We start from the raw sequence: 84,552 nt of genomic DNA, 5'->3' as shown, positions 1-84,552 counted from the left end.
GCGAAGTCCAGCGCGATCTCCAGACCGTGCCCGGCAGCCTCCTGGACGAACCAGTCGAAGTCCTCCAGCGTGCCCAGGTCCGGGTGGACCGCGTCATGGCCGCCCTCCGGTGAGCCGATCGCCCACGGCACCCCGACATCCTCCGGCCCGGCCGACAGCGTGTTGTTGCGGCCCTTGCGGAACGTCGTGCCGATCGGATGGATCGGCGGCAGGTACACCACGTCGAAGCCCATCGCGGCGATCGCCGGCAGCCTGCGGGCCGCGGTGCGGAACGTGCCGTGCGGCCGCTCGGGCGTGCCCTCCGAGCGCGGGAAGAACTCGTACCACGAACCGAACAACGCCCGCTCCCGCTCCACCAGCAGCGGCAACGTCTCCGACGCGGTGATCAACTCCCGCAGCGGGTGGCAGGCCAGCGCCTCGTCCACGTCCGGGGTAAGGGCCCCCGCCAGACGGGTGGCGACCGGAAGCGAGTCGTCGGCGAGCGTCTTCGCCGCGGCCAGCAGTGCGGCGCGCTGCGGACCCTCCGGGACCCCGGCCGCCGCACGGGTGTACAGCTCGGCGCCCTCCTCCAGGACCAGGCCCGTGTCGAGGCCCGCCGGCACCTTGATGCGGGCGGTGTGCCGCCAGGTGCTCACCGGATCACTCCAGGCCTCCACGCGGTACGTCCAGTGCCCCTCGACATCCGGAGTGACCTCGGCGCCCCAGCGGTCGGTGCCCGGAGCCAGTTCCCGCATCGGCGTCCACGGGCTGTGCCGGCCCTCCGGGTCGGTGAGGACGACGTTCGCGGCCACCGCGTCATGACCCTCGCGGAACACCGTGGCGGTGACCTCGAACGTCTCTCCCACGACAGCCTTCGCCGGACGCCTGCCGGAATCGACGGCAGGGCGGACGTCGCGTACCGGGATGCGGCCGATGGCCGGGATGGAACTCATGCTCTCGCCTCCGCCGTGCCGGAGGCCGGGCACTGAGGGCGCCCGGCCGGGGATCGAACCTGCGCCGGAAGGTGCTACCTCCCTGCGGGGGAACGTTCCGCGGATCTCGGTGGCCCCCGTCTGGCGACGGCGCCGGCCCGCGGGAGATCGCTCTGCTCCTGGAGGTACGCCACCGCGCTGGTCCGCAGATAGCGCTCGGCCGCCTCGGCCGCCTCGCGTGCGCAGCGCTTGCCCATCAGGACGCACAGCGTGTAGCCCGAGTCCTCGAAGGTGCTCCGTACGGTGCGGTCGGCGGGCGAGGCCAGCATGACGCGCTCCCAGGCGCGATAGCGCCGCAGTTGCCGGGCGACTTCGGCTTTGGCCGGTAGCAGCATGGCGCCGTTCACCTTTCGAGGGCTGGAAAGATCCGCGACCCGCGCGATCTTCACTCATGGTGCACGGATAACGACTCAGCGTCTTGTTGGATCTTCAACCACCTCAGGGGTCTCTCAAGTTGCACGAATGGCGTAGCGCTCCCACTCTGGAGTCACTCTGAAGCGATCAGTGCTCACGCTCCGTGTTTCGGGGCCCGGCCCCGCGGGGGCCGGGAGGAGCGGAGCTTCGCCGGTGAGGAGCGAGCGACGATGAAGACCGCAGTGCCTTGCTACTACCACCTCGACGTGGAGGTCAGCCCGGAACGGATCGGGCAGGTCAGGCGCATCCTGGCCGCCCATCTGAGGCTCTGGGACCTGGAGACCCTGGTCGAGCCGGTCTGCCGCGGTGCCGTCCTGCTGCTGGAGGCCATCGACGAGCACGCGACGGACAAGAACACCTCGATCGAGCTGTGGTGGAACGGCCAGCACCTCATCACCGCGGTCGCCGAGAACGACTGCGAGCTGCGCCCGGACCTGGATCTGCGCGCCTGCCTGGAGCACATCGCGGCGATGAGCGACGGCTGGGGATGCTGTGCCACGGAGACCGGCAGCAAGGTGATCTGGTTCTCGCAGCGGGCCCGGTCCGGCGAGCGTGTCCCGCTGGTGCCGACGGCCCCCGCGCCCAGCCTGCGGGAGGTGCTCCAGGTGCCGCGCGAGATGCCGGTCGCGGCGCTGGCGGCCGCTGCCGTCGACGGCGGGCGCTGAGCGTGGCCGCGCCCAGGAAGAAGCAGCACAGGAACGGGAACCGGGTGTCCGCCTGGAGCGGGCACCCGTACCCGCTGGGCGCCTCCTTCGACGGCGAGGGCACCAACTTCGCGCTGTTCAGCGAGGTCGCCGAACGCGTCGAACTTGTCCTGGCCGACGAGAAGGGCGCCCACACCGGCGTTCCGCTGACCGAGGCGGACGGCTTCGTGTGGCACGGTTATCTGCCGGGCGTCGGACCGGGCCAGCGGTATGGCTATCGGGTGTACGGCCCCTGGCAGCCCGAGCTGGGGCACCGGTGCGATCCGGCGAAGCTGCTCCTCGACCCGTACGCCAAGGCGGTGGACGGGCGGACGGACAACCACCCCGCGCTGCGCACTCCCGAGGCCGACAGTGCCGGGCACACCATGCTCGGCGTGGTCACCGACCCGGCCTTCGACTGGGGCGACGACCAGCCACCCAGACGGCCGTACGCCGACAGCGTGATCTACGAGGCGCACGTCCGGGGCCTCACCCGCACCCACCCGGACGTGCCGCCCGAGCTGCGCGGTACCTACGCGGGTCTCGCCCATCCGGCGGTCATCGAGCACCTGACCTCGCTCGGTGTGACCGCTGTCGAGCTGATGCCGGTGCACCAGTTCGTGCACGACGGGGTCCTCCAGGACCGCGGCCTCGCCAACTACTGGGGGTACAACACGATCGGTTTCTTCGCGCCCCACAACGCCTACGCCGCCCACGGCACCCGGGGACAGCAGGTCACCGAGTTCAAGGCGATGGTGAAGGAGCTGCACGCAGCCGGTCTCGAGGTCATCCTCGACGTGGTCTACAACCACACCGCCGAGGGCAGCGAGAAGGGCCCCACGCTGTCCTTCCGCGGCATCGACAACGCCTCGTACTACCGGCTGGTGGACGGCGACTGGGGGCACTACTACGACACCACCGGCACCGGGAACAGCCTGCTGATGCGGCACCCCTACGTGCTCCAGCTGATCATGGACTCGCTGCGGTACTGGGTCACCGAGATGCATGTGGACGGCTTCCGCTTCGACCTCGCGGCCACCCTGGCCCGGCAGTTCCACGAGGTGGACCGGCTGTCGGCGTTCTTCGACCTCATCCAGCAGGACCCGGTGATCAGCCGCGTCAAGCTGATCGCCGAACCGTGGGACGTGGGGGAGGGCGGCTACCAGGTCGGCAACTTCCCGCAGCTGTGGTCGGAGTGGAACGGCATGTACCGGGACGCCGTACGGGACTTCTGGCGGGCCGAGCCGGACACCCTCGGTGAGTTCGCCTCCCGGCTGACCGGCTCCTCCGATCTGTATCAGCACAGTCGGCGCCGCCCCCGCGCGAGCGTCAACTTCGTGACCGCGCACGACGGTTTCACCCTGCGCGACCTCGTCTCCTACAACGACAAGCACAACGAGGCCAACGGGGAAGGCGGTCGGGACGGAGAGAGCGACAACCGGTCGTGGAACTGCGGGGCCGAGGGCGATACCGACGACCCGGCCGTTCTCGAACTGCGCGCCCGCCAGCAGCGCAACTTCCTCGCCACGCTGCTGCTCTCGCAGGGCATTCCGATGCTCTGTCACGGCGACGAACTCGGCCGCACCCAGGGCGGCAACAACAACGCCTACTGCCAGGACAACGAAGTCTCCTGGATCGACTGGGAGCTGACCGGGGACCAGCGCGAACTCGCCGAGTTCACGCGGTATGTGATCGGATTGCGTGCCGCGCACCCTGTTCTGCGCAGACGGCGCTTCTTCCGCGGTGAGACCGTGACACATGCGGGGCAGCCGCTGCCCGACCTGGTCTGGATGCGACCGGACGCCGGCGAGATGACCGAGGCGGACTGGCAGCGCTCCGACGCGCACTCGGTCGGTGTCTTCCTCAACGGCGACGCCATCGCCGAGCCCGACCCGCGCGGGCGGCGGGTGATCGACGACTCGTTCCTGCTGCTGCTGAACGGCCACTGGGAGCCCGTCGACTTCCGGCTGCCCGACCCCACGTACGGCGACCGCTGGACGACCGTGCTCGACACGGCCGAACCGCAGGGAGCCGACGAGGCGGAGCACAAGGCCGGTACGGAGATGACGGTCGAGGCGCGGAGCCTGGTCCTGCTGTCGAGGCCGTCCCGCGCGGGCGCCTGAACGACGAGTCGCCCGTCCTCAGCGCGTGCGGCGCGAGGTCACTGTGAACTGGGCGCCGTCGGGGTCGCGGAGAACGGCTTCGGTGCTGTCCTTCGACAGCACGCTGCCGCCGTGGACCTCCGCCGCCCTGGCACAGGCCGCCACGTCCGCGACCGCGAAGTGCACCTGCCAGTGCGGCCGGATCGCGGGATCGGGCGCCGACCCCAGGGCGCCGGACTCGATCCGGGCCACCACGTCGCCCCCGCTGCGCAGCACCACCTCGCCGCCCTCGTAGTGGACCTCGCAGCAGCCGGGGCGTTCCGTCGCCCAGTCGAGGACCTCGCCGTAGAAGATCGCGGCGTCGAACGCGTCGCGGGTGTGCAGGCGTACGAAGGCGGGCTGGGCGCGGCGCCACACCTCCCAGTTCGCGACGAGCTCGCCCTCCCAGACGCCGAACGTCGCACCGTCACGGTCGGAGAGCAGAGCCGCCCGGCCGGGCGGGAAGGACAGCGGGCCGACCGCCAGAGTGCCGCCGCGTTCCTGGACGCGGGCGACGGCCTCGTCCGCGCTGGGTACCGCGAAGTACGGCGTCCAGGCCACCGCCATCTGCCACATCGACGCCACCGCCGCGATGCCGGCCACCGGCGTGCCGTCCGCCAGCGCGACCCGGAAGCGCTCGCCGAGCTTGGCCGGCTTCCACTCCCAGCCCAGGACGGCACCGTAGAAGTCCTCCGTCATCTTCTGGTCCCGACTGGTCAGACTCACCCAGCAGGGGGCGCCGAACACATGGTGAGAGGAGACGACGTCTGCGGTCGCGGTGGGCTGTCTCGGATCGTGGTTCATGGCAGTCGCGTCCTGCTCTCGTCGGCCGGCGGCCACCGGGGGGTCTCCTACCAGTGTCCGCCCGGAACCGCTGCGGGCGCCTGCCGAGTACCCCGCCCGTGGCGCCGAAACGGTGGCTCGGCCCTTCCGCCCGCCCGGTGGCGCGGACCCGTCCGAGTGACAGGATGGATGCATGCCTGCCGTTCCGAACGACCCCGACGAGTCGAACCGGATCTTCGAACTGCAGGAGGAGATCGACCAGCTCAAGGAAGCGGTCTTCTCCCACGCGGTCGTGGACCAGGCCATCGGCATGGTCGTCGCGCTCGGCAGGATCACTCCGGACCAGGGCTGGGAAGTGCTGAAGGACGTCTCCCAGCACACGAACATCAAGCTGCGCAACGTCGCGGACATGATCCTCATCTGGGGGCGCTCGGGAGAGATGCCCCCGGAGATCCGGGCCGAACTCGAAGACGCCCTCGACCGCTACGGTCCGACGCAGATTCCGGGCGCGCCGCCGGAGTGAGGGCACCCGCGGACGGTCAGCCGGCTTCGGCCTGGACCTCCTCGCGCAGCTGGGCGAAGCACGTGCTGAGCAGCCGGGAGACGTGCATCTGCGAGATGCCGAGCTCCTCGGCGATACCACTTTGGGTCATGCCCCGGAAGAAGCGCAGGTAGAGGATGGTCCGCTCGCGCTCCGGCAGGGCTTCCAGACAGGGCCTGACGGCCACCCGGTCCACGACGACGTCGAAGGCGGGGTCGGGGCCGCCGAGCGCGTCGCCCAGGGCGTAGCCGTCGGTGCCGGGCATCTCCGCCTCCAGCGACAGCGCCGTGAAGCACTCCAGCGCCTCCGCGCCGGTGCGCACCTCGTCCTCAGTCAGGTGCGCCCGCTCGGCGATCTCGGCGACGGTGGGTGCCCGGCCGGGGATCTGGGCGAGCTCCTTCGAAGCCTGGCGGACGCGATTGCGCAGGTCCTGGACCCGGCGCGGTACGTGCAGCGTCCACATGTGGTCGCGGAAGTGCCGCTTGATCTCACCGGTCACGGTCGGCACCGCGTACGCCTCGAAGGCGCTGCCGCGCGCGGGGTCGTAGTGGTCGACGGCCTTGACGAGCCCGAGGGCCGCCACCTGGTAGAGGTCCTCGAGGGACTCCCCGCGGCCCCGGAAGCGGACGGCGATCCGCTCGGCCATGGGAAGCCAGAGTTCGATCAGCTCGTTCCGCAGTGCCGTGCGCTCCGGACCGTCGGCGAGCCCTGCCAGGCGTTCGAAGGCCGCGTTGGTGTCGGGGGCGTCGTCGTGCGGGTGGGGCTTCGATCTGGTGGCGACGGACATGTCGCGCACCTCCCTGAGCGGGTGCTGGATGGACAGACACGTGGGAGGCGCGCGCGGATCTTTGCGGGGACATCCGGGACCCGCTCGGCGGGCTCCCACGGACGTGCCTCCTGTCCGAAGCACTGCTCTGCGAATGCCCGCTTTCGAGCGATATAAAACAATTCTTGCTGAGCGTCTGATATGTGCTTGACTCGCTCTTGATCGAGATACCTCTGACTCAGAGATAATGTTGGCGGGGTGGACGAGGAAACCTTCCCGGAAGAGCTGGCCGACGCACTCGTCGGTGTCCAGCGGCTGCTCAGGCGGACCCTGCGTGCCGGACTGACCGTGCCGAGGCTGCGGGGCGCCGAGGTGGAACTGCTGCGTCTGGTTGCTTCGCGGCCCGGGATCGGCGTCTCCGAAGCAGCCAAGGAGCTGCATCTCGCCGGAAACTCCGTCTCGACCCTGGTCAACCAGCTGGTCAAGGAGGGTCACCTGGTCCGCGAGACCGACCCCGCCGACCGGCGCGCCGCCCGTCTGCTGCTCACCGAGAGCGCCGAGGCGCGGCTGCGGGACTGGAAGCAGCGGCGGACCGCGCTCGTCGGACGGCACGTCGCCCGGCTCGACGCGGCCGACCAGGAGGCCCTGCGTGCCGCGCTCCCCGCCCTGCGCGCGCTCGCCGTCACTCTGCACGAGGAGGCCGAGGAATCATGACACCGGAGACCCGAGAAGGACCGCCCCCTGTCGAAGCCGTCGCCTGCACGGGTCTCGTCTACTCCTTCGGCGCGACGAACGCCGTGGACGGACTGGACCTGACCGTGCGAGAGGGCGAGGTCTTCGGGCTGCTCGGCCCCAACGGAGCCGGCAAGACCACCGCCATCCGCTGCATCACCACCCTGCTCCCGGTCCCGGCCGCGATGGTCCGCGTCTTCGGCCGTGACACCGCCGAGGACCCGATGGCCGTACGCCGTCTGCTCGGCTACGTCCCGCAGCAGCTGTCCGCCGACGCGAACCTGACCGGCCGCGAGAACGTCGCCCTGTTCGCCCGCGTCTTCGACGTGGCCCGCAAGGAACGCGCCGAACGCGTCGGACAGGCCCTCGCCGCGGTCGACCTCACCGACGCCGCGGACCGGCTGGCCGGCACCTACTCCGGCGGCATGGTCCGCCGCCTCGAACTGGCCCAGGCCCTGGTCAGCGCGCCCCGGCTGCTCATCCTCGACGAACCGACCATCGGCCTCGACCCGATCGCCCGTACCGGCGTGTGGGAGCACATCAACGCCGTACGCGAGGCGACCGGCATGACCGTCCTGGTGACCACCCACTACATGGACGAGGCCGACCAGTACTGCGACCGGGTCGGCCTCATGCACCGCGGCCGTATCCGCGCACTCGGCACCCCGGAGGAACTGAGGCGGGGACTCGCCGAACAGCGCGGCACCGACACCCTGCCGACCCTGGAGGACGTCTTCCGTGACGTCGCCGGCAGTGGACTCGAAGACGAGGGAGGCGATTTCCGCGATGTCCGAAGCACCCGCCGCACCGCGAACCGTGTCGGCTGACATCGGCCTGTTGCTGAGGCCGCCGGAGCCCCGCGCGGGATGGCGGCTGCTGCCCGCCCGAGTGGTGGCGATGTGCGCGGTGGAGCTGCAGAAGCTGAGCCACGACCGCACCGAGCTCTACACCCGCGCGGTCCAGCCCGCCCTGTGGCTGCTGATCTTCGGCCAGACCTTCACCCGCATCAAGGCGATCCCCACCGAGGGCATCCCCTACATCGACTACCTGGCGCCCGGCATCATCGCCCAGTCCGCGATGTTCATCGCGATCTTCTACGGCATCCAGATCATCTGGGAGCGGGACGCGGGCATCCTCAACAAGCTCCTGGTCACCCCGACCCCGCGCTCGGCGCTGACCACCGGCAAGGCGTTCGCGGCCGGGGTGAAGTCGCTGATCCAGGCCGTCGTCGTGATCGTCATCGCGGCCCTGCTCGGGGTGTCCCTCACCTGGAACCCGCTCAAGCTGCTCGGGGTCGGCGCGATCGTGGTCCTCGGCTCGGCGTTCTTCTCCTGTCTGTCGATGACCATCGCCGGCATCGTGCTCAGCAGGGACCGGCTGATGGGTATCGGGCAGGCCATCACCATGCCGCTCTTCTTCGGCTCCAACGCCCTGTACCCGCTGTCGGTGATGCCGGGCTGGCTCCAGACGGTCAGCAAGGTGAACCCGCTCAGCTACGAGGTCGACGCCCTGCGCGGTCTCCTCCTCGGCACGCGGGCGCACCTGGCGCTCGACTTCGGGGTGCTGGCCCTGGCCGCCGCGCTCGGCATCACCGCGGCCTCCTCGCTCCTGGGTCGCCTGGCCCGTTGATCATGCGTGGGGAACGTGATGTGCGGCACGCCCGCGGAAGGGTTTTTCCGGCCGCTTGGCGGATTCTTCCTGCGCAGGGCTTGATCAGTGATCAAAGGGGGTGAATTCCCTGGCCACAGCGCATTCTGCTCATTTGACAGTGCATTGAGCACACAGATAGGAAGCAGCTCTCTGAGGTCGGAGAGGTGCACTGTGTACGAGCCCAACGTGGTCGGGGACTGGCAGGAGTACGACGAGCATGCCGGTCTGCGGGTCCGCGTCCATCGTCTTGAGGCGGCCGAGCCGCCGCGTGGACGCGACGACGCCGCCGAAGGGCTCACGTACTTCAGCGTCCGCGTGACCATCGAGAACCGCGGTGAGAAGCACCCCACGGTTCACCTGGAGGACGGCCAGATCGACGTGCGGATCGGTCCCGACGGCGAGAGCGCCTTCATCGACTGGCGCAACTCGCAGTTCATCGAGGGCTTCGACGTCTATCCGCTGCGCCGCGCCACCGCCGTGCTGTTCGCGGCCGGACCGGAGGCGAGCCTGAACCAGATCGATGTGCAGATCCAGCTGCGGGTCGACGACGAGTGGGCCGACCGCCGACTGTGGGCGGGCGGCATCGGCCTCGACGAGGGCGCCGCGCACCCGGGTGTGGGCCGTGAGGGCCTGGCCCACCAGGTGAGCAACTTCCTGCGGGACCAGGCCGAAGAGGGCACGGCCTGAACGGCCTTGTGCTCAGTGGGGGATGCCGTCGATGATCTCGCGGGCTCCCTGACGCAGCAGCGCCACGGCGACCGAGGTGCCCAGCGTGGCCGGATCCAGCCGTCCCGCCCATTCGTGGGCGTTCAGCCGGGTCTTGCCGTCCGGGGTGAAGACACAGGCCCGCAGGGAGAGTTCGCCGCTGTGGTCCACGCGGGCGTACCCGGCGATCGGGCTGTTGCAGTGGCCCTGCAGGACGTGCAGGAACATGCGTTCGGCTGTCGCCTCCCGGAAGGTGTCCGGGTCGCCCAGCGCGCTGACCGTGTCGATCAGTTCGGTGTCGTTCTCCCGGCACTGGAGCGCGAGGATGCCCGCGCCGATCGGCGGCATCATCGTCTCGGGGGAGAGGATCTCGCTGATCACGTCCTGGCGGCCGATGCGCTCCAGGCCGGCGGCCGCGAGCAGCAGCGCGTCCGCCTCGCCGGCCTCCAGCTTCGCCAGGCGCCGGTTGGCGTTGCCGCGGAACGGCACGCACTCCAGGTGCGGGTGGGTCGCTGCCAGCTGGGCCACGCGGCGCACCGAGGAGGTCCCGACGCGGGTGCCGTCCGGAAGCTCGTCCAGGGTGAGTCCGCCCGGGTGGATCAGGGCGTCCCGGATGTCGTCCCGCTTCAGGAACGCGGCGAACGTGGTGCCCGCCGGGAGTGGCCGGTCGGCGGGCACGTCCTTCACGCAGTGCACCGCGAGATCCGCCTCGCCGGCCAGCAGCGCGGCGTCGACCTCCTTGGTGAACGCGCCCTTGCCCTCGACCTTCGACAGGTCGCCCATCCACTTGTCACCGGTCGTCTTCACCGGCACGACCTCGGTGCGCACACCGGGGTACAGGGCCGCCAACTCGTTTCTGACACGCTCCACTTGGGCCAGCGCCATCGGCGAGTCGCGGGAGACGATGCGGATCACTTCCGGGAGGGACATGCGGGACACGATAGACCCTGCGGAGGACCGGTGTTTGACGCTCAGGCGGTAACGGGTAGGGAGTAGCGCACTTTTTGCCTGGCGCGGGCGCCCATCCGGTCGTAGAAGCGGATCGCCCCGTCGTTCCAGGTCGGCGTCTGCCACTGCACCTCATCGAGTCCCAGCGCACGGGCCTCGGCCGCCACGGCGTCCATGAGCAGCACACCGAGTCCGAGACCGCGGTGTCCGGGCAGCAGGAACAGACAGTCCATGTGCAGGTATTCGCGGCCCTCCCAGGTGGAGAGCTCCGGCGCGCAGGTGGCGTAGCCGACGAGTTCGCCGTCCGGGTGTTCGGCCACCAGGCAGCGCAGGCGGGGCGCGGGGGTGCCGAAGAGGAGCCCGGCAAGCCGGGTGGGCAGGTCGGCCGGGGGCGGCGCCGCCTTCTCGTACTCCGCGTGCCGGGCGGCGAGTTCGGCGACCGCGGGGAGATCTGCGCGGTCGGCGTGCCGGACGAGGGGCGCCCCGCTCATCGGACGTCTCCCGTGATGGTGTCCGCGCTCCAGACCGTGAGACGGTCGGCGAGCGATCCGGTGCCGTCCAGGACGTGCCGGGAGTACGCGCTCCGCTCGTGCGCGAGTACGGCGGCCTCCCACACGCAGGGCGAGAGTCCCGCCCGGCCGGGCCGCAGCGCGTCGGGCTTGCCCACCGGGCCGACGAAGATCGCCAGGTCCGCCATGTCGCCCTCGATCCAGCTGTGGACGATGACGTAGTCGCCGTCGCCGCCCGCGTGCACGAGCAGGACGGCGAGCCCGAGGGAGCCCCGCAGCGGACCGAGTTCCAGCTGGCGCGCTGCGATGCGCAGCCCGGCCTCGGCGTCCTGGTCCGACACGGTGCGGCCGGGTGCCTCCAGTGCGTACACCTTCACCAGGTGTCCTGCGGCCTCCCTGGTGCCCAACGGGCGGGCCGGACGGGCGTGGTGTGACTCGCCCAGTGCGAGCAGGGCCTCGGTGTCGACGGCGGCGGGCAGTCCCCCATGAAGATCCATTCGGTCATCATCGGACGTCGGGCTCCGGAGCGTCCATCCCTTTGAGCGTCCGCTGCTCCGGTACGGCGGCAACCGGCCACGCCAGGACCACGAGCGCCCCCGCCGTGAGCAGTCCGCCTGCCAGGAACGTGCCGCGTGTCCCGGTCAGCGGCAGCAGCGCGCCGCCGAGCAGGGCACCGGCGGCCACACCCACGTTGAACGCCGCCGAGTTGGCCGCGAGGGCCGTCTCGGTCCGCCCCGGGGCGAACCGCAGCACCTGGCTCTGCGTCGCCATGAACGTCGGCGCCACCGAGGCCCCCAGCAGCATGAGCAGCACGACGGTCGCGACCTGACTGCCACCGCAGGCGTACAGCCCGACCAGAGCAACGGCCTGCCCCGCCACCGGCACGGTGAGCGTGGCCCGCGGATACCGGTCGAGGAGCGGCCCCGTCACCGTGACCCCGGCCAGTGCCGCCGCCCCGAACGCCAGCAGCACGGCGCTGACCGCGTCCCGGCCGAACCCGCTCACCTCGTCCAGGAAGGCCACGACGTACGTGAACCCGGTGAACGCCCCCGTCACCGACAGCGCGGTGGTGGTCAGCACCACCGCGAACCGGAGCCGGTGCGGGGCGGCACCGTACGCCGCATGACTCTCCCGCGGACGCGAGGTCGGCAGCAGTACGGCCACCATGACCAGCGATACGACGGCGAGCGCGCCGAGCACCGCGAACGGCACCCGCCAGCCGCTGTGCCCGCCCAGCCAGGTGCCCGCCGGTACCCCGGCGACCGTGGCCAGCGAACCCCCGACCGACAGCAGTCCGATGATCCGGCCCCGCCGCTCGGGCGGGAAGAGCCCGACCGCGACCGGCCCCATCACCGCCCAGAACAGCGCCTGCGCGAGCGCGGTCGCGACCCGCGCGGCGAGCAGCAGGCCGTACGACGCGGCGGTGAGCGCGGAGAGGCAGCTGGCCGCGGCGAGCACCGCGAGCAGACCGGTCATCAAGTGCCGGCGGGGCACGGACCGGGTGACATGGGCCAGCGGCAGCGAACCGACGGCCACCGCAAGGCCGTAGCCGGTGACCAGCGCGCCCACCGCCGTGAGCGAGACCCGAAGGTCGTCCGCCATCAGGGACAGCAGGCCCACCGGGAGGTTCTCGGTGGTGTTGAAGGTGAACGCCGCCAGCATCAGCGCCGCGACGACGGCGGCCCTGCGCCAGGGGGCCGGACGTACGCTGCCCATCCAAGTGCCTTCCGGGGAGGGGACGAGGGACGGCCAGAGTGCTGCGCCGACGCGCTCGGCTCTACTCTTTCGGTCCAGGACGAATCACCGCCGCCGGGGGGAACGTTGTGCCGCTGACCCTGCGTCTCGGGAACGACGACCTCAGACGGTGCCGGTTCGCTGTCTCCCCGCTGTGCCAGACCCACGAGGCGGTGCGCATGCTCCGCCGGTCCGCCCGGCACGGCTACCACCGGGCCTGGCTGCGCCGCGCGGCCCCTACGGTGGCGGTGCTGGACCTGTCACCGCTGTGGCTGTTCATCCCGCCGGCCGGCGGCTACACCCCCGACTTCCTGGGGCCGCCGCCCAAGGAGCCCTACCCGCGCTTCGAGGACGAACTGGCACGCGTGCGCGCCACCGACCCCGCCCTCGCCCACACCGAGATGTCCCGCTCCCTCGCCTGCACGCCGGGGCTCGCCGACTCGCCGCAGGCCCGGGCCGCCCTGGACGACCCGGCCGCCACCGTACGGCGCCTCGCGGACCTCACCGAGCAGGCCTGGCAGGCTCTGGTCGCCCCGGACTGGCCGCGCCACCGTGCCCTGCTGGAGGCCGACGTCGCGCACCGCTCCCGGCAGATGGCGGACGCGGGACTCGACGCGCTGTTCAACGGTCTGCACCCGGACGTCGACTGGACCGACGGAAGTCTCACCCTGCCCGTGCGCGGCGACCTGAGGGAGGCCCAACTGACCGACGGACGGGGGGTGTTGCTGATGCCGAGCGTGTTCGTCTGGCCGGACGTGGTGAGCGGCTTCGCCCGGCCCTGGCAGCCGACGGTCATCTACCCCGCCCGTGGCATGGGCGGGCTGCACACCGACGAGGTGCCGCGGCCGCCGGAGGCGCTCGCCCGGTTGCTGGGACGCGGGCGGGCCGCCGTCCTCGCCGGGCTGGGTGAGCCGGCCTCGACGACCGACCTGGCCCACCGCCACGGTCTCGCCCCGTCGACCGTCTCCGCCCATCTGTCGGTCCTGCGTGAGGCGGGCCTGCTGAGCTCGCGTCGGCAGGGCCACCAAGTGCTGTACGGGCGGACGCCGTTGGGCGACGCGGTGGTGGCCGGCGTGTGATGCCGGCCCTAGACGAGCGGCTCGCTCATTTCCACCGAGCGCAGAGCGGCCGCCAGGGCCCGATCGTCACCGATGTCCAGGGCCGTGTCGGTGAGCTTGATGACGTGTTCGTCGCCGTGGGCGAGGGCTCGCTCCACCACCTCCTCCGGAGCCAGGCGCGCGGGCGGGGCCCAGGCGACCGGGTCCACGGGGGCGTACATCGCCGTGACCGCGGCCGACGCCGTCCAGGCCGCGTGCAGACTGGGCGCCCACTGGTCACGGGGGAGTGAATCCAGCGTCCGCAGCACGGCGTTGGGGGCCGTCGCCGCGTGGACGAGCGTGGTCGGTTCGCCGTGGCCGTGCGTGGCGTAGCGATGCGTCGCGGCACGGACGAGTTCGGTCAGCCGCTCCTTGGCGAGGTCGGGGCCGGTGACCTCGTCGGCCCAGACGGGCAGTCGGCGTACGGCCGCCAGCCGGTTCCGGAACCCCAGGTGCCCGGGCTCGATCGCCGGTACGACGTCCAGGGCCCGCGCGGCGGTCGTCGCACCCGGCACCGCCACCAGACCGGTCACCGGCTGATGCCGGGCCGCCCAGTAGCCCAGCGCGTGCGCGAGTTCGGTGAGCCGGGGTGCGTTCTCCTCGGCCGCCACGGCGCGTACGGCGTGGCCGACCCGGATGACCGTGTGCGTGGCACCGCCGTACAGGCCGGGAAGCAGCCGTGGCCACCATTCGGCGAGCACGTCCTTCCAGGGGCGTTCGGCGAGGGTGCGGGAGAAATGGTCGGTCCAGTCCGCGATCCGGCGCGGATCACCCAGCGCCGAGGGCCAGTTGTCGTCCGTGACGGGGACCGTGCGGTCGGGGAAGTCCTCCAGCCTGTCCCGGTAGAGGTCCATCCACCGGTGCACCGAGCCGGCCTGTCCGTGCGCGGCGAGCGCCTCGACGACCATGGGGGCGTGGTTGCTCAGCCAGCCCTCTCGTTCCGGGCCCGAGGCGTGGACGCGTTCCAGGGCCTCTTCGAGGTGGCCGCTGGTGTGGGTGGTGCCGCTGGTCTCCATACGGGAGACGCTAGATCGCGGACCGGCGGGGCCGGATCGGGCGCGGGGTGGAAACCGGGGGTACCCGGGTCCTAGGTCCCGCGCCCGATCGTGTGCCTGGATCAGGCGTTGGGGTCGAAGGCGATCCCCGAGGGCTTCGCCGACGTCAGGTGGGCCGCGAAGTTGGCGTCCTTGAGGCCGAAGTTGGCGCTGCCGAAGTCGTAGGCGCTCAGCTTGTCGCGGAGCGCTGTCGACGGGTAGCCGTTCCAGCCGACCAGCGGCGGGTACTGCCAGGTGCCCTTGGCGTTCTCCGGCGGCTCGTCATTGGAGTTGGCCAGCCGGAAGCAGTGGGTGCTGACGCCGTCCTTGTGGTAGACGATCTTCGCGTGAGTGCCGTCGAAGCGGACACCGGAGGCCGCGCTCACCGTGAACGAGCCGTGGTTGGACGTCGACACGTACTGGATCGTGCCGTTCTGCACCCAGATCACGACGTGCTCCCAGTCGTGCCGGTGCCCGCCGATGCTGCTGTTCGCGACCGCCTGGTCCTTCTCGAAGTACAGGCCGTACATGTAGGCGCACCAGCCGTTGTTGCACTTGTAGCGCGAGTACGTGTTGGTGTTGTTCAGGTCCGAGAGGTCGTGGCAGTCGCCGCTGAGCGAACCCGTCGGGTTGAGACCGCCGTTGACGGTGCCGTCGGGACCGATGGCGGGCGACGAGTAACAGCCGTCCGTGTCGTAGTCGAAGGCCGGCTGGTAGGTGTACTCGGCGCTCTCGGCGTTGCTGGGCAGCGCGGCCGGCGGGGCGGCGAACGCGGCCGCGGGGAAGGCGACGACTAGTGCGGCGGCTCCTGCCAGGCCGGTGAACCATCTCGTGCGGTGCTTCTTGAACGACGCTGACGACACCGCGTCCTCCTCGTGGTCCGGCGCAGCCCAACGGCTGTGGGTTACTGGGGAGTTCAGCTTCCCGGCTTTTCATGTCCGCGCCAAGAGGTCGAAGGCGACCTTCCGGTTACGGGCCGCCCAATATTTCGGATCATGGAGGCGGGTCGGGGAGGTCGGCGGCGGATTCCTCCGGTGCCAGGTCGGGGCGGAGCCGCAGCCAGGAGGGCTGACGCAGCAACCCCGCCCGGGTGCGCGTGCTGTAGCGGACCTCGCCGACCAGACGGGGCAGCACCCAGTGCGCGCCCCGGGCCGGCGGGACGGGATCGAAGGGGCACCTGTCCGTCGCGGCGGCGGCCAGCAGTGCGGCGAGTTCGGTCCGTTCCGCCTCGCTCCAGCCGGTGCCCACACTGCCGACGTACCGCAGTCGTCCGCCCGCCCGTTGCCCCACCAGCAGCGCGCCGGGCAGGCCTGTGAGCCGGCCCTTGCCGGGCAGCCAGCCACCCACGATCACGTCCTCGCTGCGCATGTTGCGGATCTTGATCCAGGCCCGGGAACGCACTCCGGGTTCGTACACCGAGTCCAGCCGCTTGCACACCAGGCCCTCCAGCCCGTGTTCACGCGTCGCACGCAGCGCCTGTTCGCCGTGACCGACGAGCGCGCCGGGCGTCGACCAGTGGGGCCCGGCGAGTTCCAGCTTCTCCAGGTGCGCGCGCCGCTGTGCGTAGGGGACGGGGAGGAGTGAGCGCCGGCCGAGATGCATCAGGTCGAACAGCACGAGATGCACGGGTGCTTCGGCCGCCCGGCGCGCGGCCCTGCCGGGGGCGTGGGCCAGCCCCATGCGCGGTTGCAGCAACTGGAAGTCCGCGCGCCCCTGTTCGTCCAGCGCCAGGATCTCCCCGTCGAGCACCGCCGCGGTGGCGCCGAGGACACCGCCGAGGGACCGCAGTTCGGGATAGGCGCCGGTGATCTCCTCCCCGGACCGGGCGCGCAGCACCACGGTGCCGTCTCCGGCGAGGTAGACCACCACCCGCTGACCGTCCTGCTTGGTCTCGTAGGCCCAGCGTGCGTCCTGCGACGCGACCGGCAGGGTGCCGGGCGTGGCCAGCATCGGCGGGATCGTGGGGAGGTTGGTCACGGGTCAGTTGTCGACACGGTCACCGGCTGCCACGCGCCCCGAGCCCGGGTTTCCCCTGAACGGGCGCGGCCCGAGGGCTGTCTCAGACCTCTTGGTACAGATTGACGATGTTGCCGTCCGGGTCCCGCAGCCACACCGACCGGCGCCCCCACGGCTGGGTGGTCGGCGGCTTGAGGATCTCGACACCCCGGGCCGCCAGCTGCGCGTGACGTTCGTCCACGTCGGCGACCCGGAACTCCAGCGTGAACCCTCCGCTCGCCGCGGCGGCCATCGATCCGGGGACCATCGACTCCATGGCCCTGGTGGAGAAGAACGACAGGACGGCGCCCGGGACCGCGACTCGCGCGAAGGGGGCCTCGCCCTCCGCTTCCGCGTCGAGGACCGTCGCGTAGAAGTCGGCGAGCGCCGGGACGTCGTCCGTGATCAGGGCGGTGCCGGTGAAGTGGGGCTGCATCCGGGCATCGTAGGCGGACGGTCGGACGGACGGTCAGAAGGGCGGTCGGACACCAGGGGTTGGCGGTGCCCGTGCCGACGAGGTCAGATGATGCCGCCGTTGGCCCGCAGCACCTGCCCGTTGACCCAGTGACCGGCCGGGCTCACCAGGAACGACACGACGCTGGCGATGTCCTGAGGCGTTCCCAGCCGCTCCAGTGGAGGTTGGGCCGCGAGGCGGGCGACGGTCTCCTCGTCCTTGCCGTCGAGGAAGAGGTCGGTCGCGGTCGGGCCGGGGGCCACCGCGTTGACGGTGACGTCACGGCCGCGCAGCTCACGCGCGAGGATCAGGGTGACGGCCTCGACCGCGCCCTTTCCGGCCGCGTAGGCGCCGTAGCCGGGGAAGGCCAGCCCGACGACCGAGCTGGAGAGGTTGACGAGCGCCCCGCCCGGGCGCAGCCGGCGTGCGGCCTGCTGGTCGACGACGAAGGTGCCGCGGATGTTGGTGCGGTACAGGGCGTCGAGCTCGGCGAGGTCGAGTTCGGCGATCGGGGACAGGGCCATCCGGCCCGCGGAGTGGACCACCGCGTCGACACCGCCGTACGTGGCCTCCGCCAGGTCGAACAGTTCGGCCGTCTCGGTCTCGTCGCCGACGTCCGCGCGGGCGGCGTACGCGGTGCCGCCGGCCTTCTCGATGGCGGCCAGGGTCTCGTCGGCCGCGTCCTTGTTGCCCGCGTACCCGACGACGACCGCGAACCCGTCGGTGGCGAGCTGCTGGGCGATCTGGCGTCCGATGCCGCGCGATGCGCCCGTCACGATCGCGACGCGTTGCTGTGTCCTGGACTGAGTGGTCATACCGCATCCCTTGTTAGCGTTGCTACGACTGACTCGTATCGACGATAACACGGATTCGTAGCGATGGTAACCCCTGTCTCGTATCGCCGCTACGAATGCCGTACGGTGGGGGCATGGATGCGAGGGAAAAGATCCTGGAGGCGGCCACCGAGCTGCTGGCCGGGGCGTCGGCGGCCGATGTCTCCACGCGGGCCGTGTGCGAGAGGGCCGGGGTGGGCGCCCCGATGCTCTACCGGCTCTTCGGCGACAAGGCGGGCCTTCTGGCGGCCGTGGTCGACCGGGGATTCGAGCAGTACCTCGCGTCCAAGCGGGCGGCGCGGCCGAGCGGCGATCCGGTCGAGGACCTGAAGCGGGGCTGGGACACACATATGCGCTTCGCGCTGGAGCACCCCAGCCACTACCGCCTGATGTACTCGCCCGAGCTGACCGTGCCCCCGGCCGCGGCCCAGGAGGCGCATGACCTGCTCCACGGCATCCTCGAGCGCTGCGCGGCCGAGGGGCGGCTGACCGTGCCGCCCGCGCTGGCCACGCAGATGATCATGTCCGCCAACGTCGGGGCCGCCCTGTCGGTGCTGACCAGACCCGAGCAGTACGCCGACGCCAAGTTCTCGCAGCGGCTGCGTGACGCGGTGCTGGACTCGGTGACCCTGCCCGCCGGCACCGAGGTGCCCCCGGACGGGGGATCGGTGCCCGTCGCCGCCGCCACGCTGGCGGCCCGGCTGCGTTCCGACCTTCCGCCGACGTTGACGACGGCCGAGTCGGCGCTGCTTCAGCAGTGGCTGGAGAAGCTCTCCGCGAGGTGAGGCGCCGACGTTCCCCGGGCGTCAGCGTTCCCCGGGCGTCAGCGTCCCCCGGGTGGCAGCGCCTGCACCAGGCCGGACTGATAGGCCATGACGACGAGCTGGGCGCGGTCCCGGGCACCCAGTTTCGTCATCGCGCGATGGACGTGGGTGCGGACCGTCAGGGGGCTGACGAAGAGCTTCTCCGCGATCTCCTCGTTGGAGTGCCCCTCGGCGACCCAGGCCATCACCTCGCGCTCCCGGGTGGTGAGGCCGGTCAGGTCGTCGGCGGCCGCGAGCCGGGTACCGAGCCCCGGGGCCGCGAGGAAGCGGGTGATCAGGGTGCGGGTGGCGCCGGGGGAGAGCAGGGAGTCACCGGCCGCCACGGTCCTGATGCCGTCGAGCAGGGCCTCCGCGGTGACGTCCTTGCCGAGGAATCCGCTGGCCCCGGACCGCAGCGCCTGGGCGACGTACTCGTCGATCTCGAAGGTGGTCAGGATCAGCACCCGCACGTCGGACAGCTTCGGATCCGCGCAGATCACGGACGTGGCGGCCAGACCGTCGGTCCCCGGCATACGGATGTCCATCAGGATCACGTCGGGCCGGTGGATGCGTGCGAGGTCCACCGCCGCGGCGCCGTCGGTGGCCTCCGCGACCACCTCCATGTCGTCGCACGAGTCGATCAGGATCCGGAAGGTCGCCCGCAGCAGGGCCTGGTCGTCGGCGAGCAGTACGCGGATGGTCATGGGGTCCGTTCTTGACGTTCCGGGGCGGCGGGGACGTGGCGGTGGCGGAGGCTCTCGCCACCGAGCAGGGACGCGGGCAACCGCGGTGCGGCCGTGACCGCGACGACCGTACGGACGTGGTCGTCGGCGTAGCGACGCAAAGGGATGCTCATCGGCTCTCCGGTCGTGTCCTGGAACCATGGTGGCCGATGTCCGCCGGGTGCGGCCGCCGCGATCCGGCCCGACGGTCCGGATGGCTCCCCAGTGTCCCCGGGGCGGACCCGCTCGTCGTCGTACGTTCGTCGACAATCACGCCTACTGAGTACGTAGTACGGGCGAGGTGGGCGTCCTCCCTGGGCAGGACGGAGACGGGGCAGGACGGAGACGGAGCAGGACGGAACGCCTGGCGGTGGACGCCGGGTGCCTGTCGGTCGACGCCCGGTGTCCGGTGCCTGGCGCTTGACGGCCGGTGCCCACGGCCCGCACCTACGGCCGGTACCTGACACCGAAGCCCAACGGTCACCGGCCGCCGAGCGCCAGCCGTCACGCGCGGGCGTCAGCGTCCCGAAGGTGTTCCGGCCGAAGCCTCCGCGCAGGCCGGTGCCGGAGGCGTCGTCGGGGTCGCGGTGCGCGGGCGCGGGATGAAGGCGGCGATGGCGAAGGCAAGGAGTGCGGCACCCGCGCCGATCGCCATGACCGTCTTGCAGCCGGTCTCGGACGGCAGCGCGTAGCCGCCCAGCTCGATGGTCATCTGCGCCAGGACGACACCGGCGATGGCGCTCGCGCAGGACGTACCGATGGACCGCATCAGGGTGTTGAGGCTGTTCGCGGCGGCCGTCTCCGAGGTGGGCACCGCGCCCATGATCAGCGCGGGCGTGGAACCGTACGTGAACCCGATGCCGGCGCCGATCACACAGGAGACCAGCACCAGGTGCCAGACCTCGGACATCAGCACGATGTTCAGCCCGTGGCCGGCCGCCACGATCAGCGCGCCGATCATCAGTGTCACCTTGGGGCCCTTGGCCTTGGAGACGGCCGCGGAGACCGGCGCCGTCCACATGGCGATCACGGCCGCGCCGAGCGCGCCGAGATGGCCCGCCTTCTGATCGTGCACATGGCCGCCGACCGCGAGAGGGCCCTCGCCGAGAACACCCCGACACCCCGCGCCAACTGGCACGACGCCGCCACCGGCCTCGGTGACGCCGTGGTCGCCATGTGGACGGCGCAGGTCACGCCGACCCCGTAAAGGAGTACTTGAGTCAGGCAAGGGGAGCGCTAGGGTGGGCGCATCCCCCCCACGAACGGTCTCGTCCATGCACGGCAGTTCCCGGGAGAGACCGGCACTCGCCCGCGGTGCCGGTCAGCGCCTCCTGCCTGGCCGATGTGGCGGAACTGGGCCGCACACGGCCGGTGTTGGCCCGTCGGCCGCCGGTGCTCCTGCTGGTCGACTACGAGTCCCTGGACCGGATCGTCCCCGAACTCGGCCTGGGGAAGCGGGACTACGTCACCAAACCGTTCCGCGTGGCCGACATCCTGGCCCGGGTGCAGGTCCTCCTGCGAGGCGCGGGTGCGGGACCGGCCCGGGACCACGAGCTGCGCTACCGCGATCTCGTCCTGGACGACACCCGGTGCGAGGCCCGGCGCGGTCCGCGCACCCTCGACCTCACGCCCGCCGAGTACCGGCTGCTGCGCCATCTCCTGGTCAACGCCCACCGGGTGCTGTCCAAGGAGCAGATCGGCCGGTACGTCTGGGGCGACCACCGCGGCGACAACGCGATCGAGCAACTCGTCTCCCGGTTGCGGCGCAAGGTCGACCAGGACGTTCCCGGGCTGATCCACACCCGTCGTGGCTTCGGGTACTGGCTGGGGCGAGTCGACGCCGAGGCCAACTCCCAGAACGGCCAGGGATGTTGACGGTGGCGTGATCTGGGTCACGTCAGCTTCCTGTCAGGTTACTGACGGGAAGGCGTCAGCCCCGTCTGTTTGCATGTGCGTGCATCGAGGCCTCGACACTTCGCCCCGGCGCTCCGCCCTCCCACCCCGCGGAGCCCCCACCACCGAGGAGAACCATGGCCGACACACTGGCCGGTCCGCCGCATGACACCGCGGACCCCGCCCCCGAGTTCCCCATGCCCCGCGCCGCCCGCTGCCCCTTCGACCCGCCGCCCGGCCTCAAGGAGCTCCAGGAGCAGGGGCCGCTGACGAAGGTCCGCCTCTGGGACGGCAGCGAGCCGTGGCTCGTGACCCGCTACGCCGAGCAGCGGGCGATCCTCGGCGACGCCCGGGTCAGCGCCGACACCGACCGGCCCGGCTACCCGACCAAGACCGACTCCGCGGCCGGTGACGGCAAGCTCAGCTTCATCATGATGGACGATCCCGAACACGCCCGGCTGCGCCGGATGGTGACGGCGCCCTTCGCCGTCAGGAAGGTGGAGGCCCTGCGGCCCGCCGTGCAGCGGATCGTGGACGGTCTGATCGACGAGGTGCTCGCCGGCCCCCGACCGGTCGACCTCGTCGAGGCGTTCGCGCTGCCGATCCCGTCGCTGGTCATCTGCGAACTGCTCGGCGTCCCCTACGGCGACCACGCGATGTTCCAGGAGAACACCAAGACGATGGTCCGCACGACCGCGACCCCCGAGGAGCGCGGCGTGGCCACCCGGGAGATCGCCGGATACCTCGCGGGTCAGCTCGCCGATCGGCTCACCGAGCCGAAGGACGACCTGCTCTCGAGCATCGCCGGACGCGTCGCCGCGGGCGAGCTGACCCACGGACAGGCCACGGAGATGGCACTGCTCCTGCTGATCGCCGGGCACGAGACCACCGCGAACATGATCACGCTGGGCACCGCCGCCCTCCTCGAACACCCGGATCAGCTGGCCCTGTTGCGCGAGACCGACGACCCGAAACTGGTCGCCTCCGCGGTCGAGGAACTGCTGCGCTACCTCCACATCACGCACCTGGGGCGGCGCCGCGCGGTCACGGAGGACATCCAGATCGCCGGGCAGGTCATCAGGGCCGGTGAGGGCGTGATCATGGTCAACGAGATCGGCAACCGCGACCCGCAGGTCTTCGAGGATCCCGACCGCCTCGACCTCACCCGCGACGCCCGCCGCCATGTCGCGTTCGGTTTCGGCGTCCACCAGTGCCTGGGCCAGCCGCTGGCCCGCATGGAGCTCCAGGTCGTCTACGGCACGCTCTACCGGCGCATCCCCACCCTGAAGCTCGCCTGCGCCCTTGAGGACGTGAAGTTCAAGCACGACGCGTTCATCTACGGCATCCACGAACTGCCGGTGGCCTGGTGACGGTTTCCCGTCCGCACACGAACCACGACCACGAGACAGGTAAGGGAATCCCATGAAGGTGGAGCTGGAAGCCGACAAGTGCGTCGCCTCGGGACAGTGCGTGGTCGCCGCCATGGACGTCTTCGACCAGGACGACGACGGCATCGCGATCCTGCTGGCGGAGGAGGTCGGCGACGACCAACTCGACGACGTCAAGGAAGCCATCGCGGTCTGCCCGGCCGCCGCCATCCGGCTGTCCCGCCAGTGAGGCGGATCGCCGTCGTCGGAGCCTCCGCCGCCGGGCTCGCGGCGGTCGAGACGCTGCGGCGTGAGGGGTACGACGGCATGCTCACCCTCGTCGGTGACGAGCCCGAAGCCCCCTATGACCGACCGCCGTTGTCCAAGCAGATCCTGGCCGCGGAGTGGGAGCCCGACCGGCTCGCCCTGCGCACCTCGGCCGACCTGGGCGCACTCGACCTCGACCTGCGGCTCGGCGTGGCGGCGACGGGCCTCGAACTCGTGGGCTGCACGGTGCGGTTGGCGGACGGCTCCGAGGTGCCGTACGACGGACTGGTCATCGCGACCGGTGTGCGGCCACGCCGTCTGCCCGGAGAGGCCGCCCATGTGCTGCGCACCCTCGACGACGCGCTGACGCTGCGGGAGCGGCTGACGCCGGGTCGCCGGTTGGTCGTGGTGGGCGCTGGTTTCCTCGGCGCGGAGGCCGCCACGGTCGCCTGGCGCCTCGGTGCCGAGGTGACCCTCCTCGAACCCGCCGCCGTCCCGCTGGCCCACGGGGTCGGCGCGGAGGTCGGGCGGATGCTGGCCCAGGCCCATGTGGACCGGGGCGTGGACCTGCGGTGCGGGGTCACGGTGACCGAGGTGACGGAGGACGGGGTCCGGCTCGCCGACGGCGAGGTCGTCGACGCGGAGGAGGTGCTCGTCGCCATCGGCTCACTGCCCAACACCGACTGGCTCGACGGCAGCGGGCTCGCGGTGGGCGACGGGGTGGTGTGCGACGAGTACTGCGAGGCCGCGAAGAACGTGTACGCGGCCGGTGACGTCGCCCGCTGGTGCAACCCCCTGTTCGGCACCTCGATGCGGATCGAGCACCGCACCAACGCGGCCGAACAGGGCATGGCCGCGGCCCGCAACCTGCTCGCCGCCGAAGGCGCCCGCAAGCCGTTCGCGCCGGTTCCCTACTTCTGGTCCGACCAGTACGACATGAAGATCCAGGCCTACGGCTTCCTGCGCGGCCACGACGAAGTCGCCGTCGTGGAGGGCGACTTGGCGGAGCGCCGGTTCGTCGCCGCCTACCGCACCGGCGACCGCGTCAGCGGCGCCCTCGCGGTCGGCATGCCGCCCAAGGCGATCCGCCAGTGGCGGCAGGCCATCGTCACCGGGGCGGCCTGGCGCGAGACCGTGGGGGCCGAAGGCTGAGTGTTTCGTGGGGCGCCGGCAGACACAGCCGTCGGCGCCCCGGCTGCCGGCGGCCCAACTGACAGGGACGTCCCCGTCGGCCGTCGTCCAGCCGGGCAGCCGCGCGGAGCGGGGTCCGGCTCCCCGGTACCGCTCCCGCACCGCATCGCAGGACAGGCCCTCGCCGGCCGCCACGCCTCCAGGCGCTGAAGGCCCGCCGCACTTTACTTGAGTTACGCAACAAGATGGTAAACTGGCGAGTATGTCCTCACAGCCGCTCCCAGACGTCCCCGCGTCCCAGGAAGTCATCGAGATCGAGCGGGCGCTCACCCGCATCACCTACCTGAGCACCCGCGCAAGGCAGCACGACCGGCTGATGTCCCTCGCCGAGGTGCCTCTGGACCGTGCCGCCGTGGCCCTGCTGCGCCAGGTCGCCGACACCGAGCCGATGCGCCCCGGGGAACTTGCGGCCCGCCTGGGAGTGGAGGCCTCCCACGTCACCCGCACCGTCCAGCAGCTGCAGAAGTCGGGGTACGTCACCCGCGTCCCCGACCCCGACGACCGGCGCGCCCAGCGGATCCAGCTCACCGAGACCGGGCGGCAGGCGATCGACCGTATCCGTGACGCCGGCGCCCGAGGCATGCAGCTGGCCCTGGCGGACTGGTCGCCCGAGGAGCTCCGCCAGCTCGCCGGCCTCTTCCACCGCATGGTCGACGACTTCCTGTCCTACACCGTGGACGACGAGAGCGAGGAGAGGACGCCGGCCGGAACGGCCTGAGGCTCACCCCGTCGGAAGAGGCGACCTGGCCGGCGAAGGCTCGCGCAGACCCCGCAGCAGCAGGCCGCCCAGCGCGGGCAACGCCACCAACGGCAGCAGCGCGGTCCGCAGCGACGTGGCGTCGGCCAGCGCCCCCACCACCGGGGCGGCCAGCCCGCCGACGCTCACCGTCAGTCCCAGCGTGACCCCGCTCGCCGTGCCCACCCGCCCCCGCAGGTAGTCCTGACCGAGGGTGACGTGCAGGCAGAACGGCACGTACAGGCCCGCCGAGGCCAGGGCGACGAACGGATACACCGCCGGGCCGGGGACCAGAACCACCCCGGCCACCGCGAGTACGGTCAGCGCGTACGCCCGCCGCACCACCGCGAGGCGCCCGTACCGGTCGGCGAGCCGGCCCCCGAGTACCGTCCCCACGGCACCGCCCGCGTACAGCACGCACAGCGCCGCCGTACCGGCCATGTTCCCGCCGCCGGTGCGCTCACGGACGTACAACGAGACGAACGCGCTCAGTCCGACGAACACGACCGACCGGCAAACCACCGCGCACGAGAGCCGTAGGAACGACGGCCAGTCGTCGTCCCCGGTGCCTTCGAACGAAGGGTCGGCCGTCGCGCGGACCCGGGACGCGCGCACCGCCGCCATACACAGCGCTGCTCCCGCCACGGCCGGAACGGCCAGCAGGGGAGAGGCGTCCAGGCCGCCCGTGGCGATCACGGCGGCGACCAGCGGCGGGGTCAGTGCGAAGCCCACGTTCCCGCCGAGGGCGAACCACCCCATGCCCCGGTTGCCCCCGGGAGCGACGGCACGTGCGGCCCGGGCGGCCTCCGGATGGTAGGCCGCGACCCCGATCCCGGACACGGCGACCGCCGCCAGGGTGAGCGGACAGGAGCCGAGGACCCCGCTCAGGGCGACTCCGGCACCGGCGGTCAGCGCGCTCAGCGGCAGCAGCCATGGCATCGCCCACCGGTCGGTGAGCGCACCGAACAGCGGCTGGACGACCGACGACAGCAGGGACGCGGCCAGGACGACGCCCGAGGCGGCCGCATATGAGTAGGCGCGCTCCGCGACGAAGAACGGCACCAGGGCGGCCACGGTCCCCTGGTACACGTCGACGTAGGCGTGGCCGAGGGATCAGCGTCCGCCACACGCCCGTGGCGCTCACGCGTGCCCAGCAGCTCGCCGCCGGTGCCCGCATCGACGCCCACCGGCACGACGACCACCAGATCGTCTACGCGGGCTCCGGGCTCCTCGCCGTCACCACCGACGCCGGGACCTGGTTCGCGCCCGGCACCCGTGCCATCTGGGTCCCGGCGGGCACCGTCCACGCCCACCGCGCCCACGGCCGGCTCGACCTGCACCTCGTCGGTCTGCCCGCCGACGACAACCCGCTCGGTCTTGACGCCCCGACCGTCCTCGCCGTGGGCCCGCTGCTGCGCGAGCTGATCTTTGCCTACACCCGCGACCCCGACGAGGACAGCCCCGAGCGCGGCCGCCTCCTCGCCGTCCTGCGCGACCAGTTGGGTGCCTCGCCCCAGCAGCCCCTGCGGCTGCCCACCCCCACCGATCGCCGTCTCGCCGCGGTCTGCGCGCTCGTCCACGCCGACCCCGCCGACCCGCGCACCCTGGCCGCGCTGGGCGCCGCGACCGGAGCCTCGGAGCGCACCCTGAGCCGCCTCTTCCGCGGTGAGCTCGGTATGACCTTCCCGCAGTGGCGCACCCAGTCACGCCTCTACCACGCCCTGCGGATGCTCGCCGACGACGTCCCCGTCACGACCGTCGCCCACCGCTGCGGCTGGTCCTCCGCGAGCACCTTCATCGACGTCTTCCGCCGCTCCTTCGGCTGTACCCCGGGCACCCACAACCGCCGTTCCCGGTAGGGCGGAGGCCGCTGTCCAAGCTGCTTGTACCGTCCAGTAATGTGCGCGGCAGCCCCCCAGGAGGAGGAACCGTGCCACGGTCCCCACGCTCACCCCTGTTGCTCGCCGGCCTGCTGGCCACGGCGGGCGTCGCCCACTTCGCCGCACCGCGCTCGTTCGACGCGACCATCCCGAAGGCTCTGCCCGGCAAGCCCCGGACCTGGACCCACGCGAGCGGTGCCGTGGAACTCGCGCTGGCCGCCGGTCTGGCGCTGCCGCGGACCAGGCGTACCGCCGCCCTCGCCTCGGCCGCCTTCTTCGTCGGGGTGTTCCCCGCCAACGTCAAGATGGCCGTCGACTGGCGCCACCGCCCCACCCCGCAGAAGGCGGCGGCCCTCGGCCGGCTGCCGCTGCAACTGCCGCTCGTGCTGTGGGCACGCAGCATCGCGAAGAACGCGGAGGTCCAGGCATGAGCAAGGCGATGGAGATCGGCGACACCGTCGAGGACTTCGAGCTCCCCGACGAGACCGGCACCGACCGCAAGCTGTCGGAACTGCTCGCCGACGGCCCGGTGGTGCTCTTCTTCTACCCGGCCGCCCTGACCGCCGGCTGCACCGCGGAGGCCTGCCACTTCCGCGACCTCGCCGCCGAGTTCGCCGCGGCCGGCGCCCGGCCCGTGGGCATCAGCGGCGACACCGTCGAACGCCAGCAGGAGTTCGCAGGGCGTCACACCCTCGGCATGCCCCTGCTGTCCGACGTCGACGGCGCCATACGCGAGCGGTTCGGCGTCAAGCGCGGCTTCTCCATGGCACCCACCAAGCGCGTCACCTTCGTCATCGCCGAGGACCGTACGGTCCTGGAGGTCGTCCGCAGCGAGCTGCGCATGAACACCCACGCCGACCGCGCCCTCGAGGCCCTGCGCGCACACCGCAAGTGACGGACGGGGCCCGGTTGCTCCGTTTCGGTTGATGCGGTCTGACAATAGGACCATCCTGGACGATATGGAGCACGTCTCCGCTACGGCGGTCACCGACGCCGCAGGCGTTGTGACGGGGTGGAGCGAGGGTGCCCGGCGGCTGACGGGACGCACGGCCGAGGAGGTCGTGGGGCGGGCGGCACGGGAGCTGCTCGCCGAGGACCCGCCGGGACCGGCCGTGGCGGCTCTGAAGGGGACCGTCGTACTGCGCCACCGCGACGGTTCCCCTCTCACGCTCTTCGTGGAGGCGTGCCCCGTCCAGGGCGGCGACGGCACCCCCACCGGCTATGTGATCACCGCCCGGCCGCCCGCCGACGGGGAGTCGACGCTGGCTGGGCAGGCCTTCCAGCAGGCCTCCATGTCCATGTCGGTCTTCGACACCCGGCAGCACTATCTGCGCCTCAACGACGTGGCCTGCCGGGTGATGGGCGTGTCCGAGGAAGCCCTCCTGGGCCGCTTCTTCTCGGACACCGTCGAGGACGCCGAACACAGCCGCGGGTTCCTGGCCAACCTGCGCCAGGTCGCCGAGACCGGCAGGCCGGCCCGCTACGAGAGCTTCACCGGCGCGCCCGCCCTCAACCGCGAACACGCCTGGACCTGCGAGATGTGGCCCGTCCGCGACAACAACTCGGCAGAACTGACCGGTGTCGCGTTGGCCGCCTTCGACAGCAGCGACCAGTACTGGGCCCGGCAGCGGCTGGCCCTGCTCAACGAGGCGGCGGCCGTCATCGGCACCACTCTGGACGTGGTGCGCACCTGCGAGGAGCTCGTCGAACTCCTCGCACCCCGCTACGCCGACTTCGTCAGCGTCGACCTTCTGGAATGGGTCCTCGGCGCGGACGAGCCGCCGACCGCCCTCGAAGGGGACATCGTGCTGCGCCGCGTCGCCCACGGCTCCGGCCACGAGGGCACCCCGGAGGCCGCCGTCCACCTGGGCGAGTCGGACGTCTACCCCTCCTTCTCACCTCCCGCGCGAGCCCTCCGCGACGGCCGGGCGGCCATCAGCCAGGCCGGTGAACCCGACTTCATGCGCTGGGTCGCCGAACGCAACGCCCGTGCCCCCGCCGGACGCGCCTACCGCAAGGGCGTCCACTCCATGCTCGCCGTGCCGCTCAAAGCCCGCGGCACCACCTTGGGCGTGGTGGTCGCCGTGCGCATCGCCCACCCCGACGACTACAGCGACGACGACGCCGTCCTCGGCGAGGAACTCGCGAGCCGGGCCGCCGTCTGCATCGACAACGCCCGCCGCTTCGCCCGCGAGCGCACCACCGCGCTGGCCCTGCAGAACAGCCTCCTGCCACGCGGCCTGCCCGGACAGGCCGCGGTGGAGGTCGCCCACCGCTATCTGCCCTCGGGGTCGCTGGCCGGCATCGGCGGCGACTGGTTCGACGTCATCCCGCTCTCCGGCAGCCGCGTCGCCCTCGTCGTCGGGGACGTCGTCGGCCACGGCATACCGTCCTCGGCCACCATGGGCCGCCTGTGCACGGCCGTGCGCACCCTCGCCGACGTCGACCTGCCGCCCGACGAACTCCTCACCCACCTCGACGACCTGGTCACCCACCTCGCCTCCGACGACCGCCCCGACGCGGGGGGCGAGGTCGCCGAGCTCGGCGCGACCTGCCTCTACGCCGTCTACGACCCGGTCTCGCGCCGCCTCACCGCGGCCGCCGCCGGCCACCCGCCGCCCGCCGTGGTCCTGCCCGACGGCACCACACAGCTCGTGCCCCTGGCCGCCGGACCGCCGCTCGGCGTCGGCGGTCTGCCCTTCGAGGCCACGGAGATCCAACTGCCCGAGGGCGCTGTCGTCGCCCTGTACACCGACGGCCTCATCGAGGACCGGGACCGCGACGTCGACCACGCCATCGACGAACTCTGCCGCGCGCTGACCGCGAGGACCGACACCCTCGACGACCTGTGCGACACGGTCCTGAAGGCCGTACTGCCCGAAGAACCGAGCGACGACGTGGCCCTGCTGCTGGCCCGCACCCGGGCCCTCGGCGCCGACCGGGTCGCCACCTGGGACGTCGAGCCGGACCCCGCGCACGTCGCCGCGACCCGGCAGGCCGCGAACGAACAACTCGCCGCCTGGGGACTGGAGGAGACCTCCTTCGTCACCGAGCTCGTCGTCAGCGAACTGGTCACCAACGCCATCCGCTACGGCGAACCGCCCATCCAGCTACGGCTGATCCGCGACCGCACCCTCATCTGCGAGGTCTCCGACGGCAGTTCCACTTCCCCGCACCTGCGGCGCGCCCACGCCTACGACGAGGGCGGCCGCGGGCTCCTGCTGGTCGCCCAGCTCACCCAGCGCTGGGGGAGCCGGCAGACCGGCAGCGGCAAGACGATCTGGGCGGAGCAGTCGCTGGAACCGCCGGAGTTCTGATCAGCTCACTGGAACGAGCAGCCGGGGTTCGGCACGTCCTCCGAGTACGGCGAGCCGTGCGGCAGCACGTACAGCACCTCCAGGACCAGCGTCGTGTCGCCCTCGTTGCGGCCGAGATGGACATCGCTCGGGCCGCCCGGCTCGCGTACGACGGTGCCCTGCGGGTAGACGCCGTCCACAGCGCAGTCGGCGTGGTAGTGGGTGAGGGTGCCCTGCTTGACGTACCCGTAGACGAGGCCGTCGTGGTAGTGCCAGCCGGTTGCCTGGCCCGGCGGAACGGTGATCTCTCTGAGGACGTAGTCGGTGTCGCCCACGGTCTTCTGGGCGATCAGCGTGCCGACTACTCCGGGGCCGGGCGGGGTCGCCTGGGCGGTGCCGCCGACGAGGACGGTGGCGGTGACGACCGCGCCGGCGATGGCGGTGCGGAGCGCGTTGCGCATACGGAAGGCCTCCTGGCTCGGGTTCATGAGCGACGACGTGCCACAGGGAACGCCGCCGTGAGTGTCGCTGTGAACATAGAGGCACAGAAGGCCAGTTGGGGTGTTGTTCGACGGATCTTCCGGTTCAGGACTCCTCGGCGGCGACCTGGGCGAGGGTACGGCCGGTCCGCGCCGAGCGCGCCCTGCGCGGATCCGGGGTGCCGTGTCCGCGGGCCCCGCCCTCGGCCGTCTTCACCAGGAGCCAGTTGTCCTCACGGAAGCGGGTCAGCGCGTACGCGCCGTGCAGCTTCGCCCCGTGCAGCCGGAAGGTAGCGTGCCCCCGCTCCAGCGACTCCGCGAAGTCGACGGGGTGACCCTTCCTGTCGTGGCTCAGCGGCTCGTAGCTCCCGTGGTCCCAGACGATCACGGTGCCGCCGCCGTACTCGCCCTCGGGGATCACGCCCTCGAACTCCTCGTACTCCAGGGGATGATCCTCCGTGGGCACGGCGAGCCGCTTGTCCTTGGGGATGTCGGAGGGGCCCTTGGGGATCGACCAGGACTTCAGCACGTCGTCGACCTGGAGACGGAAGTCGAAGTGCATCGTGCTCGCGTCATGGATCTGCACGACGAACCGCGGCTCGGCGCCTGCGCGCCCTTCCCGGCCCTCGGGCTCGCCGGTCCTTCGGAAATCCCGCTTGCCGTGGTAGTCCCGCAGTCGCTCACTCATGGGCCCCGAGTGCCCCTCCCACGGCTCAGAACTCCTCGTGCACCTCCGGGTCGCCACCGAGGCGCCGGTGCTCACGGTCGCCGATCGCCGCCATCTCGGCCTCGCTCAGCTCGAAGCCGAACACGTCGAGGTTCGCGCGCTGCCGCTCGGGGTCGCCGGACTTCGGGATCGGCAGGGCGCCGAGCTGGATGTGCCAGCGCAGGATCGCCTGACCGGGCGTGACCCCGTGCGCCTCGGCGACGCGGGCCACGGCCGGGTCGTCCAGCAGGTCGGAGCCGCGGCCCAGCGGGCTCCAGCTCTCGGTGACGATGCCCTTGTCGGCGTGGTGGGCCCGCAGCCCCTCCTGCGGGAAGAAGGGGTGCAGCTCGATCTGGTTGACGGACGGCAGGACCCCGGTCTCCTTCTCCAGCCGCTCGATGTGCGCGGCCGTGAAGTTGGAGACCCCGATCGACCGTACGAGGCCGTCCTCACGCAGCTTGATCATGGCCTTCCACGAGTCGACGTACTTGTCGACACGGGGGAGCGGCCAGTGGATCAGATACAGGTCCACGTACTCCAGGCCCAGCCGGGCGCGGGACTCCTCGAAGGACGCCAGGGTCTCCTCGTAGCCGTGGTGCCTGCCGGGGAGCTTCGTCGTCACGACGATCTCCTCGCGCGGGACCCCGGCGGTGACCACGCCACGGCCGACACCGGTCTCGTTCTGGTAGTTCGTCGCCGTGTCGAGAAGCCGGTACCCGCCTTCCAGAGCGGTGCCGACCGCCCGCTCCGCCTCGGCGTCGTCCATCGGCCAGGTGCCCAGCCCGAGGGCGGGGATCTCCGTACCGTCGTTGAGCGTGTGCGTCGGGATGCTGATCACTTGCGGACCTTCCCTTGACTGTGTCGTCCCCCCAGCCTCACGGATGGGGGGAGCGGCGACCAACCGGGCGGTCTCCAGGGGATCACGCCGCGGCGCGGACCCGGGCGGCCCGTGATGACACGGTCAGGTAGCCGACGAACCCGATGATCGCGGCCGTCCACGCGAGCGTGACCGGCGACAGGCCGAGACCCAGGCCACCGCGGGTGTGGCTGACGGCCATCCAGTCGGCGAGTGAGGCACCGAGGGGGCGGGTGAGGACGTACGCGGACCAGAAGGCGGTCACCGGGCTGAGGGCGCCGAAGCGGTGGGCCAGGGCGGGCAGGCAGATACCCACGGCGAAGAGGGCGACCGAGCCCAGGTAGCCGAAGCCGACGGTGGCGGTGAGGTCGCCCGCGGCGGTGCCGAGCGCGAAGGTGGCCAGCACCGCCGCCCAGTAGAACCCTTCGCGGCGGCGGGTCCGGATCGTATGGATGGACAGAGTCCGCTCGCTCGCGTACCAGAGGGTGAAGACCCCGGCCAGTACGGCGAGGAAGGCCGGGGCCGACACCAGGTACGGCACGCCGAGGCCGACGTGCAGGACGTCGGCGGCCATGGTGCCGAACACGCTGACCATGACCACGGCACTCCAGTAGGCCCAGGTGACATAGCGGCGGAGCGTGAGCTGGACCGCCAGGGACGCCACGAGAGCGAGGGCGCCGAGCGCGACCGCCGGTATCGGGCCGAGCGTGCGGGCCAGCAGGTCCGATGCCGTCTCGCCCATACCGGTGGTCAGCACCTTGATGATCCAGAAGCCGACGGTGACCTCCGGCACCTTGTTCGCCAACTGGCGTGCGGAGATGAGGGGCCGGTCGTCGAGGACGTGCTCTGCGGTCATGATCCGCACGATGGCACGGCGAGCCTGAACACGACCTGAACGGTGTGCGGGGGTGGCCATGGGCAGGGCGGCAGGCAGATCGACCAGGAAACGCGCTCCCGGTGTGTGCCCGGGATCGTGGGACACCTCACCGCCGACGGAGCGGGCCAGCCGGCGCGCGAGTGGCAGCCCCAGGCCCGCGCCGTCGTGCCCGTCACCGGAGTCGGCGCGGCGGCCGGGCTGGAAGAGCTCGTCGAGGAAGGCAGCCGGTACGCCGGGACCGTCGTCGGTGACGTCGATGCGGACACCGTCGGGCAGTTGCCGCGCGGACAGGGTCACGGTGGAGCGGGCGTAGCGGACGGCGTTGGCCAGCAGCGGACTGAGGACCCGTTCGAGCAGGGCGGGCGCCACGCCCGCCTGGAGTCGTGGGTCCGGGACGTCGACCACGGTCTGCACCTGTTCCCGTGCGTCGAGGTTCTCGACCAGCCGGCACAGGACGGGCGCGACGGGGACGGCACCGACGGCCGTGGTGGTGTTCTGCGCGCTGTCGCGGGCGTCGTCGAGCAGGGTGTCGCAGATGGTGGACATGGACCGTGCGGCCTCCGCGATCACTTCATGGGTGGCGCGGGTCTCGGCGGCCGAGCGCGGGCGGGCCCGCCACCAGTCGAGCTCGACGAGGATCCGGGTGAGCGGCGTGCGCAGTTCGTGCGACAACTCCCCGGTCAGCTGCCGCTCGTGGCGCAGCACGGTACGGATGCGGTCCAGCAGCGCGTCCAACGAGGCGCCCAGGCGGGCGAGTTCGGTCGGCTGCTCCTCGGCGCCGAGACGTTCGTCGGAGCCGACCGCGCTCCACTGGGTAGCGCGGTCGGTCATGGTGCGTACGGGGCGCAGTGCTCGTCCGACGGCCAGGCGCGTCAGGACGTAGGTGCACGCGAGCATGACGGCGTCCAGGATCAAAGACCCCAGCAGGAGGGTGTCCGCGGAGTTGCGGTAGGGGGCGAGGTCCAGAGCCGTGACGACGGTGGCGGAACTGCGCTGCCCGGACACGGGCTGGGAGCACAGGCGGACGGAACGGGAGTTCCCGGTGTGTACGGTCCCGCACATCCCCCTGGCCCGGGCGGCGAGCCGGTCGGCGGCCCGGCTCAGGGTGCCGTCGGCCGTGGTGGACGGGGGCCTCTCCAGCAGCCGTGTCCCGGTGTAGATCCACACGCCGGCGTCGAGGACCCGGTCGTCGACGGTCTCCAGGACGCGTACCCGGGGGCCACCGGTGTCGAGCGTGGCGGCGACGGCGGCCGCGCGGTCGCGGAGTTCGGCGTCCGCCTGGTGCTGCAGGTACCGGTCCGTCACGGTGTTGAACGCGACGGTCAGGACGGCCATCAGGAGCGCGGCGGCGGTCAGCGCCACGAGCGAGAGCCGGCCGCGCAGGGTGCGGGGTGCCAGACGGCGCGGAAGCCGGTTCATGACAGCCGGTGCCCGATCCCGCGCACCGTGGTGAGACTCAGGCCGCTGCCTGCTTCGCGGAGCTTGCGGCGCAGTCGGCTCAGATACTGGTCGAGGGTGTTGTCACTGACCTGCGCGCCGTCCGGCCAGGCGGCTCTGACGAGGTCGCGGCGCGGCAGGAGGGCGCCTCCCGCGGCCACGAGCGTGGCCAGCAGGCGGAACTCCGTGGGGGACAGGTCGAAGGGGACTTCGCCGACTCGCGCGCTGTGCCGTGTCGGGTCCAGGACGAGGTCTCCGGCCGTGGCCACGGCTCGTGGCGTGGCACGTCTGAGCGAGACCCGCAGCCGGGCGACCAACTCGGCGAGGTGGAACGGCTTGGGCAGGTAGTCGTCGGCCCCGGCCGAGAAGCCGGAAAGCCGGTCGGTGATGTGGTGGCGGGCGGTCAGGAAGATGATCGGGGCGTCGAAGCCGCCCGCGCGCAGCGCCTGGCAGACGTCCCTGCCGTCCGCGTCGGGCAGCCCGACGTCCAGCACGACGGCGGCGATGTCGTCGCCTGCCAGCCGTACGGCGGTGGCGCCGTCGGCGGCGAGCACGGGCGCGAGGTCTTCGTCCAGCAGGGCGCGGCGCAGCACGTCACGCAGGGCGTGATCGTCCTCCACGACCAGGATCTTGTGGCGCATGGTTCTCCGTCGGGTCGTCGAGCGTGGGGTCGGTGGCGGGGACGAGCGATGCGGGCGCCCATCGCGCCGTCGCGCACAGGCACACTCCGAGCCACCCGGTGGCGAGCAACCAGCCACCGATGACGTCGGTGAACCGGTGCACGCCGGGATAGGCACGGGACAGACCCACCAGCACGGCCCAACAGCCGATGACGCCCGGAGCGAGACGGCACCGCGGGGGGCGCGCAGCGCGACCGCGACGATCAGCAGCCCGGCGGTGAGGGCCGCGGTGGTGGTGTGCCCGGAGGGGAAGGCCCAACCGCCGGCCGACGCAGCCCAGTCGGCAGGGAAGGGCGCGGCCGCTGGACGAGTGCCATCACCCCGTGGCGCAGCGTCTGCCCGGATCCCAGACAGCCGAGGCTCAGCACGGCGGCCCGTATCCGTTGCCGCACGGTTCGACCCGCGACCACGCCGGCCGACGCCGCGAGGACATAGGGGACGGCGCCGCTGCCGGTATCGGTCACCCCTCGGGCCATCGCCCGGGCCACGTCCGGGCGATGGCCGAGTGACCAGGTGAGGACACCGTCGTCCGCCCACAGCGGAGCGCGATCGTGGCCGATCACCATCAGGGTGAGGACGCCGAAAGCCAGACGGGCGCCGAGAGCGACGGTCCCGGCCAGGTCGGCGGCGTCGCGGCGGTTCACGACACGGGCCCGGAGACGGAGGGCTCGTCCCGCCCGGCCGTCACACCGTCGTCCGCCCTGGCGGACAGCAGTGGCCCGAGGCGGGTGGCGGCCACGCGCCGGGCCACGGGTACCGACCACTTCCTCAGCCAGAGCATCGACAGCAGCGCGACGAGCCCGCCGACCGCCATCCCCGCCACGACGTCGTGCGGATAATGCACGCCGACCCACACCCGGGAGATCGCCATCGCCACGGCCGCCATGCCCGCGACCGCCCCGAGCCGGTGCGAGACGAACACCAGCGCCACAGCGGCGGCGGCCGCGATCGCCGCATGGTTGCTGGGGAAGGACCAGTCACCCGGCGCCGGACACGCCTCCAGGGTCTTCACCCGGAGGCTCTGGCACGGCCGGTCCTCGCGCACCGCCGACTTCACCAGGGCGTCCACGCCGTATGCCGACACCACGATCACCGGCACCCCGAGGGCCGTCACCGCCGCCGCACCCCCGGCTCGTCGCGCGGACCACCAGCCGATGCCCGCGAGGACGGCGAACAGCGCGAGACCGTACGTCGACCAGAACGCCACCGCGCCGTCCAGCCAGCCCGGCGCATGCCGGGCCAGGCCCACCACGTCCAGGTAGGCGGAGCCGTCGACCGGCGCCCCGTCCAAGGCCATGATCACCCGCGTCCCTCCGGTCGGCACACCCACGTCCGGCTGAACCCTACGAGTTGTAGTAGTTCACGGCCGAAGCTCGGAGTATATCTCCTACAACTAGTAGGAGATCGCCGGGTAGTCTGTGCGGACGGACGGCGGACGGAGGGCATCCGGGTGGCGGAGCGAGGGGATGGCGGCGCCCGCGAGGCGTCCGGCAGGCGGGCCCGCGGCGAACTGGAGAGCGAGGTGCTCGCCGCGCTCTGGGCCGCCGAGGGCCCTCTGACCGCCGGCCAGGTCCGGGAAGCGCTGCCGGGCGACCTGGCCTACACGACCGTGCTGACCATCCTGTCCCGGCTGTACGACAAGGACATGCTGGTCCGGCACCGCGAGGGCCGGGGCTACGCCTACGAGCCGGCCCGCGACGAGGCGTCCCACACCGCCCAGCGCATGCACTCACTGCTGGAGGGCGGCTCCGACCGGGAGGCGGTTCTGGCCCGCTTCGTGTCGGAGCTGTCCGTGCAGGACGAGCACGTGCTACAGCAGCTGCTGTCCGGGCACGGCGCCCGTGTCGAGGACGATCGCCCCGGCGGGGGGTCGTGAGTCAGTGCTGATCAGCGTGTACGTCCCGTTCGCCGTCACCGCCGTCCTCGCCGTGCTGGCGCCCCGGCTGGCACCTCTGTTGCCTCCGCGTCCCGCTGCCTGGGCACTGGCCTGCGCCGCGCTCGTGACGGCGGTCGGCTGGGCGGGGTCCCTTGCCCTGCTGGCGTTCACCGGTGTGGCGCAGATCCCCGAGGTCGCGGAGGAGGGCCGCTGGTCGGTGGCCGCGTTGCGCGCCGAGGATCCGGTGTACCTGGTCGTCGCGGCCGGCAGTGCCCTGGTGCTGGCCGCGGGCACCGTCTCGCTGGGCGTGGCCGCCGTACGGCAGACGCGGCACGTCGTCCTGGCGCGGCGGGAGTGCGCCCGGCTGCCGCAGGAGACCGAGCTGGCGGTACTGGACGACGACGCTCCGATCGCCTTCGCGCTGCCTGGGAAGCCGGGGCGCGTCGTCGTCTCCCGGGGGATGCTGCGCTGCCTCGGCGACCAGGAGCGCGCCGCCCTGCTCGCGCACGAGCGAGCGCATCTGCGCGGCCGCCATCATCTCTTCCAGGGCCTGTGGCGGCTCGCCGCGGCCCTGAACCCGCTGCTGCGGCCGTTGGCCGTCGCGGGCGACTTCGTCCTGGAACGCTGGGCCGACGAGGAGGCCGCGGACCGGGTCGGCGACCGCACGGTCGTCGCCCACGCCGTCGGCCGTGCCGCCCTGGCGTCCGCCGGTGTGTCCCGCCCTGTGGCCCTGGCCGTGACCGGCGGGGTGGTGCCGCAGCGGGTGCGCGCACTGCTGGGCCCACCACCCCGACGCAGGAGCCTGCCCCTGGTGGCGGGCGCCGTCCTGCTGGCCGTGTGCTGCGCGAGCCTCGCCAACGCCGCGTCCGACAGCGACCGCATCATGGACAGCGCGCAGTGCGCGGCGCAGTCCCCGACCGCGAACGTACGGACGGCGGCGGGCCATCGGCACGGGCCCGAACTCTGCCGCGGTGTCCACGTCCGCCCGGAACTGCGGCGCTGACTCCGGCCCTCATGGGCGCGACTACGGCCCGAGTGGCCGGACGGCACTCGAGGGGTCTTTGCGCGCTGGGCGTACTCGGTCTGCCGCGCACCATCCGGCACTGAGACGGCACCGGCTTCGTCCCCCCTCCGCCCGCTCACGCAGGCCGCACAGCAGCGGGTCGAGGATCTGTGCACCCACATGACCCGTACCGAGGAGTCGCGGCCTCTGGCTCAGCGCCTCATGCGGACGCGGGCCACGGTGGCATCCGGACCAGTCGCCTCGTATGTGCCGGTCTCCGTCAGGAGGTCATGCCTCCCGTCGCGCGTCGATCTCGGCGATCAGGGCCTCGATGCGCTTCTGGATCTCGTCGCGGATGGGGCGTACGGACTCCACGCCCTTGCCCGCCGGGTCCTCCAGGGCCCAGTCGAGGTACTTCTTGCCGGGGAAGACCGGGCAGGCGTCGCCGCAGCCCATGGTGATGACGTAGTCGGACGCCTGCACGGCCTCGGTGGTCAGGATCTTCGGCTCTGCCCCGGAGATGTCGACGCCGACTTCCTTCATGGCCTCGACCGCGGCCGGATTGACCCGGTCGCCCGGGACGGAGCCGGCGGAACGGACCTCGACCCGGTCGCCCGCGAGGTGGGAAAGGAATCCGGCGGCCATCTGCGAGCGCCCGGCATTGTGGACGCAGACGAACAGCACGGAGGCGAGCGGGCTGGAGGACATCGGTTCTTCCTTCACGAGAGGCCAGGCTGTATCAGTCCAGAGTGATGTGAAAGTATCAGTCCATGCTGACGTCAGTCGACACTGATCTGATGCGGGTGCTCGCGGACCCGCTCCGCTTCCAGATCGTCACCCTGCTCGCCAAGGAGACGCTCTGCTCCACGCACCTGATCGAGGAGACGGGGGCCAGGCAGACCAACCTCTCCAACCATCTGAAGGTGTTGCGCGAGGCAGGGGTCGTGGAGACGGAGCCCTGCGGCCGGTTCACGTACTACCGGCTCAAGCCCGAGGTCATCGCCGCCCTTGCCGGTCAGTTCGCCGACCTCGCGGAGACCGCGCGCGCCACCGCCGACAACAACGTCAAGCGGTCCTGCCCCTGATCCGCGCCACCGTACGGCGACCCGCACCGAGGAGATCTTGTTGACCGCCACCGAGGCCACCGGCATCGCCGAGACCGATAGGAACGGGGAGTTCGCCACCACTCCACCCCCGGCCTCTCCGCTGATCGCGCGCGTCGCGGCCGAACTGGTCGGTACCGCGGCCCTGGTGGCGATCGTGGTCGGCTCCGGCATCCAGGCCACCGAGCTGACGAAGGACGTCGGGTTGCAGCTGCTGGCCAACTCCACGGCCACCGTCTTCGGTCTCGGCGTCCTGATCCTGCTGCTCGGTCCGGTCTCCGGCGCGCACTTCAACCCTGTGGTCACGCTGGCCGAGTGGTGGAACGCCCGCCGCGGCGGCGCCGGTGTCGCCGCCCGCGAGGTGGCGGTCTACCTCCCGGCCCAGGTCATCGGCGCGATCGCGGGCGCGATACTGGCGGACGCCATGTTCGGCGAGCCGCTCGTGAAGTGGTCCACGCACGACCGCTCGGCCGGTCACCTGTTGCTCGGCGAGGTGGTGGCCACCGCCGGCCTGATCCTGCTGATCTTCGGCCTGGCCCGCGCGGACCGTCTGCGCTTCGCACCGGTGGCCGTGGCGTCGTACATCGGTGCCGCGTACTGGTTCACGTCCTCCACGTCCTTCGCCAACCCGGCCGTGACCATCGGCCGTGCCTTCACCGACACCTTCGCGGGCATCGCGCCGGGCTCGGTCGCGGGCTTCATCGGCATGCAACTGGTCGGTGCGGCGGTCGGTCTGGCGCTGGTGTCGCTCATCTTCATGCCCGGTCGCACAGCCGCCGAGTGAGCTGATTCGAGACTGACGCCGCCGGGGCCGATCCTGCTCACGACAGGGTCAGGCCGGGGTCGGTGCCATCGTCAGCAGCTTGCCCATCGCGGCCAGGACCGACGGCTCGACCCGGTAGTACACCCAGGTGCCGCGCCGCTCGGAGGTGAGGAGTCCGGCCTCCTTGAGCTTCTTCAGGTGGTGGGAGACGGTCGGCTGGGAGACGCCGACGTCGGAGATGTCGCACACGCATGCCTCACCGCCCTCGTGCGAGGCGACCGCTGAGAACAGCCGCAACCGCACGGGATCACCCAGCGCCTTGAACATCCGGGCGGCCGTCTCGGCCTCCTCCGCCGTGAAGGGGCGCTCGGTGACGGGAGGGCAGCACGGCGCCACGGATTCGGCGGCGGGTTCCAGCAGCGGCAGCACCTTCGTATTCGACATGCGTCTATGTTGACACAGGTCGATCTTAAATTCGATGAATGTCTATGTTGACGCTTGTCGAATCAGGTGCCATGCTGGCCGGACCAGGCATCGATGAACGTCGAAACAAGTGTCGAAACAACGGGAGCCCTCGTGAGCGCGTCCACCACCGACCAGCTGCCCGTCGTGGTCATCGGAGCAGGCCCTGTCGGCCTGGCCGCCGCCGCGCATCTCGTCGAGCTGGGCATCGAACCGCTGGTTCTGGAAGCGGGCCCCTCGGCCGGCACCGCCGTACAAGCCTGGGCGCATATCCGGCTGTTCTCGTCCTGGGCCGAGGTCACCGACCCGGCCGCCGAAAAGCTCCTCGCCCCCACCGGCTGGACCCGCCCCGACGGCGCGACCTACCCCACCGGCGGCGCCTGGGTCGAGCAGTACCTCCAGCCGCTCGCCGATGTCCTCGGGGACAAGGTCCGCTACGGCACCACTGTGACCGGCGTGGCCCGGGCCGGCCGCGACCGGATCGTCGACTCCGGCCGTGACGAGCAGCCCTTCACCGTGCACATCGACAACGCGCACGGCAGTGAGGAGCGAATCACCGCCCGCGCCGTCATCGACGCCTCCGGTACCTGGTCCACGCCCGGCCCCGCGGGCGCGAACGGCCTGCCCGCCCTCGGCGAGAGGTCCGCCGCCGACCGCATCTCCTCCTACGTCCCGGATCTGAACGACCCGTCGATCCGTGCCCGTTACGCCGGCCGGCGCACGGCGGTCGTGGGTTCCGGCGCCTCCGCCTTCACTGCCCTCGGGTATCTCGCCGATCTGGCCGAGGAGGAGGGCGACGGCACACACGCGGTGTGGATCCTGCGCCGGGGGATCACCGGTTCGACGTACGGCGGCGGTGAGGCCGACCAGCTCCCCGCCCGCGGTGCCCTCGGCCTGCGCGCCAGGGCGGCCGTCGAGAACGGCCACGTGAGCGCGGTCACCGGGTTCCGTACGCGGGCGGTGGAGCGTGCGGGCGACCAGCTCGTCCTGGTCGCGGACGACGGCCGCCGCCTGGACCCGGTCGACGAGGTCATCGTCCTGACCGGCTTCCGCCCCGACCTGTCGTTTCTCTCCGAACTCCGCCTCGGCCTGGATGACCGCCTCCAGGCCCCGACCGCGCTCGCCCCGCTGATCGACCCGAACGTGCACTCCTGCGGCACGGTCTACCCGCACGGCGTGAACGAGCTCTCCCACCCGGAGAAGGACTTCTACCTGGTCGGCATGAAGAGCTACGGCCGCGCACCCACGTTCCTGGCGATGACCGGCTACGAACAGGTCCGCTCCATAACCGCCGCGATCGCCGGCGACCAGGAGGCCGCCGAGCGCGTCGAACTGACCCTGCCCGAGACCGGAGTGTGCGGCGGTGCGGGCCTCTTCGACGACGCCGGCCCCGACGCCGACGCCGCCCGGAGCGGTGCCGGCGGAGGCTGCTGCGGCACCCCGGCCTCGTCCGGCGGCTGCTGAACCACGCACGCTCACCAGGAGGTTCGCCATGTCCCGCATGCAACTGGCTCTCCGCGTCCCCGATCTGAAGGCGTCCGTCGCCTTCTACAGCAAGCTTTTCGGCACCGAACCCGCCAAACTCCGCGACGGCTACGCCAACTTCGCCCTCACCGAGCCTCCGCTCAAGCTCGTCCTGATCGAAGGCTCGGCGAGCGAGGCCACACGCATGGACCATCTCGGCGTAGAGGTCGAGACGACCGATGCGGTCCACGCCGCCACCACCAGACTGGCCGAGGCAGGCCTGGCGACCACTGAGGAGAACGACACCACCTGCTGCTACGCCCGCCAGGACAAGGTCTGGGTCCACGGCCCCGGCCGGGAACCCTGGGAGGTGTACGTCGTGAAGGCCGACGCCGACTTCCTGGCCAAGCGGCAGGGCAGTACCTGTTGCTGAGTTCCGGGCGCGCTCAGTGATCAGTCCAGCGACGGGTCCAGCTCTGGAGCCGCGTCGAGTGCCACGAGTGCCGCCGCCAGCTGCTGTTGCGACGCCTCGCAGAGCGCACCGCCCTGGACCGCGGTCACGAGTTCGCCGGCGAGCCGATGAAGCTTGGTGTTCGTGTTCTGGGAGACGCGGACCAGTACGGTCCAGGCGTCCTCGGGGCTGAGCTTGAAGGAGGCCATCAGGATGCCTTTGGCCTGGTCGATGACGGGACGCGTCGCCATGGCCCGGCGCAGTTGATCGACCTCGTCGCGGAGTTCCTGCGCCTCGCGGTTCAGGGCACGCTCCCATGCGGACGGCGCCTGGTGGTCCGGTTCGAACAGCGGGCGGGTCCCGGTCGCGGACAGCAGCCATCGCACGGCGGGACTGGCGGACCGTATGGAGAGCGTCTTGCCGCTGTCCAGGGCATGGCGCCTGGCGGCGAGCAGGACATTCAAGCCGGAGCAGTCGCAGAAGGCCGCGCAGCTCAGGTCGAGGTCCACACCCCGAGTGCTGCTCCCGACGGCCTTAAGGAGCGCGGCTTCCAACGCTTGGTCCGTGCTGATGTCGAGCTCGCCCCGAACGGTGACGAGCACTCGTTCGCCCAGGGCCACCGCATCGATCGTCAGATCCTGCACCGCGGCGGGTCCGGTCGGTGACATGTGCGTGATCATGGTGCTGTCCTGGTGAGGCTGCCGGAGCGCGCGGCTCCGGTGGGGACATCCACTGCTCCGTTTCCCAGGTTGCGGCCTGAGGCCTAACCCGTCAAGAGATACCGGAAATGTATTTCCGTCTTTTGTGTACGTGAATTGGGAGTCCTATGCTGGTGGGTATGGGAGACGCGCCTGAGCCGCACAGCGGCTGGACCTTTCTCACCAGCCATGCCCGGGTCCTGGCTGCGATCGCGCACAACCACACAACCCGCATCCGAGACATCGCCGCCCACTGCCGTCTGACCGAACGCGCGGTGGGGAGGATCATCTCCGATCTGGAAGCCGGCGGGTATCTCACCCACACACGCGAAGGCAGATCCAACACGTACCGCATCCGATCGGGAACCACCTTGCGTCACCCGGCGGAGTCGGGGCTGGCCGTGGCGGAGCTGCTGACACTGCTGGCCGACCACGACGCACGGCGTCACGGTCCCCTCGGTGACAGTGAGCGAAGCGGCCCAGGCCGGGAGGGCGCCGACGCGTAGTGAACACCCACACGGGAACCCGGCCGAGGAACGGTGTCTGCGGTGACCGACGGGTTCACTTGGCTGGGCGACTCCGGCCCGAGGACGTAGGCCGTGCCGCCCTTCGCGGCCGGCGTCGCGGCGATCAGATGGTGGCCAGCCGGCGTTCCTCGTCGGGGACGGCGGCAGGAGCCCCGCAGTCGCGTCGGTCCCGTCGGCCGGGCGACCAGCCAGAAGTGGAGGTGGGCGATGCCGCCGAGGCCGGGCACCGCCCGTTCCGCCCGCTGGAGGGAGAGGGGCCGAGTTCGGCCGTGTGCTCGGCGGGCAGGTCGGAGAGGTCGTAGTGGCGGCGGCTGGAGCAGGGCGACCGTCGGCAGCCGGGACTCGGCGCCGGCCGCGTCCCGTCACTGCGCCCCCCGTCACCGCGAACCGGCAGGGCACGGACGGCCTGCCGCACCTGCCTCAAGCCGGGTCTGACTCGGAGCTCCTGAGGAGTTGAGGCGGCGACGGCGATGGGCAGTCAACCATGGGTGACGTGCCCCTGGGGCACACCCTTTCGGACAGGCACGGATGTCGGCGATCAACGGAGCATGCATGACGACGGACAAGGGCACGGCGGAGCAGGACGCGGGCATCGAGGTGAACCCGGTCGCCGGGCACATCGGAGCCGAGATCACCGGGGTCGATCTGACCGACGACCTGGACGCCCCGGTGGTCGCCGCGATCCGGGCCGCGGTGCTGCGCTGGAAGGTGGTGTTCTTCCGCGGGCAGCAGCTCGACCACACCGGACACGTGGCCTTCGCCCGGAAGTTCGGTCAGCCCATCAGCCTGCGCAAGCGCGGCGGTGCCTCGCCCGCGGGCTTCCCGGAGGTGGAGACGACCGCCGACCGCCTGGAGCTGGGCGGGAAGTTCGGCATGGAGCACGAGGAGTGGTTGCAGCGCCGACGGCACACTCTGCTGCGCGGCTGGCACTGCGACCACGGTGCCCGGATCGACCCGCCCGCCGCGACGATCCTGCGCGCCGAGACCGTCCCGCCGTACGGCGGTGACACCCAGTGGTCCAACCTGGCGGCCGCCTACGCCGGACTCTCGGGCCCCGTACGGGAGTTCATCGACGGACTGCGCGTGGAGCACCGGCTCGGCGTCGGCTACCAGCCCCGGCCCGGCGACGACGCGTACGTACGGCACCTGCTGGACCATCAGGTCGCCTCGCTGCACCCGCTCGTGCGGGTCCACCCCGAGACGGGCGAGCGGATCCTCTACGTCAACGGCTACTACGTGGAGCAGATCGCCGACCTCTCCCGCGCCGAGAGCCGGGCGATCCTCGACATGCTCCTGGAACAGGCGGTACGGCCCGAGTACACGGTCCGTTTCCGCTGGGAGCCCGGCAGCGTGGCCTTCTGGGACAACCGGGCCACCATCCACCTGGCCCCCAGCGACAACGCCCACCTCGGCTTCCCCCGGACCATGCACCGGGTGATGCTCGCCGGTGACGTGCCGGTGGGGGTGGACGGCAAGCCGTCGGAGGCGATCACCGGGACTGAGGCGGGGCAGTGGTGAACCGGCCCGCCGAAGCGCCGGACAGGCCTGTGCGGCTTCGGGGCGGTGGGGGTCGTGGTGGTGTCCATGGCCGGCCGCGGCTCCGTTGCCGACCGGTTCAGGGAGGTCGGGCGGGCACCGCGGTACCCGAGGGCGAGCCCCGGCGTATCGGCACCCCTCCGGCTCACCGAGAGACCTACGCGGTCGGCTTCCACCCCAGCGTCGGCCCCAGCCTCGTCGCCATGTCCGTGAGGATCTGCACATAGTCCTCGTGCTCGAAGGTGAACGGCAGCGCGAACGCCACCTCGTCCACCTCGCGGAACGCGGCGTGTGCGTGCAGCCGTTCGGCGATCTCCTCCGACGTGCCGACGATGTCCGGCGCGAACATCAGCCGGGCCGGACCCTGCGGTGCGGCGGTACGAGGGGTGCGCTTCGCCGCGTACTCCTCGTACCGCGCCCGCTGCTCCGGCGACGCCGAGTCGGTGGGGATGACGACGAGCCCCTGGGACACCCGGGCCTGCTCACCGTCGGGGTGGGCGGCGCGGAAGGCGCGGATGTGCGCGAGCTGGATCTCCGCGAAGTCGTACGGGCCGTCGGGGTCCTCCGCCTTGACGACGCTGCTGGTCAGGAAGTTCATGCCGTGCTCTCCCGCCCATCGGGCCGAGCTCAGGCTGCCCCCGCCGTACCAGAGCCGTCGGCCGAGCCCGGGGGAGTGCGGCTGCACCCGGTCCGAGAAGACCTCGAAGCCCTGCACCCCGCTGAAGTCGCTGGCGGGCTTCCCGCGCACCAGGTCCAGCAGCCGGCGCACCCGCTCGTAGGAGAAGTCCTCGGCGCCGGCCGTGTCCGGGTACAACGCTCCCTTGACCTCGTCGAAGTGCATCGGCGGGCCCACGCTGACGCCCGGGTTCACCCGGCCCCCGGACAGGATGTCCACCGTCGCCAGGTCCTCGGCGAGGCGCAGCGGGTTCTCCCAGCCCAGCGGGATGACCGCGGTGCCGAGCTCGATGCGGCTGGTCCGCTGGGAGGCCGCCGCCATGACGGCGACGGGGGAGGAGATGCCGTACTGGAGATGCCGGTGGCGCAGCCACGCGCTGTCGAAGCCGAGCCGCTCGCCCAGCTCGATGATCTCCAGCGTGGACTCGTGACCGCGCCGCGGGTCCGCCTCGTCGAACAGACCGATGGTCAGGAAGCCCAGCTTGCGCAAGGGGCGTGAGGTCGGCGGCACGGGCTCCTCCGTAGGTGTTTGACGAATCAACTAGTACGGCAGTGCCAACCCGCCCGCCCCACGCGATGTTCCCCTTCCGCACTGCCCGCGGGTCAAGACCGGGTCAGGGGAATGGTCACCTCGTCCTCGACCGGCGGGTCCAGCTCCTGGGCGAGGTTGCCGGTGGCCGCGAAGCACCGCAGGCGCACCGCCTCCGGTGTGACGTCCAGGCGCAGGAAGCACTTGAAGAAGGGCGGGCTGTAGGTCGCCGAGCTCGGTGAGAACAGCTGCGTGTAGATCTTGCGCACCGGGAGCCGGAACCGCGAGGTGCGGTCGGGGCGGCCGCCCGCCCCCAGGAGACTGGCCACCAGGCGGGTGCGGAAGGTGACGCGGGCGGGCTCACCGGGGACACGGGTGGGCGGGATGCCGAGCCGCTCGGCGATCACCGCCGTGGCCTCGGCATCGGTGAGGGTGAAGAACCGGCGCAGGTGCAGTCGGCGGCCGTAGAGCCTGCTGTAGAAGGCCAGGGAGTCGCCGCGCAGCGGATAGCAGCGGAAGTCCTTCTCGGTGACGTTCGCGACCGAGATGTGCGGGATGGTGTGGGTGGCGTGCATGAAGGCGCCGCCGCCGCCCGAGACGACGTACTGGATGGTCCGGCCGTCCACGTCGACCGGATAGCGCTGGTAGTTGTGGATGTCGCCGCCTATCGACGCGACGAAGTGGTGCTCCGGGTCGCGCACGATCTCGTCGACCGTGCCGCCGCCCTCGATGGGACAGGGGTGGTGTTCACCGTCCACGTAGAGGGGTGAGCCCGTGATGAGGATCTTCGGGCGGGGGCCCTGGGCGACCTCGCGCAGCCAGGCGCCCTGTTCGGCGTCAATGGTCCCGAGCAGCCCGGTGTCTATGCCGATGATCCGCAGCGGGCCCGCGTCCACCGCCCAGTACGGGCCCGGCTGGACGGCCTGTTGGGCCCGGGCCGGGCGCAACAGGCGTGCCTCGTCGAGGTGTTGACCGTCGTCGGCGCGCGGGCGATGCCACAGCAGGGAGCGCAGCCAGGCTCGGGTGAGGGGGCGCGGGGCGGGCTCGGGCGCGAGGGGAGGGGCGTCGTCGCAGAAGACGCGCATGAAGGCGCCGAGGTCTTCGTACCAGTCGTGGTTGCCCGGTATCGCGTAGATCGGCGCCGGATAGTCCTGGTAGGGCCGGAAGAACTTCGTGTCGTAGTCGTCCGCGCTGCCCACCGGGTAGATGACGTCGCTGGCGACGACCGCGAACCTCGTGTCCTGACTGATATTCAGAAAGCCTGGTACAACGGCGTATTGGGGGTCGTCGCCCTCACCCGTGTCGCCGATGACCATGAAGGAGAACGTGTCCGGGTCCGCTCGCCGGATCACCTTGTCGGCGGGCGCGCCGGCCGCCGCGCGCTGGGCCACCCAGCGGCTTCGGGTACGGCCCGTGGGGTCCCCGAACCAGGAGGCGACCACGCCGTTGCGGGCGGCCCACAGCGTCTTGGGGTTGAGCCACGAGATCTTCTCGACCTTGGGCGGCATCAGCTGCTTGTACTCGCCGAGTCGGGTGGAGCCCCAGCCGGCGCCTTCGGCGGTATCGCGTGAGGAGTCAGACACCGGTGCACCGTAACAACGATCTAGAACCGGTCGGGAAGGGGGAGTGCCGCACGGCACCACCCCTCCCGGAAATCACCGGATCTGTGGGGAGTCGGGGAGTGTCCCCTCACCTCTGGGGGCTGCGCGGTGCGGCCCACTGGGGATCCAGCGGGGTGCGGGCGTGCTCGACGCGGCTCTCCTGGTTCTCGAAGAGCGAGTCGGGTCGCGGCGCGGTGCGCCCGGTCGCGGCGGACAGACGGTTCCAGTCGCCGTCCCCGAGCACCAGCAGCGGGTCGAACATCACGACCACGCCTGCCAGTATGAGGAAGATCACCGGCCCGACGAGCATGGGCAGCAGCAGGGAGTTGGGCGAGTCGCCCGCCCACGAACCGCCCACCTTGCTGTGCACATGGACGCTGACCGCGGCCATCCCCGTGTAGTGCATCCCGGAGACGGCGACGCCCATGATCAGGCTGGCCCCGAGGCTCATCATGAATCCGCGGATCGTGACGGCCGCCCACAGCGCCGCGGTCGCCGCGACGATCGCGATCACCACGGAGAGCCCGACCACGAACGGGTCGTACTGGACCGTCCCGTTGAGGTGCAGTGCCGCCATGCCCAGGTAGTGCATGGCCGCCACGCCGAGCCCGGTGACGATGCCCGCGAAGGCCAGGTTCGGGGTGCTGGCGCCCCGGTAGCCGACGATGAACACGCCGATGCCCACGACGACGATCGCCACGGCGAGACTGAGCACCGTGAGCCCGACGTTGTAGCGGATGCGGGTCTCCACGACATGGAACCCGATCATGGCGATGAAGTGCATCGTCCAGATGCCGCAGCCGATCGACGCGGCGCCGAGCCCGAGCCAGCCCGCCTTCCACGACTGGTTGCTGAGCAGGGTGCGCACGATGCACCGCAGCCCCAGAGCCCCACCTAAGCACGCCATCACATAGGCGGCCACCGGTGTCACGGCCCCGTAGCGGAACCCGTCAACCGTTCCTTCCACTTGCCAACTCCCCCCAGAGCAATGGCTGATCCTGGGGGAAGGGTTACTGTTGAGGATCGTTCAAATCAAGGCCTTACCGCAGGTAAGCAGCGGGCTCTCGAATAACGCGGATGAACTCGGGCCACAAGAGGGCGTCTTCCGGCCAGGTGGCGCCATGTGGAGGGCGTGCGTGGCAGAGTTGAGGATTTTGAGGAAAACGGGTTGCAGGGCCGGTTGTGGTTCGTGAACGATCGCCGTCCGTGACGAGTACCCAACAACTTCCCTCCGCCGTGCGCCCGCTGGCCCTGGTCACCGGCGTGGGCCGCACCGTCGGCATCGGCGCCGGAATCGCGCGACGGCTCGCGGCCTCGGGGTGGGACATCGCCTTCACCTACTGGAACCCGTACGACGCCCGCATGGCCTGGGGCACCGAGCCCGGCGCGACCGAGGCGATCGACAGGGCCCTGGCCGAGCAGGGCGCGGCCACCGCCGCGATCGAGGCCGACCTCGCCGACCCCGACACCCCGGCCCGGGTCCTCGACGAGGTGGAACGACGGCTCGGTTCCGTGACCGCGCTGGTGATGTGCCACTGCGAGTCCGTCGACTCCGGTCTGCTCGACACCACCGTCGAGAGCTTCGACCGGCACTTCGCCGTCAACACACGCGCGACCTGGCTGCTCATCCGCGAGTTCGGCCGCCGCTTCACCGCCGAGCACGGCACCGGCCGCATCATCGCCCTCACCAGCGACCACACCGTGGGCAACCTGCCGTACGGGGCGAGCAAGGGCGCGCTGGACCGCATCACCCTGGCCGCCGCCCATGAACTCGCCCACCTCGGCGTGACCGCCAACGCCATCAACCCCGGCCCCGTCGACACCGGTTGGATGTCCGAGGAGATTCGGGCGCACTGCCTCGACGCGACCCCGCTCGGCCGCCTCGGCACTCCGCAGGACACCGCCCACCTGGTGGACTTCCTGTGCTCCCGCGAAGGACAGTGGGTCAACGGGCAGCTACTGAAGAGCAACGGCGGCTTCGAGTAGGCCTACTCCACCCCGTGGCCCGCCGTTGATCCGCCTGCGCATACCTTGCGTCACGCGAAGAACTTGCCCAGCAGCGGCAGCACCAGGGGGCTCCGCCGCAGGACGGCCATGTGCGAGGTGCCGGCCAGAACGGCCAACTGTGCGTCGGGGATGAGGCGTTGCATCTCCGCCGCGTGCTCCACACGTACGAAGTCGAGGCCGTCGATGAGCAGCAGGGCAGGTGCCCGCAGTCCGCGCAGGTCGTCGGCGCTCCAGGGCAGCGGGCGGGGGCCGTCGCGGAGACCTTGGCGAGGAAGCCCTGGAGTGCCCGGGATCGGGTGCGGTCGCCGCGTAGGCGTCGGCCATCGCGAGGAAGTCCGCCTGGCTGGGCAGCCGGGGCGAGGTGCAGTCCGGGACGCGGACCTCGTCGTGGACACCGTCCTGGGTGTACGGGCCGGCGGCGAGCGCGAGCCGTCCCACGCGCTCCGGGTGCCGGACCGCGATCTCCAGGGCGGTCAGTCCGCCGAGGCTGAACCCGAGGAGGTCGGCCTGCTGGATACCGAGTTCGTCGAGAAGCGCCACCACGTCGGACGCCAGCTGCGGCACCGTCATCTCACGGTCGCGTCGGCGGTGTGGCCGTGCCCCTGGAGCTCGGGAGCCACGACACGCAGATCGGCGGCCAGGGTTCCCGTCATGGTCGGCGCCGTCATCACATCCGTTCTGCGGGGTTCGTATGTGAGGAACACCTGACGGAGGCGCCGAACTCATCGCCGCGAGCCTGGGAGAGGCATCGTGTCTCAGTCGTACTCGTCCGGCAGCCGCAGCGCCGGGCCGCCGACCTGGAGCCCGAGCGGGGTCGCGCGGTCCTTCGGCTCCTCCCACTCCTCCTGACGGCCAAGCGCGGTGAGGTCGAGGTAGGGGTAGCCGTTGTGGAACTCCTCGATGCCCCGGCCGAACGTGGAGTACGTGTGGAAGACCTCGTCGCCGACCCGCAGGAAGGCGCTGATGCCCGGCCAGTCCCCGCGCATGCTCTCCGACCAGGGCGTTCCCGCCTCGGCGAGCTCGGCCTCGGAGCGGTGGAAGATCTGCACCGGGGCCACCCGGTCGTCGACGGTCGCGTGGAAGTCGTAGTTGAAGTCGCTGCCCGCCGAGGAGTACCAGGGGAACGACCAGCCCATCCGCTCGCGGTACGCGGCGAGTTCGGCGTACGGCGCCCTCGTCACCGCGGCCAGTGAGGTGCCCCGGACGTGCAGCTGCCGCAGGTTGCCGATCTGGTCGGCCGCGGAGGAGCAGCTGGGGCAGCCGGTGTCCCGGGGGCGCTCGGTGCCGTCGGCGTCGACGTCGAAGGTCCACATGAAGTGATGCACGACCAACTGGGGCCGCCCCTCGAAGAGTTCGAGCAGGCTCACCTCACCGTCCGGGCCCTCGAAGGCGTACGGCTTCTCCACGCGGACCATCGGCAGCCGCCGCCGAGCGGCGTTGACCCGGTCGCGGGCCCGGGTGACCTCCTTCTCCTCGGCCAGCAGCTCCTTGCGGGCGCGGAGCCACTCCTCGCGTGAGACCACCTCGGGCAGACGAGTCGACATATCGATCCTCCCGGTCGCTGTCAGCCGCTCTTGCGAGACAGGGTGGGGGCACGGCCCCCACCTCCAGCTTGCGCCGAAGCGGGGGAGCCGGCGAACGTGCACCCCGTCACGGCTTGCGGGCGAGTCCGCCGTGCTCGGCGACGAGCTGCGGGGTGGGGGAGCCGGGCTCCGGGCGCCACTGCGTGACGGAGACGACTCCGGGTTCGACGAGGTCCAGGCCGTCGAAGTACCGGGTGATCTCGTCGACGGTGCGCAGGTTGTACGGGACGGCCCCGCTCTTGTTGTAGGCGTCCTGGGCCTGCTCGAAGACCGGGTCGATGCCGAGCGACCCGTCGTTGACGCAGAGGTGACTGCCCGAGGGCAGGGCGGACATCAGCCGGGTGACGATCGAGCGGGCCTGGTCGTGGTCGGCGACATGTCCCAGGATGTTGCTGAGGATGAGCCCGACCGGGCGCTCGAAGTCCAGGGTCTCGGCTGCGGCCGCGAGGATACGGTCCGGATCCGTCGCGTCGGCGTCGATGTAGGCGGTCGCGCCCTCAGGGGTGGAGTAGAGCAGGGCGCGGGCGTGGGTGAGGACCATCGGGTCGTTGTCGACGTAGACGATCCGGGACTCGGGGGCGATCTGCTGGGCGACCTCATGGGTGTTCTGGGCGGTCGGAAGGCCGGTGCCGACGTCCAGGAACTGCCGGATACCGGCTTCGGAGACCAGGTACGTGATGGTGTGGCGCAGGAAGGCGCGGCTGCCGCGGGCAATGGTGACGATGCCGGGGAAGACGTCGGTGTAGGCGTCGCCGGCCGCCTCGTCGACGGGGTAGTTGTCCTTGCCGCCGAGCCAGTAGTTCCAGATACGGGCGGAGTGCGGCACCGAGGTGTCGATCTTCGGGTGCTCCGCTGCGGTCATGAGTCGGGTCCGTCCTTCAGGCGGTGCGTCGGTCGTCCATGGCACAACCTACGTCCGAACGCCCGCCGCTCGCCTGTCAGTTCGGATTTTTCGGTCGGGCGGGGCCTTCGCTCCGATCGCCGACGGCGGACGCGGCTCTCAGCTGCCGCGACGCGTCCGGGCCGCCCGGCGGGCCTCGGCGAGCCTGCGGGCCTCGTCGGCCTTCCGGGACTTGCCGCCGGTGCCGCGGGAGGTGTCCTTGCTGGTGCCCAGGCCGCGGAAGGGCGCGTTGGTGTTCTTGGGCCGGGGTCCGCCGTCGAGCGGGGTGCCCGAGGGGGCCTTGGCTCCGGTGATCCGGCTCAGCTGCGCCTCGCCCGAGCGCACCTTGGTGACGGTCGGCTCGATACCGGCCTCGGTCATCACCCGGCTCGTCTCGCGCCGTTGGCCCGACAGCACCAGGGTGACGACCCGGCCGGACTCGCCCGCCCGGGCGGTGCGGCCCGCGCGGTGCAGGTAATCCTTGGGGTCGGTGGGCGGGTCGACGTTGACGACGAGATCGAGGTCGTCGATGTGCAGCCCGCGGGCCGCGACGTTGGTCGCGACCAGGACGGTGACCTGGCCGTCCTTGAACTGGGCGAGGGTGCGGGTGCGCTGCGGCTGGGACTTGCCGCTGTGCAGGGCCGCGGCGTGCACCCCGTTGGCCCGCAGATGCCGGGTGAGCTGGTCGACGGCGTGCTTGGTGTCCAGGAACAGCAGGACCCGGCCGTCGCGGGCGGCGATCTCCGTGGTGACGGCGTACCGGTCGGGGCCGTGGACGACCAGCACGTGGTGGTCCATCGTGGTGACCGCGCCCGCGGACGGGTCGACCGAGTGGACGACGGGGTCGTGGAGGTACTGACGGACCAGGTGGTCGACGTCGCGGTCCAGGGTGGCCGAGAACAGCATGCGCTGGCCGTCGGGACGTACCTGGTCGAGTGCCTCGGTGACCTGCGGCAGGAAACCCAGGTCGCACATCTGGTCGGCCTCGTCGAGAACGGCGATCCGGACCCGTCCCAGGCCGCAGGCCTTGCGCTCGACGAGGTCGTGCAGTCGCCCCGGAGTGGCGACGACGACCTCGGCCCCCTCGCGCAGTGCGGCGATCTGCCGGCCGATCGACATGCCGCCGACCACTGTGGCCATCCGAAGGCGGAGTGCCTCGGCGTACGGCGCGAGCGCCTCGGTGACCTGCTGGGCCAGCTCCCGGGTGGGCACCAGCACCAGGGCGAGGGGCTGCTTCGCCTCCGCGCGCCGCCCGGCCGTCCGTGCGAGCAGCGGCAGACCGAAGGCGAGCGTCTTGCCCGATCCGGTGCGGCCACGCCCGAGGACGTCGCGTCCCGCGAGAGCGTCGGGCACAGTGGCCGCCTGGATCGGGAAGGGCTCGTGCACACCGAGTGAGGTGAGGGTGCGCAGCAGTTCGGCCGGCAGTTCCAGGTCGGCGAAGGAATCTACCGAGGACTGGGTGGGGTCGGGGTGGTCCATGAACAGCCTTCCGCAGCGCGCAAATGTCAGATGCTAACACAAAGTAACGACCCAGTCGGCTCTCTAGTATCGAACATGTGTTTCATTCGTGGGTCCTGTGGAAGGAAGTCCGCATGGCCCCCACCACCCTCCCCGAACAACTCGTCCGCACCCTCCGCTTCACCCGAGGCGCCCCTGAGCGGTTCACTGTCTCGTCCGACGGCGCAACCGTCCTGTTCCTCCGCGGCCGCACGGGCGACGACCCGGCCACCTGCCTGTGGGCGCTGGATGTCGACTCCGGAAGGGAACGGCTGCTGGCCGATCCCGTCCGGTTGCTCACGAGCGGGCGTTCCCCGCGAACGTCCGGCATCGAGGCGTACGACACCGACGCGGCGGGCGGTGTCGTCGCCTTCGCTCTGGCCGGCGCGCTCTGGAAGCTGGACGTGGGCAAGGGGGAGCCCCGCCGTCTGCCCGCGGTCGGCCCGGTGGAGGACCCCCGGCCCGATCCGACCGGGCGCCGCATCGCCTACGTGTCGCACGGTGCCCTGCGTGTGGCGGAAGCCGATGGCACCGCGGATCGCGCCGTGGCCGAACCGGACGCCTCCGGCGTGGAGTTCGGGACCGCCGTACACACCGCTGCCACCTCCCTCGACGGTACCCGGGGGCACTGGTGGTCCCCGCGCGGAGGCCAACTGCTGTTCGCCCGGACGGACTTCACGCAGGTTCGGCCCTGGCCGACGGCCGAGCCCGCCGACCCGGCGGTGTCACGCGCCGCCCTGGCCGGGACGCCCAATCCCGACGTGACGCTGTGGCTCTCCGGCCCCGACGGGCCTCCGGTGCAGGTGAGTTGGGATCGCGGGGCCTTCGAGTACGTGGTCGGCGCCGGGTGGGACCCGCACGGGCCCTGGGCCCTCGTTCAGTCCCGCGACCAGCGCTCCGTCCGGTTCCTGGCCGTGGACCCGGGCGACGGACGGACGGCCGTCCTGGACGAGCAGCACGACTCCTGCTGGGTGCAGCTCGTTCCCGGACTGCCTGCCCGCACCCCGTCCGGCGCGCTCCTCGTCCATCGCGACCTCGGAGGAACCCGGCATCTCACGCTGGACGGAACTCCCGTCACCCCCGGGCGACTTCAGCTGCGGGCCGTGCTCCGCGTCGACGGCGACGACATCCTGTTCACTGCCTCCGACGACCCCACCGAGACCCACCTGTGGAGCTACGGCCCCAAGTCGGGCCTACGGCAGGTGAGTTCGGGTCCTGGTGTCCACTCCGGCGTCTCGCGCGGCGGCACCCTGGTCCGGGTCACCCGCGACACCGAGCGGACCGGCGGCCGGGCCGAGGTGCTGCGGGCTGGTGAACCGACCGTCCCCGTCCTGTCGTACGCCGAACGCCCGGTGCTCGGCGTCCACGCGCAGCGGCTCGTCCTCGGCCCCCTGGAACTGCACGCCCGGCTCCACTTCCCCTCCTGGCATCGCCGGGGCAGTGGACCGCTGCCGGTCCTCGTCGACTCGTACGGCGGAGCGGGCCACCAACGTGTCACCGCCGAACTGGACTGGCGGGTCCTGCTGTCGCAGTGGTTCGCCGAGCAGGGATTCGCGGTGCTCACCACCGACGGCCGTGGCACACCGGGCCGCGGGCCCGACTGGGAACGCGAGGTGTACGGCGATCTGTTCGGGCCCGTCCTGGACGACCAGGTCGCCGCGCTGCACGAGGCCGCCCGCCGCCACCCCGACCTCGATCTCGGCCGGGTCGCTTTCCGTGGCTGGTCCTTCGGCGGCGCACTCGCCGCCCTGGCCGTGCTGCGCCGCCCCGATGTCTTCCACGCCGCCGTGGCCGGCGCCGGGGTCACCGACCAGCGGCTCTACCACGCGCACTGGCGGGAGCGGTTCCTCGGCCATCCCGACGCGTTCCCGCAGCGGTACGAGGCCTGCGACCTGCTCCTCGACGCGCCTCGGCTGGCCCGGCCCCTGCTGCTGATCCACGGCCTCGCAGACACCAACGTCCCGCCGGTCAACACCTTCCGCCTCTCGGAGGCCCTCAACGCGGCGGGACGTCCGCACGAACTCCTGCTTCTGCCGGGCATCGGTCACCAGCCGATCGGCTCGACGGTCACACGGGAGCTGCTGGACCGCCAAGTGCGGTTCCTGCGGCGCCACTTGGGTGTCGTCGAGCCGACGGAGGTCCCAGCCGACATCCAGCCAGGACGTTCGTCCTAGAAGGTGCGCTTGAGCAGATCGAGCAGTGCCGTCCAGTGGCGCTCGTCGCCCTCGGCGTCGTACGCGGAGGTGTCGGCCTGGGTGTAGCCGTGGTGGGCGCCGGAGTACACCTCGCAGCGGTGGCGGATCCCGGCCTCGGTCAGCGCCGCTTCGAGGCGCTCCACCTGCTCGGGCGGCATCGACGGGTCCTCGTCGGCGTGGCCGAAGTACAGCTCGGCGGTGACGTGCTCGGCCACCAGGTGCGGGCTGTCCGGAGCGTCCGTCGCCAGGCCGCCGCCGTGGAAACCGGCCGCCGCGGCCACCCGGTCCGGATAGGCGCCGGCGGTGCGCAGGGCCAGCCGGGCGCCCAGGCAGTAGCCCGTGAGGGCGACCGGGCCGTCGGCGACCTCGGAGCGGTCGGCCAGCCACCGCAGATACGCGCCCGCGTCCCGGACCACCAGGTCGGGCGTCAGCGCCTGCATGACCGGAACGATCTGCTCGAAGATCGCAGGCCGTGCTTCGGGCTCGATGAACTCGGGCAGATCGAAGACCGGTGAACGGCCGTGCCGGTAGAACACGTTGGGCACGAGGACCGTGTAACCGGCCTCGGCGAGCCGGTCGGCCATGGACTCGAGCTGCGGCCGCAGCCCGAACGCGTCCATGTAGAGCAGGACACCCGGCCTCGGCAGCCCGTCGCCCGGGTGAGCCAGATAGGCGTCGGCGACACCGTCCTCGGTGGGGATGTCGACGGCGGTTCCCGATACGGAGGTCATGGGGGTTTGCCTCTCTGCGCAATGCGGTGGCGAGCAGCTCGCCGACCCGGCGGAACCGGGCCGGGCACATGCTTGCACGCACCATCCAACGGGTCGGCGCGGCCCCCGCCCGCTTGAGCTCGGCTTTACTCGAACCGGCTGGTGTCACCCGCTCCGTGCCGCACGATCTCCGCCTCACCGTCGGAGAAGTCGATCACCGTCGTCGGTTCGGTGCCGCAGTCCCCGGAGTCGACGACCGCGTCCAGCACATGGTCGAGGCGGTCCTTGATCTCCCAGCCCTGGGTCATCGGCTCCTCTTCGTCGGGCAGGAGCAGAGTGCTCGACAACAGCGGCTCCCCGAGCTCGGCGAGCAGCGCCTGGGTGACGACATGGTCGGGGATGCGCACGCCGACCGTCTTCTTCTTCGGATGCTGGAGCATGCGCGGCACCTCCTTCGTCGCCGGGAGGATGAACGTGTAACTGCCCGGCGTCGACGCCTTGATCGCGCGGAACACGTCCTTGTCGACCCGTACGAACTGGCCGAGCTGCGCGAAGTCCTGGCAGACCAGGGTGAAGTGGTGCCGGTCGTCCAGGTGACGGATGGTCCGGATCCGGTCGATGCCGTCACGGCTGCCCAGCCGGCACCCGAGCGCGTAGCAGGAGTCCGTCGGATACGCGATCAGCGCGTCCGACCGGATGCTCTCGGCGATCTGGGAGATGGTGCGGGGTTGCGGGTTGTCGGGGTGCACGTCGAAGTACTTCGCCATCCGCCGAGCTTATGCTGTCGCGGTGGGGCGACGACGCAGGCCGGGGGAGTGGCGGCCGACCGCCCACCGGGCTCCGGCCGCCGTACGGTTCTGCGCCGGGTTGCGTCTCCCCCAAGGGGAGACCGCAGGATGAGGGCATGGACGACGGCGGCACGCTGCACTCGATCGGTGAACTGGCCCGGCAGACCGGACTCACGGTCAAGACGATCCGGTTCTACTCCGATCACGGCATCGTGACTCCCGCCGACCGCACCCACGCCGGCCACCGCCGCTACGCCCCCGGGGCCGTCGCCCGGCTCGCCTTCGTACGGACCCTGCGCGAACTCGGCCTCGGCCTGGACGTGATCCGGCAGATCCTCGACCGCGAACTGGCCCTGGACGAGGTCGCCGCACAGCATGCCGCCGCCCTGGACGCGCAGATCGCCATCCTGCGTCTGAGGCGAGCGGTGCTCACCGCCGTGGCACGGCGCGGGCCCACTCCCGAGGAGACCCACCGCATGCACGAACTGGCCCGACTTCCCGAAGCCGAACGCAGGCGCCTGGTCGACGACTTCCTCGACGCCGTGCTCCAGGACCCCGGCACCGAGGCGATCCGTAACTCCATGACACCGCACCTGCCCGACCGCCCCACGGAGGAACAGCTGGAGGCCTGGGTCGAGCTGGCCGAACTGACCCTCGACCCGGACTTCCGGACCGGCCTGCGGCGCATGGTGCGGGCCCTCCGCCTCGACGGCTCCGCACCCCCGCGCCCGGACGTCGTGGCCCTCGCCCGAGAACACGCGGCACCCGCCCTCGACGAAGGGATACCGCCGGAGTCACCGGAGGCCGACGCCGTCGTCACCGCCCTGACCGCGCACTGCGCCCGCACCCTGGACCGCCCCGACGACACCGCACTGCGCCATCACCTGCTCGACCGCCTGGAAACCGCCCACGATCCGCGCAGGGACCGGTACCTCGAACTCCTCGCACTCGTCAACGCATGGCCCGCACCGGCCCGCCTCGCCCCAGCCGTCGCGTGGTCCACCACGGCGTTGCGTGCGCGGACGGCCCGGTGACACCGACTCGGCACAGACACCGGCCGAGGCCGACAGCGCCGATCACCTGCGTTCCGGACATGGACCGGACCGTCGTACGGCTTCACGCTCCCGGCACCGCGTCGGCCCCGGCCCTGACACTGCGCCCCTGGCGTCCGGAGGACGCGCCGGAAGCCGCGCTCCTGCACGAGGACGACGTCCTGCGGCGCTCGATCAATTCCGTCGTGGACGACGAGGCGGATGCGGTGCGGTGGGTGCGGGTCCAGCAGGAGGGCCGGCGCACGGGCGACCGGTTCGCCTTCGCGGTCGTGGAGGCAGGGCCGCTCCAGGGGCACCGGACCGATGGCGGACCGCTCATAGGCCACGCCGTCCTCAAGCGCCCCGCGCCCCGGAGACCCGTCCGCCGAGGTCGGCTACCGGACCGCGGGACACGCGCGCGGCAGGGGAGTCGCCCCGCGCGCCCTCGACGCGCTGACCTCCTGGGCCTTCGCCACCTTCGCCGAGGACGGGCTCGTACGCCTCGAACTCCGGCACCGGACGGACAACACCGCCTCCTGCCGGGTGGCCCGGAAATGCGGATACCCGCTCACCGCCCTCCTGTGCGCGGCTCCACCGCGGTTCCCGCTCGACGCACACCTGCACACACGCACCCTTCACACCTGACCGCGTCCGGCCGAGCGTCCGCCGACCGCACGTGAGGTAACGTCCCGAGCGGTGTGCCGTGGCGGACGCGAGGGGCGAGGAGAAGGGTGACGTGGCAGGTCAGGAGGGTGGGGGCCGGGTGGTGGACGCCGGTGCCCCGGCGTGGGCGCAGGAGCTCCTCGACCATCTGCGGCCGACCGGGCGTGACGTGCGCAGGGTCGTCGCCTGGCTCGCGGAGACGGTGAACGGCACGGCCTCGCTCCAGGACGACACCGGCACCCTCGTCGCCGGCACGCGCATGCCGCTGGACCAGCAGCTGGTGGCCGACATCCTCGCCGGGCGCATCGCCTCCGCGGCCACCGCGGACGAGGGCAGCCATCTGCGCCTGGTCAGGGTCGAGCATCCGGACCAGGCGTCGGCCGGAGTGCTCGCCGTGGCCCGGCCGGCCCCCTTCGACCGGCGCACCTCCGAGATCCTCACGCACACCGCCCGGGTACTCGAACTCCTGCTGCGGGCCCGTGAGTCGACCGCGGCCGGGCGGCGACTGAAGCGGGCCACGTCCGATCTGCGCCTGGCCATCCTCCAGTTGCTCATGGTGGAGGACACCGTCTCGGCCCGCCGCGTCGCCGCCGGACTGTGGCCCGGCCTCCTCGACACGGACACGGCGTGCGTCTACGTCCTCGAAGGGGACGCCGAGCAACGCGAGCGGCTCGTGGAGGAGTGCCTCGGCGCGACCGGCAACCAGGCCCTCGTGGTGCGCTGCCCCGCCATGGACCAGCACGTCATCATCGTGACCACCGGGGAGGCGGCGGGCGAGGCCCTGCGCTCGCTCGTCGACCGCAACCCCGGCACCCTCCTCGGCGGCAGCTCCCGGCAGAGCCTCGCCCGGACCGCCACCGCCTACGGGCAGGCGGTGAGCGCGCTCGCCGTGGCGCGCGTACGGCCCGACAAGGCGGCGGTGTACGCCGAACGCAACCACCCCGAACGCCTGATGGACCCGGCCGCGCTGCGGGCGTGGACCGCCCGGCTGCTGCGGCCGCTCGACACCCTGCCCCACCACACCCGCGCCGAACTGCTCGCCACCACCCGCCTCGGCCTGGAGTTCACCGCCGTGAGCGCGGCGAAGGTCCTCGGCGTCAGCCGCAACACCGTCCGCGCCCGCATGGAACGCGTCGAGTCCCTGCTGCGCACCGACTTCACCGACCTCAGCGTCCGCGCGATTGTTCATCTGGCCCTGAGTACCCAGGTCAGCCTCGCGGACGGACAGGACGACCCCGACGGCGACGGCCAGGCCCGGGCCCGGCTCGGTGATCTGCTGGCCGGACCCGCACTGGGCACCTGGGCACGGGAGCTGCTGGGACGCCTGGACAGCGACGCCCGCGATCTGCGGCGGACCCTGCGCAGCTGGATAGCAGCCGGCGCCAACGCCGAACGGGCCGCGCAGACACTGGCCGTCCACGCGCAGACCGTGCGTGAACACGTCCGCAGCGCCGAACCGGTTCTCGAACGCCGGCTGATCGCCTCCGGCAGCGACCTCTACGAGGTCGTGCTGGCCCATCTCGCGGTCGGCGAACTCGAGCACCCCGTCCTGCTCCGGGACGATCCGGGCCATCCGGACGCACCTGTGCACGAGTGAGTCCTGTGCCCGGCACAGCGGGCATCGACGCGATTCACAAGGGTCCGCAGCTCACGTAAGTTCGAGGCACCGCAGGGGGAACGACCGGAACGGGGGACCGGTCGGCCCCCTGCGACGCGTTTCGGTACCGGCGCCGCCGCCCGGCACAGGCGGGGACTGACCTGCGCGCGACGGGTACCCGTCCGGCCACGGAACCACTACCGCAGGAGGCCGGAATGACCAGCAGCACGGAGACCGGCGGCGCTACCGGCACGCCGGACAAGGACTACAACCTGATCTGGTACGTCGAGGCGTGCCTGAGCAACGCCCTGCGGCTGGAGAGCTACATCCAGGACGCGGAGCGCGGCAAGGACACCGAGGTCGCCGACCTGTTCCGCAAGGCCCAGGCGGACAGCCGCAAGGGCGCGGAGATCGGCAAGGGGCTTCTGCGCGCACGACTGAACGGCGGCTGACCGCGGAAGTACGCCGAGGGACCGCGACATGCTGTCCGCGGTCCCTCTCTCGTGCCGGACCGGCACGGGTCTGCCGGAGCTGCCGTCGTTCGTCTGTGGACCCGTCTTGAACAGCCGTAACCGATTTGAACAGCCGTAACCGATCTTCCGTACCCCATGGCGTAGTCGCCGACTGGATACGGAGAGGCTCGTGCCGCGACGAGGACGGAACCATCGGATCACCACGTTGCCCCTGGCCGCGCTCGTCGGGGGCCTCGCCCTGGTCGCAGGCTGTGGTGGTGGCGAGGACGACACGGCAAAGGCACCTCGCGCGTCGAAGTCGGCCACCACGCCCGCGGCGGGCATCGTGGCCCCGGCCAAGGTCGAGGTGATCGCCGGGCTGGCCGGCTGCAAGCCCGAGATCCGTATCGACGCGGACGAACTGCGCGAGGGGCTGTGCCACTCGGAGCAGGCCGACTACCGCATCACCACCTTCCCGGCGGAGAAGTACAAGGAGGCGTGGCTCGACGCGGCCAGTGTCTACGGGGGCACGTACCTGGTGGGTCCGCGCTGGGTGGTCAGCGCGAAGGCGGAACACCTGGAGCAGGCCCGGAACAAGATCGGTGGGACCGTGCAGAAGCTGGGGAGCACGTCGTAGATCCCGCCAGGACGCGCCGTCGGCAGCGCGTCAGGGGCGGGCCAGAAGATCGCGCAAGGACTTCGTCACGTCCGCCGGAGCCTCTTCGGCCATGAAGTGGCCGCACGAGACGGTCGTATGACGAAGGTCGGCGGCCCAGGGCTCCCACAGGGCCCTGGCGTCGTAGCCGAGGGCCGCTCCCCAGTCCTGCTGGAGCACGGTCACCGGCATGCCCAGCCGGTTCCCGGCGGCACGGTCGGCCTCGTCGTGCTCGACGTCGATGCCCGCGGAGGCACGGCAGTCGGCGACGATCGACGGGACCGCCTCGCGGCAGGCCCGCAGATACTCGGCCCGGACCTCCGCCGGGATCGCGTCGGGTCGGTTCGCCCAGATGTCGAGGAAATGGCCGAAGAACGCGTCCGCGCTCGCGGAGATCATCCGCTCGGGGAGGCCGGGTGGCTGGGCCGTGAGGTAGAGGTGGAAGGCGACCGCGGCCGACGTGCCGTGCAGGGCGTTCCACATGTCGAGCGTCGGCAGGATGTCCAGGCAGGCCAGGTGGGAGATCGCGGCGGGGTGGTCGAGGCCCGCCCGGAACGCCACGAGTGCGCCCCGGTCGTGTCCGGCCAGTGCGAACCGGGGGTGTCCCAGACGGCGGGCGAGGGTGACGACGTCGTGCGCCATGGTCCGCTTCGCATACGTGTGGGGGCCGGCTTCCCGTGGCTTGTCGCTGTCGCCGTAGCCCCGCAGGTCGGGGCAGATCACGGTGTGGTCGGCCGCCAGGTCCGCCGCGACGTGCCGCCACATCAGGTGGGTCTGCGGGAAGCCGTGCAGCAGGACGACGGGTGTGCCGGTGCCGCCTACGGCCACGTTCAGGGACACGTCCTCGGCGACGGACACGCGCTGGTACTCGAATCCGGAGATGGTGGGTTTCACGGCGGGGCTCTCTTCGGTCGTGCGGTGGCGGAAGGCATCGGGGTCCGGGCCCGGGGCGCCGATGGATCCAGGATCCGGGGAGCGAATGAGCAGCCGATGAGCGCGTGTACGTTGAGGCATGTGCGCGTGGTGGAGTTCGGAGTCCTGGGGGCCGTGGCCGCCTGGGACGAGACGGGGGAGCCGATCGTCCTGAAGGGTCCGCGCCATCGCGCGGTGCTGGCCCGTCTTCTCGTCGCCCGGCGCCGGGTCGTACCCGTCCCGCGGCTGGTGGCGGACCTGTGGGGAGAGGACCCGCCGGCGGACGCGGTGGGCGCCGTCCGGACCTTCGTCGCCGGACTGCGGCGTGCGCTGGAACCCGAGCGGCCCCGTCGGACCCCGTCCCGGCTCCTCGTCACCGAGGGCCCCGGCTACGCGCTGCGCGTCGAATCCGCCCGCGTCGACGCCTGGCGGTTCGAACACACCGTGACGGCAGCGGCGGTCCTGCCTCCGGTGCAGGCCCAGACCGAACTGGCCGGAGCCCTGGAACTGTGGCGCGGCCCCGCCTACGCCGACTTCGCCGAGGAACCCTGGGCACGTGCCGATCGCTCCCGGCTCAGCGAGCTCCGGCTGACCGCCGTCGAACGCCGCGCCGAGGCACGGCTCGCCCTCGGGGCCGCCGCCGACGCGGTGGCGGACCTCGACGCCCACGTGGTTGAACACCCCTGGCGGGAGGAGGCCTGGCGGCTGCTCGCCCTCGCCCTGTACCGCTCCGGACGCCAGGCCGACGCCCTGTCCGTCCTCCGCCGCGCCCGGCACCTGCTGCGCGAACACCTCGGCGTGGACCCGGGCCCGAGGCTGCGCCGGACCGAGCAGGACATCCTGCGCCACGCCGACCATCTGGACCCGGACGCCTCCGACCCGGCGGCACAGGTCTGGGCCGAGGCCTCCGCGTCGTACGAGAGCATGGTCCCGCCGCGGGCAGGCACCCGTCTGGAGTCCACGGCGGGACTGATGCGCGACCTCGCCGTGACCGGGGGCGCCGGCCTCGAAGCGGCCCGACGGCACCGCGCGGCGGCCGTGACGGCGGCGGAACAGCTCGGCGATCCGGAGCTGACGGCACGCGTCATCGGCGTCTACGACGTCCCCGCCGTCTGGACCCGCTCCGACGACCCGGCTCAGGCCGAACAGGTGGTGGGCGCGGCGGAACGCACCCTGATTCTGCTGCCGCCGACCGCACGCGAGACCGCGAGAGCCCGGCTCCTGGCCACCGTCGCGCTGGAGTCCCGCGGCACCCTCCCCACCGGGACCCGCGCCCTCCAGGCGGCACACCAGGCCGTGGAGAGCGCACGACGGCTCCAGGACGCCAAGCTGCTCGTCTTCGCCCTCAACGGTCTGTTCATGCAGACCTTCGAGCGCGCCGGACTCGCCGCCCGACGGGACGCGATCGGCGCGGAGATCACCGAAGTCGCCGCACAGCACGGCCTGTTCACCTACGAGGTCCTCGGCCACCTGATCCGGCTGCAAGCCCACTGCGCCACCGCCGACTTCATGACGGCCGACCGGCACGCGGCCGCCGCCGACGCACTCGCCGAGCGCCACCGACTGCCCCTCGTCACCGTCTTCACCACCTGGTACCGCGCCCTGCGCACCGCGACGACCGAGCCCCCGCATCTCGGCGAGTCCGCTTACCGGGACGCCGCCAAGTCCCTGGAAGGCGCCGGGATGCCCGGCCTGGAACACGGGCTGCCGCCGCTGGCCCTGCTGTGCCTCCAGGTGCACCACGGCCTGCCCGTCGCCGCCGACCCGCACACCGACTGGGGGCCGTACGAACCCTGGGTGCGTCCCTTGTTGCTGCTGGCCGAAGGCCGTGACCGGGACGCCGTACGCCTGTTGGCCGACGTTCCCGCTCCGCCGGGGGACCTGCTGTACGAAGCCCTGTGGACTCTGCTGGCCCGCGCGGCGATCCAGGCGGGCGACCGGGCCTTGATGCGGCGGGCCCAGGCGGCGCTCGAACCGGCCAGGGGTGAACTCGCGGGCGCCGCGAGCGGATTGCTCACCGCGGGTCCCGTCGCGGACCACCTGGCCGCCCTGGCCGACGCGCTCTCGCCGCACGCCTCTTGACCTTGGCAGAACCCCAGGCTTAGCGTTCCGGCGTTCACCCGTGATTGAAACGATTCAATAGCTTGGGGCGACCACATGCACTCAGCCATCCCGCAGCGTGACGGCCTATCGCGACGCGCGGTTCTGGCCGCCGGACTGACCGTGGGCGCGGCCGCGGCGCTCGGGGTGGCGGATCCGGTAGCGGCGGCGGATCCGGTAGCGACGGCGGGGGCCGCGCCGGCCGCCGACTGGTTCGCGAACCCGGCCCGACCGGTGCGCCCCAGGTTCCGCTGGTGGTGGCCGGACGGTCTCGTCGACCCGGACGAGATCGCCCGCGAGATCGACCAGATCGCGGACGCCGGTTTCGGCGGGGTGGAGATCGCCGCCGTCCACCACAGCATCAAGGACAAGTCCGTCCTGGACACCGCACACCACGGCTGGGGGAGCAGACCCTGGCGGGACGGTGTCGAGGCCGCGCTGCGCCGGGCCGCGAGACGGGGCCTCACCGTCGACATCACCCTCGGCCCCAGCTGGCCCGTGGCCGTCCCGGGCCTGACCCCCGACGACGAGGCCGCCGCCCAGGAACTCGCCCACGGCCGCGCCGCGTTGACCGGCGGTGCCATCTTCCAGGGACCGGTTCCGCCGCCCGTCCACGCCCCGGCCGCGGGTGTCACGCGTCAGCGGCTCCTCGCCGTACAGGCCGCCCGGGTCGACACCGCCAACTCGACCCGCAAGGAGACCGGCCTCGACCCGGCGAGCGTCCAGGACCTCACCGCGAGCGTCACCGACGGCCAACTGACCTGGACGGCACCCGAGGGCGGGGACTGGGTCCTCATCTCCTACTGGGTACGCGGTTCGGGCCAGCAGCCGGAGTCCGGCCCCCACTCCGCCCCGGCCGCCTACGCCGTCGACCACTTCAGCACCGCCGGCACCGGCGCGGTCACCTCCTACTGGGAGGACCACCTGCTGACCCCTTCCCTGAAGCGCCTGCTGAAGGCCGCGGGCGGATCCTTCTTCGAGGACTCCGTGGAGTTGGAGACCGACGGCCTGAACTGGACACCCCGGCTGCCCGAGGCCTTCGAGAAGCACACCGGCCGCCCGCTGCTGCCGTGCCTGCCGGCCCTCGTCCTGGACAACAGCAACCAAGTCTTCGCCTTCGAGGCCCAGTTGACCCGGCAGATCCGGCACGACTTCTGGGAAACCGTCTCCGGCCTCTTCAACCGCAACCACCTCACGGCCCTTGGGGACTGGGCGCACAGCCTGGACATGACCCTGCGCTCACAGCCGTACGGCCTCCAGACGGACGCCATCGCCTCGGCGGCGATCCTCGACATCGCCGAGGGGGAGTCCCTCGGCTTCAAGAACCTGGACGACTACCGCTGTCTGGCCGGCGGCCGGGACATGGCCGGGCGGACCGTCCTGTCCTGCGAGGCCGGCGCCTACAACGGGTCCGCGTACAGCACCACTTGGGACCGCTTCCTGCGCACCATGGGCGGCGCCTACGCGGCCGGCGTCAACCAGACCGTCCTGCACGGCTTCTCCTACGCCACCGCCCCGGGCGTGAACTGGCCCGGATTCGCGGCCTTCAGCCCGTACAACGGCACCGCCGGCTACGGCGAGTCCTGGGGCCCGCGCCAGCCCACCTGGCGGCACGCCGAGGACATCTCCGGATACCTGGGCCGGGTCCACCAGGTGCTCCAGAGCGGTACCGCGCGGGCGGACGTCGCCGTGTTCCGGCAGACCGGCTACACCGCCACCGGCATCGGCGCCTCCTGGTTCACGGCGACCGGGGTCCCGCTCGGCTGGACCCACCAGTTCCTCAGCGGACCCCTGCTCGACCTGCCCTCCGCCACCGTCTCTCGCGGTCGGCTCGCCCCCGAAGGCCCCGCCTACAAGGCCCTGTTCATCGAGGGCGATTTCTTCTACGGCTCCACGCCGACCCTCTCCGTGGACGACGCCCGTAAGGTGCTCGCCCTCGCCGAGGCGGGACTTCCCGTCGTCCTGTTCGGCGCCTTCGACCAGGCGCTGACCCCAGGAGTCCCGGACGACGGTGAGACGGGCCGGCTGCGCGACCTGCTCGCCCGGCTGCTCGCACTGCCCCACGTCGTCCGGGTCACCGACAAGGCCGCGGTCGGCGCGGCCCTCGCCGGACTCGGGGTGAGCGCCGACGTACGGCACGCGGGGGCGTCCACGCTCCTCAACGCCCACCGGGTCACCGCCGACGCGGACTTCTACTACTTCTGCAACGGCAAGCACGCCGAGACGGTCAAGCCTCCCGTAGCCGCGATCGACCACGACGTCACGCTGCGCCGCACCCACGGCGGGAAGACCGTGCCGTATCTCCTCGATCCCTGGACGGGCGAGGTGGTGCGGCTCGGGCAGTACACCGAGGACGGGGACGACATCACGTTGCGCGTCACGCTCCAGCCCGGTGAGACGCTGATCGTCGCCCTGGGACGTCCGGGCCTGTTCGGCGACCGCAACGGCAACACCGCCCACGCCGAGGCCACCGACGCCGACGCGGTGCTGTTCACCGAACGAGGGCTGACCCTGCGTGCCGTGTCCGCCGGTACCTGGACCACACGGCTGTCCCAGGGCCGTACGGTCATTACGCGGACGCCCGCGGTGCCCGCACCGATCACCCCGGACCGCTGGGAGCTGGACGTCGACGACTGGTACCCGGGCCCGGACGCCACCCGCACCGAACACGTCCGGCGCAGCCTCACGCTCGACACGCTGAAGCCCTGGTCGCAGATCCCGGAGCTGGCCGACTCCGCGGGCGTCGGGCGCTACCGGACCACGGTCACCCTGCCGGCCGACTGGACGCCGTCGCACGGCGCCGAGTTGGAGCTCGGGCAGGTCAGTGACACGTTCCGGGTGAGGGTCAACGGCAGGTGGCTGCCCGCCATCGACCGCCTTCACCCCGTCGTGGACCTCGGTCCCTGGCTGCGGCGGGGCGCGAACACGCTGGAGATCGAGGTGGCGACCCCGCTCATCAACCGGCTCCGGGTCGTGCAGCCCACGGTGTTCGGCGGGGTCCCCCGGCAGGACCACGGTCTGGTGGGGCCGGTCAGGGTGGTGCCCTACGTGCAGGCGCCGGTTCGCTGAGGATGGTTCGGGCGCACCCGGGTTTCGCCGGGTGCGCTCACGGCTCCGTCAGGACGCCCGTCGGCAGTACAGGAAAAGATGGGGTTCGGCGGCGCCCTCGGGGTGGTCCGGGGTGAACTCCACGACCTGCTCGGAATCCACCGTGAGACCCGCACCGCGCACCACGGCCACGACGTCGTCGGGCGCGAAGCTGGTGGCGCGGACCGGCTGGCCCATGAACTCGATCGCCAGGTCCTCCACATCGGCGGGCACGGTGGCCAGCACCAGACTCCCGTCCGGCCGCAGGGCCCCCGCCAGCTTCTCCAGCACCGCCGACTGGTCCGCACGGGGCATCTGGAGCAGCGAGAAGTACACGCAGACCGCGTCGAACGAGCCTTGCTCCAACGGCACTTCGCGGATGTCGGCACGGCGGAACGTGGCCTGCGGCACCTGCCGGGACGCGAGGTCCACCATGACGGGGGAGACGTCCACGCCCAGCACCTCGTGACCGGCGGCGACCAGTGTCGACGCCGTGGGGCGGCCGGTGCCGCTGCCGACGTCCAGGATCCGGCTGCCGGGTGCGAGCCGCCCGAGCAGCCACTCCAGCGAGGCCAGATGCACCTCGGAGTGGGCGAACGCCTTCTCGTACGTCGCTCCCAGCGCGTCGAAGACCGCCGCTGCCCGCTGTCCCTCGTCTGCCACGACTCGCTCCCCCCTCGCGGTGTCCGGGCATCGTAGCCCGGCCACGCCTGCCCACGGCCCGGCTTGCGGGCGAAAGCCGGGGCAGGGCAGGGTTCGACCGTGGCCACTTTGCTGATCGTGCATCACACGCCCTCGCCGAACTGCCAGGCGATGTTCGAAGCCGTCGTCTCCGGTGCGAGCGCGCCGGAGATCGAGGGCGTGCGGGTCGTACGGCGCGCGGCCCTGGCCGCCACGGTGTCGGACGTGCTGGAGGCGGACGGTTACCTGCTCGGCACCCCGGCCAACCTCGGCTACATGTCCGGTGCCCTCAAGCACTTCTTCGACCAGATCTACTACCCGTGCCTCGACGAGACCCGCGGCCGCCCGTTCGGTGTCTACGTGCACGGCGGCAACGACGTCACCGGTGCCCTGCGCGGCATCGAGTCGATCACCACGGGCCTCGGCTGGCGGCGTACGGCCGAACCGGTGAGCGTCACCGGCGAACCGGCCAAGGCCGATATCGAGGCGTGCTGGGAACTGGGGGCGACGGTCGCGGCCGGACTGATGTCCTAGCGTGGGCCGCCCGCGGGGCCACCCGGAGTGATCAGCCCGCTCTCGTAGGCGAGGACGACCGCCTGGACGCGGTCGCGCAGCTCCAGTTTCGACAGGATCCGGCCGATGTGCGTCTTCACCGTCGTCGGACTGAGGAACAGCCGTTCCGCGAGCTCGGCGTTGCTGAGCCCCGTCGCCAGGAGCCGCAGCACCTCCAGCTCACGGGGTGTGAGCCCGGACAGGTCGCGGTGCGCGGAGGTCGACGGCAGGGCCTCCTCCCGGTGGGCGAAGCGCTCGATCAGGCGGCGGGTGATCGTGGGCGCCAGCAGGGCGTCGCCGGAGCGCACCAGCCGTACGGCGGCCACCAGGTGCTCGGGGGTGACGTCCTTGAGGAGGAAGCCGCTGGCTCCGGCGGTGAGCGCGGCGTAGACGTAGTGGTCGAGGTCGTACGTGGTCAGGATGATCACGCGGAGCTCACCCGTGGTGTCCTCGTCGAGGATCCGCCGGGTCGCCTCGATGCCGTCCATGCCGGGCATCCGGATGTCCATCAGGACGATGTCGGGGCGGGTCCGCCGGACCGCGGCCACCGCCTGCGGCCCGTCGGCCGCCTCCGCGGTCACCTCGATGCCGTCCGCCGCGAGGATCATCCCGAACCCGGTCCGCACGAGGGCCTGGTCGTCGGCGATGACGGCTCGCAGCACGTCCGGTCTCACGCCGTCTGACAACGCGGTCTCCTTGTGGGTCGGTGTTCCTTGCTGATCGCTGACGTGGCTTCTGCGCGGGTTCGCTCGGCGGAGTTCGCGGTCGGCGGTCTGCCGTCCGATGCCGGTTGCCGACGCGGGCTCCCCACGGGGGCGCCGGTGTTCGCCGTCCGCCGTGGGGCGTCCTCGCCGATCTGCTGATCGTCAACGCGTCTTCGGCGCACGTCTGTTGGCGATGGCCGTGCGCCGACGTGACGGCGCCGCCGGTTCGCCCGCTCACGTCGTCCGCCACGGCACCTCCGCCCTGATCCGGAAACCACCGGCGAGGGTCGGGCCGGCCGTCAGTTCGCCGCCGTAGAGGGCGAGGCGTTCGCGCAGGCCGATCAGGCCGCGGCCGTTTCCGTCCGCGGGGACTCCGTCGCGGACTCCGCCGGTGTCCATGACCTCGATCTCCAGCCGGTCGCCGGACCAGCCGACGGTGACGACGGCCTCCGCGCCGGGCGCGTGCTTGATGGTGTTGGTCAGGGCCTCCTGGACCACGCGGTACGCCGTGAGGTCCACGCCGGGCGGCAGGGGTTCCGGAGGAAGGGAGACCGAGACGCCGACCGGTGTCCCCGCGGACCGCACCCGGTCGATCAGGCCGCCCAACTGGCCCAGACCCGGCTGCGGTTCGAGGCCGTCCGGGGGACAGTCCGGTCGGCGGCCGGTGTCCGGCGCTGCCAACAGGCCCATCACATGCCGGAGTTCGGCCATCGCCGCCCGGCCCCCGGCCTCGACCGCGAGGAGCGCTTCCTTGGACCGCTCCGGGGCCGCGTCCATGACCTTGCGCGCGGCGCCCGCCTGGATGACCATCACGCTCACATTGTGGGTCACGACATCGTGCAACTCGGCCGCGATCCGGGCCCGTTCCTCCTCCACGGCCCTACGGGTCGCCTCCTCGTGCGCCTGCTCCAGCTCCGCGAACCTTCGCCGGCTGGCCGCGAGCCGTCGCTGTCCGAACCGGACCACGCTGGCCAGCACCCCGGCCACCAGCAGCACCACCCCGGGGCTCGACCAGCCGGGCAGTACGGGTTCCGTGGAACGGAACGCCACCCCGGCCAGTACGGCGGCGACGACCAGACCGGTCATCGCGCCCGCCCGGTGACGGCTGTACATGACCGCCGTGTACGTACCGATCACACAGGTCAGCACGGTGATCCAGGAGGCGTCGTCGCCGATGGCGAGTGCCGCCGTGAGCACCACCGCGAACACGCTCAGCGGAAACCGCCGTCGCGCCGCCAACGGCAGCGTCGACAGCACGACCAGGACCCAGGGCGGCGCGGAGGCCGGCTCCTCGAACCGCCCGCCCGGAAGAACGGGAGGCCGGGGCGGTGCCGGCACCCCGTACTCGATCCTCGACATCTGTACCGGCCCGTCTCCGGGATAGCGGGCCGCCACCACCAGCGCGACGAACGTCAGCAGTACGGCCAGCAGCACGTCGAACCACACCGACCGGCGCGACAGCGGAGCGCCCTTCGCCTCCGGCCGCAGCGCGAGCCGCACCTGCCGACGCCATCCCCGCAGGTACTCCGTCTCCATGCGCTCATTGTCGCGGCCTCCGGTCCCGCCGCGCGTCCGTCTGCGCGACCAACGCCCCCTCCGGTGGGCGTACTTCGCAGGGATGACCCCACCCCCGGATCCTCCCCGCGAAGGGCCGCATGTCGGTGCCCCGGCCGACGCGCCCGCGCCCTGTCCGTCCGTACCTTCGCCACGCCGGCAAGGACACGACCCGACGACAGTCCAGAAGGGCATCTCCCATGACCCAAGTGATCGAACTGCAGGGCGTGGCCAAGCGCTACGACGACGCCGGCGCACCCGCGCTCGGACCGCTCGACCTCTCCGTAACCCAGGGTGAGGCCCTCGCGGTGACCGGCCCCTCCGGCAGCGGCAAGTCCACGCTGCTGAACCTCGTCGCCGGTCTCGACAAACCGACCGAGGGCACCGTGACCGTCGCAGGACAGCAGGTCGACCGGCTCGGCGAGCACGCCCTGGCCCGCTTCCGCCGTGACCGGATCGGCATGGTCTTCCAGTTCTTCAACCTCCTCGACGACCTCACCGTCGCCGACAACATCCAGCTGCCCGCCCAGCTCACCGGCTCCTCTCGGCGCAAGGCGCAGACCCGGGCCCAAGAGCTCATGGAGGTCCTGGGCATCCAGAAGCACGCCCGCGCCTACCCGGGCCGTCTCTCCGGTGGCGAGCGCCAACGCGTGGCCGTGGCAAGGGCGTTGGTGAACCGGCCCGCCCTGCTGCTCGCCGACGAACCGACCGGCGCGCTCGACAGCGCGTCGGGCCAGGACGTCCGCGAACTCCTGGTCGACCTGCACCGCGGCGGCCAGACCATCGTGCTGGTCACCCATGACCTGGCCCTCGCGGAGGCCTGCGCGAGCCGCACCGTCCATCTCGTCGACGGTCATGTCGCCCTCGACTCCCGCGCGGAGGCCGTGCGATGACCGGACCGCTCATCCGCGTGGTCCGGTCAGGGGTGGGGCGGCGCCGCGTGCAGACCGTGGTCATCGCCCTCGCCACGATGGTGGCCGTGGCGGCCGCCGTGGTCGCGGGCTCGCTCATCGTCGTCTCGAACGCCCCCTTCGACCACGCCTTCGCCGAGCAGCAAGGCGCCCACCTCACCGCGGAGTTCGATCCCGCCCAGGTCACCGCGCGGCAGCTCGGCGCCACCGCGCAGCTGGACGGAGTGACCGCGAGCGCGGGACCGTACCCCTCCACCGTCATCGAGGCGACGGACTCGGCGGGCCGCCGGCCCCCGGCGATGACCCTCGTCGGCCGCACCGGCCCGCACGCGGACGTCGACGACCTGGACCTCACGTCCGGCCGGTGGGCGGGGAAACCGGGCGAGGTCGTGCTCAGCTCCTCCTACGAGGGGCCCGCCTTCAAGGTGGGCGACACCCTGACGGCCTCCGGCACGACCCTCACGGTCGTCGGCTTCGCCACCTCGGCCAGCAGGACCGCCGAGGTATGGACAACTCCCGCACAAGCCAGGGCTCTTGCCTCCGACGAACACCCCGTCACCAGCCAGATGCTCTACCGCTTCGACTCGGCGGGCTCGAAGAGCGACATCGCGGCCGACCGCAAGAAGCTCCTCGCCGCCGTCCCCTCCGGAGCACTCCTCGGCACCCGGTCCTACCTCGACACCAAACGCGCCGCCGACTCGGGCGCCGCCCCGACCATCCCGTTCCTGATCGCCTTCGGGGTCCTCGGCATCGTCATGTCCGTGATCATCGTCGGCAGCGTCATCAGCGGCGCCGTCGGCACCAGCCTGCGCAGGATCGGCATCCTCAAGGCCATCGGCTTCACCCCGCGCGAGGTCGTCCGCGCCTACGTGGCCCAGGCGCTCATCCCGGCGGCCGTAGGCATCGCGCTCGGTGTCGTCCTCGGCAACCTGCTGGCCGTACCGCTCCTCGACGACACCGAGCAGGCGTACGGCACCGCCACCCTGTCCGTCGCCTGGTGGGTGGATGTCGTGGTCCCCGTCGGCGCCCTGCTGGTCGTCGGCATCGCGGCCTTCGTCCCCGCACTGCGGGCCGGGCGACTGCGCACGGTCGAGGCCATCGCCGTCGGCCGGGCCCCGCGCACCGGACGCGGCTGGGGGCACCCCCTCTGGGGGAGGGCGCACCGCGCGGCGGGCCGGCTGCCGCTGCCCCGAGCCGTGACCTACGGCCTCGCCAGCCCTTTCGCCCATCCGGTCCGTACGCTCGCGATGCTGCTCGCCGTCGCCTTCGGCACCATCGCGGCGACCTTCGCCGTCGGCCTCACCTCCTCACTGCACGAGGTCAGCGCGATTCAGGACCCCGAGAACCGTGCCGCGGTCACCGTCTTCACCGGCGGCCCGTCCGTCGCGGGCGGCGAACATGTCCCCGCGCCGGGCACGCCGGAGCCCGAACCGGCCGACCCGGCCCAGGTGAGCGACGCCATCAAGGCGCAGGCGGGCACCGCCTCGTACTACGGCATCGCTCAGCAGGACGCCACCGTGGCCGGAGTGTCCGGAACCGTCCGGACGACCCTCTACCAGGGCGGCTCCGGCGCCGGTGGCTATGCGATGGTCTCGGGGCACTGGCTCACCGGCGCGGGCCAGGTCGTCGTGCCTGGGCAGTTCCTGGAGACCACCGGCACCGAGATCGGCGACACCGCACGCGTGACCGTCGGCAAGAAGACGGCCACGCTGCGGATCGTCGGCGAGGCCTTCGGCTCCGCGGACGACGTCATGGAGATCCAGGTGAACGGCGCGGACTTCCCGGCGGTCAAGCCCCAGGTGTTCCTGGTCGACATGAAACAGGGTGTCTCCGCGGTGTCGTACGCCGAGAAGCTCGCCGTGAAGGTCGAGCCCCTCGGCGCCGACGCCCGGGCCAACGCTCCTACCCAGCGGGACAACATGGTGCTCATCGTGAACACGATGGCCGTGCTCCTCACCCTGATGCTCGTGTCCGTCGCCGGACTCGGCGTGCTGAACTCCGTCGTCCTGGACACCCGGGAGCGCGTCCACGACCTGGGGGTGTGCAAGGCGCTCGGGATGTCGCCCCGGCAGACCGTGAGTCTCGTCCTCGCCTCGGTGACAGGGATCGGCGTGCTCGGCGGACTCGTCGGTGTCCCCGCCGGGTATCTGCTGCACGGCTATGTGCTCCCCGTGATGGGACACGCGGCGGGCACCGGCCTTCCCAGGTCCGTCCTCGACGTGTACGACACCCCGCAGCTGCTCCTGCTGGGGCTGGCCGGCCTCGTCATCGCGCTGCTGGGCGCGACGCTCCCGGCCGGCTGGGCGGCGAGGACCCGTACGGCCACGGCCCTGCGCACGGAGTGAGACTCATCCCTCGTTGCGGAGGCCCATGACGAGGTCGCGGGGCAGACCGTGCGTGTCGCGGAGGTACTCGTAGTCCTCCTCGCTCAGCGGCCCCCGGTACCGCGGCCCGGACAGCAGTCGCCGCCCGCGCTCCAGCAGTCTGTCGAACCGGCGTTCCTCCTCCAGCAGCACGTCCCGGACCAGGCCCGTCCCGCAGGTCTGCCGGAAGTGGTCCAGCGTGTGCTGGAGGAGCTCCACGGGCAGGTCGGAGAGGGTGAGGGACGGGTCGTCGCGCCGCAGGGTGGTGAGCAGCCGGCGGACGATGCGGCGCAGGACGTATCCGCGCCCGGTGTTGGACGGCCGTACCCCGTCGCCGATGACGACGACACCGGAGCGCAGGTGGTCGCTGACCAGCCGCAGCGACGGCCGGTCGAGCTCCCACAGCGGTGTCAGCAGTCGTGTCCAGGGCTCGAACAGATCCGTGTCGTAGACCGAGTCGCGGCCCTGCAGGACGGTGACCAGGCGCTCAAGGCCCATACCGGTGTCGATGCCGGGACGTTCCAGTGGCTGGAGGGAACCGTCGTCGAGACGGCGGTAGCGCATGCCGACGTGGTTCCAGATCTCCACCCAGCGCGGGTCCGTGGTGGGCGTGGACCGGGGCGGGGTCCCACCGGTCCACACGAAGATCTCCGAGTCCGGGCCGCACGGGCCGACGGGGCCGTTGGACCACCAGTTGTCCTCCCGTGTGCGCTCCACGGGCACACCCAACTCCTCCCAGGTGTGCAGCGATTCGAGATCGGGGCCCACCTGTTCGTCGCCGCCGAAGACGGTGACGTGCAGTCTCTCCCGGGGGATGCCGAAGCCCTCACGGAGCAGTTCGTAGCCCCAGCGAAGGCTCTGCGAGTGTCCGTAGTCGCCGAGCGACCACGAGCCGAGCATCTCGAACACCGTCAGATGCGTGGAGTCACCGATCTCGTCGAGATCCGTGGTGCGCAGACAGCGCTGGACATTGACCAGGCGCCGGCCCCGGGGATGGGGACGGCCCTCCAGATACGGCGTGAGCGGGTGCATGCCCGAGGTGGTGAACAGCACCGGGTCCCCAGGTGGCGGCAGCAGTGTGCTGCCCGTGATCGGGTGGTGTCCGCGCTCGCGGTAGAAGTCGGTGAAGACGCGTACGGTCCGGTCCGTGTCCATGGCGATGGTCCTTCGGTCTGGTGGGACCGGAAACGACCGCGGGAACAGACGGCGACCAGAGGTCCTGCACCGGCGGTCCGTTTCCGGCCGCCGGGGGAGTGGGAGAGGTCAGGCGTCGGCAGCCGGCGAACTGGTCGCTCGCGCGGCTGCGGTGTGGGTACGGCTGATGACCTCCATACGGTCAACGCTACGCACAGGTCTCCCGGACCGTCACCCGGTTTTCCGGGGCAGGACGTCGCCGTACCCCTTGCACCACTGTTCCTGTCGCACCAGCGGCCGACCCCCGTGCACGGCACGCGCCTCGACCAGCGCGATGCGCAGTGCCGGGCGGATCTCCGCGGGCAGGCTGCCGACGTCGGGCCAGTGCACGACGTGCAGGGCGACGTCCCGCAGCTTGGTGTTGGTGCGCTGGGACACGGTCTTCAGGACCTCCCACCCCTGCTCCGGGCGCAGACCGCTCACGGCGACGACGACACCGATCGCCTGGTCGACCACTGCGTGCGAGACAAGGGCCTGCCTGAGCTGGGCGACTTCCTCCTGGAGCTCTTCGATCTTCTCAACCAGCTCTTCGCGTTGTGTCATGCACAGCCCTGTATCCCTCTCCCCCTGCCGCCCGGCGACTCCAGCGGTCACCGCCTCTCCAGCCTGGACGCCTCGGGCCGCCTGCCGCGAGCCACTGGACGCACACTTCGCCACCGGCCAGGACAGAAAACGAACACAGGTCCGCAGCATCACGGCAATCGCGGGTACGTGCCACCAAGGAGCCCACCCGAGTGAAAGGACTCGGCCGCCATGGAGACGCTCACCTTCGACAGCGACGACCTGGACCGCACCGAGGAGTTCCTCAGCCACGCCTACGCGAGGATGCGCATCGGCAACGGCACCCCGGACAGCAGCCGGGCCCGGATCCACCGCACCGCCATCGACTCGGTCAGTGTCGACGAACTCGACCTCGACTTCGACATGAGCTACGCCGTCACCCCGCTGGGCCGGATCTGCTTGTGCGTGGTCCACGAGGGCACCATCGAGGACCATGTCTACCAGGGGGTCTCGGACTCGTTCGGCCCCGGTGACGTGGTGTCCTTCGTCCCGCCCGAGCTGTCCTACGCAGGTCGTGTCCACGCGGCCCGCTACAACATCACCATGCTGGACCCCGAGCTGCTCACCCAGGTCGCCGGGACCGCTGACGGACCACGCCCGGAACCGGTCCGGCTGACCGGGCACCGGCCGCTCACTTCCGCCGCGGGCGAGCGGCTGCGGGCGACCATCCGCTATGTGCAGGACCACGTCCTGGCGGATCCCGCCATCGCCGACCGGCCGCTGGTCGCCTCCACCGCCGCCCAGCACCTGGCCGCGACGGTCCTGGCGACCTTCCCCAACACCGCGTCCACCGACCCCACGGGCCCCGACCGCCAGGACGCCCACCCCGCTGCCCTGCGCCGCGCCCTCGCCTTCATCGACGGCCACGCCGACCGGCCGCTCACCGTCGCCCAGATCGCGGAGGCGGCCCACGTCAGCGTCCGTGCGCTGCAGTACGCGTTCCGCCGGCACCTGGACAGCACGCCGCTCGCCTACGTCCGCCAGGTCCGGCTCGCCCATGCCCACGACGAACTGGCGGCCGCCGACCCCGAGGACGGAAACACGGTCACGGACATCGCCGCCCGCTGGGGCTTCTACCACCCGGGCCGCTTCGCCACCCTCTACCGGCACTCCTACGAACGCTCACCGCGCCGCACCCTGCACGACGGCTGACGTCTTCCTGCGGCTGGTGACAAAGGGTCCACCGGGCCCTGCGTTCTTGTGAGCAACCCCCGAGAGGGCGCTGCCCGCCGCCCTACCGTCCCAGCATGAACACGAGTCGCAGCAGAAAAGGAACCTCGAAGACGCTGGGTACCGCCGCGCTGGCGGCGCTGCTGACCACCGGAGCGTTCACCGCGTCGGCGTCCGCGGAGAGCGCACGGACCGAGACAGCCGTCGGGTCGATCGGGGGTGTGACCGAGACGGTCGTCCGCGTGAAGGCACCGCTGCCGGCGTCCTTCGGCGCCCGTCCGGCGGCGTGCGACTGGCTGTCGTACCTGCGCTACCGGTCCTCGGCGGGTCCGGCGTCATCGGCCGACGCCGACCGGGTCCTCGTCGCCCAACCGGGCATCCTGGAGGGCGCCGGTGCCTTCGACAGCGTCGCCCGCAACACCGTGGCCCGGGCCGCCGCGCAGGGCCGGCACATCGAGTTCTGGGCCCTGGACCGGCGCTCCAACTGCCTTGAGGACCGCACCGGGATCGCCTCCGGCGACCAGCACACCGCCGTCGACTACTACTACCGCGGCAAGCAGGTCCAGGGCCGCACCTTCGGCGGGTTCGTCGGCAACGACCGGCTCGGCTGGATGGCGAAGCTCGGCATCCAGCAGACCGTGCGTGACGAATACGACCTGCTCGCCGCCGAGTTGCCCGACCAGGGAGTCCGCAAGGACAAGGTACTGTGCGGCGGCCACTCGCTCGGTGGTGTCATCACCGGCTACTTCGCCGCCGCCGACTTCGACGGCAACCCCGCCACGACCGCCGACGCCGGACAGAACCAGTGCGCCGGCTACTTCGCCCTCGACACCACCGTCTCCACCTCGCTCGCCGACCTGAGCGGCAGCATCCCGGACGACACCAACCTGCCCGACGTGGGCCTCGGTTACGGCGCCGTCCAGGCCGGACTCGACAGCGGAGTCCTCCCGCGCTCGCTGTCCGCGCCCGTCCTGCTCAACCCGGAGACCATGACCCTGCTCGCGATCGCGGGCGTGGGCGCGCTCCAGGACCCGGGCGGCGAGGCCGACCTGCCGGGCTATCTGCCCGTCAACACCAACATCGAGGCCACCAACCGCTTCCTGTTCTCCAAGGACACCGCCACCTTCCTCACCGGCTCACCCGCGGTGAAGGACTTCCGGCTCACCAACCAGGCGGTGCTCGGCTCGCTGATGGACGACCAGTCCGTACCGCTCGCGTTCCTGCAGAGCAGCGTCGGGTTCTTCGACGGCGGACCGATCACCGACAAGAACTTCCCCGTCACCAACGGGAGTTCCGCGCAACCGGGGCTCTTCGGCACCGAGTACAAGGCCATCCCCGCCGAACCCCACGGTCCGCTCTACACCTGGCGCAACTACGACCGGGTCGGCGATCCCGACGACCCCGGGTACAAGTCGTCCGACGGGACGCCCTTCACCGCCGCGGGCAAGGAGGTCACCGACATCCAGGAACTGGCGCGCAGCATGGCCGCACAGCCGCTGGACTTCACCGAGCAGTACTTCCCGACCAAGTTGGTCACCGACCTCGAACTGGCCGACTCCCCACAGGTGAAGAAGCTCGTCGTGCACCCCGACGGGCTCACCGCCAACCCGACGCTCACGGTCCTCGCGGGCGACGGACTGCTCGCCGGGCGGGTCCCGGCCGATCTGCACCCCGTGGTCGCCGACGGCTACCAGCACCTCGACGTGCTGACGGCGGCACCGGTGCAGAACAACGGGCGGCCCGAGCCGGTGTCCACCGCGCTCACGGAGTTCGCCCGCACGCCTCAATGACCCCTCACCCAGGGAAGAAGGGCCTGGGAGCGACTCCCAGGCCCTTCAGAATGCCCTCGCTCAGACCTTGCCCGCGGCGAAGCTCGCCGCCGCGTCGGCGTTCGCCGTGTACCCGAGGTGCGCCAGCGTGTCGTTGCCGCCCGCCTCGCAGACGGGGTCGCCCTTCGCGCAGAAGTCGATGGTGCGGCTCTGGTAGGTCCCGGTGACGCTCTTGCCGATCGCCCGGATCGGGTTGCCGAACAGCAGCACTGCGGCGACCCTCCGCTCCAGCGCGGCCGGAATCGTCGCCACGATGGGACTGCCGACCACCGCACCGGCGCTGCTGATGCCAATGGAGTTGTCGACGACGTTCGCGCCCTGCGAATAGCCGACCAGGATGAAACGCTGGTTCGGACAGGAAGCCGCCTGGCTGTTGACGTGGTTCACCAGATCGGCGTTGCCCTGCGCGGCCGAGGTGAGGGAAAGGTCCGCGGGATAGTTGACCTTATAGCTGGTCAGATTCCGTCCCGTGAGTTTCTTCTGCAGGGCGGAGAACACCGGGTCGCCGACGATCAGGCCGAGTGTGCCCGGTTCGAACGTGCCGCGAGCGGCGACCACGTCGATGTCCGAGCAGGCCGCCGCGGATGCCGAAGGCGCCGAGACGGTGGCCACCGAAGCCCCGCCGATCAGCGAGAGTGCGGCAAGGCACAAGCGAATACGCATGGGGGGATCCTTTGAGGGTGGGGCGTGTGAAACGCCTGTGGAAAGGATGCCTTGAACGTATTCGCTTGACCGGGTCCGGTGTTATGGACGGGAATTCAGGAATTCCTCGTTCTTTTGTGCGGTGGTGAGTGCCAGAATGAGATCGAGGCGAGCCCCCGGATCGTGCAGGGATTCACCGAAGACCTTTTCCAGCTGGCGCAGCCGATAGCGCACCGTCTGCGGATGGACATGGAGACGCGTGGCGACGTCGGGCACATTGCTGCCGCTGAGCAGCCACGCCAGCAGCGTCTCGGCGAGCCGCTCGCGCTGGCCCTCCGACACCGTCTCCAGCGGGGCCAGGGCCCGCGCCCGCAGCTGGTCCAGCATGGGTTCGTCGCTGTGCAGCAGCAGCGTCGACAGATGCTCCGCGCAGCGCACCACACCCTGCCGGGGCAGGATTCCCCGGCCCATCAACCCCAGGGCCCGCGTGGCCCAGCGCAGCGACTGGGCGGCCTCGGCGAGCGGCACCGTCGGCCCGATCGCCGCCGGCCGCCCGCGCAGCGCGAGAGCGAACGCCCGGCCCGCGAAACGCCCGGAACCCTCCGGGTCGGGCATCAGCATCCGCGGCGGTCTGGACTCCATGTCCACCAGCGCGCCCGCGGCCGCCAGCGGCCAGTCCTCCTCCCGCTGGTCCGGGGTGGCCGCGAGCGCGACGACCGCGACCTGCCCGGGCACCGGCCACCGCGCCCCGTGCGCCAGATCCTGTACGGCCGCGAGGGCCACCGGGCCCTCGCCGAGCAGCAGGTCCAGCAGCCGCCTGCGGCGCCGCTCCAGCTCGTCCGTGTTGTGCGAGCGGGCCTCCGAGTACCCGGCGGCGGCCGCCTCCGCGACCTCGTGCACGGTACGGAAGGCGAGTTCGCCGAGCGCCGTCACCACGGCCGAGTCCAGGCCGAGTTGCTCCGCCGTACGGCCCATCAGGCGCCAGGCGTGCAACCCCCCGACCCGGAGCGCGGACTGCAACGCGTCCAGGCTGCGCCCCTCCAGGGCCTCGCCGCGCCCGAGTTCGTAGTACGTCGCCGTGATCGCGTCCCCCTGCCCGCGCGGGTCGGCGATGTGGTCGACGAACAGGGTCAGTGCCTGCACCACGCCGGCTCTGAGGTGCTCGCGGTAGGTCCCGTCGGCCGGACGCGCGTACTCGGGCACCTCCCGGCGGACCTCCTCCTCGACCTGGTCGGCGACCTCCTCCAGCTGGGCGCGCAGCAGTTCGGCCAGATCGGGCGGTACCGCGGCGGCGTCAAGGCCCTCCGGGACACCGTGCGGGACGGGGGTGGCCAAGGGGGACCCTCCTTTCACCCGGAAACGGCTCACCCGCGGGCTGTTTCCCGTGGGGCGAGGGGTAAGTCCCGTGTTGGACGGACGACCCCTGCGTTGCGTTCCGTGCCCCGACGGTACCGACATCACTCACGCACCCCCAGCCCGGCGGCGAGCATCGGCCACGACGCGGTGAACTCCTTCTTCCAGTAGGCCCAGCTGTGCCCTCCGCCCGGGTAGAAGTGCGTGGTGACCGGGATGCGCAGCAGTGCGAGCGTGTCGGCGAAGCCGTGGGCGGAGGGCCACAGGGCGCTCTCCAGTGCCTCCGGCAGCCAGTCGCCCGTGCCGCCCGCGAGCCCGCTGCCGCTGGAGACGTACAGGGAGGTGCCGCGCAGCCCCTGCGCCCGGTCGCGCGGGTTGAAGTCGCGCCAGGTGAGCAGGTTCAGGAACGGATTGCCCCACAGCGAGGAGGGCACCAGGTTCTCGCGGGCCACGATGGCGTCCATCAGGGCGGGGACGCCGGGCGCCCTGGTGTCGAGGATGCCGCTGTAGGAGGCCGCCGCGTTGAACAGGCCCGGATGCCGTGCCGCGTGCGCCATGGCACCGTAGCCGCCGGTGGACACCCCCGCGACGACCCGCACTCCGGAGGCCCGGTAGTCACGCGCGAGCAGCGCCGGAACCTCCGTCAGCTGGAAGGTCTCGTAGTCAGGGCCGCCGCGCCAGGCGGAGGGAATCCCGGTGGGACCCGCGTCGGGCATCGCCACGATCAGGTCCCGGCCCTCGGTGAAGGCCTCTATGTCCGTCTCCCGCGTCCACGAGGTGTAGTCGTCGTGGGCGCCGTGCAGCAGGTACAGCACGGGGTAGGTGCGCGTGGGCCGGGTGCCGAAACTCGTCGGGAGGATCAGCCGGACGGGTGCGCTGCGGCCCAGCGCGGTGGAGGACACGGACACGTCGATCGTGCGTGACCCGACCGCGGAGGCGGTCCGGGCGCCGAACAGGACGGCCAGACCGGCACCGGCCGCGGCCTTGGTGACGGTACGTCGGGACACTGCGGTGGTGCGACGGTGCATGGCGGCTCTCCTCGGATCACGATCAGCGGGTCCCCTCGGCGAGCTCCCGCCCCAGGTGGGCGGCGATCTCGTCGACGTGCGGCGGGTCGAGCAGCGACAGGTGGTGTCCCGTGACCGGTACGACGGTCAGGCGCGGGCACACCTCGTCCCAGCCCAGCGCCTCGTCGTCCCGTTCGTAGGCGGGATCACGCACGGTGTGCGGAGCGGACTCGGTGGCCCGGTACAGGACCACCCGCCCGTCGTACCGGCCCGGCCGGTGGGCCTCGCCGATCCTCAGGTCCAGGTAGGAGGAGCGCTGGTGCTCCAGGGCGGCGGACGGCACTTCGGTGGCCGCGCGCAGGATCCGCAGCACGGTGTCGATGCGCTCGCCGTCGTCGTCCGTCGCGACGAGTTCGTCGTACGGCAGCTCCAGCCGGACCCCGTAGGTGTCGCCGACATGGCGGGCGAACCCCTCGAAGTGGGCGCGGATCCGGTCGGCCGGTGTGCGATCGGGCCGGGGGAGGGGCCGTACGGAGTCGATGAGCACCACATGTTCCACCTCCCGCCCCGCGGCGGTCAGTTGCCGTGCGGTCTCCTGGGCGACGAAGCCGCCGAAGGACCAACCGCCCAGCAGACAGGGCCCGTCGGGGTGGACGCCGGTGACGGCTTCGGCGTAACGGCGCGCCTTCTCGGTCACCGTGCGGGCGTCCTCGATCCGTTCGAGACCGTACACGGACCGCTCGCCGCCCAGGCGTTCGGCGAGCGCCCGGTAGACGTCGGTCGTTCCGCCGGCGGCGTGCACGAGGAACAGCGGGGGGCGGGAACCGGCAACGTGCAGGGGCCGCACCACGCCGGTGCGGAGGCGGTCGGCCACCTCGGCGACGGTGGCGGCTCCGAGCAGCTCGCGCAGGGGCAGCTCGATGCCGAACTCCCGCTCCACGGCCGTGCGGACGCGGACGGCCATCAGTGAGTCCAGGCCGAGGTCGGCCAGTGCGGTGGCGGGCGTGACACGGCCGGCCGGGTGGCCGGTGACGGTGGCGATGTGGTGGCACAGACGGGCGGCGACCGAGGTGTCCTCCGGCACGTGCACCTTCGTGGGTGCCGCCGTTCGCCCGTCGGTCCACCAGTGCCGCGCATGCCGCCAGCGCGGTGCGGGCAGGTCGATGACCCGGCCTGGGGGCATGGGCAGGCGCCCGCCGGCGCAGTACAAGGCCCCCATCTGCGCGAGGAAGTCGGCGCATCCGTCGGCGCCCCGCCGCAGTGTGCCGAGTGCGAGCGCGCCGGGCGCGGTGTCGGTGACGGCCCGGGACAGCACCGGATGGGGCGAGATCTCGACGAAGACGGAGTGGCCGTCGGCGGCGGCCGCGGCGACGGCCCGGTCCAGCCGAACCGGGCGCCGCAGGTTCGCGGCCCAGTGAGCGGCGTCGAAGAGGGACTCGCCGCGCGGGTCATCCAGGACGGTGGAGTAGACGGGCACCCGGGGCGGACGGCCTCCGACGTCGGCCAGAGAGGCGGTCAACTCGTCCAGCAGCGGCTCGACCTGGGGCGAGTGACCGGCGCCCACGACGCGCATGGACCGAGCCGTCCGCCCCCGCCCCTCCAGCCACCGAACGAGCCGTGCCACCGCCCGCTCCTCACCGGTGACCACCTTCTGCACCGGCGAGGAATGGACGGCGACATGCACGCCGGGGAAGTCCCGGGCCAGCACGTCGAGTTCACCGTCGTCGAGGTCGACGACCGCCATGGCCCCACCCTGCAACCCGCTCAGCAGCCGGGCCCGTACGGCGACGATCCGGGCGCCCTCCGACATGTCCAGGGCGCCCGCGCACACCGCGGCGGCCACCTCGCCCAGGGAGTGGCCGATGACGGCGGCGGGCTCGACACCGTACGAACGCCACAACTCCGCGAGAGCGACCTGGAGTCCGAACAGCACCGGCTGGGCGACCTCCAGCCGGTCGAGTGCGCTCCCGGACGAAAGTCGGTCGTACAGGCACAGTCCGCACTCG

General features: G+C 71.7%; 82 protein-coding genes and 6 pseudogenes (1 of these 88 only partly in view). 41 read left to right on the top strand and 47 right to left on the bottom strand.

Annotated features, from left to right (window positions below):
* The coding region (locus AB0D34_RS28855) for a maltotransferase domain-containing protein (protein WP_362666369.1) at positions 1-932 on the bottom strand (932 nt) is incomplete at its 3' end.
* A gap of 74 nt (positions 933-1,006) precedes the next feature.
* Entirely contained in the window at positions 1,007-1,306 is a 300-nt protein-coding gene (locus AB0D34_RS28850) for a DUF5133 domain-containing protein (RefSeq protein WP_362666367.1), read from the bottom strand.
* A gap of 249 nt (positions 1,307-1,555) precedes the next feature.
* Here AB0D34_RS28850 and AB0D34_RS28845 point away from each other — a divergent pair, with 249 nt between their 5' ends.
* Positions 1,556-2,050, top strand: a complete 495-nt coding sequence (locus tag AB0D34_RS28845) for a pep a2 (RefSeq protein WP_362666365.1) — start codon at positions 1,556-1,558, stop codon at positions 2,048-2,050.
* Between the two features lie 44 nt (positions 2,051-2,094).
* A complete protein-coding gene (gene glgX, locus AB0D34_RS28840) occupies positions 2,095-4,191 on the top strand; it encodes a glycogen debranching protein GlgX (RefSeq protein WP_362666363.1) in 2,097 nt (698 codons plus the stop codon).
* Positions 4,192-4,209: 18 nt separating this feature from the next.
* On the opposite strand, the gene AB0D34_RS28835 is transcribed toward glgX, so the two are convergent.
* Complete coding sequence (locus AB0D34_RS28835; protein WP_362666361.1) at positions 4,210-5,013, bottom strand: VOC family protein; 804 nt, start codon at positions 5,011-5,013, stop codon at positions 4,210-4,212.
* 172 nt (positions 5,014-5,185) lie between these two features.
* Here AB0D34_RS28835 and AB0D34_RS28830 point away from each other — a divergent pair, with 172 nt between their 5' ends.
* Positions 5,186-5,515, top strand: coding sequence for an ANTAR domain-containing protein (locus tag AB0D34_RS28830; protein WP_362666359.1), 330 nt, complete (start codon positions 5,186-5,188; stop codon positions 5,513-5,515).
* A gap of 16 nt (positions 5,516-5,531) precedes the next feature.
* On the opposite strand, the gene AB0D34_RS28825 is transcribed toward AB0D34_RS28830, so the two are convergent.
* On the bottom strand, positions 5,532-6,320 hold the full coding sequence (locus tag AB0D34_RS28825) for a SigB/SigF/SigG family RNA polymerase sigma factor (protein WP_362666357.1): 789 nt from the start codon (positions 6,318-6,320) through the stop codon (positions 5,532-5,534).
* A 237-nt stretch (positions 6,321-6,557) separates the two neighbouring features.
* Between AB0D34_RS28825 and AB0D34_RS28820 the strand changes: the two genes are divergently transcribed.
* From AB0D34_RS28820 to AB0D34_RS28805, 4 genes are all read left to right on the top strand, one after another.
* Positions 6,558-7,013, top strand: coding sequence for a MarR family transcriptional regulator (locus AB0D34_RS28820; protein ID WP_362666355.1), 456 nt, complete (start codon positions 6,558-6,560; stop codon positions 7,011-7,013).
* Positions 7,010-7,858: an ATP-binding cassette domain-containing protein gene (locus AB0D34_RS28815; RefSeq protein ID WP_362666353.1), complete on the top strand. Its 849-nt coding sequence runs from the start codon at positions 7,010-7,012 to the stop codon at positions 7,856-7,858. The genes AB0D34_RS28820 and AB0D34_RS28815 overlap by 4 nt, the downstream gene beginning before the upstream one ends.
* Positions 7,818-8,660, top strand: a complete 843-nt coding sequence (locus tag AB0D34_RS28810) for an ABC transporter permease (protein ID WP_362666351.1) — start codon at positions 7,818-7,820, stop codon at positions 8,658-8,660. Before AB0D34_RS28815 ends, AB0D34_RS28810 begins: the two co-directional genes overlap by 41 nt.
* 192 nt (positions 8,661-8,852) lie before the next feature.
* The gene (locus AB0D34_RS28805; RefSeq protein WP_362666348.1) at positions 8,853-9,368 is read left to right on the top strand and encodes a hypothetical protein; all 516 of its coding nucleotides are present in this window, start codon (positions 8,853-8,855) and stop codon (positions 9,366-9,368) included.
* A gap of 12 nt (positions 9,369-9,380) precedes the next feature.
* Here AB0D34_RS28805 and hemC read toward each other — a convergent pair whose 3' ends face one another.
* Genes hemC through AB0D34_RS28785 form a run of 4 tightly spaced genes read right to left on the bottom strand, consistent with a single transcriptional unit; the run spans position 9,381 to position 12,559 of the window.
* Positions 9,381-10,316 (bottom strand): hydroxymethylbilane synthase, encoded by a 936-nt coding sequence (hemC, locus tag AB0D34_RS28800; protein ID WP_362666346.1) that lies wholly within the window; start codon positions 10,314-10,316, stop codon positions 9,381-9,383.
* A gap of 41 nt (positions 10,317-10,357) precedes the next feature.
* Positions 10,358-10,825, bottom strand: a complete 468-nt coding sequence (locus AB0D34_RS28795; protein WP_362666343.1) for a GNAT family N-acetyltransferase — start codon at positions 10,823-10,825, stop codon at positions 10,358-10,360.
* Positions 10,822-11,340 carry a hypothetical protein gene (locus AB0D34_RS28790; RefSeq protein WP_362666341.1) on the bottom strand — a complete coding sequence of 173 codons (519 nt, stop codon included), beginning with the start codon at positions 11,338-11,340 and terminating at the stop codon, positions 10,822-10,824. The genes AB0D34_RS28795 and AB0D34_RS28790 overlap by 4 nt, the downstream gene beginning before the upstream one ends.
* A 7-nt stretch (positions 11,341-11,347) precedes the next feature.
* Positions 11,348-12,559, bottom strand: a complete 1,212-nt coding sequence (locus tag AB0D34_RS28785) for an MFS transporter (protein WP_362666339.1) — start codon at positions 12,557-12,559, stop codon at positions 11,348-11,350.
* A 107-nt stretch (positions 12,560-12,666) separates the two neighbouring features.
* Between AB0D34_RS28785 and AB0D34_RS28780 the strand changes: the two genes are divergently transcribed.
* Positions 12,667-13,656, top strand: a complete 990-nt coding sequence (locus AB0D34_RS28780; protein ID WP_362666336.1) for a DUF5937 family protein — start codon at positions 12,667-12,669, stop codon at positions 13,654-13,656.
* 8 nt (positions 13,657-13,664) lie between these two features.
* On the opposite strand, the gene AB0D34_RS28775 is transcribed toward AB0D34_RS28780, so the two are convergent.
* The 5 genes from AB0D34_RS28775 to AB0D34_RS28755 form a co-directional block, all read right to left on the bottom strand.
* Positions 13,665-14,690 (bottom strand): questin oxidase family protein, encoded by a 1,026-nt coding sequence (locus tag AB0D34_RS28775; RefSeq protein WP_362666333.1) that lies wholly within the window; start codon positions 14,688-14,690, stop codon positions 13,665-13,667.
* Positions 14,691-14,791: 101 nt separating this feature from the next.
* Positions 14,792-15,571 (bottom strand): NPP1 family protein, encoded by a 780-nt coding sequence (locus AB0D34_RS28770; protein ID WP_362666330.1) that lies wholly within the window; start codon positions 15,569-15,571, stop codon positions 14,792-14,794.
* A 130-nt stretch (positions 15,572-15,701) separates the two neighbouring features.
* The gene (gene ligD / locus AB0D34_RS28765; protein ID WP_362666405.1) at positions 15,702-16,658 is read right to left on the bottom strand and encodes a non-homologous end-joining DNA ligase; all 957 of its coding nucleotides are present in this window, start codon (positions 16,656-16,658) and stop codon (positions 15,702-15,704) included.
* Between the two features lie 109 nt (positions 16,659-16,767).
* Positions 16,768-17,139, bottom strand: a complete 372-nt coding sequence (locus AB0D34_RS28760) for a VOC family protein (RefSeq protein ID WP_362666328.1) — start codon at positions 17,137-17,139, stop codon at positions 16,768-16,770.
* An 83-nt stretch (positions 17,140-17,222) separates the two neighbouring features.
* Positions 17,223-17,972 (bottom strand): SDR family oxidoreductase, encoded by a 750-nt coding sequence (locus tag AB0D34_RS28755; RefSeq protein WP_362666326.1) that lies wholly within the window; start codon positions 17,970-17,972, stop codon positions 17,223-17,225.
* 113 nt (positions 17,973-18,085) lie between these two features.
* Between AB0D34_RS28755 and AB0D34_RS28750 the strand changes: the two genes are divergently transcribed.
* Positions 18,086-18,775, top strand: coding sequence for a TetR/AcrR family transcriptional regulator (locus tag AB0D34_RS28750; protein ID WP_362666324.1), 690 nt, complete (start codon positions 18,086-18,088; stop codon positions 18,773-18,775).
* Positions 18,776-18,813: 38 nt separating this feature from the next.
* Here AB0D34_RS28750 and AB0D34_RS28745 read toward each other — a convergent pair whose 3' ends face one another.
* The 3 genes and pseudogenes from AB0D34_RS28745 to AB0D34_RS28735 all read right to left on the bottom strand — a co-directional run.
* Positions 18,814-19,497: a response regulator transcription factor gene (locus AB0D34_RS28745; protein WP_362666322.1), complete on the bottom strand. Its 684-nt coding sequence runs from the start codon at positions 19,495-19,497 to the stop codon at positions 18,814-18,816.
* Positions 19,494-19,649, bottom strand: a complete 156-nt coding sequence (locus AB0D34_RS28740) for a hypothetical protein (protein WP_362666320.1) — start codon at positions 19,647-19,649, stop codon at positions 19,494-19,496. The genes AB0D34_RS28745 and AB0D34_RS28740 overlap by 4 nt, the downstream gene beginning before the upstream one ends.
* Before the next feature lie 383 nt (positions 19,650-20,032).
* Positions 20,033-20,527, bottom strand: a pseudogene (locus AB0D34_RS28735) (MFS transporter); the annotation flags it as partial.
* 21 nt (positions 20,528-20,548) lie between these two features.
* On the opposite strand from AB0D34_RS28735, the pseudogene AB0D34_RS28730 reads away from it, so the two are divergent.
* The 6 genes and pseudogenes from AB0D34_RS28730 to AB0D34_RS28705 all read left to right on the top strand — a co-directional run.
* Positions 20,549-20,722: pseudogene (locus AB0D34_RS28730) on the top strand (TetR family transcriptional regulator); the annotation flags it as partial.
* A 107-nt stretch (positions 20,723-20,829) separates the two neighbouring features.
* Entirely contained in the window at positions 20,830-21,390 is a 561-nt protein-coding gene (locus AB0D34_RS28725; protein ID WP_362666318.1) for a response regulator transcription factor, read from the top strand.
* Positions 21,391-21,545: 155 nt separating this feature from the next.
* On the top strand, positions 21,546-22,778 hold the full coding sequence (locus AB0D34_RS28720) for a cytochrome P450 (protein ID WP_362666315.1): 1,233 nt from the start codon (positions 21,546-21,548) through the stop codon (positions 22,776-22,778).
* A 52-nt stretch (positions 22,779-22,830) separates the two neighbouring features.
* Positions 22,831-23,025, top strand: coding sequence for a ferredoxin (locus AB0D34_RS28715; protein WP_362666313.1), 195 nt, complete (start codon positions 22,831-22,833; stop codon positions 23,023-23,025).
* On the top strand, positions 23,022-24,194 hold the full coding sequence (locus AB0D34_RS28710; protein WP_362666310.1) for an FAD-dependent oxidoreductase: 1,173 nt from the start codon (positions 23,022-23,024) through the stop codon (positions 24,192-24,194). The genes AB0D34_RS28715 and AB0D34_RS28710 overlap by 4 nt, the downstream gene beginning before the upstream one ends.
* 241 nt (positions 24,195-24,435) lie before the next feature.
* Positions 24,436-24,951: a MarR family transcriptional regulator gene (locus tag AB0D34_RS28705; RefSeq protein WP_362666308.1), complete on the top strand. Its 516-nt coding sequence runs from the start codon at positions 24,436-24,438 to the stop codon at positions 24,949-24,951.
* A 3-nt stretch (positions 24,952-24,954) separates the two neighbouring features.
* Here AB0D34_RS28705 and AB0D34_RS28700 read toward each other — a convergent pair whose 3' ends face one another.
* Positions 24,955-26,043, bottom strand: a complete 1,089-nt coding sequence (locus tag AB0D34_RS28700) for an MFS transporter (protein WP_362666306.1) — start codon at positions 26,041-26,043, stop codon at positions 24,955-24,957.
* 38 nt (positions 26,044-26,081) lie between these two features.
* On the opposite strand from AB0D34_RS28700, the gene AB0D34_RS28695 reads away from it, so the two are divergent.
* The 4 genes from AB0D34_RS28695 to AB0D34_RS28680 all read left to right on the top strand — a co-directional run bounded on the left by AB0D34_RS28695 (position 26,082) and on the right by AB0D34_RS28680 (position 30,166).
* Positions 26,082-26,828, top strand: a complete 747-nt coding sequence (locus AB0D34_RS28695) for a helix-turn-helix transcriptional regulator (protein ID WP_362666403.1) — start codon at positions 26,082-26,084, stop codon at positions 26,826-26,828.
* 71 nt (positions 26,829-26,899) lie between these two features.
* The gene (locus AB0D34_RS28690) at positions 26,900-27,280 is read left to right on the top strand and encodes a DoxX family protein (RefSeq protein WP_362666304.1); all 381 of its coding nucleotides are present in this window, start codon (positions 26,900-26,902) and stop codon (positions 27,278-27,280) included.
* The gene (locus AB0D34_RS28685) at positions 27,277-27,744 is read left to right on the top strand and encodes a peroxiredoxin (RefSeq protein ID WP_362666302.1); all 468 of its coding nucleotides are present in this window, start codon (positions 27,277-27,279) and stop codon (positions 27,742-27,744) included. Before AB0D34_RS28690 ends, AB0D34_RS28685 begins: the two co-directional genes overlap by 4 nt.
* Positions 27,745-27,808: 64 nt before the next feature.
* Positions 27,809-30,166 carry a SpoIIE family protein phosphatase gene (locus AB0D34_RS28680; RefSeq protein ID WP_362666299.1) on the top strand — a complete coding sequence of 786 codons (2,358 nt, stop codon included), beginning with the start codon at positions 27,809-27,811 and terminating at the stop codon, positions 30,164-30,166.
* 5 nt (positions 30,167-30,171) lie between these two features.
* Here AB0D34_RS28680 and AB0D34_RS28675 read toward each other — a convergent pair whose 3' ends face one another.
* The 8 genes and pseudogenes from AB0D34_RS28675 to AB0D34_RS28640 form a co-directional block, all read right to left on the bottom strand.
* Positions 30,172-30,606, bottom strand: coding sequence for a cupin domain-containing protein (locus AB0D34_RS28675; RefSeq protein WP_362666401.1), 435 nt, complete (start codon positions 30,604-30,606; stop codon positions 30,172-30,174).
* A 124-nt stretch (positions 30,607-30,730) separates the two neighbouring features.
* A complete protein-coding gene (locus tag AB0D34_RS28670; protein ID WP_362666297.1) occupies positions 30,731-31,312 on the bottom strand; it encodes a DNA polymerase ligase N-terminal domain-containing protein in 582 nt (193 codons plus the stop codon).
* A gap of 25 nt (positions 31,313-31,337) precedes the next feature.
* Positions 31,338-32,168, bottom strand: coding sequence for an aldo/keto reductase (locus AB0D34_RS28665; protein ID WP_362666294.1), 831 nt, complete (start codon positions 32,166-32,168; stop codon positions 31,338-31,340).
* A gap of 82 nt (positions 32,169-32,250) precedes the next feature.
* Positions 32,251-33,042 carry a hypothetical protein gene (locus tag AB0D34_RS28660; protein WP_362666399.1) on the bottom strand — a complete coding sequence of 264 codons (792 nt, stop codon included), beginning with the start codon at positions 33,040-33,042 and terminating at the stop codon, positions 32,251-32,253.
* Between the two features lie 69 nt (positions 33,043-33,111).
* Positions 33,112-34,482: pseudogene (locus AB0D34_RS28655) on the bottom strand (HAMP domain-containing sensor histidine kinase); the annotation flags it as partial.
* Positions 34,479-35,141 carry a response regulator transcription factor gene (locus AB0D34_RS28650; RefSeq protein WP_362666292.1) on the bottom strand — a complete coding sequence of 221 codons (663 nt, stop codon included), beginning with the start codon at positions 35,139-35,141 and terminating at the stop codon, positions 34,479-34,481. The pseudogene AB0D34_RS28655 and the gene AB0D34_RS28650, both read right to left, overlap by 4 nt.
* Positions 35,095-35,824 (bottom strand): annotated as a pseudogene (locus AB0D34_RS28645) (phosphatase PAP2 family protein). Before AB0D34_RS28645 ends, AB0D34_RS28650 begins: the two are co-directional and overlap by 47 nt.
* Positions 35,821-36,483 carry a phosphatase PAP2 family protein gene (locus tag AB0D34_RS28640; RefSeq protein WP_362666397.1) on the bottom strand — a complete coding sequence of 221 codons (663 nt, stop codon included), beginning with the start codon at positions 36,481-36,483 and terminating at the stop codon, positions 35,821-35,823. Before AB0D34_RS28640 ends, AB0D34_RS28645 begins: the two are co-directional and overlap by 4 nt.
* A gap of 147 nt (positions 36,484-36,630) precedes the next feature.
* On the opposite strand from AB0D34_RS28640, the gene AB0D34_RS28635 reads away from it, so the two are divergent.
* Both AB0D34_RS28635 and AB0D34_RS28630 read left to right on the top strand, forming a co-directional pair.
* Positions 36,631-37,056, top strand: coding sequence for a BlaI/MecI/CopY family transcriptional regulator (locus tag AB0D34_RS28635; protein WP_362666290.1), 426 nt, complete (start codon positions 36,631-36,633; stop codon positions 37,054-37,056).
* 4 nt (positions 37,057-37,060) lie between these two features.
* A complete protein-coding gene (locus tag AB0D34_RS28630) occupies positions 37,061-38,059 on the top strand; it encodes a M56 family metallopeptidase (protein ID WP_362666288.1) in 999 nt (332 codons plus the stop codon).
* A gap of 288 nt (positions 38,060-38,347) precedes the next feature.
* On the opposite strand, the gene AB0D34_RS28625 is transcribed toward AB0D34_RS28630, so the two are convergent.
* The gene (locus AB0D34_RS28625) at positions 38,348-38,767 is read right to left on the bottom strand and encodes an arsenate reductase ArsC (protein ID WP_362666285.1); all 420 of its coding nucleotides are present in this window, start codon (positions 38,765-38,767) and stop codon (positions 38,348-38,350) included.
* 62 nt (positions 38,768-38,829) lie between these two features.
* On the opposite strand from AB0D34_RS28625, the gene AB0D34_RS28620 reads away from it, so the two are divergent.
* Together AB0D34_RS28620 and AB0D34_RS28615 are read left to right on the top strand one after the other, a co-directional pair.
* Positions 38,830-39,144, top strand: coding sequence for a metalloregulator ArsR/SmtB family transcription factor (locus AB0D34_RS28620; protein ID WP_362666283.1), 315 nt, complete (start codon positions 38,830-38,832; stop codon positions 39,142-39,144).
* A gap of 64 nt (positions 39,145-39,208) precedes the next feature.
* Entirely contained in the window at positions 39,209-39,946 is a 738-nt protein-coding gene (locus tag AB0D34_RS28615; RefSeq protein ID WP_362666394.1) for an aquaporin, read from the top strand.
* A gap of 48 nt (positions 39,947-39,994) precedes the next feature.
* Here AB0D34_RS28615 and AB0D34_RS28610 read toward each other — a convergent pair whose 3' ends face one another.
* Complete coding sequence (locus AB0D34_RS28610) at positions 39,995-40,369, bottom strand: metalloregulator ArsR/SmtB family transcription factor (RefSeq protein ID WP_362666280.1); 375 nt, start codon at positions 40,367-40,369, stop codon at positions 39,995-39,997.
* Positions 40,370-40,501: 132 nt separating this feature from the next.
* Here AB0D34_RS28610 and AB0D34_RS28605 point away from each other — a divergent pair, with 132 nt between their 5' ends.
* Positions 40,502-41,851, top strand: coding sequence for an NAD(P)-binding domain-containing protein (locus tag AB0D34_RS28605; RefSeq protein ID WP_362666278.1), 1,350 nt, complete (start codon positions 40,502-40,504; stop codon positions 41,849-41,851).
* A 28-nt stretch (positions 41,852-41,879) separates the two neighbouring features.
* On the top strand, positions 41,880-42,284 hold the full coding sequence (locus tag AB0D34_RS28600; RefSeq protein ID WP_362666275.1) for an ArsI/CadI family heavy metal resistance metalloenzyme: 405 nt from the start codon (positions 41,880-41,882) through the stop codon (positions 42,282-42,284).
* Positions 42,285-42,304: 20 nt separating this feature from the next.
* Here AB0D34_RS28600 and AB0D34_RS28595 read toward each other — a convergent pair whose 3' ends face one another.
* Positions 42,305-42,970, bottom strand: a complete 666-nt coding sequence (locus AB0D34_RS28595; protein WP_362666273.1) for an ANTAR domain-containing protein — start codon at positions 42,968-42,970, stop codon at positions 42,305-42,307.
* A gap of 170 nt (positions 42,971-43,140) precedes the next feature.
* Here AB0D34_RS28595 and AB0D34_RS28590 point away from each other — a divergent pair, with 170 nt between their 5' ends.
* Positions 43,141-43,506, top strand: a complete 366-nt coding sequence (locus AB0D34_RS28590) for a helix-turn-helix domain-containing protein (RefSeq protein WP_362666270.1) — start codon at positions 43,141-43,143, stop codon at positions 43,504-43,506.
* 573 nt (positions 43,507-44,079) lie between these two features.
* On the top strand, positions 44,080-45,045 hold the full coding sequence (locus AB0D34_RS28585) for a TauD/TfdA family dioxygenase (RefSeq protein WP_362666268.1): 966 nt from the start codon (positions 44,080-44,082) through the stop codon (positions 45,043-45,045).
* A gap of 175 nt (positions 45,046-45,220) precedes the next feature.
* On the opposite strand, the gene AB0D34_RS28580 is transcribed toward AB0D34_RS28585, so the two are convergent.
* The 3 genes from AB0D34_RS28580 to AB0D34_RS28570 form a co-directional block, all read right to left on the bottom strand.
* Positions 45,221-46,249 carry an LLM class flavin-dependent oxidoreductase gene (locus AB0D34_RS28580; protein WP_362666266.1) on the bottom strand — a complete coding sequence of 343 codons (1,029 nt, stop codon included), beginning with the start codon at positions 46,247-46,249 and terminating at the stop codon, positions 45,221-45,223.
* A 92-nt stretch (positions 46,250-46,341) separates the two neighbouring features.
* Positions 46,342-47,850: a metallophosphoesterase gene (locus AB0D34_RS28575; RefSeq protein ID WP_362666264.1), complete on the bottom strand. Its 1,509-nt coding sequence runs from the start codon at positions 47,848-47,850 to the stop codon at positions 46,342-46,344.
* Positions 47,851-47,956: 106 nt separating this feature from the next.
* Entirely contained in the window at positions 47,957-48,835 is an 879-nt protein-coding gene (locus AB0D34_RS28570) for an MHYT domain-containing protein (protein ID WP_362666262.1), read from the bottom strand.
* A gap of 239 nt (positions 48,836-49,074) precedes the next feature.
* Between AB0D34_RS28570 and AB0D34_RS28565 the strand changes: the two genes are divergently transcribed.
* Positions 49,075-49,854: an SDR family oxidoreductase gene (locus AB0D34_RS28565; protein WP_362666260.1), complete on the top strand. Its 780-nt coding sequence runs from the start codon at positions 49,075-49,077 to the stop codon at positions 49,852-49,854.
* Positions 49,855-50,286: 432 nt separating this feature from the next.
* Here AB0D34_RS28565 and AB0D34_RS28560 read toward each other — a convergent pair.
* The 4 genes and pseudogenes from AB0D34_RS28560 to AB0D34_RS28545 all read right to left on the bottom strand — a co-directional run.
* Positions 50,287-50,445: pseudogene (locus AB0D34_RS28560) on the bottom strand (alpha/beta fold hydrolase); the annotation flags it as partial.
* A gap of 185 nt (positions 50,446-50,630) precedes the next feature.
* Positions 50,631-51,419 (bottom strand): DUF899 domain-containing protein, encoded by a 789-nt coding sequence (locus AB0D34_RS28555; protein WP_362666258.1) that lies wholly within the window; start codon positions 51,417-51,419, stop codon positions 50,631-50,633.
* 106 nt (positions 51,420-51,525) lie between these two features.
* Entirely contained in the window at positions 51,526-52,320 is a 795-nt protein-coding gene (locus AB0D34_RS28550; RefSeq protein ID WP_362666256.1) for an SAM-dependent methyltransferase, read from the bottom strand.
* Positions 52,321-52,458: 138 nt separating this feature from the next.
* Complete coding sequence (locus AB0D34_RS28545) at positions 52,459-53,817, bottom strand: DEAD/DEAH box helicase (RefSeq protein ID WP_362666254.1); 1,359 nt, start codon at positions 53,815-53,817, stop codon at positions 52,459-52,461.
* Positions 53,818-53,930: 113 nt separating this feature from the next.
* Here AB0D34_RS28545 and AB0D34_RS28540 point away from each other — a divergent pair, with 113 nt between their 5' ends.
* Complete coding sequence (locus AB0D34_RS28540; protein WP_362666251.1) at positions 53,931-56,009, top strand: prolyl oligopeptidase family serine peptidase; 2,079 nt, start codon at positions 53,931-53,933, stop codon at positions 56,007-56,009.
* Here AB0D34_RS28540 and AB0D34_RS28535 read toward each other — a convergent pair.
* Positions 56,006-56,761, bottom strand: coding sequence for a dienelactone hydrolase family protein (locus tag AB0D34_RS28535; RefSeq protein ID WP_362666248.1), 756 nt, complete (start codon positions 56,759-56,761; stop codon positions 56,006-56,008). The two genes, AB0D34_RS28540 and AB0D34_RS28535, sit on opposite strands and share 4 nt — an antisense overlap.
* Before the next feature lie 125 nt (positions 56,762-56,886).
* Positions 56,887-57,507, bottom strand: a complete 621-nt coding sequence (locus AB0D34_RS28530; RefSeq protein WP_362666246.1) for an L-threonylcarbamoyladenylate synthase — start codon at positions 57,505-57,507, stop codon at positions 56,887-56,889.
* A gap of 137 nt (positions 57,508-57,644) precedes the next feature.
* Here AB0D34_RS28530 and AB0D34_RS28525 point away from each other — a divergent pair, with 137 nt between their 5' ends.
* From AB0D34_RS28525 to AB0D34_RS28505, 5 genes and pseudogenes are all read left to right on the top strand, one after another.
* A complete protein-coding gene (locus tag AB0D34_RS28525; protein ID WP_362666243.1) occupies positions 57,645-58,562 on the top strand; it encodes a MerR family transcriptional regulator in 918 nt (305 codons plus the stop codon).
* 59 nt (positions 58,563-58,621) lie between these two features.
* Positions 58,622-59,204, top strand: a pseudogene (locus AB0D34_RS28520) (GNAT family N-acetyltransferase).
* Between the two features lie 91 nt (positions 59,205-59,295).
* Positions 59,296-60,819 carry a helix-turn-helix domain-containing protein gene (locus AB0D34_RS28515; RefSeq protein WP_362666241.1) on the top strand — a complete coding sequence of 508 codons (1,524 nt, stop codon included), beginning with the start codon at positions 59,296-59,298 and terminating at the stop codon, positions 60,817-60,819.
* Positions 60,820-61,034: 215 nt separating this feature from the next.
* Entirely contained in the window at positions 61,035-61,271 is a 237-nt protein-coding gene (locus AB0D34_RS28510; protein ID WP_362666239.1) for a hypothetical protein, read from the top strand.
* Between the two features lie 190 nt (positions 61,272-61,461).
* Positions 61,462-61,908 (top strand): hypothetical protein, encoded by a 447-nt coding sequence (locus AB0D34_RS28505; protein WP_362666237.1) that lies wholly within the window; start codon positions 61,462-61,464, stop codon positions 61,906-61,908.
* 30 nt (positions 61,909-61,938) lie between these two features.
* Here AB0D34_RS28505 and AB0D34_RS28500 read toward each other — a convergent pair whose 3' ends face one another.
* The gene (locus AB0D34_RS28500) at positions 61,939-62,820 is read right to left on the bottom strand and encodes an alpha/beta hydrolase (RefSeq protein ID WP_362666235.1); all 882 of its coding nucleotides are present in this window, start codon (positions 62,818-62,820) and stop codon (positions 61,939-61,941) included.
* A gap of 96 nt (positions 62,821-62,916) precedes the next feature.
* Here AB0D34_RS28500 and AB0D34_RS28495 point away from each other — a divergent pair, with 96 nt between their 5' ends.
* The gene (locus AB0D34_RS28495) at positions 62,917-64,920 is read left to right on the top strand and encodes a BTAD domain-containing putative transcriptional regulator (protein ID WP_362666233.1); all 2,004 of its coding nucleotides are present in this window, start codon (positions 62,917-62,919) and stop codon (positions 64,918-64,920) included.
* A 75-nt stretch (positions 64,921-64,995) separates the two neighbouring features.
* A complete protein-coding gene (locus AB0D34_RS28490) occupies positions 64,996-68,007 on the top strand; it encodes a glycosyl hydrolase (protein WP_362666231.1) in 3,012 nt (1,003 codons plus the stop codon).
* Positions 68,008-68,055: 48 nt separating this feature from the next.
* On the opposite strand, the gene AB0D34_RS28485 is transcribed toward AB0D34_RS28490, so the two are convergent.
* Positions 68,056-68,688, bottom strand: coding sequence for a class I SAM-dependent methyltransferase (locus AB0D34_RS28485; protein WP_362666228.1), 633 nt, complete (start codon positions 68,686-68,688; stop codon positions 68,056-68,058).
* Positions 68,689-68,787: 99 nt separating this feature from the next.
* Between AB0D34_RS28485 and AB0D34_RS28480 the strand changes: the two genes are divergently transcribed.
* Entirely contained in the window at positions 68,788-69,240 is a 453-nt protein-coding gene (locus AB0D34_RS28480) for an NAD(P)H-dependent oxidoreductase (RefSeq protein ID WP_362666225.1), read from the top strand.
* On the opposite strand, the gene AB0D34_RS28475 is transcribed toward AB0D34_RS28480, so the two are convergent.
* The gene (locus tag AB0D34_RS28475; protein WP_362666222.1) at positions 69,237-69,944 is read right to left on the bottom strand and encodes a response regulator transcription factor; all 708 of its coding nucleotides are present in this window, start codon (positions 69,942-69,944) and stop codon (positions 69,237-69,239) included. The genes AB0D34_RS28480 and AB0D34_RS28475 overlap by 4 nt on opposite strands.
* Positions 69,945-70,196: 252 nt before the next feature.
* Positions 70,197-71,498, bottom strand: a complete 1,302-nt coding sequence (locus AB0D34_RS28470) for a histidine kinase (protein WP_362666219.1) — start codon at positions 71,496-71,498, stop codon at positions 70,197-70,199.
* 218 nt (positions 71,499-71,716) lie between these two features.
* On the opposite strand from AB0D34_RS28470, the gene AB0D34_RS28465 reads away from it, so the two are divergent.
* Both AB0D34_RS28465 and AB0D34_RS28460 read left to right on the top strand, forming a co-directional pair.
* Positions 71,717-72,409, top strand: coding sequence for an ABC transporter ATP-binding protein (locus tag AB0D34_RS28465; RefSeq protein WP_362666216.1), 693 nt, complete (start codon positions 71,717-71,719; stop codon positions 72,407-72,409).
* Entirely contained in the window at positions 72,406-74,772 is a 2,367-nt protein-coding gene (locus AB0D34_RS28460; protein ID WP_362666213.1) for an FtsX-like permease family protein, read from the top strand. Before AB0D34_RS28465 ends, AB0D34_RS28460 begins: the two co-directional genes overlap by 4 nt.
* Positions 74,773-74,775: 3 nt before the next feature.
* Here AB0D34_RS28460 and AB0D34_RS28455 read toward each other — a convergent pair whose 3' ends face one another.
* Both AB0D34_RS28455 and AB0D34_RS28450 read right to left on the bottom strand, forming a co-directional pair.
* On the bottom strand, positions 74,776-75,945 hold the full coding sequence (locus AB0D34_RS28455; protein ID WP_362666211.1) for an alanine--tRNA ligase-related protein: 1,170 nt from the start codon (positions 75,943-75,945) through the stop codon (positions 74,776-74,778).
* Positions 75,946-76,155: 210 nt separating this feature from the next.
* A complete protein-coding gene (locus AB0D34_RS28450) occupies positions 76,156-76,527 on the bottom strand; it encodes an ANTAR domain-containing protein (RefSeq protein WP_362666209.1) in 372 nt (123 codons plus the stop codon).
* A gap of 210 nt (positions 76,528-76,737) precedes the next feature.
* On the opposite strand from AB0D34_RS28450, the gene AB0D34_RS28445 reads away from it, so the two are divergent.
* Both AB0D34_RS28445 and AB0D34_RS28440 read left to right on the top strand, forming a co-directional pair.
* The gene (locus tag AB0D34_RS28445; RefSeq protein WP_362666206.1) at positions 76,738-77,697 is read left to right on the top strand and encodes an AraC family transcriptional regulator; all 960 of its coding nucleotides are present in this window, start codon (positions 76,738-76,740) and stop codon (positions 77,695-77,697) included.
* Positions 77,698-77,792: 95 nt separating this feature from the next.
* The gene (locus tag AB0D34_RS28440) at positions 77,793-79,505 is read left to right on the top strand and encodes a hypothetical protein (RefSeq protein ID WP_362666204.1); all 1,713 of its coding nucleotides are present in this window, start codon (positions 77,793-77,795) and stop codon (positions 79,503-79,505) included.
* A 60-nt stretch (positions 79,506-79,565) separates the two neighbouring features.
* On the opposite strand, the gene AB0D34_RS28435 is transcribed toward AB0D34_RS28440, so the two are convergent.
* The 4 genes from AB0D34_RS28435 to AB0D34_RS28420 form a co-directional block, all read right to left on the bottom strand.
* Positions 79,566-80,207 carry a cutinase family protein gene (locus AB0D34_RS28435; RefSeq protein ID WP_362666202.1) on the bottom strand — a complete coding sequence of 214 codons (642 nt, stop codon included), beginning with the start codon at positions 80,205-80,207 and terminating at the stop codon, positions 79,566-79,568.
* An 81-nt stretch (positions 80,208-80,288) separates the two neighbouring features.
* On the bottom strand, positions 80,289-81,521 hold the full coding sequence (locus tag AB0D34_RS28430; RefSeq protein ID WP_362666199.1) for a helix-turn-helix domain-containing protein: 1,233 nt from the start codon (positions 81,519-81,521) through the stop codon (positions 80,289-80,291).
* A gap of 122 nt (positions 81,522-81,643) precedes the next feature.
* On the bottom strand, positions 81,644-82,567 hold the full coding sequence (locus tag AB0D34_RS28425; protein ID WP_362666196.1) for an alpha/beta hydrolase family protein: 924 nt from the start codon (positions 82,565-82,567) through the stop codon (positions 81,644-81,646).
* Between the two features lie 22 nt (positions 82,568-82,589).
* Positions 82,590-84,552, bottom strand: partial view of a type I polyketide synthase gene (locus AB0D34_RS28420; protein ID WP_362666193.1) — the 3' portion only. The gene runs 1,940 nt beyond the window's last position; 1,963 of the gene's 3,903 nt are visible here — the last part of the coding sequence; its start codon lies off the right edge, out of view; its stop codon occupies positions 82,590-82,592.

The organism is Streptomyces sp. NPDC048420 (assembly GCF_040651535.1).
Taxonomy (GTDB): Bacteria; Actinomycetota; Actinomycetes; order Streptomycetales; family Streptomycetaceae; genus Streptomyces.
Note: the sequence above shows the minus strand (reverse complement) of the source record. Positions and strands in the feature narration are given on the sequence as shown.

Excerpts from the sequence above, each read along its gene's own strand:
- AB0D34_RS28535 (WP_362666248.1), bottom strand. The coding sequence starts at position 56,761 with ATGACCTCCGTATCGGGAACCGCCGTCGACATCCCCACCGAGGACGGT.
- AB0D34_RS28675 (WP_362666401.1), bottom strand. The coding sequence starts at position 30,606 with ATGCGCAACGCGCTCCGCACCGCCATCGCCGGCGCGGTCGTCACCGCC.
- AB0D34_RS28830 (WP_362666359.1), top strand. The coding sequence starts at position 5,186 with ATGCCTGCCGTTCCGAACGACCCCGACGAGTCGAACCGGATCTTCGAA.
- AB0D34_RS28445 (WP_362666206.1), top strand. The coding sequence starts at position 76,738 with ATGGAGACGCTCACCTTCGACAGCGACGACCTGGACCGCACCGAGGAG.
- AB0D34_RS28550 (WP_362666256.1), bottom strand. The coding sequence starts at position 52,320 with ATGACCGCAGCGGAGCACCCGAAGATCGACACCTCGGTGCCGCACTCC.
- AB0D34_RS28685 (WP_362666302.1), top strand. The coding sequence starts at position 27,277 with ATGAGCAAGGCGATGGAGATCGGCGACACCGTCGAGGACTTCGAGCTC.
- AB0D34_RS28530 (WP_362666246.1), bottom strand. The coding sequence starts at position 57,507 with ATGGCGAAGTACTTCGACGTGCACCCCGACAACCCGCAACCCCGCACC.
- AB0D34_RS28555 (WP_362666258.1), bottom strand. The coding sequence starts at position 51,419 with ATGTCGACTCGTCTGCCCGAGGTGGTCTCACGCGAGGAGTGGCTCCGC.
- AB0D34_RS28815 (WP_362666353.1), top strand. The coding sequence starts at position 7,010 with ATGACACCGGAGACCCGAGAAGGACCGCCCCCTGTCGAAGCCGTCGCC.
- AB0D34_RS28835 (WP_362666361.1), bottom strand. The coding sequence starts at position 5,013 with ATGAACCACGATCCGAGACAGCCCACCGCGACCGCAGACGTCGTCTCC.
- AB0D34_RS28850 (WP_362666367.1), bottom strand. The coding sequence starts at position 1,306 with ATGCTGCTACCGGCCAAAGCCGAAGTCGCCCGGCAACTGCGGCGCTAT.
- AB0D34_RS28510 (WP_362666239.1), top strand. The coding sequence starts at position 61,035 with ATGACCAGCAGCACGGAGACCGGCGGCGCTACCGGCACGCCGGACAAG.
- AB0D34_RS28660 (WP_362666399.1), bottom strand. The coding sequence starts at position 33,042 with ATGACCGCAGAGCACGTCCTCGACGACCGGCCCCTCATCTCCGCACGC.
- AB0D34_RS28740 (WP_362666320.1), bottom strand. The coding sequence starts at position 19,649 with ATGAGCATCCCTTTGCGTCGCTACGCCGACGACCACGTCCGTACGGTC.
- AB0D34_RS28790 (WP_362666341.1), bottom strand. The coding sequence starts at position 11,340 with ATGGATCTTCATGGGGGACTGCCCGCCGCCGTCGACACCGAGGCCCTG.
- AB0D34_RS28810 (WP_362666351.1), top strand. The coding sequence starts at position 7,818 with ATGTCCGAAGCACCCGCCGCACCGCGAACCGTGTCGGCTGACATCGGC.
- AB0D34_RS28785 (WP_362666339.1), bottom strand. The coding sequence starts at position 12,559 with ATGGGCAGCGTACGTCCGGCCCCCTGGCGCAGGGCCGCCGTCGTCGCG.
- AB0D34_RS28435 (WP_362666202.1), bottom strand. The coding sequence starts at position 80,207 with ATGCGTATTCGCTTGTGCCTTGCCGCACTCTCGCTGATCGGCGGGGCT.
- AB0D34_RS28625 (WP_362666285.1), bottom strand. The coding sequence starts at position 38,767 with ATGTCCTCCAGCCCGCTCGCCTCCGTGCTGTTCGTCTGCGTCCACAAT.
- AB0D34_RS28540 (WP_362666251.1), top strand. The coding sequence starts at position 53,931 with ATGGCCCCCACCACCCTCCCCGAACAACTCGTCCGCACCCTCCGCTTC.
- AB0D34_RS28450 (WP_362666209.1), bottom strand. The coding sequence starts at position 76,527 with ATGACACAACGCGAAGAGCTGGTTGAGAAGATCGAAGAGCTCCAGGAG.
- AB0D34_RS28425 (WP_362666196.1), bottom strand. The coding sequence starts at position 82,567 with ATGCACCGTCGCACCACCGCAGTGTCCCGACGTACCGTCACCAAGGCC.
- hemC (WP_362666346.1), bottom strand. The coding sequence starts at position 10,316 with ATGTCCCTCCCGGAAGTGATCCGCATCGTCTCCCGCGACTCGCCGATG.
- AB0D34_RS28845 (WP_362666365.1), top strand. The coding sequence starts at position 1,556 with ATGAAGACCGCAGTGCCTTGCTACTACCACCTCGACGTGGAGGTCAGC.
- AB0D34_RS28705 (WP_362666308.1), top strand. The coding sequence starts at position 24,436 with ATGTCCTCACAGCCGCTCCCAGACGTCCCCGCGTCCCAGGAAGTCATC.
- AB0D34_RS28610 (WP_362666280.1), bottom strand. The coding sequence starts at position 40,369 with ATGTCGAATACGAAGGTGCTGCCGCTGCTGGAACCCGCCGCCGAATCC.
- AB0D34_RS28545 (WP_362666254.1), bottom strand. The coding sequence starts at position 53,817 with ATGGACCACCCCGACCCCACCCAGTCCTCGGTAGATTCCTTCGCCGAC.
- AB0D34_RS28595 (WP_362666273.1), bottom strand. The coding sequence starts at position 42,970 with ATGTCACCGACCGGACCCGCCGCGGTGCAGGATCTGACGATCGATGCG.
- AB0D34_RS28750 (WP_362666324.1), top strand. The coding sequence starts at position 18,086 with ATGGATGCGAGGGAAAAGATCCTGGAGGCGGCCACCGAGCTGCTGGCC.
- AB0D34_RS28440 (WP_362666204.1), top strand. The coding sequence starts at position 77,793 with ATGAACACGAGTCGCAGCAGAAAAGGAACCTCGAAGACGCTGGGTACC.
- AB0D34_RS28825 (WP_362666357.1), bottom strand. The coding sequence starts at position 6,320 with ATGTCCGTCGCCACCAGATCGAAGCCCCACCCGCACGACGACGCCCCC.
- ligD (WP_362666405.1), bottom strand. The coding sequence starts at position 16,658 with ATGCTGGCCACGCCCGGCACCCTGCCGGTCGCGTCGCAGGACGCACGC.
- AB0D34_RS28460 (WP_362666213.1), top strand. The coding sequence starts at position 72,406 with ATGACCGGACCGCTCATCCGCGTGGTCCGGTCAGGGGTGGGGCGGCGC.
- AB0D34_RS28670 (WP_362666297.1), bottom strand. The coding sequence starts at position 31,312 with ATGAGTGAGCGACTGCGGGACTACCACGGCAAGCGGGATTTCCGAAGG.
- AB0D34_RS28495 (WP_362666233.1), top strand. The coding sequence starts at position 62,917 with ATGAGCGCGTGTACGTTGAGGCATGTGCGCGTGGTGGAGTTCGGAGTC.
- AB0D34_RS28585 (WP_362666268.1), top strand. The coding sequence starts at position 44,080 with ATGACGACGGACAAGGGCACGGCGGAGCAGGACGCGGGCATCGAGGTG.
- AB0D34_RS28720 (WP_362666315.1), top strand. The coding sequence starts at position 21,546 with ATGGCCGACACACTGGCCGGTCCGCCGCATGACACCGCGGACCCCGCC.
- AB0D34_RS28680 (WP_362666299.1), top strand. The coding sequence starts at position 27,809 with ATGGAGCACGTCTCCGCTACGGCGGTCACCGACGCCGCAGGCGTTGTG.
- AB0D34_RS28455 (WP_362666211.1), bottom strand. The coding sequence starts at position 75,945 with ATGGACACGGACCGGACCGTACGCGTCTTCACCGACTTCTACCGCGAG.
- AB0D34_RS28745 (WP_362666322.1), bottom strand. The coding sequence starts at position 19,497 with ATGACCATCCGCGTACTGCTCGCCGACGACCAGGCCCTGCTGCGGGCG.
- AB0D34_RS28775 (WP_362666333.1), bottom strand. The coding sequence starts at position 14,690 with ATGGAGACCAGCGGCACCACCCACACCAGCGGCCACCTCGAAGAGGCC.
- AB0D34_RS28490 (WP_362666231.1), top strand. The coding sequence starts at position 64,996 with ATGCACTCAGCCATCCCGCAGCGTGACGGCCTATCGCGACGCGCGGTT.
- AB0D34_RS28795 (WP_362666343.1), bottom strand. The coding sequence starts at position 10,825 with ATGAGCGGGGCGCCCCTCGTCCGGCACGCCGACCGCGCAGATCTCCCC.
- AB0D34_RS28525 (WP_362666243.1), top strand. The coding sequence starts at position 57,645 with ATGGACGACGGCGGCACGCTGCACTCGATCGGTGAACTGGCCCGGCAG.
- AB0D34_RS28620 (WP_362666283.1), top strand. The coding sequence starts at position 38,830 with ATGCTGACGTCAGTCGACACTGATCTGATGCGGGTGCTCGCGGACCCG.
- AB0D34_RS28590 (WP_362666270.1), top strand. The coding sequence starts at position 43,141 with ATGGGAGACGCGCCTGAGCCGCACAGCGGCTGGACCTTTCTCACCAGC.
- AB0D34_RS28650 (WP_362666292.1), bottom strand. The coding sequence starts at position 35,141 with ATGCGCCACAAGATCCTGGTCGTGGAGGACGATCACGCCCTGCGTGAC.
- AB0D34_RS28470 (WP_362666219.1), bottom strand. The coding sequence starts at position 71,498 with ATGGAGACGGAGTACCTGCGGGGATGGCGTCGGCAGGTGCGGCTCGCG.
- AB0D34_RS28760 (WP_362666328.1), bottom strand. The coding sequence starts at position 17,139 with ATGCAGCCCCACTTCACCGGCACCGCCCTGATCACGGACGACGTCCCG.
- AB0D34_RS28465 (WP_362666216.1), top strand. The coding sequence starts at position 71,717 with ATGACCCAAGTGATCGAACTGCAGGGCGTGGCCAAGCGCTACGACGAC.
- AB0D34_RS28755 (WP_362666326.1), bottom strand. The coding sequence starts at position 17,972 with ATGACCACTCAGTCCAGGACACAGCAACGCGTCGCGATCGTGACGGGC.
- AB0D34_RS28715 (WP_362666313.1), top strand. The coding sequence starts at position 22,831 with ATGAAGGTGGAGCTGGAAGCCGACAAGTGCGTCGCCTCGGGACAGTGC.
- AB0D34_RS28600 (WP_362666275.1), top strand. The coding sequence starts at position 41,880 with ATGTCCCGCATGCAACTGGCTCTCCGCGTCCCCGATCTGAAGGCGTCC.